106 protein-coding genes, 1 tRNA gene and 3 pseudogenes (1 of these 110 only partly in view) are annotated in these 115343 nt (G+C 59.2%); 41 read left to right on the forward strand and 69 right to left on the reverse strand.

Annotated features, from left to right (window positions below):
* Nucleotides 1-175 precede the first annotated feature (175 nt).
* Nucleotides 176-5152, forward strand: coding sequence for an NEL-type E3 ubiquitin ligase domain-containing protein (locus ELQ88_RS28485; protein ID WP_228761659.1), 4977 nt, complete (start codon nucleotides 176-178; stop codon nucleotides 5150-5152).
* Nucleotides 5153-5244: 92 nt separating this feature from the next.
* Here ELQ88_RS28485 and ELQ88_RS28490 read toward each other — a convergent pair whose 3' ends face one another.
* The 6 genes from ELQ88_RS28490 to ELQ88_RS28515 form a co-directional block, all read right to left on the reverse strand.
* On the reverse strand, nucleotides 5245-6459 hold the full coding sequence (locus ELQ88_RS28490) for a hypothetical protein (protein ID WP_138969590.1): 1215 nt from the start codon (nucleotides 6457-6459) through the stop codon (nucleotides 5245-5247).
* A 77-nt stretch (nucleotides 6460-6536) separates the two neighbouring features.
* Nucleotides 6537-7037 (reverse strand): CS1 type fimbrial major subunit, encoded by a 501-nt coding sequence (locus ELQ88_RS28495; RefSeq protein ID WP_128872656.1) that lies wholly within the window; start codon nucleotides 7035-7037, stop codon nucleotides 6537-6539.
* Nucleotides 7038-7070: 33 nt separating this feature from the next.
* Nucleotides 7071-7814: a molecular chaperone gene (locus tag ELQ88_RS28500; RefSeq protein ID WP_138969000.1), complete on the reverse strand. Its 744-nt coding sequence runs from the start codon at nucleotides 7812-7814 to the stop codon at nucleotides 7071-7073.
* A gap of 44 nt (nucleotides 7815-7858) precedes the next feature.
* A complete protein-coding gene (locus ELQ88_RS28505) occupies nucleotides 7859-9046 on the reverse strand; it encodes a hypothetical protein (protein WP_138969591.1) in 1188 nt (395 codons plus the stop codon).
* 37 nt (nucleotides 9047-9083) lie between these two features.
* Nucleotides 9084-11609, reverse strand: a complete 2526-nt coding sequence (locus ELQ88_RS28510) for a CS1-pili formation C-terminal domain-containing protein (RefSeq protein ID WP_138969001.1) — start codon at nucleotides 11607-11609, stop codon at nucleotides 9084-9086.
* 108 nt (nucleotides 11610-11717) lie between these two features.
* On the reverse strand, nucleotides 11718-12206 hold the full coding sequence (locus ELQ88_RS28515) for a CS1 type fimbrial major subunit (protein WP_128872659.1): 489 nt from the start codon (nucleotides 12204-12206) through the stop codon (nucleotides 11718-11720).
* A 515-nt stretch (nucleotides 12207-12721) separates the two neighbouring features.
* On the opposite strand from ELQ88_RS28515, the gene ELQ88_RS28520 reads away from it, so the two are divergent.
* Nucleotides 12722-13303: a PadR family transcriptional regulator gene (locus ELQ88_RS28520; RefSeq protein WP_138969002.1), complete on the forward strand. Its 582-nt coding sequence runs from the start codon at nucleotides 12722-12724 to the stop codon at nucleotides 13301-13303.
* Nucleotides 13300-14085 carry a siderophore-interacting protein gene (locus tag ELQ88_RS28525; RefSeq protein WP_138969003.1) on the forward strand — a complete coding sequence of 262 codons (786 nt, stop codon included), beginning with the start codon at nucleotides 13300-13302 and terminating at the stop codon, nucleotides 14083-14085. The genes ELQ88_RS28520 and ELQ88_RS28525 overlap by 4 nt, the downstream gene beginning before the upstream one ends.
* A 117-nt stretch (nucleotides 14086-14202) precedes the next feature.
* Here ELQ88_RS28525 and ELQ88_RS28535 read toward each other — a convergent pair whose 3' ends face one another.
* Both ELQ88_RS28535 and ELQ88_RS28540 read right to left on the reverse strand, forming a co-directional pair.
* Nucleotides 14203-14844 carry a Pr6Pr family membrane protein gene (locus tag ELQ88_RS28535; RefSeq protein ID WP_128872662.1) on the reverse strand — a complete coding sequence of 214 codons (642 nt, stop codon included), beginning with the start codon at nucleotides 14842-14844 and terminating at the stop codon, nucleotides 14203-14205.
* 2 nt (nucleotides 14845-14846) lie between these two features.
* A complete protein-coding gene (locus ELQ88_RS28540; RefSeq protein ID WP_007944895.1) occupies nucleotides 14847-15077 on the reverse strand; it encodes a VF530 family protein in 231 nt (76 codons plus the stop codon).
* Nucleotides 15078-15229: 152 nt separating this feature from the next.
* Between ELQ88_RS28540 and ELQ88_RS34390 the strand changes: the two genes are divergently transcribed.
* The 11 genes from ELQ88_RS34390 to cmoB all read left to right on the forward strand — a co-directional run bounded on the left by ELQ88_RS34390 (nucleotide 15230) and on the right by cmoB (nucleotide 27397).
* Nucleotides 15230-15508 carry a hypothetical protein gene (locus ELQ88_RS34390; RefSeq protein ID WP_178084668.1) on the forward strand — a complete coding sequence of 93 codons (279 nt, stop codon included), beginning with the start codon at nucleotides 15230-15232 and terminating at the stop codon, nucleotides 15506-15508.
* Entirely contained in the window at nucleotides 15466-16848 is a 1383-nt protein-coding gene (locus ELQ88_RS28550; protein ID WP_138969005.1) for a carbohydrate porin, read from the forward strand. The genes ELQ88_RS34390 and ELQ88_RS28550 overlap by 43 nt, the downstream gene beginning before the upstream one ends.
* 635 nt (nucleotides 16849-17483) lie before the next feature.
* Complete coding sequence (locus ELQ88_RS28555) at nucleotides 17484-19895, forward strand: glucose/quinate/shikimate family membrane-bound PQQ-dependent dehydrogenase (protein WP_138969006.1); 2412 nt, start codon at nucleotides 17484-17486, stop codon at nucleotides 19893-19895.
* 529 nt (nucleotides 19896-20424) lie between these two features.
* A complete protein-coding gene (locus tag ELQ88_RS28560) occupies nucleotides 20425-20784 on the forward strand; it encodes a DUF6124 family protein (protein ID WP_128872667.1) in 360 nt (119 codons plus the stop codon).
* A gap of 253 nt (nucleotides 20785-21037) precedes the next feature.
* A complete protein-coding gene (gene lon / locus ELQ88_RS28570; protein WP_138969008.1) occupies nucleotides 21038-23455 on the forward strand; it encodes an endopeptidase La in 2418 nt (805 codons plus the stop codon).
* A 174-nt stretch (nucleotides 23456-23629) separates the two neighbouring features.
* Nucleotides 23630-24088, forward strand: coding sequence for a hypothetical protein (locus ELQ88_RS28575; protein ID WP_138969009.1), 459 nt, complete (start codon nucleotides 23630-23632; stop codon nucleotides 24086-24088).
* Nucleotides 24089-24140: 52 nt separating this feature from the next.
* On the forward strand, nucleotides 24141-24266 hold the full coding sequence (locus ELQ88_RS35005; protein WP_267464302.1) for a hypothetical protein: 126 nt from the start codon (nucleotides 24141-24143) through the stop codon (nucleotides 24264-24266).
* A 137-nt stretch (nucleotides 24267-24403) separates the two neighbouring features.
* The gene (locus ELQ88_RS28580; RefSeq protein WP_128872670.1) at nucleotides 24404-24796 is read left to right on the forward strand and encodes a protease inhibitor I42 family protein; all 393 of its coding nucleotides are present in this window, start codon (nucleotides 24404-24406) and stop codon (nucleotides 24794-24796) included.
* Nucleotides 24797-24798: 2 nt separating this feature from the next.
* Complete coding sequence (locus ELQ88_RS28585) at nucleotides 24799-25434, forward strand: lysoplasmalogenase (protein WP_128872671.1); 636 nt, start codon at nucleotides 24799-24801, stop codon at nucleotides 25432-25434.
* Between the two features lie 230 nt (nucleotides 25435-25664).
* Nucleotides 25665-26444, forward strand: coding sequence for a carboxy-S-adenosyl-L-methionine synthase CmoA (gene cmoA, locus ELQ88_RS28590; protein WP_178084715.1), 780 nt, complete (start codon nucleotides 25665-25667; stop codon nucleotides 26442-26444).
* On the forward strand, nucleotides 26441-27397 hold the full coding sequence (cmoB, locus tag ELQ88_RS28595) for a tRNA 5-methoxyuridine(34)/uridine 5-oxyacetic acid(34) synthase CmoB (RefSeq protein ID WP_138969011.1): 957 nt from the start codon (nucleotides 26441-26443) through the stop codon (nucleotides 27395-27397). Before cmoA ends, cmoB begins: the two co-directional genes overlap by 4 nt.
* 132 nt (nucleotides 27398-27529) lie before the next feature.
* On the opposite strand, the gene tadA is transcribed toward cmoB, so the two are convergent.
* From tadA to treP, 7 genes are all read right to left on the reverse strand, one after another.
* Nucleotides 27530-28027 (reverse strand): tRNA adenosine(34) deaminase TadA, encoded by a 498-nt coding sequence (tadA, locus tag ELQ88_RS28600; RefSeq protein WP_128872675.1) that lies wholly within the window; start codon nucleotides 28025-28027, stop codon nucleotides 27530-27532.
* Nucleotides 28027-29403 (reverse strand): multicopper oxidase family protein, encoded by a 1377-nt coding sequence (locus tag ELQ88_RS28605; RefSeq protein ID WP_128872676.1) that lies wholly within the window; start codon nucleotides 29401-29403, stop codon nucleotides 28027-28029. The genes tadA and ELQ88_RS28605 overlap by 1 nt, the downstream gene beginning before the upstream one ends.
* A 169-nt stretch (nucleotides 29404-29572) precedes the next feature.
* Nucleotides 29573-29863: a PTS transporter subunit EIIB gene (locus ELQ88_RS28610; RefSeq protein ID WP_138969012.1), complete on the reverse strand. Its 291-nt coding sequence runs from the start codon at nucleotides 29861-29863 to the stop codon at nucleotides 29573-29575.
* The gene (gene ptsP, locus ELQ88_RS28615) at nucleotides 29856-32393 is read right to left on the reverse strand and encodes a phosphoenolpyruvate--protein phosphotransferase (protein WP_138969013.1); all 2538 of its coding nucleotides are present in this window, start codon (nucleotides 32391-32393) and stop codon (nucleotides 29856-29858) included. Before ptsP ends, ELQ88_RS28610 begins: the two co-directional genes overlap by 8 nt.
* A gap of 67 nt (nucleotides 32394-32460) precedes the next feature.
* Nucleotides 32461-33684 carry a carbohydrate porin gene (locus ELQ88_RS28620; RefSeq protein WP_138969014.1) on the reverse strand — a complete coding sequence of 408 codons (1224 nt, stop codon included), beginning with the start codon at nucleotides 33682-33684 and terminating at the stop codon, nucleotides 32461-32463.
* A gap of 107 nt (nucleotides 33685-33791) precedes the next feature.
* Entirely contained in the window at nucleotides 33792-35438 is a 1647-nt protein-coding gene (treC, locus tag ELQ88_RS28625; RefSeq protein WP_138969015.1) for an alpha,alpha-phosphotrehalase, read from the reverse strand.
* Nucleotides 35439-35555: 117 nt separating this feature from the next.
* Nucleotides 35556-36998, reverse strand: a complete 1443-nt coding sequence (treP, locus tag ELQ88_RS28630) for a PTS system trehalose-specific EIIBC component (protein WP_128872681.1) — start codon at nucleotides 36996-36998, stop codon at nucleotides 35556-35558.
* A gap of 239 nt (nucleotides 36999-37237) precedes the next feature.
* On the opposite strand from treP, the gene treR reads away from it, so the two are divergent.
* Entirely contained in the window at nucleotides 37238-37942 is a 705-nt protein-coding gene (treR, locus tag ELQ88_RS28635) for a trehalose operon repressor (RefSeq protein WP_138969016.1), read from the forward strand.
* Between the two features lie 10 nt (nucleotides 37943-37952).
* Here the strand turns inward: treR and ELQ88_RS28640 are convergent, their stop codons facing one another.
* From ELQ88_RS28640 to ELQ88_RS28665, 6 genes are all read right to left on the reverse strand, one after another.
* Nucleotides 37953-38471: a DNA-binding protein gene (locus ELQ88_RS28640; protein ID WP_138969017.1), complete on the reverse strand. Its 519-nt coding sequence runs from the start codon at nucleotides 38469-38471 to the stop codon at nucleotides 37953-37955.
* Between the two features lie 4 nt (nucleotides 38472-38475).
* Nucleotides 38476-38754, reverse strand: a complete 279-nt coding sequence (locus ELQ88_RS34875; protein WP_128872684.1) for a hypothetical protein — start codon at nucleotides 38752-38754, stop codon at nucleotides 38476-38478.
* 309 nt (nucleotides 38755-39063) lie between these two features.
* Nucleotides 39064-40641, reverse strand: a complete 1578-nt coding sequence (gene guaA / locus ELQ88_RS28650; RefSeq protein ID WP_138969018.1) for a glutamine-hydrolyzing GMP synthase — start codon at nucleotides 40639-40641, stop codon at nucleotides 39064-39066.
* A 98-nt stretch (nucleotides 40642-40739) separates the two neighbouring features.
* Entirely contained in the window at nucleotides 40740-42209 is a 1470-nt protein-coding gene (gene guaB / locus ELQ88_RS28655; RefSeq protein ID WP_128872686.1) for an IMP dehydrogenase, read from the reverse strand.
* A 251-nt stretch (nucleotides 42210-42460) separates the two neighbouring features.
* Nucleotides 42461-43009, reverse strand: coding sequence for a sugar ABC transporter ATPase (locus ELQ88_RS28660; protein WP_128872687.1), 549 nt, complete (start codon nucleotides 43007-43009; stop codon nucleotides 42461-42463).
* A 184-nt stretch (nucleotides 43010-43193) separates the two neighbouring features.
* Nucleotides 43194-43961 (reverse strand): sulfite exporter TauE/SafE family protein, encoded by a 768-nt coding sequence (locus ELQ88_RS28665; protein ID WP_138969019.1) that lies wholly within the window; start codon nucleotides 43959-43961, stop codon nucleotides 43194-43196.
* Between the two features lie 179 nt (nucleotides 43962-44140).
* Between ELQ88_RS28665 and xseA the strand changes: the two genes are divergently transcribed.
* Complete coding sequence (xseA, locus tag ELQ88_RS28670) at nucleotides 44141-45520, forward strand: exodeoxyribonuclease VII large subunit (protein WP_138969020.1); 1380 nt, start codon at nucleotides 44141-44143, stop codon at nucleotides 45518-45520.
* Nucleotides 45521-45523: 3 nt separating this feature from the next.
* On the forward strand, nucleotides 45524-46345 hold the full coding sequence (locus ELQ88_RS28675) for a M23 family metallopeptidase (RefSeq protein WP_128869348.1): 822 nt from the start codon (nucleotides 45524-45526) through the stop codon (nucleotides 46343-46345).
* A 155-nt stretch (nucleotides 46346-46500) separates the two neighbouring features.
* On the opposite strand, the gene ELQ88_RS28680 is transcribed toward ELQ88_RS28675, so the two are convergent.
* On the reverse strand, nucleotides 46501-46857 hold the full coding sequence (locus ELQ88_RS28680) for a hypothetical protein (protein WP_128869495.1): 357 nt from the start codon (nucleotides 46855-46857) through the stop codon (nucleotides 46501-46503).
* A 396-nt stretch (nucleotides 46858-47253) separates the two neighbouring features.
* Here ELQ88_RS28680 and leuA point away from each other — a divergent pair, with 396 nt between their 5' ends.
* Complete coding sequence (gene leuA / locus ELQ88_RS28690) at nucleotides 47254-48933, forward strand: 2-isopropylmalate synthase (protein WP_128869497.1); 1680 nt, start codon at nucleotides 47254-47256, stop codon at nucleotides 48931-48933.
* A 206-nt stretch (nucleotides 48934-49139) separates the two neighbouring features.
* Here the strand turns inward: leuA and ELQ88_RS28695 are convergent, their stop codons facing one another.
* The 21 genes from ELQ88_RS28695 to trmJ all read right to left on the reverse strand — a co-directional run bounded on the left by ELQ88_RS28695 (nucleotide 49140) and on the right by trmJ (nucleotide 68012).
* Nucleotides 49140-49931 (reverse strand): amidohydrolase, encoded by a 792-nt coding sequence (locus ELQ88_RS28695; protein WP_128869498.1) that lies wholly within the window; start codon nucleotides 49929-49931, stop codon nucleotides 49140-49142.
* Nucleotides 49919-51067, reverse strand: a complete 1149-nt coding sequence (locus ELQ88_RS28700; RefSeq protein ID WP_128869499.1) for a pyridoxal phosphate-dependent aminotransferase — start codon at nucleotides 51065-51067, stop codon at nucleotides 49919-49921. The genes ELQ88_RS28695 and ELQ88_RS28700 overlap by 13 nt, the downstream gene beginning before the upstream one ends.
* A 139-nt stretch (nucleotides 51068-51206) precedes the next feature.
* The gene (der, locus tag ELQ88_RS28705; RefSeq protein ID WP_059403392.1) at nucleotides 51207-52676 is read right to left on the reverse strand and encodes a ribosome biogenesis GTPase Der; all 1470 of its coding nucleotides are present in this window, start codon (nucleotides 52674-52676) and stop codon (nucleotides 51207-51209) included.
* A gap of 212 nt (nucleotides 52677-52888) precedes the next feature.
* Complete coding sequence (gene bamB, locus ELQ88_RS28710) at nucleotides 52889-54040, reverse strand: outer membrane protein assembly factor BamB (RefSeq protein WP_128869500.1); 1152 nt, start codon at nucleotides 54038-54040, stop codon at nucleotides 52889-52891.
* Nucleotides 54033-54674, reverse strand: a complete 642-nt coding sequence (locus ELQ88_RS28715) for a tetratricopeptide repeat protein (RefSeq protein ID WP_128869501.1) — start codon at nucleotides 54672-54674, stop codon at nucleotides 54033-54035. The genes bamB and ELQ88_RS28715 overlap by 8 nt, the downstream gene beginning before the upstream one ends.
* A 40-nt stretch (nucleotides 54675-54714) precedes the next feature.
* Nucleotides 54715-56004, reverse strand: coding sequence for a histidine--tRNA ligase (gene hisS / locus ELQ88_RS28720; RefSeq protein ID WP_128869502.1), 1290 nt, complete (start codon nucleotides 56002-56004; stop codon nucleotides 54715-54717).
* Nucleotides 56005-56041: 37 nt separating this feature from the next.
* Nucleotides 56042-57151, reverse strand: a complete 1110-nt coding sequence (ispG, locus tag ELQ88_RS28725) for a flavodoxin-dependent (E)-4-hydroxy-3-methylbut-2-enyl-diphosphate synthase (protein WP_128869503.1) — start codon at nucleotides 57149-57151, stop codon at nucleotides 56042-56044.
* A 3-nt stretch (nucleotides 57152-57154) separates the two neighbouring features.
* On the reverse strand, nucleotides 57155-58168 hold the full coding sequence (locus ELQ88_RS28730) for a RodZ family helix-turn-helix domain-containing protein (protein WP_138969021.1): 1014 nt from the start codon (nucleotides 58166-58168) through the stop codon (nucleotides 57155-57157).
* Complete coding sequence (gene pilW / locus ELQ88_RS28735; protein WP_138969022.1) at nucleotides 58168-58926, reverse strand: type IV pilus biogenesis/stability protein PilW; 759 nt, start codon at nucleotides 58924-58926, stop codon at nucleotides 58168-58170. The genes ELQ88_RS28730 and pilW overlap by 1 nt, the downstream gene beginning before the upstream one ends.
* Nucleotides 58927-58938: 12 nt before the next feature.
* Entirely contained in the window at nucleotides 58939-60087 is a 1149-nt protein-coding gene (rlmN, locus tag ELQ88_RS28740; protein ID WP_128869512.1) for a 23S rRNA (adenine(2503)-C(2))-methyltransferase RlmN, read from the reverse strand.
* Between the two features lie 29 nt (nucleotides 60088-60116).
* On the reverse strand, nucleotides 60117-60542 hold the full coding sequence (gene ndk, locus ELQ88_RS28745; protein WP_007916882.1) for a nucleoside-diphosphate kinase: 426 nt from the start codon (nucleotides 60540-60542) through the stop codon (nucleotides 60117-60119).
* Nucleotides 60543-60634: 92 nt separating this feature from the next.
* Nucleotides 60635-60835: a Fe-S cluster assembly protein IscX gene (gene iscX, locus ELQ88_RS28750; RefSeq protein ID WP_017340315.1), complete on the reverse strand. Its 201-nt coding sequence runs from the start codon at nucleotides 60833-60835 to the stop codon at nucleotides 60635-60637.
* A 14-nt stretch (nucleotides 60836-60849) separates the two neighbouring features.
* On the reverse strand, nucleotides 60850-61191 hold the full coding sequence (fdx, locus tag ELQ88_RS28755; RefSeq protein ID WP_054057275.1) for an ISC system 2Fe-2S type ferredoxin: 342 nt from the start codon (nucleotides 61189-61191) through the stop codon (nucleotides 60850-60852).
* Nucleotides 61191-63056, reverse strand: a complete 1866-nt coding sequence (gene hscA, locus ELQ88_RS28760; RefSeq protein ID WP_138969023.1) for a Fe-S protein assembly chaperone HscA — start codon at nucleotides 63054-63056, stop codon at nucleotides 61191-61193. The genes fdx and hscA overlap by 1 nt, the downstream gene beginning before the upstream one ends.
* A gap of 51 nt (nucleotides 63057-63107) precedes the next feature.
* Entirely contained in the window at nucleotides 63108-63629 is a 522-nt protein-coding gene (gene hscB / locus ELQ88_RS28765) for a co-chaperone HscB (RefSeq protein ID WP_128869518.1), read from the reverse strand.
* An 8-nt stretch (nucleotides 63630-63637) separates the two neighbouring features.
* On the reverse strand, nucleotides 63638-63961 hold the full coding sequence (gene iscA, locus ELQ88_RS28770) for an iron-sulfur cluster assembly protein IscA (protein WP_007903589.1): 324 nt from the start codon (nucleotides 63959-63961) through the stop codon (nucleotides 63638-63640).
* A 34-nt stretch (nucleotides 63962-63995) separates the two neighbouring features.
* A complete protein-coding gene (iscU, locus tag ELQ88_RS28775) occupies nucleotides 63996-64382 on the reverse strand; it encodes a Fe-S cluster assembly scaffold IscU (protein WP_028620148.1) in 387 nt (128 codons plus the stop codon).
* An 84-nt stretch (nucleotides 64383-64466) separates the two neighbouring features.
* Nucleotides 64467-65681 carry an IscS subfamily cysteine desulfurase gene (locus ELQ88_RS28780; RefSeq protein WP_138969024.1) on the reverse strand — a complete coding sequence of 405 codons (1215 nt, stop codon included), beginning with the start codon at nucleotides 65679-65681 and terminating at the stop codon, nucleotides 64467-64469.
* Nucleotides 65682-65731: 50 nt separating this feature from the next.
* On the reverse strand, nucleotides 65732-66223 hold the full coding sequence (gene iscR / locus ELQ88_RS28785) for a Fe-S cluster assembly transcriptional regulator IscR (protein ID WP_064679565.1): 492 nt from the start codon (nucleotides 66221-66223) through the stop codon (nucleotides 65732-65734).
* Between the two features lie 239 nt (nucleotides 66224-66462).
* The gene (gene cysE / locus ELQ88_RS28790) at nucleotides 66463-67239 is read right to left on the reverse strand and encodes a serine O-acetyltransferase (RefSeq protein WP_128869515.1); all 777 of its coding nucleotides are present in this window, start codon (nucleotides 67237-67239) and stop codon (nucleotides 66463-66465) included.
* Nucleotides 67240-67241: 2 nt separating this feature from the next.
* Nucleotides 67242-68012, reverse strand: a complete 771-nt coding sequence (trmJ, locus tag ELQ88_RS28795; RefSeq protein WP_128869516.1) for a tRNA (cytosine(32)/uridine(32)-2'-O)-methyltransferase TrmJ — start codon at nucleotides 68010-68012, stop codon at nucleotides 67242-67244.
* A gap of 146 nt (nucleotides 68013-68158) precedes the next feature.
* On the opposite strand from trmJ, the gene suhB reads away from it, so the two are divergent.
* A complete protein-coding gene (suhB, locus tag ELQ88_RS28800) occupies nucleotides 68159-68977 on the forward strand; it encodes an inositol-phosphate phosphatase (RefSeq protein ID WP_128869517.1) in 819 nt (272 codons plus the stop codon).
* A gap of 251 nt (nucleotides 68978-69228) precedes the next feature.
* Here the strand turns inward: suhB and ELQ88_RS28810 are convergent, their stop codons facing one another.
* The 6 genes from ELQ88_RS28810 to queA form a co-directional block, all read right to left on the reverse strand.
* Nucleotides 69229-69777, reverse strand: a complete 549-nt coding sequence (locus ELQ88_RS28810; protein WP_128870526.1) for a glycine zipper 2TM domain-containing protein — start codon at nucleotides 69775-69777, stop codon at nucleotides 69229-69231.
* 119 nt (nucleotides 69778-69896) lie between these two features.
* Nucleotides 69897-70811 (reverse strand): protein translocase subunit SecF, encoded by a 915-nt coding sequence (gene secF, locus ELQ88_RS28815; RefSeq protein ID WP_138969025.1) that lies wholly within the window; start codon nucleotides 70809-70811, stop codon nucleotides 69897-69899.
* A 9-nt stretch (nucleotides 70812-70820) separates the two neighbouring features.
* Nucleotides 70821-72689, reverse strand: a complete 1869-nt coding sequence (secD, locus tag ELQ88_RS28820; RefSeq protein WP_138969026.1) for a protein translocase subunit SecD — start codon at nucleotides 72687-72689, stop codon at nucleotides 70821-70823.
* Between the two features lie 63 nt (nucleotides 72690-72752).
* Complete coding sequence (gene yajC, locus ELQ88_RS28825; RefSeq protein WP_053214538.1) at nucleotides 72753-73088, reverse strand: preprotein translocase subunit YajC; 336 nt, start codon at nucleotides 73086-73088, stop codon at nucleotides 72753-72755.
* 43 nt (nucleotides 73089-73131) lie between these two features.
* On the reverse strand, nucleotides 73132-74247 hold the full coding sequence (tgt, locus tag ELQ88_RS28830; protein WP_138969592.1) for a tRNA guanosine(34) transglycosylase Tgt: 1116 nt from the start codon (nucleotides 74245-74247) through the stop codon (nucleotides 73132-73134).
* A 5-nt stretch (nucleotides 74248-74252) separates the two neighbouring features.
* A complete protein-coding gene (gene queA / locus ELQ88_RS28835) occupies nucleotides 74253-75317 on the reverse strand; it encodes a tRNA preQ1(34) S-adenosylmethionine ribosyltransferase-isomerase QueA (RefSeq protein ID WP_138969027.1) in 1065 nt (354 codons plus the stop codon).
* 108 nt (nucleotides 75318-75425) lie between these two features.
* On the opposite strand from queA, the gene ELQ88_RS28840 reads away from it, so the two are divergent.
* Both ELQ88_RS28840 and ELQ88_RS28845 read left to right on the forward strand, forming a co-directional pair.
* Nucleotides 75426-75510 (forward strand) — tRNA-Leu (locus ELQ88_RS28840).
* Between the two features lie 158 nt (nucleotides 75511-75668).
* A complete protein-coding gene (locus ELQ88_RS28845) occupies nucleotides 75669-75998 on the forward strand; it encodes a hypothetical protein (RefSeq protein WP_138969028.1) in 330 nt (109 codons plus the stop codon).
* A 380-nt stretch (nucleotides 75999-76378) separates the two neighbouring features.
* Here ELQ88_RS28845 and ELQ88_RS28850 read toward each other — a convergent pair whose 3' ends face one another.
* Entirely contained in the window at nucleotides 76379-76744 is a 366-nt protein-coding gene (locus tag ELQ88_RS28850) for a hypothetical protein (protein WP_138969029.1), read from the reverse strand.
* A gap of 417 nt (nucleotides 76745-77161) precedes the next feature.
* A pseudogene (locus ELQ88_RS28860) lies at nucleotides 77162-77290 on the reverse strand (type VI secretion system tube protein Hcp); the annotation flags it as partial.
* Nucleotides 77291-77448: 158 nt separating this feature from the next.
* Between ELQ88_RS28860 and ELQ88_RS28865 the strand changes: the two are divergent.
* Nucleotides 77449-77595: pseudogene (locus tag ELQ88_RS28865) on the forward strand (DUF3077 domain-containing protein); the annotation flags it as partial.
* Nucleotides 77596-77757: 162 nt separating this feature from the next.
* Here ELQ88_RS28865 and ELQ88_RS28870 read toward each other — a convergent pair.
* From ELQ88_RS28870 to ELQ88_RS28880, 3 genes are all read right to left on the reverse strand, one after another.
* The gene (locus tag ELQ88_RS28870) at nucleotides 77758-78126 is read right to left on the reverse strand and encodes a PH domain-containing protein (protein WP_128870519.1); all 369 of its coding nucleotides are present in this window, start codon (nucleotides 78124-78126) and stop codon (nucleotides 77758-77760) included.
* A 51-nt stretch (nucleotides 78127-78177) separates the two neighbouring features.
* Nucleotides 78178-78642: a hypothetical protein gene (locus ELQ88_RS28875; RefSeq protein WP_138969030.1), complete on the reverse strand. Its 465-nt coding sequence runs from the start codon at nucleotides 78640-78642 to the stop codon at nucleotides 78178-78180.
* Nucleotides 78643-78793: 151 nt separating this feature from the next.
* Complete coding sequence (locus tag ELQ88_RS28880; protein WP_128870517.1) at nucleotides 78794-79153, reverse strand: potassium channel family protein; 360 nt, start codon at nucleotides 79151-79153, stop codon at nucleotides 78794-78796.
* 529 nt (nucleotides 79154-79682) lie between these two features.
* Between ELQ88_RS28880 and ELQ88_RS28885 the strand changes: the two genes are divergently transcribed.
* From ELQ88_RS28885 to ELQ88_RS28910, 6 genes are all read left to right on the forward strand, one after another.
* Entirely contained in the window at nucleotides 79683-80159 is a 477-nt protein-coding gene (locus ELQ88_RS28885; protein WP_138969031.1) for a formate dehydrogenase subunit gamma, read from the forward strand.
* A complete protein-coding gene (locus tag ELQ88_RS28890; RefSeq protein ID WP_178084716.1) occupies nucleotides 80156-81718 on the forward strand; it encodes a formate dehydrogenase beta subunit in 1563 nt (520 codons plus the stop codon). The genes ELQ88_RS28885 and ELQ88_RS28890 overlap by 4 nt, the downstream gene beginning before the upstream one ends.
* Nucleotides 81715-84597 carry a formate dehydrogenase subunit alpha gene (gene fdhF, locus ELQ88_RS28895; RefSeq protein WP_138969033.1) on the forward strand — a complete coding sequence of 961 codons (2883 nt, stop codon included), beginning with the start codon at nucleotides 81715-81717 and terminating at the stop codon, nucleotides 84595-84597. The genes ELQ88_RS28890 and fdhF overlap by 4 nt, the downstream gene beginning before the upstream one ends.
* Nucleotides 84594-84815, forward strand: coding sequence for a formate dehydrogenase subunit delta (locus ELQ88_RS28900; RefSeq protein ID WP_138969034.1), 222 nt, complete (start codon nucleotides 84594-84596; stop codon nucleotides 84813-84815). The genes fdhF and ELQ88_RS28900 overlap by 4 nt, the downstream gene beginning before the upstream one ends.
* A gap of 144 nt (nucleotides 84816-84959) precedes the next feature.
* Nucleotides 84960-86891 (forward strand): alkaline phosphatase D family protein, encoded by a 1932-nt coding sequence (locus ELQ88_RS28905; protein ID WP_138969035.1) that lies wholly within the window; start codon nucleotides 84960-84962, stop codon nucleotides 86889-86891.
* 101 nt (nucleotides 86892-86992) lie between these two features.
* Nucleotides 86993-87496 (forward strand): adenylate kinase, encoded by a 504-nt coding sequence (locus ELQ88_RS28910; protein ID WP_138969036.1) that lies wholly within the window; start codon nucleotides 86993-86995, stop codon nucleotides 87494-87496.
* A gap of 220 nt (nucleotides 87497-87716) precedes the next feature.
* On the opposite strand, the gene msrA is transcribed toward ELQ88_RS28910, so the two are convergent.
* From msrA to msrB, 3 genes and pseudogenes are all read right to left on the reverse strand, one after another.
* A complete protein-coding gene (gene msrA, locus ELQ88_RS28915; RefSeq protein ID WP_138969037.1) occupies nucleotides 87717-88424 on the reverse strand; it encodes a peptide-methionine (S)-S-oxide reductase MsrA in 708 nt (235 codons plus the stop codon).
* 31 nt (nucleotides 88425-88455) lie between these two features.
* Nucleotides 88456-88572: pseudogene (locus tag ELQ88_RS34225) on the reverse strand (hypothetical protein); the annotation flags it as partial.
* A 35-nt stretch (nucleotides 88573-88607) separates the two neighbouring features.
* A complete protein-coding gene (msrB, locus tag ELQ88_RS28920; RefSeq protein WP_138969038.1) occupies nucleotides 88608-89126 on the reverse strand; it encodes a peptide-methionine (R)-S-oxide reductase MsrB in 519 nt (172 codons plus the stop codon).
* A 151-nt stretch (nucleotides 89127-89277) separates the two neighbouring features.
* Here msrB and ELQ88_RS28925 point away from each other — a divergent pair, with 151 nt between their 5' ends.
* The 5 genes from ELQ88_RS28925 to ELQ88_RS28945 all read left to right on the forward strand — a co-directional run bounded on the left by ELQ88_RS28925 (nucleotide 89278) and on the right by ELQ88_RS28945 (nucleotide 94737).
* Nucleotides 89278-89988 carry a response regulator transcription factor gene (locus tag ELQ88_RS28925; RefSeq protein WP_128870504.1) on the forward strand — a complete coding sequence of 237 codons (711 nt, stop codon included), beginning with the start codon at nucleotides 89278-89280 and terminating at the stop codon, nucleotides 89986-89988.
* A gap of 5 nt (nucleotides 89989-89993) precedes the next feature.
* Complete coding sequence (locus ELQ88_RS28930; RefSeq protein WP_138969039.1) at nucleotides 89994-91514, forward strand: HAMP domain-containing sensor histidine kinase; 1521 nt, start codon at nucleotides 89994-89996, stop codon at nucleotides 91512-91514.
* A 154-nt stretch (nucleotides 91515-91668) separates the two neighbouring features.
* Nucleotides 91669-92169, forward strand: a complete 501-nt coding sequence (locus tag ELQ88_RS28935) for a hypothetical protein (protein ID WP_128870502.1) — start codon at nucleotides 91669-91671, stop codon at nucleotides 92167-92169.
* A 198-nt stretch (nucleotides 92170-92367) separates the two neighbouring features.
* Nucleotides 92368-93072 carry a hypothetical protein gene (locus tag ELQ88_RS28940; protein ID WP_128870501.1) on the forward strand — a complete coding sequence of 235 codons (705 nt, stop codon included), beginning with the start codon at nucleotides 92368-92370 and terminating at the stop codon, nucleotides 93070-93072.
* A 234-nt stretch (nucleotides 93073-93306) separates the two neighbouring features.
* Entirely contained in the window at nucleotides 93307-94737 is a 1431-nt protein-coding gene (locus ELQ88_RS28945; protein ID WP_138969040.1) for a PLP-dependent aminotransferase family protein, read from the forward strand.
* 108 nt (nucleotides 94738-94845) lie between these two features.
* On the opposite strand, the gene ELQ88_RS28950 is transcribed toward ELQ88_RS28945, so the two are convergent.
* The 10 genes from ELQ88_RS28950 to ELQ88_RS28995 all read right to left on the reverse strand — a co-directional run bounded on the left by ELQ88_RS28950 (nucleotide 94846) and on the right by ELQ88_RS28995 (nucleotide 104135).
* Nucleotides 94846-95646: an N-acyl homoserine lactonase family protein gene (locus ELQ88_RS28950; RefSeq protein ID WP_138969041.1), complete on the reverse strand. Its 801-nt coding sequence runs from the start codon at nucleotides 95644-95646 to the stop codon at nucleotides 94846-94848.
* A gap of 14 nt (nucleotides 95647-95660) precedes the next feature.
* On the reverse strand, nucleotides 95661-96620 hold the full coding sequence (locus ELQ88_RS28955; protein ID WP_138969042.1) for a diiron oxygenase: 960 nt from the start codon (nucleotides 96618-96620) through the stop codon (nucleotides 95661-95663).
* A 67-nt stretch (nucleotides 96621-96687) separates the two neighbouring features.
* Entirely contained in the window at nucleotides 96688-97446 is a 759-nt protein-coding gene (locus tag ELQ88_RS28960; protein ID WP_128870497.1) for a TauD/TfdA family dioxygenase, read from the reverse strand.
* A gap of 21 nt (nucleotides 97447-97467) precedes the next feature.
* On the reverse strand, nucleotides 97468-98340 hold the full coding sequence (locus ELQ88_RS28965) for a branched-chain amino acid aminotransferase (RefSeq protein WP_128870496.1): 873 nt from the start codon (nucleotides 98338-98340) through the stop codon (nucleotides 97468-97470).
* A 24-nt stretch (nucleotides 98341-98364) separates the two neighbouring features.
* Nucleotides 98365-99705: a lysine 2,3-aminomutase gene (locus ELQ88_RS28970; protein ID WP_138969043.1), complete on the reverse strand. Its 1341-nt coding sequence runs from the start codon at nucleotides 99703-99705 to the stop codon at nucleotides 98365-98367.
* Between the two features lie 42 nt (nucleotides 99706-99747).
* Nucleotides 99748-100395: a glutathione transferase gene (yfcF, locus tag ELQ88_RS28975; protein WP_138969044.1), complete on the reverse strand. Its 648-nt coding sequence runs from the start codon at nucleotides 100393-100395 to the stop codon at nucleotides 99748-99750.
* Nucleotides 100396-100622: 227 nt separating this feature from the next.
* Nucleotides 100623-101084, reverse strand: a complete 462-nt coding sequence (locus tag ELQ88_RS28980) for a cupin domain-containing protein (RefSeq protein WP_138969045.1) — start codon at nucleotides 101082-101084, stop codon at nucleotides 100623-100625.
* An 84-nt stretch (nucleotides 101085-101168) separates the two neighbouring features.
* Nucleotides 101169-101663 carry a RidA family protein gene (locus ELQ88_RS28985; RefSeq protein WP_128869961.1) on the reverse strand — a complete coding sequence of 165 codons (495 nt, stop codon included), beginning with the start codon at nucleotides 101661-101663 and terminating at the stop codon, nucleotides 101169-101171.
* Nucleotides 101664-101710: 47 nt separating this feature from the next.
* Nucleotides 101711-102991 (reverse strand): biotin carboxylase, encoded by a 1281-nt coding sequence (locus ELQ88_RS28990; protein WP_128869962.1) that lies wholly within the window; start codon nucleotides 102989-102991, stop codon nucleotides 101711-101713.
* A 43-nt stretch (nucleotides 102992-103034) separates the two neighbouring features.
* On the reverse strand, nucleotides 103035-104135 hold the full coding sequence (locus ELQ88_RS28995; RefSeq protein WP_138969046.1) for a hypothetical protein: 1101 nt from the start codon (nucleotides 104133-104135) through the stop codon (nucleotides 103035-103037).
* 149 nt (nucleotides 104136-104284) lie between these two features.
* Between ELQ88_RS28995 and ELQ88_RS29000 the strand changes: the two genes are divergently transcribed.
* Nucleotides 104285-105694: a PLP-dependent aminotransferase family protein gene (locus tag ELQ88_RS29000; protein WP_128869964.1), complete on the forward strand. Its 1410-nt coding sequence runs from the start codon at nucleotides 104285-104287 to the stop codon at nucleotides 105692-105694.
* A gap of 16 nt (nucleotides 105695-105710) precedes the next feature.
* Here ELQ88_RS29000 and ELQ88_RS29005 read toward each other — a convergent pair whose 3' ends face one another.
* Entirely contained in the window at nucleotides 105711-106478 is a 768-nt protein-coding gene (locus ELQ88_RS29005; RefSeq protein WP_128869965.1) for a helix-turn-helix transcriptional regulator, read from the reverse strand.
* Between the two features lie 112 nt (nucleotides 106479-106590).
* Here ELQ88_RS29005 and ELQ88_RS29010 point away from each other — a divergent pair, with 112 nt between their 5' ends.
* From ELQ88_RS29010 to ELQ88_RS29040, 7 genes are all read left to right on the forward strand, one after another.
* Nucleotides 106591-107406 carry a sulfite exporter TauE/SafE family protein gene (locus ELQ88_RS29010; protein ID WP_128869966.1) on the forward strand — a complete coding sequence of 272 codons (816 nt, stop codon included), beginning with the start codon at nucleotides 106591-106593 and terminating at the stop codon, nucleotides 107404-107406.
* A gap of 142 nt (nucleotides 107407-107548) precedes the next feature.
* Nucleotides 107549-108706, forward strand: coding sequence for an acyl-CoA dehydrogenase family protein (locus tag ELQ88_RS29015; protein ID WP_138969047.1), 1158 nt, complete (start codon nucleotides 107549-107551; stop codon nucleotides 108704-108706).
* Nucleotide 108707: 1 nt separating this feature from the next.
* Nucleotides 108708-109859: an aminoacyl--tRNA ligase-related protein gene (locus tag ELQ88_RS29020; RefSeq protein WP_138969048.1), complete on the forward strand. Its 1152-nt coding sequence runs from the start codon at nucleotides 108708-108710 to the stop codon at nucleotides 109857-109859.
* 27 nt (nucleotides 109860-109886) lie between these two features.
* A complete protein-coding gene (locus tag ELQ88_RS29025) occupies nucleotides 109887-110138 on the forward strand; it encodes an acyl carrier protein (RefSeq protein WP_138969049.1) in 252 nt (83 codons plus the stop codon).
* 41 nt (nucleotides 110139-110179) lie between these two features.
* Nucleotides 110180-111013, forward strand: a complete 834-nt coding sequence (locus ELQ88_RS29030; RefSeq protein WP_161599993.1) for a formyltransferase family protein — start codon at nucleotides 110180-110182, stop codon at nucleotides 111011-111013.
* Nucleotides 111003-111977: a hypothetical protein gene (locus tag ELQ88_RS29035; RefSeq protein ID WP_138969051.1), complete on the forward strand. Its 975-nt coding sequence runs from the start codon at nucleotides 111003-111005 to the stop codon at nucleotides 111975-111977. The genes ELQ88_RS29030 and ELQ88_RS29035 overlap by 11 nt, the downstream gene beginning before the upstream one ends.
* Nucleotides 111978-113246 (forward strand): MFS transporter, encoded by a 1269-nt coding sequence (locus tag ELQ88_RS29040; protein ID WP_138969052.1) that lies wholly within the window; start codon nucleotides 111978-111980, stop codon nucleotides 113244-113246.
* A 1451-nt stretch (nucleotides 113247-114697) separates the two neighbouring features.
* Here ELQ88_RS29040 and cyoE read toward each other — a convergent pair.
* Nucleotides 114698-115343, reverse strand: the 3' portion of a protein-coding gene (cyoE, locus tag ELQ88_RS29050; protein WP_128869974.1) for a heme o synthase. The gene runs 242 nt beyond the window's last position; the window shows 646 of its 888 coding nt (coding positions 243-888); its start codon lies off the right edge, out of view — the gene reads right to left on this strand; it ends in the stop codon at nucleotides 114698-114700.

Below are 115343 nucleotides of genomic sequence, written 5' to 3' on the forward strand. Positions count from 1 at the left end.
GGTAGGCTGATCATTCTTAAAACAATCAAGGATGATTGGCATGTCTGACGTCTCCACGCCTGCCCAAAACCCCAACAAGGGCCGGCACTACGAATTCATCAAGAACACCACCAGCGACACCTTCAAATCCGCGACCCTCGGCAGAGGCCTGGCCCTGGCAGCCACGCCATTGAAGATGCAGCCGTGGTACACCACCGCGCCCGCCTCCCTTCATGACAAGCTCAAAGCCGCCAACCTCAAGGCCTGGGGTTCGCAAAACCAGGTCGACAAACTGTTCGAACATCTGCAGGACGTCCATTCGTTTGCCAAGCCGCTGCTCCAGGCGAAGCTCAAGGAGCGCTACGGAGTCGAGCATGACGTCAGCACGACTTACCTGCACCTGTACCTGCCCAAGGATTTGCCCTGGTATACGCTTGACGTGTCGGACGCTGTCACTACCCGGACCGTCTCCCTGCTGGACGCGGCGCTGCACAACTTCGCCACGACCGAAACGGTCCATGCCGACTCGCAGTTCATCACCAAACCCGACCCTCTCGGGCACTTCGATGTCGTTGCGATAAAACCCAAAATGAGCATCGGCCAGTTCCAGGCGCTCTGCCGGGAACTGGACATCGGCGCGCTGTACAAGGCACACCTCGAAAGCTATCTGCTGCCCGGCGAACCGGTGGCCGAAGCCGTCATGAAACTCAAGGTGACTGAAAGCCTGAAAGACGCACTCACCGCCGCCGCGCAATTGGCGTTGACCACCGGGGACCTCCAGTACGACGCCTGCAAGTTGACCCTGGAACTTACGAAGGATGAACCTCAACTGCTGCTCGATGGCAGGCGAATGCTGTGCTGCGACCTTTCGATGATGGAGACCCGTCTGACAGGCATTCTCCTGCTGATTCCTGCGGTGAAGGATAGGCGAGGGATTCAACGGCTCATTGCCTATGTTCCCAATGATCCGGATCACCCGCTCAAGGAATACGACTCGACCGAAGCGTTCATGACAGAACTGACGCGCCAGTTACGCGAAGACAAAGTCGGCGCTTCATCGAAACAGAGCTATCGACAATTCTTCAGTCAGTTCGTCGATCAGCAGCAGCGCGGGCATTTTTTCGGCGGTCTCGATCAACGCCTCGTCACCGTCAGGTGGCATGAGAACAGCGATCCGACGGATCAAAGTCCAACCTGGCGCGAGGACCCTGTGCCCCGCCCCCACCTGCAGTTCCAGCACCTGCCGGTTTCCAGGGATTACTGGACGCACCTGTACCAGCAAAAGCTCAACAAGGTTCTCAACGACGCGCGGGAAATCGCCGTGTCCACCGCCGATACGGACTCCAGGGCGCGCTGGGCCTGGTGGGACAACTTCAAGAAAATCGTCTCGGACATTTTCAATGCGGCCCTGCTGGTCGCCACGCCGTTCGTACCGGGACTGGGCGAACTGATGATGGCCTATACCGTTTATCAACTGACCCATGATGTCATTGAAGGCATCGTCGACCTGGCCGAAGGCCTCGGCCTTGAAGCGGCAGAACAGGTGATCAGCGTGGTAACGGATGTCATTCAACTGGCGGCATTCGGGGCGGGGGCTGAAATAGGCAGCGCGTTCAAGCTCAAACTCTCGCCGCTGGTCGAAGGCATGAAATCCGTCAAGCTGCCCAATGGAAAACAGACGCTGTGGCATCCCGATCTGGCGCCCTACGAACAGAAGAATCTCACCTTGCCGGCTGATTCCAAGCCCAACGAGCTTGGCCTGCATCGAAACGCCAACCAGGACATCCTGCCACTGGAAGGCAAGGTGTATGTCGTCGAGAAAGCCTCGACAGAGCCGACCTCCAGCACGCACCGCATCAAGCACCCCACGCGCCCCACAGCCTACTCGCCCAGGCTGGAACACAATGGCCATGGCGCGTGGGTGCACGAAGTGGAGACGCCGGGCGATTGGCAAGGTGAAACCCTGATGCGCCGCCTCGGACACCGCGTCGATCGCTTTTCGTCCACTGAACTGGAACAGATCCGCATCGGTAGCGGCACAGACGAGGCGGCGCTGCGCCGGATGCACGTCGAAAACACCCCGCCGCCACCGGTGCTCGCCGACACCATCAAGCGCTTCACCGCGTATGACGAGGTCCAGACAGCGAGTGCGAACATTCGGGCGGGGCAACCGATCGATCCAGGTTCTATCTGGTTTGAATCGATCCTTACGGTATTGCCAGGATGGCCTTCCGAACGGGCGCTGAAGGTGTTTGGCGAGGCTGACCTGACAGGGAATTCGCGCCAGTACGGCAACATGAATGCAACGGACGCCAATACACTGAGCATCAGCCTCGCCGATCTCACGTCCGGCAACCTTTTTGAGCGCCTCACGGGCTTTTTAACTGAAACCGAGATGACGGCCTTGCTCGGTCGCGAGGTTCCGCTCGCCGATCGCCCCCAGGCCTTGCGTGATCAACTGGCGGATGCCGTCGATGGACGTCAACGCGAAACCGCCAATTACCTGTACAAGACTGGAGAACAGTCAAGCAAGGCCGAGGTCCGCCTGCTGAAGCAAACGTTCCCGGACATGCCGCTCACCCTGGCCGAGACGCTCTTGACTGACGCCACGGCAGCCGAGCGGCAGATCATGGTCGAGGAAAATCGCCTGCCTCTGCGGATCAAGACCCTGGCCCGGGAAATGAATTTCGAAGCCGACATCGCCCGCGCCTATGACGGTTTTTTTGACGATGAACGGGTGGTGCCGGAGACCGAGCGACTGGCGCTCAACACCCTCAAATTCTATTCCGACAGCTTCGCTGACCTGCGCATCGAGGTGATGGATGGCACCGATGATGGCCCCTTGCGCTGCAGCGTCGGGCCGGCTAATGCCTCTACGGTTCGACGACTGGTCAGGGATGAGCATGGCCAGTACGAAGTGTTCGACGGGACCCACAACAAACTCCATGAAGCCGGCGAATTCTACACATCGATATTGCGCGCCCTTCCGCACGACAAGCGCTCGGCATTGGGTTACCTGCCCGGTCAGGGCAGTCGTCTGAAATTGTGGATCAAAGAGAAATCCGCGCCGGCGGCCGAGCGTAGAGCCGTGATGGCAGAACCGCCTGTTCGCCCGGTTGCCCGTATTGAAACCGAGAATCTGGTACGGCGATGGCCTTGGTTTTCCAGCCCGACGACCCCGCAAGAGCGGGTTAGAAACCTGTACCCGACATTGAGTGAGCAGGAGGCAAAGACCTTCGTTGAGGCCTTGCGCGCCAAAGGTGATCCCGATCAGGCCATTGACCGGCTCAAGGACGAATTCGAGGAATTGCGCGGAACGCTGCAAAAGTGGCGTCAAGATCAACATCCTTCTATGGATAGCTCGGATTTATCGGAGCCAACCAGTAACTTTCGAGACTTTATGGACAATGGCGGACGTCACATTCATGACCGGCTCATTGAATGTTTCCAACGCAAAAGCGAGGCATTCGGCGAACGCAGTATCCATCCGGATAGCGGCTATACGCTGGATTTGTCCAAAGAGTTCCTGGGTCCGAAGCTCGATCGCTGGTGGGCGAGTCTGCGTGAGCAACCCAACATCAAAAAATACCTGGACCAGGTGACCGTGCTGAACGTGGACAACACTCGTTTTTCACCTCGCACCAATGGCCTGTTGAGTGACTTCCCCCACATTCGTCATTTGAGTGCCCGCTACAGCCGCTTGACCGAACTACCGCCCAGTATCGGCAAAATGCGCCTGCTCGAAACCTTGCGCCTGTCAAACAACAGCATCGTATTGACCCCTGAGTCCGCCGGCCAGTTGAGAGACCTCACTCGCCTGGAAACCCTAAGGCTCGACGTCAATCCCTTGATGCACCCGCTGGATGTCGGTCGCATGCCCAGACTGAAAGTGCTGAGCCTGAGCACGACCGGTCTCGACGCTTGGCCGGAGCGCCTGTTCAAGGACGGGGTGAGCGCGAAATCCCGTCCCCGCGGATTTCATCTGGACCTGCGGAGAAGTCCGATCAATACCGTACCCGAGGTCGTGCCTGGCTCCGATCATGCGCTGATCGTGGCTCGCACACGTCTCGATATCAGAACGCTTCACGACGTCGATCGAGTTCGCCTGGGACGCTACCGCGAATCGGTAGGCCTTGCTCCAGAACAAGTCTACGAACCGGCTGCGACCGATGAGATCACCTGGTGGAGGTCGTTGCCGGACGACTCGCAAATCTACAGTTACTCCACCGGGGTCGGAACCTATCGGACCGAGTCCTGGCACGATGTAGCGTCGGAACCCGACTCCGCTGACTTTTTCAGAGTCATCCGCAAGCAGAGAGATAGCCAGGATTACAGGAACCCTGAGTCGCGCAAACAACTTTCCAAGCGGGTCTGGGAGATGATCGAGGCCGCCTCACTGGACACCGAGCTGCGCAAGGAGCTGTTCAAACAGGCCAGGCACCCTGAGACCTGCGCCGATGCCGGGTCACAACTGTTCAATAACATGGGGATGAAAGTATTGGTGTCGAAGGCGCGTGCAGAGTCGACGTCCACCGTGGATCTGGAAACCATGCTTGTCAAACTGGCCAGGAGCGCTGCTCGTCTTGAACGAGTAAACGATAGTGCCAGAGCCGAGATCGGCAGACAGAACGAGAGGCGCCTGCTGGAGACGAGTTTACTTCCTCCCGATGATGTGGAAGTGCACTTGGCGTACGAGACGGGACTGGCCAAGCGGCTGGATTTGCCCTGGCAATCCGAAGCCATGCTCTATCAGACCAGAGCAGACGTAGACACTGCCAAGATCAACACCGCCTACGATACGATTATCAGCCTCGAAGAAGGTGACGGGCTGGTCAACGTGATGATCGATTTATTCGAGAATCCGTTTTGGGATAACCATTTGCGGCGTACTCACCCTGCCGGGTTCGAGGCCAACGATAACCTTTTTGAAATGCGCCAGAATCTGGTCGAAGATCTGCGCTTGGCCCAGGAGGGCCTGGCGAACATTCAGGACGAGGCGGAATTAGCCTCGCGACAAAATGCGCTGAAAGAACTGGCCAGACAGTTGAATCTTCCCGAAAACGAAGTGTTGACCGAGCAGCTTTATGATCGGCTGCTGTCAGACATCAGCCATGAACGAAATGCGTTGGCCAGAAAGCTGACCCGTGAAGCGATGACACGAGCAGGCATCTAAATACCGCAACAGGCTACGGTCGTTAAGGATTGCCCCTTGGCCAGCCCTGAGTGTCATCCACCCAGGGCTGTTTTTTTCATCTGGCACCTTGTTCATCCCACCTCCGAATCCCAGACAACCGTGACATTGCCCGAATAGCTTCGCGAGGCACCGGGATAGAGCATTTCCTGAACCGCCTCGCGGGCGACTTCAAAATGCAGGGTGCCGGGCTTGCGATCCAGGTAATAGCCAGGCTGAAACAGCTCGGAGCCTACCCCATCACGCCGCAACTGACGGCGATTCACCGGCTGCCCCGCCGCATCCGCCAGCCCGGCGGGAAGGGAGACGCGAACTTCCAGCGGCACCGCGTGGCCAGCGGTCGGCTCCCACAGTGCACAGTTATTGCCGCTGTAGTACTGGCATTGCAGGTTCATCTTGAAGCGGCTCGACGCGGAGATATTGAACGTCTGATCACGGAACAAACGTGTGGGTTTGCGACCCTGTGACAGCCAGGTTTGCCAGCCGCCTTGCGGTTCCAATACGACGCGGTTGCCGCCGGGGGGAATGTCGACTTTCAATGTGTGTTCGACAACCAGGGTGAAGGCCAGGGAAATCAAATCATCGTCAGCCACCATGACATCACCCATGTCAAAATCCTGGCCAGGCCCCACGCGGTAGTTCAATACACCACGGTAGGTGCCCGTCGACATTTTGAGCGGGTTGGGCGTCGTCAATTGATAGGAAAACCCTGTGTTTTCGTAAGCAAAACCATAGGATTCATCAATCGTTTTTTGCGCCTGCTTGGAGCAAATGCCCGCGTCAGCCGGAACCCGCCAGAAGAAAGCGTAGTACGTGGAATGACCGTACCCCACACCACCATACTGACAGGGTGATGGCGCGTAGACCCATCCACTCTGCCAGGTCCCTTCCGGAAGAGGTTTTTTGAGTGTGTAGGCAGCGCCGATACCGTTCACCCGCATCCTCACCAGCGCTTCTTCGCCAGTCTCGTCATGGATGACCCTGACATCCCTCCAGGAGGAGGGTACCCGGAACATTGGGCCCTGGCGCTCGCCATGCAGTGCCGGGATAGCCGCCACTGACCGGAAGCGAATCGGCAAGGCGATGCTGAAGACGCCGCTCTCACAATAATTCGGATGATCACCACAGTAGCCGCCCTGGGGTGTTTTATTCTCGAATTCATTGTGCATGGGATTGGTCGGATCAGGTCGGAACAACGCCGTGATCTCCACATTCGCTGCACCTGCCGATACCGCGAAGCCTGCCGATACCAGTGCACACAGGCCCCTCGCCTTACTTGCCAGCTTCATCATTCATACGCTCTTGGTCATTCTGTCCGCTATTCCCATGCAAATCCGTCCACGGGCCCATAAGCTCCTGCTTCAGCTCATTCCCCCGGCGCCCTGGCACTGAACAACAACAGCACATTGCCGCTGTAGTCCCCCGGGCGATAACCGCCCTCCGGTTGCACCGGCGCAATCTCCAGCATCACCCGCTTGCCCACCGCCGCTTCTGCCACCGACAGCACTTCACGGGGGCTCGTGTCATGGCTCAACTCCACACCGTTGAAACTGACCCGCAAGGCAATGTCGTCGCTCGGCCTGCCGTTGGACAGGTAGGGGGCGGCTTCCAGGCGTGCTTCAATCGCGCTGGTGTCATGGCGCACGTCGAAATTCTTGCGCACGCTGCTCAGGGTCGAATTCGAGAGGTTCCAGTTCAGCCGCTGTGGCCGGTGAATCCAGTCCGGTTCGGCCGGGATCACGTAAAACGCGAGGGTCGGGATGATCACTGAGACTTCAAAGGTGTGCTCTTCCCGGGCAGCCCACGTCAAAGAGCCCGTCAATACCGTCATTGCCGTCAGCGCGACGGCGGCGCATTGCTTGATCATGTTCGATACCCGTTGCGTCAATGGAACGCCGGCCTAGCGGCTGGCGATCTTGAGGGCTTTTTTACTGTCGCCTTCGATCAGGATGAAACGGTATTCACGTCCCTTTTCCTTGTCGAAGCCAAAGGCCTTGCCGGCCATGACGTGGTGCTTGGTGGTCGCTGCGCAGTCGTTTTCATTGCTCAATGAGCAGCTTTTGAACTCATCGACGATGACCACTGTGTTGCCGTTATTGCGCAACTCGTAGCGACTGTCGGTTTCATTGATGGCGCTCTCGAAGCGAGCGTTTTTCGGTCGCACGAAGAAGACCGTGCCGAAGCCGGTCATCACGTTGACCCCCGCCGACAGGTTCTTTTTGTAGTCTTCGCGTTCTTCGCTGGAGACAGCGAACTCGTCTTCCTTTTCCGGGACCACCGGCACGAAACGCACACGGAAGTAGCGTTCACGATCCCGCTCGCCCATGTACAACAGCCGGGTGCCCTGCATGCCCTGCGCCGGCACGATCAGCCGGGCCGGGCTGGCCATCACGCCATTGCGCGACGCGCCGTCGGTTGCCGTCTCGACTGGAATTTCCCTGGGGGTCCCGTCGGCGCCGTAGACGATTTCCAGTACGTTGACCTTGACGAACGCCGTGCTGTCGCCACTGTTGAACACCCGTTTCAAGTAAGTGCTTTTATCGGCATCCAGATAGTCGTACACAGTGCCGATATTGATCTGAGGACCGGCCTGTCCCCCAAGGGGATACACACAAAACACACACATCCACAACAGACGCTTCATCGCCCTGAACCTCATGAAAAATAAAAGATGGTCGACCCGGAAGGTCAGAGTTCGGAATCCCAGATCACGGTGACATTGCCGGAATAACTTCGGGAGGCCCCGGGATAGAGCATTTCCTGAACCGCCTCGCGGGCCACTTCGAAATGCAGAGTGCCGGGCTTGCGATTCAGATAAATGCCAGGTTGAAACAATTCGGTGCCAATGCCATCGCGCCGCAGTGGACGACGATTCACCGGTTGCTCCGCCGCATCCACCAGCCCGGCAGGCAACGTGACGCTGACTTCGAGCGGCACCGAGTGGCCGACGGTCGGCTCCCACAACGCACAGTTGTTACCGCTGTAGTACTGGCATTGCAGGTTCATCTTGAAACGGCTCGAGGCGGAGATATAGAACGTCTGATCGCGGAAAAAACGTGTCGCTTTACGCCCCTGTGTCAACCAGGACTGCCACCCGCCTTGCGGTTCCAATATGACTCGATTGCCCCCGGGTGGAATCTCCACCTTCAGGGTGTGTTGTACGTCGAGCACGAAGTCCAGGGTCAGGCTGCTGTCGTCCGGTTGCATCAGTGGCCCCAGATCGAAATCGGCGCCGGGACCGATGGTGTAGGAAATGGCACCGGTGTAGAGCCCGCTCGACATGCCCAAGGGGTTGGGAGTCCGTAGCTCATAGGCAAAGTCGAGGGTATCGAAGGACATGGACGGAATGCTGAAAGCGGCTACCTTGGTGCAGGCCGCCTCCACGGGTGCTTTCCAGAAAAAACGGTAGGAGCTTGGTGTGTACGACCCCACTCCGCTGTACTGACAGGGCGCAGGCGCATAGACCCAGCTATTGCTGGTCCACAGTTTCTGATGGCCTTCGAGTACGTCCGTTACTCCCACCAGATTGGCTGCTGTATCGCTCAGAGTGAATCTGGAGCCAATACCGATGATGCGCACCTCGACGGTTTCCGTTTCCTGGGTCTCCCTATTGGTGACTGTCAGTTGCCGCCAATTGGCCGGAACCTTCAACGGGATACCGTCGCCGGCCACGATGGCGCGAGTGGAATCGAAACGAACCGGCAACTGAATACTGAACATGTTGTTGATAGCGCATTCGCCCGGATAGCTCGCGCAATAACCACTGTTCTGCGTTTTGTTGAGAAATACATTTTTGGCAGGCTGCGAAGGATCCGGCTGGAACAACGCACTGATCTCCCGATTCGCTGCCTGCGCCGAAGACAGACTCAGTGCCATCAACCATCCCAAGCGCCAGGTAGAGTTTTTCACTGGATCATCCCGCCTTCTGTTCAGTGGACGTGGCGTCGGCGAGGGTATCCGGCGTGCAGCGCAGATCACCGATCATCAACACATTGTTTTCACTGCGATGACGACTTGCATCAAGCCGGAACTGGCACAGCAACTGATTGCCCTGGCGCACTTCCAGCGTCGGTGAACCGGCATTCATTTCCATCGAGAAGAACCCGTCGACTTCCGTCACCCCGCGACTGGCGTGGTTGATCACGTGATGGCCCTTGAGCGGTCGCCCCTGCGCATCGACCAGCCGGCCGAGCACGGTCAGGGTTTTCATCACGCGGACCTTGCGGTACTCCACGCCACCCTTGTTCAGGTGATAGCGGGTGCGCGCCGGTTCGATGGTGGCCGCCGGCACGTGGTTGCCCTCGAAGTCGAAACTCACCGAGCTGTTCTGATACGCGGTGATCGGGATGAAGTTGCGCCCCGGCTTCAACGCCGCACTGCCGCCGCTGAAATCATCCGCGCGCAAGGCGATATCATCGATGTCCGATTCCACATCGACGATCAGCCCTGCCCCGCGCACCTCATGCTGACTGGTCAGCATCATTTGCTCGCCGCCGATGGCCAGGGTGCTGTCCAGGTTCAGGCCGCCGGTGTAGTTACCGTTATAGGACGAGCGCTGAACAAACCCGTCGCCATTGATGTGGTCGGTGCGAAAATTTGCCAGGCTGGACAAACCGACGCCGTAAGTGTCGGTGAGCCCAGTCACCGAGACATTTTGCAGCACGTGATCTTTCAGGTCCTTGCGCCAGCCGATCGAGGCGTTGTTGTCGCGACCGCCATCGCGCGCCGTACGCGAGCCGATGCTGCCGGTGATCTGCTGGCCAGGCGCGCCCAGTGCCAGGTTGACGCTCAGGTCGACCCCGCGATTGCGCTCACTGCCACTGCTGAAACTGCCCGGCCGGTCGAACAGCGACAACCGCCAGTTGCCATCGCTGCCGAACAGCGTGGTGCGCTGATTCCAGCCCAGGTCCAGGCCGACGCCTTCGACGTTGCCCTCGCTGTGGGATACCCGGGCGTTGATCGAACTTTTGCTGCTGAGCCGATGGTTCAGCGCCAGGGATGAGTTGCTGGTCTCGCCGACGAAGACATTGCGCTGGCGGATCCGGGTGCCGTCGGGCAGGGTTTCGTAGAGGTTGGTGGTGTCCAGCCAGCTGCGGTTGTGGCTGATCACCACGCTGCCGGCGCCATAGTTATAGAGGCTTTGCAGATCGAGACCGGTGCCATGATCCTGCGTCTGGTACAGGTTGGCGTACAGGCTGATTTGATTGGCCAGGGTCCAGTCGATGGAGCTGCCGTATTGCAGTTTGTCGCGAATCTGCCGTGCCGACAGCCCAAGAATCACCCGCGGGTGCATCAGGTAATTGACCGAGGCGCCTGCCGTGGCACTGCCGCTGGACTGTTGATCCCAGTTACTCAGCAGCTTGCTTTCTTCGCCGGCGAACAGGTTGTAGCGCCAGCGATCGTCGAGGTTGCGCCAGTTGTTGGGCTTGTACACCAGCTCCTGGGTGGTGGAGGTGATCTGGCCGTCTTCGACCAGGCGCACTTCCACTTCGTAGATGCCGCCGGGCAGCGGACGGGTATCGAGGGTCTGCAAACCCGCGGGCACCGACTGGCTGTTGATCAACAGGCCGTCGCGATAGATCTCCACCGAACCCTGGCGATTGGCCGTGACGTAGATCGGGTAGACGCTGGGCATCGGACTGTTGATCGCCAGGCTGTCGGAGCTGCCGTACATGACGCCGACGGCTGTATCGGGGCTGGTGCCAAACGTGCGCGGTTGGCGGGTCAGCCCTTCGGAATTGGGGGTGAAATAGCCCAGGCGCAGGAAGCTGCCTTGCAGTTCGCGCTGGGTGTAAAGCTCATGCACCGCATGATAGAGCTTGTCATCGGGACCGCCGAGGCGGGCCAATTGCATGTTGAAGGTCTGGCTCCAGTTGCCCAGGCTCGCGCTGGCTTCGAGGCCATAACGCCCGCCCAGATCCTGATCCTGGCCGCCATTGAGGTTGAGTTGGTTACGGACCATCAAACCGCTGCTGCCGCCCGCGGGCTGATCGAAGTAACGCTTGGCTTCAACATCGCGTTCAGCGTTTTCGGTGAGGATCGAGACCAACGAGTTTTCCAGGTTGTAGTGCACGGCCAGCACCTGATCCGGACATGAGCCGGTGCAATTGCCCAGCAGTACGCCTGGCTTGAGATAACTCGCCCATTTTTCCCGCTCGGCGGGGCCAAAGCGGTTGTCGCTGGTGTCGGTAAATTCGAGCAGGGTGATGCGATCGTCACGAGACAGCACCACCATGGCCTCGCCCAGCGGCTGTTGATCGAGTTCCACCCGAACAGCCAGAGGCACATCAAAGAAATGCTCCTCGAAATCCGCCGGCAGGCCTTTGGCCTGGGCCAACAGGCTGCGCGGTGTCGTACCGGCGGAAGAAACGGGAGCCGCCACTGCACTGGCACAAAACAACAGCGCAAGCGCAGCCGCGATGGGTGTCATCGGGAACATGAACTCTTACTCTGATTACGAACAGGTTGAAGTCCGGCGGACATACAAAGGTGTATGCCCGCCGGTTAACACCACCGTGGATGATGGCGTTTCAGGCCAGCAGGACGCTTACAGTGCTACGGGTGGAACAGCGTCGAATACCATTGCCACCACACCGGTGTAGTCGCCTGCCGCGGGGGTCGCATTAGTCGAACTGATACGCAGCGCCGCGCGGTAGTTCACATCGGACTCAGCTTCGCCAACTACCTGCTGTGGCGTAGTCGTCAATTCCTTGCCATTGAGTTCTACTTTCAGATCAATGGTGTCCGCGCCGGAAATCAACTTGGGAGCCGTGACAACACTGGCGTGGACAGAGCCGTTGTTGTTGCGAACGTCAAAAAACCCCTTGACCTCGTCCATCTTGCCCGTGCCCGGATTGTGGTCCATGCGCTGATCCTTGGTGACCAGATCAGGATCGACCGGCACCACGTAGAAGCCGTTGGTCGGCACGTGAGCGACGATGCTAATGGAATGAGCGGCTTCACCGGCAGCGAACGCTCCGGAAGAACCCAGTGCCAGAAGTGCCAACGGGGCAGCGATTGCGAATTTCTTGAACATTTTAAATACCTGTTTTCTAGATGGAATCGGTTCATTGAAAGTTCAAAAGTGTCTTCCCTGTCTCGGGTCGTTTTGTTTGAACTTCCAACGCCGGTGCATCTTCACCTTCCCGTTCCGGAAAGTAAGCAGGCAACTTCCTCAGAGGTCGTAGTAAAACCACCTTACAACCCGAAGGAAAAAGATACAAAAAATCAAAATACAAAACAGCGACTGTAAGTTATGCCCTACATACAGATTTACTTAAAAAACCATACAGGGATTTCGCGTAATAGATAGTAGATTTATAAGGAGTTTAGAATAAAAGCTCAACTATTATTAGAGCAATTGCTTTAAGTCATCCAATAACCCTGATTTCACAAAAAAAAAGCCGGCATACAGCGAATTTTTCTGCGCAATGACCCAATTTCAAGCAACCCACCGCTCGTCAACAGAGGCCTGCCTGCGGCAAAAAACGTCTTGCCTTCGCCATAAGATATATCTTAAGTTGTATCTAAACACCAGGAGAGCAAGCAAAAATGAGAGACCATCATTCCCCCCACCGCGACCATAACGACGGCCGCGACGGCTTCGAAAAGCGCCCCGGGCCCGGCCGCGAGCGCGGCGGACGCGGCCCCCGCGTCTTCGCCGCCGGCGATTTGAAATTGCTGCTGCTGGCGCTGATCGCCGAGCAGCCATGCCACGGCTACGACCTGATCCGCCAGATTGAAAACATGTTCGACGGCGCCTACAGCCCCAGCCCCGGCGTCATCTACCCGACCCTGACGTTTCTGGAAGAAAGCGAAATGATTGAGGGCGATGCCGCGGGCGGGAAAAAACGCTACAGCGTGACCGACGCCGGACGCGTTTCCTTGAGTGAGCAAGTGATTGCCCTGGACGGCGTGCGCATGCGCATCGAAGTCAGCAAGCGCTCATTGCGCGGCCATGATCGCCCGGCCGAAATTCACGAAGCCGTGCACAACCTGCGCCATGCCTTGCACATGCATCACGGTCGCTGGAGTCCGGAAGAAATCCTGCGAGTACGCGACCTGCTCAATGACACCGCCAAAGCCATCGTCGACGGCCCCGCCGTTCAAGCCGCCCAGGAGAAAGCCGAATGACCGATGTCGATACCCAAGCCATTCACCGCGTCATGCACGAAATCAAGCGCCGTCGGCTGCAAGTACTGCGGGTGATCGACCTGACCCCGCGCATGCGCCGGATCACCTTGGGCGGCCCTGAGCTGGCAGGCTTTGTCAGCCTTGGCACCGACGATCACGTCAAACTGCTGTTCCCGCAGAACGCGGCGGAACAGGCGACGCTGGACACCCTGGTACTCGGTGCCGGCAAAGACCAAGGCCCGATGCCGGCCATGCGCGACTACACCCCGCGGCGTTATGACCTCGACACACTGGAGCTGGACATTGACTTCGTGCTGCACGGCGACGGTCCGGCCGCGACCTGGGCCGAACAGGCCACACCTGGCCAGTTCCTGCACATCGGCGGGCCACGGGGTTCGATGATCGTGCCCGACATCTTTGACAGCTACCTGCTGATCGGCGACGAGACCGCCCTGCCCGCCATCGCCCGGCGCCTGGAAGGCCTGGCGGCCAACCGGCGGGCACTGGTGATCGTGGAAGTGGAAAACGGCGCCGAGCAACAAACGCTCGAAAGCCCGGCGCAGGTCAATGTGATCTGGGTATTGCGTGAAGGCGGCAGGAACAACCTGCTGGCCACAGTGAAAGAACTGCAGGTGCCCAGTGGCAAGCTGTACGCCTGGGTGGCGACCGAAAGCAAAGTGTCGCGGCAGATTCGCCGGGTGTTGCTGGATGAGCATGGGCTGGACGAGCAGTTCGTCAAAGCGGTTGGCTATTGGCGGCTGGACGACACCGCCGAAGAATAAACCCAATCCCCCTGTAGGAGCTGGCTTGCCAGCGAAGGCGGTGTGTCATTCGGCGCATGTGGTGACTGACCCACCGCTTTCGCCGGCAAGCCGGCTCCTACAGGGTCCCGAGGCGATTCAGGGGTTACGCCGCCACCGATCCAGGCCAATCACCAGCAAGCCAATCCCCACAAATCCCACCAACAACCCACCCGCATTCACGAACACCTGTGGATAACCCAGCTTCTCGACATTAATGAACGGATACGGATAAGCCGCCAGCAGATGCCCACGCAGCAGCGCATAAGCGAAGTACACCAGCGGATAGATCAGCCACAGCGCGATGTGCCTTGGACGCAAGGTGCCTTTGGGCACACAGCACCACCACCAGCCAAGAAACAGCAGCGGCATCACATCATGCATCAACTCATCAGCCAGCAACTGCCAGCCTTCGGGGTGCCATAAATGGCGCAACAACAGGCTGTACGCCAGCCCCACCAGCGCCATACTCGCCGCAATGCCACTGCTCACCCCCGGCTGCAAAAACCAGCGTCGCGCCGCCGACTCGCGGGACGTCAGCTCACACGTCAGCACAGTGGCCACCAGCGTGTTGGTCAGTACGGTGAAATAGCTGAAGAAACTCATCAACCCGCCGAGCAGGCTGGCTTCGATACTCCAGCGCAGGTAAAGAATCAGGTACAGCTGAATGCTCAATCCCGCCCAGCCGAGGAAGGCAGCCACCGCCACAAAGCGACGCCGCGCGGCAGACGGGCGGACCATGTTCAGACCGGACGCTTGGTGCGCATCAACTTCACATACAAGCGTTCGACCTTCTCCCGCGCCCAGGGGGTTTTGCGCAAAAAGGTCAGGCTCGATTTAATGCTCGGGTCGCTCTTGAAGCAGCGGATATCGATGCGCTCGGCCAGCCCCGACCATTCGTAGTGCTCAACCAGGGCATTGAGGATCTGCTCGAGCGTCACGCCGTGCAGTGGGTTGTTATTCTGTTCGGTCATGCCAGGCCTTCGAGCGAAGTAGGAATTGGAAGCCGCGCACCTTAGCCGAGGGCTTCATCCGGGGAAAGCGATCTGTGCGCTGTTCGTTAAATGTAGGTGAACCTGTAGGAGCTGGCTTGCCAGCGAAGGCAATTTCATAGGCGACAACGAAGTTGACCGACACACAGCATTCGCTGGCAAGCCAGCTCCTACAAGGATCTTCGGTGGATATGGGATTTGATATCCGCCGACTGTTACCAATTCCGAAACGCTGCATGTCAGTAAAAGCCCTTTCTCTATTTGTAACAGGACATTATCCTTACACCCGCCAAGCTGAAACGCTTCCGCCGCCCGCTTCATCTCTGCTGCTTTCCGTTCATCCCAGAAAAAGATCAAGAATTTCTTCCCTATGCCTTATTTTCAATCTTCGCGAGATAGCGCTGTCTGCATGACTGTTGCCAGTCGAAAAGCCCTGAACATGATCGGCGGTTTCGCCGTGTTAAACCTCGCGACCTGCGTCCATGCGGCCCCGGCTTTCGACAGTGACTCACCATGGATGCTCGGCGACTGGAATGGCGCGCGCACCGAGCTATCGGCTAAAGGCTACGACTTCAAAGTCGATTACACCGGTGAAATGGGTAGCAACCTGCACGGCGGTTACGACCACGATCGCACCGCTCGCTACAGTGATCAGTTCGGCTTCGGCACTCACCTGGACCTGCAGAAAATCCTCGGTTGGGACGCTGCCGAGTTTCAGCTGACCATCACCGAGCGCAGCGGCAACAACATCAGCAACGACCGGATCAACGATCCACGGGTCGGCGGCTTCACCTCGGCCCAGGAAGTCTGGGGCCGTGGCCAGACCTGGCGCCTGACGCAGATGTGGTATCAGCAGAAATTCTTCGATCAGAAACTCGACATCAAGGTCGGTCGCTTCGGCGAAGGCGAGGACTTCAACAGCTTTCCCTGCGATTTCCAGAACCTGGCGTTCTGTGGCTCCCAGGTCGGTAACTGGGTCGGGGGCATCTGGTACAACTGGCCGGTCAGCCAGTGGGCGATGCGGGTCAAATATCACCTGACGCCGCAGCTCTACGCGCAGATCGGCGCTTACGAGCAAAACCCGTCGAACCTGGATCGCGACAATGGTTTCAAACTCAGCGGCAGTGGCACCCAGGGCGCGATCCTGCCCGTGGAGCTGGTGTGGTCGCCGAAGCTCAATGGCCTGCCGGGTGAATACCGCGCCGGTTACTACTACAGCAACGCCAACGCCACCGATGCCTACAAGGACAGCAATGGCCAGCCGGCGGCCCTGAGTGGCGAGGCTTACCGCAGCGCATCCAGCAAACACGGGGTGTGGCTCGGTGTGCAACAGCAACTGACCAGCCGCGCCAGCGACCACTCCCGCGGCTTGAGCGTGTTCGCCAACGGCACGATGCATGACAAGAAGACCAATGCCATCGACAACTATGTCCAGGCCGGCGTCGTCTACAAAGGCCTGTTCGATGCCCGCGCCCGGGACGATATCGGCTTCGCCGTCGCTCGGGTCCACGTCAACCCGGCCTATCGCAAGAACGCCGAGGCGACTAACCAGGCTCGCGCGGTATCCGATTACAACGACCCGTCGTTCCTGCCGCCGCAAGACACCGAATACAGCGCCGAACTCTATTACGGCGTGCACGTCACGAACTGGCTGACCGTGCGCCCGAATCTGCAATACATCCGCCACCCCGGTGGCGTCGACCGGGTCGATGACGCGCTGATTGGCGGGATCAAGATCCAGTCATCGTTCTAACCAACACCGTAACCCCCTGTAGGAGCTGGCTTGCCAGCGAAGGCGGCGTGTCAGCCGGCGCAGATGTCAACTGACACACCGCAACCCTGTAGGAGCTGGCTTGCCAGCGAAGGCGGCGTGCCAGCCGGCGCAGATGTCAGCTGACACACCGCAACCCTGTAGGAGCTGGCTTGCCAGCGAAGGCGGCGTGCCAGCCGGCGCAGATGTCAGCTGACACACCGCAACCCTGTAGGAGCTGGCTTGCCAGCGAAGGCGGCGCGTCAGCCGGCGCAGATGTCAGCTGACACACCGCAACCCTGTAGGAGCTGGCTTGCCAGCGAAGGCGGCGCGTCAGCCGGCGCAGATGTCAGCTGACACACCGCAACCCTGTAGGAGCTGGCTTGCCAGCGAAGGCGGCGCGTCAGCCGGCGCAGATGTCAGCTGACACACCGCAACCCTGTAGGAGCTGGCTTGCCAGCGAAGGTGGCGTGTCAGCCGGCGCAGATGTCAGCTGACACACCGCTTTCGCTGGCAAGCCAGCTCCTACAGGGGGTCGCATTCCACCGCACCATTTTCATATGAACCCAGCCCGCACGAGATCGTCATCTACAGTGAACTTGCGCGGGACTACTTAAAACGTCACGGAGAACCACACTATGAGCACTGATGGTGCTTTGAGTCGAAGCCGTCTGCTGCCGAGCCTGCTCGGCATCCTGCTTCTGCTAATGGGCCTGGCCATGCTGGCCGGGGGGATCAAGCTGAGCCTGCTCGGCGGCTCGCTGTACTACCTGCTGGCCGGTATCGGCCTGGCACTCACCGGCGTGCTGCTGATTGCCGCGCGCCGCGCTGCGCTGGGCCTGTACGCACTGGTGCTGTTCGCCAGCACGGTGTGGGCCCTGTGGGAAGTCGGCCTCGACTGGTGGCAACTGGTGCCGCGCCTGGCCATGCTGTTTGCACTGGGCATCGTCATGCTGCTGCCGTGGTTCCGTCGTCCGCTGTTGCGCGCAGGCGCCGCGCCGATGGGCACCGGCGCGCTGAGCGTGGCCGTGGTGCTCGCGGGCGCCACTGCGCTGGCCAGCCAATTCACCAACCCCGGTGAAATCAAAGGCCAACTGGACCGCGACAGCGTGCCGGGCATGACCAACACCGCCCCGGCCATGCCGGACGGAGACTGGAATTCCTACGGCCGCAGCGCCCATGGCGACCGTTACTCGCCACTGGCCCAGATCACCCCGCAGAACGTGAACAAACTGGTACCGGCCTGGACCTACCGCACCGGCGACCTGCCAGGGCCGAACGACCCGGGTGAAACCACCGCCGAAAACACCCCGCTGAAAGTCAACGGCATGCTCTACGTGTGCACGCCGCACAGCCAGGTGATCGCCCTGGACCCGGACACCGGCAAGGAAATCTGGCGTTTCGATCCGAAGCTCTCCACCCAGAACGCGCAGAACTTCAAGGGTTGGGCGCACATGACCTGCCGTGGCGTGACCTATCACGATGACGCCGTCTATGCCTCCGAGCAGAGCCCGACCGGCACCGCCAGCACGACGCCCGTCAGCACCGTCTGCCCACGTCGCATCTTCCTGCCGACCGCCGATACGCGCCTGATCGCCCTCGACGCCGACACCGGCAAGATGTGCGAAGACTTCGGCGACAAAGGCCAGGTCGACCTGCGCGCCAACATCGGCGGCTTCACCGCCGGCGGTTACTACTCCACCTCCCCTCCAGCGGTCACCAAAGACCTGGTGGTGATTGGCGGCCACGTCACCGACAACGTCTCCACCGACGAGCCCAGCGGCGTGATCCGCGCGTTCGACGTGCACACCGGCAAGCTGGTGTGGAACTGGGACAGCGGCAACCCGGACGACACCACCCCTATCGCTGCAGACGAGGTCTACACCCGCAACTCACCGAACATGTGGTCCATGTTCGCGGTCGACGAAAAGCTCGGCATGCTTTACCTGCCGATGGGCAACCAGACCCCGGATCAGTTCGGTGGCGATCGTACGCCTGAGTCGGAACTGCATGCCGCGGGCCTCACCGCCCTCGACATCGCGACCGGCCAGGTGCGCTGGCACATGCAGTTCACCCACCATGACCTGTGGGACATGGACGTCGGTGGCCAGCCCACCCTGATGGACCTGAAAACCGCCGACGGCGTGAAGCCGGCAGTTCTGGCATCCACCAAGCAAGGCAGCATCTACGTGCTGGACCGCAGCACCGGCGAACCCATCGTGCCGATCCACGAAGTGCCGGTGCCACAAGGCGCTGTCGAAGGCGATCGCACCTCACCGACCCAGCCGAAATCCGAGCTGAACCTGATGCCGCCGCCGTTGCAAGAGCGCGACATGTGGGGCGTCACCCCGTTCGACCAGTTGATTTGCCGGATCGACTTCAAGTCCATGCGCTACGACGGCCCGTTCACTCCGCCATCGCTGCAAGGCTCGATTGTCTATCCCGGCAACTTCGGCGTGTTCGACTGGGGCGGCATCGCGGTTGACCCGGTGCGCCAGATCGCTTTCGTGAACCCGAGCTACATGGCGTTCAAATCGAAAATGATCCCGGCATCGGAAATCGCCGCCCAAGGCCCGCGCAAGAGCGAAACCGAAGGCGTGCAGCCGAACAAAGGCGCGCCGTACGGCGTGGTCCTCGAAGCGCTGCTGTCGCCCATGGGCCTGCCGTGCCAGGCACCGGCCTGGGGCTACGTGGCCGCGATCGACCTGACCACCAGCAAAACCATCTGGAAGCACAAGAACGGCACCGTGCGCGACAGCTCGCCGGTTCCGATTCCGTTGAGCATGGGCGTACCCAGCCTGGGCGGAACCTTCACTACCGCCGGTGGCGTGGGTTTCCTCAGCGGTACGCTTGACCAGTACTTGCGTGCCTACGACGTGAAAAACGGCAAGCAACTGTGGGAAGGCCGCCTGCCAGCCGGCGCGCAAACCACCCCGATGACCTACACCGGCAAGGACGGCAAGCAATATGTGCTGGTGGTTGCTGGCGGTCATGGTTCGCTGGGCACCAAGCAGGGTGACTATGTGATTGCGTACAAACTGTCCGAGTAAGTTTTAGCGGCAGTCAAATCAAAGGCGACTCCTGCGAGGGAGTCGCCTTTTTTTATGAACGCTATTTTTTGCCACACTGCCGAATAAATGTGGGAGCGGCGGTGCGGCGATCCGACTTGCTCGCGAAAGCGTTGTGTCAGCCAACTCAGATGCGGAATGTTAAACAGCCTTCGTCGGAACGCCGCCCGGAGCAAGCCCGCTCCCACATTTGATCGTGATCGGCTCGAAATAATTTGCGCACGTCCTACAGATTTAGCGGTTACCGGGAAGTATTCCGACAACTTCTATCGGTTGCCGTGTCGGAAGTCGGGAGGATAGGCTTCGGGGTCGCTGCAAATTCAGCGAACGGGTTTGGTCGCCCAGGTTTAGAATGGCGCACTTTTCGTGCTTGCTTCATGGCGAGCTGTGCGTGGGAGGGCTTCGGCCCTGCCGGGTTCCATTCCCTGGTCGACCAACCTGCGTACGGTTCGCCACCCAACTGCTTGGTCGCAGTCGTGGCGAACTCTCTTTCTTCGAATGGAGCTTCACCATGTTCAAACCAACCCCGAATCCCCCCGAAAACGACACCGTCTCCCCCTACGCCGCCGATTCGAACAAACTCAACGAAGCCGCCGAACGCGCCCTCGATCTCCACTTCCCGTCGACCGCCGACATCAAAGCCACCCCACGCACGCCCAGCACCCTGTTCACAGTGGACCCAAAGGCCACGACCGAAACCCTCGTGGTCTATCTGGTCGAGACGCTGGCCTCGGTCGATGTGATGGTCCATCACCTGGTGGATCACCTGGACGGCGGATCGCGCAATGCTCTTCTGGGTATTTCAAATAGCATCATGCTCGCGGAGATCACGGCGAATCGGGTGCTGGATCAGATCGATTCACCTGCATGAGCACGGTGCCAATAACCAGTTTTTGCCGCTTCTGATGTGAAATGGTTTGCTGCCCTTTTGTAGGAGCGAGCTTGCTCGCGATGGTCGTCAACGATGACGCGCCGGGCCTGATGCCCCGCGGCGTTTTCAGGTTTTTCGCGAGCAAGCTCGCTCCTACCAGGAGCAAAACCGAACATCCTGAATTAATAGCGACCATTGAAACCACCCTCCACCTGCCCCATCTAAGACCCATACTCCATTGCGCAGGTGCCCCATGAGCGACCAGCAAGAATTCCCTGAAGACCCCAGCGAATACGCCGACCCGGAGAACGTTGAACATCATTCCACCGGCAAAGGCCTCGCCCTGCCAGGTCAGAACCTGCCGGACAAGGTCTACATCATCCCGATCCACAATCGCCCGTTCTTCCCGGCCCAGGTACTGCCGGTCATCGTCAATGAGGAACCCTGGGCTGAAACCCTGGATCTGGTGAGCAAATCCGATCACCACTGCCTGGCCCTGTTCTACATGGACACGCCCCAGGAAGACCCCCGCCACTTCGATACCTCGGCCTTGCCACTCTATGGCACGCTGGTCAAGGTGCACCACGCCAGCCGCGAAAACGGCAAACTGCAATTCGTCGCGCAGGGCCTGACTCGTGTGCGTCTCAAGACCTGGCTCAAGCACCATCGCCCGCCGTACCTGGTGGAAGTCGAATACCCGCACCAGCCCACCGAGCCGACCGACGAGGTCAAGGCCTACGGCATGGCGCTGATCAACGCGATCAAGGAACTGTTGCCGCTCAACCCGCTGTACAGCGAAGAGCTGAAGAACTACCTCAACCGCTTCAGCCCCAATGACCCGTCGCCACTGACCGACTTCGCCGCTGCGCTCACCTCGGCAACAGGCAGTGAACTGCAGGAAGTGCTCGATTGCGTGCCCATGCTCAAGCGCATGGAAAAAGTCCTGCCGATGCTGCGCAAGGAAGTCGAGGTCGCACGGCTGCAGAAAGAGATTTCCGCCGAAGTTAACCGCAAGATCGGCGAACATCAGCGTGAATTCTTCCTCAAGGAGCAGTTGAAGGTCATTCAGCAAGAGCTGGGGCTGACCAAGGACGACCGCAGCGCCGACATCGAACAGTTCGAGCAGCGCCTGGAAGACAAAGTGTTGCCGGCCCAGGCGCAGAAACGCATCGACGAGGAAATGAACAAGCTGTCGATCCTCGAGACCGGCTCGCCGGAGTACGCGGTGACCCGCAACTACCTCGACTGGGCGACCTCGGTGCCGTGGGGCGTGTACGGCGAGGACAAACTCGACCTCAAGCACGCCCGCAAGGTGCTGGATAAACACCACGCCGGCCTCGACGACATCAAGGATCGCATCCTCGAATTCCTCGCGGTCGGTGCCTATAAGGGCGAGATCAGCGGCTCCATCGTGCTGCTGGTGGGCCCGCCGGGCGTGGGCAAGACCAGCGTCGGCAAATCCATCGCCGAATCCCTGGGCCGGCCGTTCTACCGCTTCAGCCTCGGCGGCATGCGCGACGAAGCGGAGATCAAGGGCCATCGCCGCACCTATATCGGCGCGCAGCCAGGCAAACTCGTCCATGCGTTGAAAGACGTCGAAGTGATGAACCCGGTGATCATGCTCGACGAGATCGACAAGATGGGCCAGAGCTACCAGGGCGACCCGGCCTCGGCGCTGCTGGAAACCCTGGACCCGGAACAGAACGTCGAATTCCTCGACCACTACCTGGACTTGCGTCTGGATTTGTCGAAAGTGCTGTTCATCTGCACCGCCAATACCCTGGATTCGATTCCCGGCCCGTTGCTGGACCGGATGGAAGTCATTCGCCTGTCGGGTTACATCACCGAAGAAAAAATCGCCATTGCCAAGCGCCACCTGTGGCCCAAGCAGCTCGAGAAAGCCGGTGTGTCCAAAGGCAGCCTGGCCATCAGCGACAGCGCGTTGAAAGCCTTGATCGACGGCTACGCCCGTGAAGCCGGGGTGCGGCAGTTGGAAAAACAACTGGGCAAACTGGTGCGCAAGGCCGTGGTCAAGCTGATCGAAGAGCCGAAAGCGGTGATCAAGCTCGGGCCGAAAGACCTGGAAGCCTCCCTCGGCCATCCGGTGTTCCGCAACGAGCAGGTGCTGTCGGGCACGGGTGTCATCACTGGCCTGGCCTGGACCAGCATGGGCGGCGCAACCCTGCCGATCGAAGCGACGCGGATTCACACCTTGAACCGTGGTTTCAAACTCACCGGGCAACTGGGTGACGTGATGAAGGAGTCGGCGGAAATCGCCTACAGCTACGTCAGTTCCAACCTGAAGTCGTTTGGCGGCGATCCGAAGTTCTTCGACGAAGCCTTCGTCCACCTGCACGTTCCTGAAGGCGCCACCCCGAAAGATGGCCCAAGCGCGGGCGTGACCATGGCCAGCGCCCTGCTCTCGCTCGCCCGAAACCAGGCGCCGAAAAAAGGTATCGCCATGACCGGCGAGTTGACACTGACCGGGCATGTATTGCCGATTGGCGGGGTACGCGAGAAGGTCATTGCGGCACGGCGGCAGAAGATTTTCGAATTGATCCTGCCGGAGCCGAACCGTGGTAGTTTTGAAGAACTTCCAGATTATCTGAAGGAAGGGATAACCGTACACTTTGCCAAGCGCTTTGCGGATGTGGCGAAGATTTTGTTCTAAGCCAACAAACGCGACACTGGAATGGCCAGACTATTGTCTGGCCATTTTTTTTCATCGAACAACACCTACAACCTGAAACATATTCATCTACAAACCCGTTAACTCTAACAGTATTCCGGCCTCTTCATTGACGGTACATTAAAGTCTCCAACCATCATTGAAAGAGATAAACCCATGAACATCCAACTCCGTAGAAACCTTGTCGACAACTGCATCAATGATGAAAGAGAATACCGTCGGTGCTGCCAAAATAATTACTTGAACGCCACCGTTCAGGACCGCGGGGCATTCAACTCCGAAGAGTTTTACGTCAGCGTCGGCTCCCGGGAAATTGTGGCTATCTTCAAAGCCGGTGAAAAACACAGCCCTCAAGATCGCGCCTTCGATTTTTATCTACCGAAAACTATCGAAACCGGGGTTTACACACTACCGTCCACCGGTCAATTGATCGAGATCGCTTTTACCGAATTCCTTCCACCTTACGCCACCTACTATGCATTTAAAGGCGTCCTGGATCTATTCGTAAGCGCTGACAAGCGAGAATACTCCGGCTCATTCAATACCTATTTTAAAGACAAACAAAATCGTGAATTTACATCCGAAGGCGCGTTTGCTTTCTCCCTGGAAAACTAAGATACAAGGCGGAAAATTTCGCGACGTTTTCTACCCGGACAAGGCGATAACCGTGGCCATCGGCACCGGCACGTTAGACACCAACTTCGGCAACATCACTAAAGAACATCAAATAAAGCTTGGCTTTACCCTATCCCGAATTGGCGATATTGAAGGTGAGCTCGGCGTCACCGAATAAGAGCCAGATCAGCTTCGATTTTATTCCTCGCACCAGAGCCCGATGCGTGAGCATTTTCTTCCATCCGGCTCTGGTCACAATTTGTCTCATCTTCAGCTATGCTCGCCGTTCGTCGTGAACGCAGGAGCTGCTGACTTATGTCCCCCACCCGCTTGTTGATCCCCCTCGCCTTCGCCTTGCTGGCCGCCTGCGCCACGCAACCTGCACACAACGTGACCGTGGAAAAACAAAGCGCATGCCCGACGAAACTGCACTCTGGGCAAACCCTGACCCTGAGGCTGCCCAGCAACCCGACCACGGGTTATCGCTGGGCCATCCAGGACTCGGCCGGTGGCGTGTTGCGTGCGCTGGGCCCCGAGGTGTACAGCAACCCGGAAGACGCCGGTGTCGTTGGCGCTGCCGGGGTCTCGATCTGGCGCTTCCAGGCCTTCGCCAACGGTACCGGGCGCTTGCGCCTGACGTCCCAGCAGCCCTGGGCGCCGGAAGTGTTGCCGGTGGAAACATTCGACTGCGTCATCTCGGTTAACTGATCGTGGGCTGGCTGATTCTGGCACTGATGGGGGCGGTGACGTTCCTCTACGGCCTCAGCGTGCATGCCGCCTTGCTGTGCCTGTTGGTGAAGCCCTTGCCGGTACTGGCCTTGCTCGGTTGGCTGCACGATGCACCGCCCAGCGAATATCGACGCTGGATCAGCCTTGGATTGATGTTCTCCCTGCTCGGCGATGTGCTGCTGGCGTGGCCGGGGGATTTGTTTGTATTCGGCCTCGGGGCGTTTCTGCTGGCCCACCTGGCGTATCTGAAAGCTTACTTGAGCGATTGCCGGCGGTTGGCGGTATTGCCGCTGATCATCGCTCTGGGCGTCGGCGCGTTGTTGCTGGGGATCTTGATTGCCAATGGGTTGGGTCCACTACTGATCCCGGTGATTGTCTATGGCTTGGCCATCAGCGCCATGCTCTGGCGGGCGCTGGCCCGACTCGGCACCGATGTGCCGAAACGCTCGGCCCTGTTGGCGGCGGCGGGCGCGGTGGCGTTTGTGTTTTCCGACAGCGTGATTGGCATCGACCGCTTTGTCGCGCCGTTCCATGCCGCGCCTTATGTGATTATCCTCAGCTATTGGCTGGGGCAATGGGGAATCACCGCCTCGGCGTTCACCCAGAAACCGCGCTGAACCCTGTGGCGAGGGAGCTTGCTCCCGCTGGGCTGCGAAGCAGCCCCAACACCATTCAATCGAGTTTTATCTGATCCCCCGATTGGCCGGGTCTACGACTGCTGCGCCTGGGCGCGGATCGGCCGGACGGGAGCAAGCTCCCTCGCCACAACAGCACTTCACCGCTAGAACGAGGGCGACACCACCGGTTTATCAGACAACCCGCGCATCCCCACGCCAAGTTGGCTAAAATGCCGGCCTTTTCCACCCAAGCCGCTGGAACCGCCGTGAGCAAAGAACCCGATCGCCTTTTCGCCCAGCCTTTGGCCCAGGTGCCTGACTTCGCCTTCAATGAGGACGTGGTGCGGGTGTTCCCGGACATGATCAAGCGCTCGGTGCCGGGTTATCCGACCATCGTTGAAAACCTCGGCGTGCTTGCCGCACAGTTCGCTCAACCGAACAGCGTGCTCTACGACCTGGGCTCGTCCCTCGGCGCCGTGACCCAGGCCTTGCGCCGCCATGTGCGCACCGACGGTTGCCGGGTGATCGCTGTGGATAACTCCGCGGCCATGGTCGAACGCTGCCGCGAGTATCTCAATGGCCAGGACTCGATGTTCCAGGAGTTGCTGCCCGTCGAAGTGATCGAAGGCGACATCCTCGCCCTGCAGTTCCAGCCAGCCTCGGTGGTGGCGCTGAATTTCACCCTGCAATTCATCGCCCCGGACCAGCGCAGCGCGTTGCTGTCGCGCATCCGCCAGTCACTTTTGCCCGGTGGTGCGCTGATTCTTTCGGAAAAGCTGCGTTTCAACGATCCCGAAGAGCACGCGCTGCTCACCGACCTGCATGTGGCCTTCAAACGCGCCAACGGCTACAGCGAGCTGGAAATCGCCCAGAAGCGCAGCGCCATCGAAAACGTCATGAAGCCCGACAGCCTCGAAGAACACCGCGAGCGCCTGCTGGCGGCCGGGTTCTCGAAAGTCGTGCCATGGTTCCAGTGTCTTAACTTTGCCTCGTTGATTGCCTTGCCATGATCGATCTGTCCCCCCTCGCCCGCCGACTGGCCGGCACTCCCCTGGCTGACTGGGCCAACACCCTGCAGGCGCAACTCGACAAGAAAATGGAAAAGGGTCATGGCGACCTGGAGCGTTGGCAAAGCGCGCTGGACGCCTTGCCGAAGATCCAGCCGAGCGAAGTCGACTTGTTGAACGGCTTGAAGCTGGACACCGAGTGCGACGATGAGACCCGCGCGCAGATGCGCACGGCCTTGATGGGGTTGTCGCCGTGGCGCAAAGGGCCGTTCGATCTGTTCGGCGTGCACGTCGACACCGAATGGCGCTCGGACTGGAAATGGTCGCGGGTCGCGCCACACCTGGATTTGAAGGGCAAACGCATCCTCGATGTCGGCTGCGGGAACGGTTATTACATGTGGCGCATGCTCGGCGCCGGTGCCGACAGCGTGATTGGCGTCGACCCCAACTGGCTGTTCTTCTGCCAGTTCCAGGCGGTGCAGCGCTACCTGTCCGAGCCCAACGCCTGGCACCTGCCGTTTCCCTTTGAGGATCTGCCGGCCAACCTGGAAGGTTTCGACACGGTGTTTTCCATGGGGGTGTTCTACCACCGCCGCTCGCCGATCGAGCACTTGCTGGCGCTGAAGGATTGCCTGGTTAAGGGTGGCGAACTGGTGCTGGAAACACTGGTGATCGAAGGCGATCGGCAGCAGGTGCTGGTACCGGAAGACCGGTACGCGCAGATGCGTAATGTATGGTTCCTGCCGTCGGTGCCGGCGCTGGAGCTGTGGTTGCGGCGTGCCGGGTTCAGCGATGTGAAGTGCGTGGATGTCAGCGTGACCACGGTCGAGGAACAGCGCGGGACGGAGTGGATGAAGTATCAGTCGTTGAGCGACTTCCTTGATCCTGAGGACCACGGCAAGACGATTGAAGGGCTGCCGGCGCCGATGCGGGCGGTGATTGTGGCCCGCAAGTAACCCCAATCTCCTGACCGATGGAGATCACTCTGTAGGAGCTGGCTTGCCAGCGAAAGCGGTAGATCAGTCAACATCATTGTTGAATGTGATGCCGCCTTCGCTGGCAAGCCAGCTCCTACAGGGGTTTGGTGTTCAGTCTGCGGGTTTTGCGCGGCGGGCCTTGAAAAACTCGCTCAGGGCCGCCCCGCATTCCTCCGCCAATACCCCGCCTTCAAACAGCACTCGATGGTTGAGAAACCCTTGGGTAAAAAACTGCCCCTGACTCTGCACAATCCCGGCTTTCGGCTCTAAAGCGCCATACACCACCCGCGCAATCCGCGAATGCACGATCAACCCGGCGCACATGCTGCACGGTTCAAGCGTCACGTAGAGCGTACTGCCCGGCAAACGGTAGTTGCTCGCGGCTTGGGCGGCGGCGCGGATCGCGACCATCTCGGCGTGGGCGCTGGGGTCGTTGCCGCTGATCGGGCAGTTGAAGCCGCGGCCGATGATCTCGCCGTTTTGGACCAGCACCGCGCCCACCGGCACTTCGCCCAGTGCTGCGCCCTGGGCGGCGAGCGTCAGGGCTTCACGCATGAAATCACGATCACGGCTGCGATCGATGATCGCCACGGGACGAATCTGACGCATCACGCCACCTCGATGGCGGCCATAAGGCCGGTTTCCATGTGGTCGATCACATGGCAATGGAACATCCACACCCCCGGATTATCCGCCACCAGCGCCACCTGGGCGCGTTCGTTCTTGCCCAGCAGGTAGGTGTCGGTGAAGTACGGAATCACCTTGTGCCGGTTCGAGGCGATGACCTTGAAGCTCATGCCGTGCAGGTGAATCGGGTGTTGATACTGAGTCATGTTCTTCAGTTCGAAAATGTAGCTCTTGCCCTTTTCGAGTTTGGCAATCGGACGGTCGGCGCAGGTCTTGTCCGTAATGTCCCAGGCCTTGCCATTGATCTGCCACAGGCTCGGCGGCCGGCCGTTGTCGACGTTCACCGACACCGAACCCACCCATTCGAAATTGAAGTTGAGTTTCTCGGCAGTGGCCAGGTCCGGCTCGGCCACCGGGTTGGCGGGCAGCGCCGGAGGCCACGCGGTCGGTGCATCGGTGTTCGCCACCGAGCGCAACGTGCCCAGGCGTACCGGGCCGTTGCGCAGGGATAGTTCCTCACCGGCTGGCGGCGCCTTGATCGCCAGGCAAATGCGCATGCCGGGGCCAAGCCAGTATTCCTTGCCCAGTGGCCGCGGCTCGATGGGATTACCGTCCAGCGCGTAGATCTGCGCTTCGACCCCGGGAATGTTCAGGCGGTAAGTCAGGGTGTTGTCGAGGTTGAGCAGGCGCACGCGGGTGATCTGCCCGGCAGGCAAGTCGATCACCGCTTGCGACACGCCATTGATCGTCGACAGGCGCCCGGCCGTGCCGCCCCGGGCCGCTTCACGAGGAATGCTGAACGCGACAAAGGCGCCCGCTTCATCGACGTGCCAGCTCTTGAGGCTCAAGGTCTTCTCGTACTTGAAACCGGTGGGCTCGCGCTCTTCGATAATCAGTGGGCCAACCAGGCCGCGACCGAGTTCTTCACTGCTGTTCACATGCGGGTGATACCAGTAGCTGCCGGCGTCGGGCACGCGGAATTTGTAGTCGAAGTATTCACCCGGCAACACGGGAAGCTGCGACACGTAGGGCACGCCGTCCATCTCCAGCGGCAGGCGGATGCCGTGCCAGTGGATGGTGGTCGCGACCGGCAGGTGGTTGATGAATCGCACCCGCAGCCATTCACCCTGACGCACGCGCAACTCGGTGCCCGGCGCCGACGGGCCGAATGCCCAGGCTTCGGTGGTGTGCCCGGCCACCAGCTCGACGTCCAGCGGTGCCGCGATCAGCTCATAGTCGTGGCCCGCGTCGGCGTCGGCCATCTTGCCCAGCCAGTACCGCGACGCGCCCCCCGCTCCGACACCAACGACAACAAGACCGGCCAGGCCACCGAGGATTTGGCGACGGGTAAAGGACATGAACTCAACTACCTCACGTATCAGCGACAGGCGCGGGGCCTGTAAAAGGCGAATACGATACACCTGCGGATGAGAAACAGTAAGGGTGGCGCGGCGGATGGCCACACCCAAGGCATGGCTGACACCGCGCCTGGGGTTAAGGTGGACTCCCTCGCCACAGGGGGATTGGTTATGGCTGGAGGCCTGTGATCAGATGCACCACCCCGTCATCCAGCAGCATGACGCCCGGCACACCCGCCGCCGTCAAAGCTTGCCGATCCAGCCGCTCCACATCCCGCAACTCCACCCGCACCCGGGTCAGCGCCACGGCCTTGTGCGACTTGACGTTATCCACTCCGCCCAGCGCCGCCACCACGTTTGCCGCCAACCCGGCTACCGCTTGCGCAACGACCTTGGGCTCATCCACCACCAGGTCCGGGGTCAACGCCTTCCAGAATGCCTGCTGCATTTTCTCAAACATGTCCGTTCTCCAGAACCGGTGAAGTATCGACCGTTGCCTCGTGGTACAACCGCAGTGCCTCGCGCACCTGATCGGCGCTGTCCAGGCCAAGCACTTGCTGGGCGATGGCCTGGCAGTCCGCCAGGTCCACTTCGCGAACCGCGGCCTTGATCGCCGGAATCAACGGCACGCTCACCGACAGTTCGTCCACGCCGAGGCCCAGCAACAACGGCACCGCCAGGGTCTCGGACGCCATGGCTCCGCACACACCGACCCATTTACCGTGGGTATGGGCGGCCTTGACGGTACTGGCGATCAGGCGCAGCACCGACGGATGGAAGCTGTCGGCCTGAGCGGCCAGGCGCGGGTGATCGCGGTCCATGGCCAGTGTGTACTGGGTCAGATCGTTGGTGCCGATCGAGAAGAAGTCCACCTCCGGCGCAAACAGGTCGGCCATCAGTGCCGCAGCCGGCACTTCGATCATGATCCCCAGTTTGGGCAATTCGTCGAGACCCAAAGCCAGTGCTTCTTCCTCCAGCAGCTGGCGGGCCAGTCGCAGCTCCGACAGCTGCGTGACCATCGGCAGCATGATGTGCAGGCGCGCCAGTCCTGCGCAGGCAAGGATGGCCTTGAACTGATCGCGCAACAGCTGCGGGCGCTCCAGGCACAAGCGTATGCCGCGCATGCCGAGGAACGGGTTGGTTTCGCTGTCCATCGGTACGTAGGCCAGGGGTTTGTCGCCGCCGACATCCAGCGTGCGCACCACCAGACTGCGCGATGGCCCCAGGGCACGCGCGATAGCGCTGTACGTGCCGGCCTGTTCTGCATGGCTCGGCGCGTGGTTGCGATCCAGGTACAGAAACTCCGAACGCAGCAGGCCGACGCCCTCGCCGCCCAGGGTCATGGCCTGCTCGGTCTCGCCCAGCGAGGCGACGTTGGCCGTGACTTCGACGTGATGACCGTCACGGGTGCAGGCGGCCAGCATTGCGTGTGCCAGGACATGCTGATGGCGTTGCTCCTGGCGCTGACGATCGACCCGCAGTTGCTCGATGGCGGCCAGTTCCGGGTCCAGGTGCAGCTCGCCCTTGTCGGCGTCGAGCAACACCAGGCTGCCGTTCCTCAGCGCCAGTACCTGGGCGGGCAACCCGCAGATCGCCGGCAAACCGGCAGCCCGTGCGAGAATCGCGACGTGACTGGTGGCGCCACCACCGACCGTGGCAAACCCCAGGACCTTGCGGGTATCGAGCCCGGCGGTCTGGGATGGTGTCAATTGATCGGCAATCAGGATCGCCCCTTCAGGCAATTCAATTGCTTGATCCTGCACGCCGAGGATCAGCTTCAGCACCCGCTGGCCGACATCCACCAGGTCCGCCGCCCGTTCGGCCAGCAATGCACTGCCCAGGCCCTTGAACAAGGCTGCCGTTGCCTCGGTCGCTGCGCGCCAGGCAAACGCCGCGCTCTTGCCGGCGCTGATCAGCGCTTCGGCCTGATCCAGCAGACTCGGGTCTTCGAGCAGTGCCTGATGGGCCTTGAAGATCTCTGCCTGAGCATCCCCGGTGGCCTTGTCACGCAACTGCTGCAACGCCAGGGCCGCCTGAGCCAAGGCACGAGCGAGCTGCTCGCGCTCAGCCTGCGCTCCCCTGCCGGGCTCGCTCACCTCAAGCGTTTGCTCGGCGATCTGCACCACCTGACCAAAGCCCGACCCCGGTGATGCGCACACGCCGCGCAACACCTTCAACGATGAAGGCTCCAGCGCCTCGACTGGCGTTGGCACCGCCACTGTTTCCCCACAGCCCCCGGTCAGCAATGCCGCCAGCGTACTGATCGCCTCTTCCGCATCCCGGCCCGCCGCACTGACTTGCACGATGTCGCCAAAGGCCGTCTGCAACGCCATGATCGCCACCAGGGATTTGGCGTTCGCGCTCTCCTGGTGTTTATGCAGGTGAATACTCGCCGAAAAGCCTTTGGCAGCCTGGGCGAATACCGCGGCAGGACGGGCGTGCAAGCCGTTCGGGTTGGCCAGTGTCACTGGCTTGGAGAACAGCGCCTCGCCCTCTTCCGGCACCGGCTCATCGGCTGTCTGCTCCTCGGGATGCACGCTCAGCAGCGGCTGGCCCCCTTCCACCCTACCCGTCTGCGGCACTAACCAGGTGAAGGGCTCACCACTGACCACCAGCATCAGGGTCAACAAGCTGCGGGCGTGCAAGGCGAGGTAATCGGCATCGAACTCGATCAGCGCCTGCCCCGCCTCGATCCGCTGGCCTTCCTCCACCAACCGGGTGAACCCCTTGCCGGCCAGGTTCACCGTGTCGAGCCCGATGTGCATCAACACCTGCACGCCATTGTCGTCGGTGATGCCGACGGCGTGCCCGCTGTCCTGCACATTGCTGACCACTCCGGCCAACGGTGCGCACAGGGTTTGCGAGGTCGGATCGATGCACAGGCCGTCGCCAATCACGCGACTCGAGAATACCGGGTCCGGCACCTGGTCCAGCGGCATCAGCACGCCGGACAAAGGTGCCAGCAGTTGCAATTGTTGGGGTGTGGCCATGACGTCACCTGCTGTTTCGTTCTTTATAAAAGACGCTTGCGATCTCGTGGTACCGGTTATTCGGCGTTCAGTCCCACCAGTATTCGACCTGCAATCCGACATTCGCACCGTGTCGCGCCGTGCCAAAGGCGCCGGTGTCCGACAATGCCGACCCCTTTGCCAGCTCATTGGCTGCCCGTTTGGCCGCCTGGTTCCAGCTGGCATAGGTGTAATACACCCGCACTTCGGGCCGCGCCCAGAATTCCGGCCCCTTGGGCGACCAGGTCGGGGCGAAGGTGAACTTGCTCAGTTTGCGCGTGCCGCCCGTGGCCTCTACCTGATCGTGCCCCAGTTCGGTCACCAGTTTGAACTGCTCGGTGAGCGCGTAGGCCGGACGAACACCGAGGGACATCCAGTTCTGATCCTTGCCGTGCGCACGTTGGTCTTTCTGGTAAACCGCCTGGACCTGACCGCCAAACCGCGGCGTCACTTGCCAGTCGAAGAACTCCACCACACGGTAGCTTTTATTGCTGTCGTCCAGCTTCACGTTACCGGTGTAGCCCAACCCGGTACCCGGGCCTTCTCCGTACTGGAAGGCCAGTTTGTTCTTGCCGCCCAGAAAACCTTGCTGCACATGCTGGGTGGCGATTGCCCAGCCACGGTGTGCATCGCGACTGTCTGGTTTATCGATGTAGCTCAAGCCAAACTCCAGTGCTCCGCCGGGGTTGGTATCGAAGCCGGCGACATTGAAATCGTGGCGGTTGATGTAGTCCTTCTGGTACAGGTTGTCCTTGCGCGAAAAGGCGTAGCTGTATTTCAGATCGCCGAGCAACACGTCCTCGATACCGCCGCCGGTAGCGCTCTGGTTCCAGTAGTAGAAATCGGAAATATGGATATCGTTCCGCTTGTAATAACGCCGACCGGCCCACAGCGAACCGCCGTTGAGGCCAGGCATGTTCGACCATTGCGCGTAAAGCTGCGGCAGGCGCACCGAACCGTTATCACCCTTGAATGTCAGGCGGCGGTCATACTTGTTATAGAGTGAGGCCATGCCGTCGACACTGAGCACCGAACCATCGTCCAGGGTGAACAGATCCTGACGCAACTCCAGCTCCCCATATTGTTCACATTCGTTGCCCAAACGATATTTGGTTTGGGCACCCGGCAACTGGAAACATGATTGCGAACTGCTGTTGACCGAAGTACCGACGCCGCTGCGCAAGTAACCGCCAAACTCCAGAGCCTGCACCGACAGTGGTAATGCCAGGCATACGCTCACGAGCGCAAGACTGCGGGTTATTGTTGTTTTCAAGAAGCACCCCATTATTTTTATTGTGTGCAGCCACAAAATCGGCGCGCAAAAATCCCCCGCGCAGCGTTCTGCGTGTTTTTTTAAACCGGTGTTTTTTTAGTGCTCGGTCAGTCGGTCAGGTGCAATACCAGCGACTCATAAGGCCGCAAGGAGACCTCCCGGTTTCGTGGCGGACAGTCCGGGTAGTTGCTGATGACCAGACGTTGGGCCATCGCCTCGCTGATCACTTCTTCCGGCAACAGGACTTCGCAGGGCGTGCCGTAGAAGTTGTTCAGCACCAGCAATCGTTCGCCCTGGCCTTCACGCACATACACCCAGAGTTGTGGATGTTCAGGCAGCAATTGCCGGTATACACCGTCGGAAATCAGCGCTTCGGTTCGACGCAAGGCGATCAGCTGACGGTAGTGATGCAGCACGGAATCCGGGTCATCGAGTTGGGTGGCGACGTTGATCTGTGCCGAGTTGGCCGGCACGCCGATCCAGGGCTCGGCCGCGCTGAAGCCTGCGTTCGGCTCGGCGTTCCAGTGCATCGGCGTACGACCGTTGTCCCGGGACTTCTGCATGATCGCCGCCATGTTGTCGGCGTCACTGGTGCCCGCCTCGCGCTTGAGCCGGAAGATATTCAGCGTCTCGACATCGCGGTACTGATCGATGTGATCGAAACCCGGATTGGTCATGCCCAATTCCTCGCCCTGGTACACGAATGGCGTGCCTTGGAGGAAATGCAGCGCTGTGCCGAGCATCTTCGCCGACATCACCCGATATTCGCCGTCATGGCCAAAACGCGAGACCACCCGTGGCTGGTCGTGGTTACACCAGAACAGCGCATTCCAGCCACCACCCGCCTGCATGCCGGTCTGCCAGTCGGAGAGGATGCGCTTGAGTTCAAGGAAGTCGTAGTCGGCGCGAATCCATTTCTGCAGGTTCGGGTAATCGACCTTCAGGTGATGGAAGTTGAAGGTCATCGACAGTTCTTTCGACTCCGGCCGCGAGTAACGAATGCAGTGTTCCAGGCTGGTGGACGACATCTCGCCAACGTTGATCAGGTCATGGCCTTCGAACACCTCGCGGTGCATTTGCTGCAGGTATTCATGCACGTTCGGGCCGTCGGTATAGAAGCGTCGACCGTCGCTGTCGTCGTCGGGGAAATCCGCCGGTTTAGAGATCAGGTTGATCACGTCCAGACGGAATCCGCCCACGCCCTTGTCCCGCCAGAAACGCATCATCTTGAAGACTTCGGCGCGCACCTTGGGGTTGTCCCAGTTCAGGTCGGCCTGGGTGTGGTCGAACAGGTGCAGGAAGTACTGACCGGTCTGCGCCTCGTACTCCCAGGCCGAACCACCGAACTTGGATTCCCACTTGTTCGGCTGGTCGCGCCAGATATAGAAGTCGCGGTACGGGTTGTCGAGGCTGCTGCGGGCCTGCTGGAACCAGCTGTGCTCGATGGAGGTGTGGTTGACCACGATATCGAGCATCAGCTTGATCCCGCGCTTGCCGGCCTCGGCGATCAGCAACTCGCAATCGGCCATGGTCCCGTAGCTCGGATCGATGGCGTAGTAATCGCTGATGTCGTAACCGTTGTCGCGCTGGGGCGAACGCAGGAACGGGGTGATCCACAGGCAGTCGACGCCCAGCCAGTGCAGGTAGTCGAGCTTGGCCACGACGCCGAGCAAATCACCCGTGGGGTTGCCGGCGTGGCTGTGGAAACTTTTCGGGTAGATCTGGTAGATCACCGAACGTTGCCAGTCTTGCATGGCGCTATTCCTTCAGTAAGTTTTGTATCGGCCTTGAGAGCCTCTTCGCTGGCAAGCCAGCTCCTACAGGTGATCGCGTTCCCCTGTGGGAGCGAGCCTGCTCGCGAATGCGATCTGTCAGGCGACCCGATAGCCCGGCCGGACAATCTTCATGCTCAACCCGCAGGTCAGAACAAACGGCACGACCACGGCAATCACCATCCCGATCACGAACATCGGAATGAACTGCGGAATGATCGAAATAAAGCCGGGCAAGCCCCCGACGCCGATGGCCGAGGCCTGGACCTTGTTCAGCGACAGGAAGATGCACCCCAGGGCCGAGCCGATCAACGCCGCATAAAACGGAAACTTGTAGCGCAGGTTGACCCCGAACATGGCCGGTTCGGTGATGCCGAAGTAAGCGGAAATCGCCGAGGTCGAGGCCATGCTCTTGTCCCGCACATTACGGGTCATGTAGAACACCGCCAGTGCCGCGCTGCCCTGGGCGAGGTTGGACATGACGATCATCGGCCAGATGAACGTCCCGCCCTGGGTGGAGATCAGTTGCAAGTCGACCGCGAGAAACATGTGATGCATGCCGGTGATCACCAGCGGCGCATACAGCAGACCGAAAATCGTCCCGCCGACCATCGGTGCCAGGTCGAACAGCATGACTACGCCTTCGGTGATGAGGATGCCCAGGTGTCGCGTCACCGGACCGATCACGGCCAGCGCCAGCACGCCGGTGACGACAATGGTGGTGATCGGCACCACCAGCAATTGCACCGCGTTCGGCACCCGCGCCCGCAGCCATTTCTCGATGACGCTCATCACGTAGGCCGCCAGCAGGATCGGCAGGATCTGCCCTTGGTAACCGACCTTCTCGATCTGGAACAAGCCGAGGATGTCGAAGTACGGCAGGCTTTGCCCTTCCAGCCCGGCCACCGCCTTGCCGTAGTTCCAGGCGTTGAGCAGATCGGGATGCACCAGCATCAGGCCGAGCACGATGCCGAGGATTTCGCTGCCGCCGAACCGCTTGGCCGCCGACCAGCCCACCAGTGCCGGGAGAAACACGAACGAGGTGTTGGCCATCAGGTTGATCAGGCTCCAGAGCCCGTCAAGCTTGGGGTAGGCGTCCAGCAAGGTCTGGCCCTCGATGAACATGCCCCTGGCGCCGATCAGATTGTTGATGCCCATCAGCAGGCCGGCAATGATCAGCGCCGGCAGGATCGGCATGAACACATCGGAAAACACCCGCACCAGCCGTTGCATGGCGTTGATCTTGTCGGCGCTTTTCTGTTTGACGTCGGCGATGGTTGACGCCGCGAGACCGGTTTGACGGCGCAATTCGGCGTAGACCTTTTCCACCTCGCCGGGACCGATGACCACCTGGAACAGGCCACCGGTGAAGAACGACCCCTTGACCAGGTCAATCTGGTTCAGCGTGGCGCTGTTGACCAGGCTCGGGTCCTTGAGGGCCAGGCGCAGCCGTGTGACACAGTGCGCGGCCTGCTCGAGGTTGTCGCTGCCGCCGAGGCTTTGCAGCAGCTCGGTGACGATGTTCGGATAGTCGTGGCTCATGCTTGGTCTTCCGCTGTAGTTTTTTGTTATTGGCAGCACGCCGAGATGAAAAGTACTCGTCTGTACGAGTTAAAGCAACAACTCGTACAGACGAGTCTCAATTTGTTTAAAATCTCCTAAACCCGTAGACGATGAAATTTCCTACACCCATATGGGAAGAAATCCAAACCTGCATGGACAATTCCCTACCCCGCCCTTAAGGTTCAAACCCTTGAGCATTGCGGCACAGAGCCATTCCCATGAGTAAATACAACCAGATCTACAGCGATCTGCTTGCCAGTATCACCACCGAACGTCTGGAACGCGGAGCGCGGCTGCCTTCCGAAACCGAACTGATGGACAGCTACCAGGCCAGTCGCGGCACCGTGCGCAAAGCCATCGAACAGCTTCAGGAGCGCGGTTTCGCCCAGAAGGTCCACGGCAAAGGCACCTTCGTGCTGTCGACCAACCCGATCGAATTTCAGCTCGGGGGCATTGTCAGCTTCCAGGAGACCCACCCGCGGCTGGGCAACGACGTCAGCACCGAGGTGGTGGAGTTCACCCAACTGCCCCTTGAAGGTGCTCTGCTGGAACACATCCAGGCAGAAGAAGGCAGCCTGATCACCCGGATCAAGCGAGTGCGGCGGATCGACGGCAAACGGGTGATCCTCGACATCAACCATTTCGTCAGCGGCGTGATTCCCGGACTGTCCCGCGACATCGCCGAGCACTCGATCTACGCCTTCATCGAGCAGACCCTGCAGCTGCAAATCGCCTATGCCCAGCGCACCATCGAAGCGGTGCCTCGCAGCAAGGACGACCAGCAACACCTGGACCTGGATGGCCAGAGCCATGTGATCGTCGTTAGCAACCAGACGTTTTTGCAGGATGGCAGGCAGTTCGAGTACACCGAATCGCGGCATACCCTGGACAAGTTCTACTTTTCGGATGTGGCGCGGCGCTGAAAGGGTAACGTCAAACCAGGGCCTGCCACTCGGCGCCCAGGGCGACGACCCGGCGCGATTCCTTGACCAGATTGACGCTTTGCGCGATACGGGCAACCTCGATGACCGGTTGTTCAAGGTGGTAGCCACCCTTGGCATCCAGCCAGCTCAGTACCTCAGCCAGGTGCCAGACCGATGCCTTGCCCTCATGCACGGCCAACGGGAAGCTGCTGCCATGAGTGAGCATCAGTTTGCGCATGTTCTGCCGCGAAACGCCGACGATGTCGGCAATGTCCGTCAGGCCGACGAAGTCGGGTGCAACCTCCACCAGGCGCGCCTCAGGGATGATGCGCTTGACGTCCACCAGCGCGCTCAACAACGCCGCTTCGGCAGTCTCCGCCTCGCGGGTAAACTCCAAGGCCAGTCGGCCGGGCAATCCGACACCGACCAATGCGTCATCGCATCCTTCGGCGTACAACCGTTCGATCAATACGTCAGGATCGCTATCGCCCTGCGCTAATTGATACTTGAGGGTGAATATGTAGTCCATTGAATTACTCCTTGAGTCGAGGTGCCGACGTCCCGTCGATCACCTGTTGCGTCGTACAGTTATCGACCACACGCCGCAATGCCCTCGCGTGGTTGAAAGGATTCCTCGGCGTGCTGCACACACTGGTGATACAAAATTCGCCACAGCGACAGAGGTCATGCCTGAATGGGCAGTAGATCTTTCCCCAGGCGTGACTACCGCCGACTTCTATTCGCCAGCCTCGCTCTTCAGCGTGACGCAGGGCCATTTCGATTTCTTTTTTCGGGTGAGATGCACGAGCCATCCATAGCCTCCAGTCTCCGCAGTATTTATAAGGTTGTCAACTGACAACCATGAACAAAAATCTCCCTGCACTCTTCGAGCGGCAAAAACAGCCCGGACAGGTCTGGAAGATTGTCCCTAAGAGAGTACAGACGCGGCTGAGAATGGGGGATGACGCATGTCTTTCAGGTCATTGCCAAGGTATTTTCTGCTTACACATAACCTGGTCTGCGCCGTGATTTTTTGCCTGGCCGAATAAAACAAAACCCCGGCCTGGGCCGGGGTTTGGTTTATCGGTCAACGCTCTGTTTGCCGGAGCGCCAGCGCGGGATTACTCCCACTCGATGGTCGCTGGCGGCTTGCTCGACACGTCGTACGTGACGCGGGAGATGCCTTCGATTTCATTGATGATCCGGCCGGAAACAGTTTCCAGCAGTTCGTAAGGCAGGTGTGCCCAACGCGCGGTCATGAAGTCGATGGTTTCCACGGCACGCAGGGCCACGACCCAGGCGTAACGACGGCCATCGCCGACAACGCCAACCGATTTCACCGGCTGGAACACCACGAAAGCCTGGCTGACCTTGTGGTACCAGTCGGCCTTGCGCAGTTCTTCGATGAAGATGTGGTCGGCGCGACGCAGCAGGTCGGCGTATTCCTTCTTCACTTCACCGAGGATTCGCACGCCCAGGCCCGGGCCCGGGAACGGGTGACGGTAGACCATGTCGTACGGCAGGCCGAGTTCCAGGCCCAGACGACGGACTTCGTCCTTGAACAGCTCGCGCAGGGGTTCAACCAGCTTGAGGTTCATTTCTTCCGGCAGGCCGCCCACGTTGTGGTGCGACTTGATCACGTGGGCCTTGCCGCTTTTGGCGCCAGCCGACTCGATCACGTCCGGGTAGATGGTGCCCTGGGCGAGGTACTTGATGTTGTCCAGGTTGTTGGACTGGGCATCGAAGACGTCGATGAAGGTACGGCCGATGATCTTGCGCTTCTTCTCCGGGTCGCTTTCGCCAGCCAGGTTGTTCAGGAACTGCTCTTCGGCGTTGGCGCGGATCACCTTGACGCCCATGTTCTCGGCGAACATGGCCATCACTTGCTCGCCTTCGTGCAGACGCAGCAGGCCGTTGTCGACGAAGACGCAGGTCAGCTGGTCGCCGATGGCTTTGTGCAGCAGCGCGGCAACCACCGAGGAGTCAACGCCGCCGGACAGGCCGAGCAAAACGTTGTCGGTGCCGACCTGGGCGCGAATGTTGGCGATGGCGTCTTCAGCGATTTTCGAAGGCGTCCACAGGGCTTCGCAGCCGCAGATGTCGAGGATGAAGCGCGAGAGGATGCGACCGCCCTGCTTGGTGTGGGTCACTTCCGGGTGGAACTGCACGCCGTAGTAGCCGCGCGCGTCGTCGAACATGCCGGCGATCGGGCAGCTCGGGGTGCTGGCCAGGATGTGGAAGTCTTCCGGCATCCTGGTGACCTTGTCACCGTGGCTCATCCACACGTCGAGGCCGAACAGGCCATCGGCGTCGATGTGGTCTTCGATGCCGTCGAGCAGGCGGCTCTTGCCGACCACGTCAACGCGGGCGTAACCGAACTCACGCAGCTCGGAACCTTCGACCTTGCCACCCAGCTGTTCAGCCATGGTCTGCATGCCGTAGCAGATACCGAAGACCGGTACGCCCAGGTCAAACACCGCTTGCGGGCAGCGCGGGCTGTCGGCGACGTGCACGGACTCGGGGCCGCCGGCGAGAATGACGCCTTTTGGAGCGAATTCGCGAATCGCTTCGTCATCCATGTCGAACGGATGCAGTTCGCAGTACACGCCGATTTCACGCACGCGGCGGGCGATCAGCTGGGTGTACTGGGAACCGAAATCGAGGATCAGGATGCGGTGAGCGTGAATGTCGAGGGCCATGATTCAGTCTCGTCTAGAAATTCAGAAACAGTCGTGATTCAGAAACAACTCGGGGCTGAATAAAACAGCCCCGGTTACTTAACTTTTTGCTTGAAGCCTCAACCTACGCGGTAGTTTGGCGCTTCCTTGGTGATTTGTACGTCGTGGACGTGGGACTCGGCCATGCCGGCACCGGTGATCCGCACGAACTCAGGCTTGGTGCGCATTTCTTCGATGTCGGCACTGCCGGTGTAGCCCATCGAGGAACGCAGGCCGCCCATCAGCTGATGGATGATCGCGCTCAGGCTGCCCTTGTACGGAACACGCCCTTCGATGCCTTCCGGAACCAGCTTCTCGGCACCCGCGGAGGAGTCCTGGAAGTAACGGTCGGAGGAACCCTGGGCCTGGGACATGGCGCCCAGCGAACCCATGCCGCGATAAGCCTTGTACGAACGACCCTGGAACAGTTCGATCTCGCCTGGCGCTTCTTCGGTACCGGCGAACATCGAGCCCATCATCACGCAGGAAGCACCGGCGACGATGGCCTTGGACAGGTCACCGGAGAAACGGATGCCGCCGTCGGCGATCAACGGGACGCCAGTGCCTTCAAGGGCAGCGGCGACGTTGGCGATGGCACTGATTTGCGGGACGCCGACACCGGCGACGATACGGGTGGTGCAGATCGAGCCTGGGCCGATACCGACCTTGACTGCATCGGCGCCGGCGTCGGCCAGGGCCTTGGCAGCAGCGCCGGTGGCGATGTTGCCGCCGATGACCTGCACTTCAGGGAAGTTCTGCTTGACCCAGCGCACGCGGTCGATCACGCCTTTGGAGTGGCCGTGGGCGGTGTCGACTACGACTACGTCAACACCGGCGCTGACCAGGGCAGCGACGCGATCACCGGTGTCTTTGCCGGTACCGACTGCAGCACCAACGCGCAGACGACCTTGATCGTCCTTGCTGGCCAGCGGGTAAGCCTTGGCTTTTTCGATGTCGTTGACGGTCATCATGCCTTTGAGGGCGAATTTGTCGTCGACGATCAGCACGCGCTCGATGCGGTGCTTGTGCAGCAATTCGCGCACATCGTTCTTGTCGGCGCCTTCCTTGACCGTGACCAGGCGCTCTTTAGGCGTCATCACGTCACGGACAGTGGCTTCCAGGCGGTTTTCGAAACGCACGTCACGGGAAGTGACGATGCCGACCAGGTCGCCGTTGTGCAGCACCGGAACGCCGGAGATATTGTGCTGGCGGGTCAGTTCGAACAGTTCACGCACCGTGGCGTCAGCCTCGATGGTGATCGGGTCCTTGACCACGCCGGCTTCATAACGCTTGACCTTGCGCACTTCGGCAGCTTGCTGCTCGATGGTCATGTTCTTGTGGATGATGCCGATGCCACCTTCCTGAGCCATGGCAATTGCCAGACGGGCTTCAGTGACGGTGTCCATGGCGGCAGAAACCAGAGGAATATTCAGCTCGATGCCACGGGTAAGGCGGGTCTTGAGACTGACTTCGTTAGGAAGCACCTCGGAATAACCAGGCACTAGGAGAATGTCGTCGAATGTCAGAGCTTCTTGGCTGATACGCAGCATCGCGGGGGCTCCCGAGCGGGAAAATGGAAGCGCGCCATTATAGTCAGACACCCCCTCGGGTTCAATGTAAAACTCTGGCTAATATCAATACGGTGATCGACGGGGGATTTTAAGAGCTTCGCTGGCAAGCCAGCTCCTACAGGTTTGCGATGATCCTGTAGGAGCTGTCTTGCCAGCGAAGGTCGTTAACGATAACGCGCCCAACCTGATTGAACGCGCAGCCTTGAGGTTCTTCGCGAGCGAGCTTGCTCCTACAGCTCGACCTTAACCCAACTGACGGGCTGGTCGAGCCAATCGGCAAACTCATCGATAAAGCTCTGCTTGAACCCGGCCTCGGCCCAATTGTTGAAAATGAATCCCAGGTTGGAAAAGCCGCATTCCTGCAGGAACAGAAAGCCGTTGATGTCGTCTTCATGCCCGCACTCGGGGCAGGTGAAGTTATCGGTGCGCCCCGGCATCCAGTCTTCCAGGCTGTCGAACAACGCTTCGCCGACTTCCTTGCGGCACTCGGCGCAGCCGGCTTCTTCGAGAAATCCTTTGGCCGGCGTATAGATGCAGCGCTTGGTGATGATCTCCAGGCCATTGATCGGCTCGCCGAACGGCAGGGCTTGGGGATGCAGCACCACGGCGCGGGCGCCGTCGGCGATGGCGTGGGCCATGCGGTTGCCGGTGCGGCCGCAGGTGGTCAGTTCTTCCTTGATGATGTTCTTGCGCACCAGCCAACGCACGACCGCCCGGGCCCGGGGTTCGTGTACCGGCAGCGTGGAGATTTTCGGGACGATGATGCTTTGAGAGTTCATGGTGCAAGCCTACTGCATAAAATGGATGTTTCTGCGGTGTGTCGTTTGACGCCTTCGCGGGCAAGCCCGCTCCCACAGGATCTCGGTCGTACACGCAGGTGTGCTCACCTGAAATCCCTGTGGGAGCGGGCTTGCCCGCGAAGGCGCCAGGGCGGCCGGCAGCTTAATCCCTGACAAAATCCGGTCAAGTGCTCAAATACCGCCCGATCAAGGCAATCCCGCTGGCCAGCACCAGCCAGGTCACCAGCCGCACGAACGCCTCGCGGGACAATCTCATGGTCAACCGCCGACCGATCCACAGCCCCACTGCCATGGCCGGCAACAAACACAGGGCCAATACCAACAAGGGTAGCTCGGCATACACCCCCGCGACGGCAAACAGGCTCAAGCGCACCACGGTGCTGCAACTGATCAGCGCGCTCTGGGTAGCCCGGGCGGCCTCCTTGGGCAGCCGGCTGTTCAAATAGATCGCATATAAAAAGCCGCCACTGCCAAACAACGCCCCGAACATCCCGCCCACAGTACCCATCGGCACGGCCCGGGCCGCGGATAATTGCGTCGGGCGGGTTTTGACCCAAAGGCTGTAGATCGCATAGGCGCTGATAAACAGCCCCATCAACAGCAGCAATACATCGGAATGCAGATTCAGCAGGAAAATCACCCCCAGCGTGCAGCCCACTGCCATGCATGGCAGCAGCCGCAGCAACTCGGGTTTCGCCACATCCCGACGCGACGGCAGCAAATTGCCAAAAGCCGCGACGAAATCCAGTAGCACCAGCAGCGGCACGATCTTCGACAGGGGCATGAACAGGATCAGAATCGGCCCTGCCACCAGGGCGGTACCGAATCCGGCGATGCCGAACACGATATAGGCCAGGGCAATGGCCAGGCCGATCACCAGCCAGTCGGTGGCGCCGAAGGGCCATTGGTGCAACAGTTCAAACACGTCCATTCCCGATCTTCCTTGAATTCAGCGCCTGACTGTATCCCTTGTTGGAGCGAGCTTGCTCGCGAAGGTGTGTCAGCCAGATCAGTGTCCACTGACACACCTTCGCGAGCAAGCTCGCTCCTACAAAGGGATTTGCGCTGACTCATGGAGATTGTTCGCCGAATGCCTTTAAACTGCGCCCCATGATTAAAGATCCCTTTGCAAGACTCGGCCTTGACCGGGAAGTCCTGACTGTCAGCCAGCTCAACGGCCGCGCGCGGGTGTTGCTTGAAGACGTGTTCAGCAATATCTGGGTCGAAGGCGAAATCTCCAACCTCGCCCGCCCGGCGTCCGGCCATGTGTATTTCACCCTCAAGGACAGCGGCGCCCAGGTGCGGTGCGCGCTGTTCCGGCAGAACGCGGCGCGGGTGCGCCAGGCATTGAAGGACGGCCTGGCGGTCAAGGTGCGCGGCAAGGTCTCGCTGTTCGAGGGCCGCGGCGACTATCAGCTGATCCTCGATACCGTGGAGCCCGCCGGCGACGGCGCACTGCGCCTGGCCTTCGATGCACTGAAAGAAAAGCTCAGCGCCGAAGGCCTGTTCAGTGCCGAGCGCAAAGTGCCGCTGCCGGCGCATCCGCAACGCATCGGCATCATCAGTTCGCCCACGGGCGCGGTGATCCGCGACATTATCAGCGTGTTCCGCCGCCGCGCGCCGCAGGTGCAGCTGACGCTGATCCCCACCGCCGTCCAGGGGCGCGAAGCCACCGCGCAAATTGTCCGCGCGCTGAAGCTGGCGGACGCCCGTGGCTTCGACGCGCTGATCCTGGCCCGTGGCGGCGGCTCCCTGGAAGACCTCTGGTGTTTCAACGAAGAAGCCGTGGCCCGCGCCGTGGACGCTTGTGTGACGCCGATTGTCAGCGCCGTCGGCCATGAAACCGACGTGTCGATCAGCGACTTCGTGGCCGACGTTCGTGCCCCGACGCCTTCCGCTGCCGCCGAACTGCTGGCGCCGGATTCCAGCGACCTGGTGCGTCGGGTCGAAAGCCTGCATCGACGGCTGGTGATGCGTATCCGTGACCGATTGATGCGAGATCGACTGCGCCTGGAAGGCATGTCCCGCCGCCTGCGTCATCCCGGCGAACGTTTGCGCCAGCAGGCGCAGCGCCTGGACGACCTGGACATGCGCCTGCGCCGCGCGTTCGAACGCAACCTCAATACCCGTCGCGAACGCCTGATTCGTCTGGAAACCCGCCTTGCCGGGCAACATCCCGGTCGGCAGCTGGCGATGCTCCGTCAGCGCCTCGACAGTTTTGCCGAACGCCTGCCCCGGGCCATGCGCGAAGGCCTCAAGGGCCGCCGCCTGCAACTGCAAAGCCAGATGCAGACGCTGCATGTGGTCAGCCCGCTGGCGACCCTCAGCCGTGGCTACAGCATTCTGCTGGACGAGCGCGGCAACGCGATCCGCAACGCTGCGCAAACCCACACCGGCCAGCGCCTGAAAGCCAGACTGGGCGAAGGCGAACTGCAAGTGCGGGTCGAAGACAATCACCTGACGCCTGTCACCCTCTCTTTACTGGATTGATCCATGCCGCGCTTTCTCGCTCCGCTGCTGTTGCTGTGCCTGACCTTCAACGCCCACGCCGACAGTTACATCACCCGCCTGCTGAACAAACCGGTACCGGGTGGCGTGGCGGTGGTCGACCTGGGCGCCTCCACCCAGGCGCCAAAAGCCAGCTATCAGGGCAAACCGGTGCTGGTGGTCAAGGAACAGAACAATTGGCTGGCGATTGTCGGCGTGCCGTTGACGGTCAAGCCGGGCACGCAGCAAATCAGCAGCGGTAATCGCAATCTGAGTTTCACCGTTGGCAGCAAGAAATACCCGGAACAGCGCATCACCCTGAAGAACAAGCAGCAGGTCAATCCGGACCCGGAAAATCTCAAGCGCATCGAGGGCGAGTTGGCCGAGCAGATCCAGGCCTACCGCAGTTTCAGTCCGAATACGCCGAGCAACCTGTTACTGGACAAACCGGTCAACGGCCCGTTGTCGAGCAAGTTCGGTGTGCGCCGCTTCTTTAATGGCGAAGAGCGCAATCCCCATGCAGGCCTGGACTTCGCGGTGCCGGCGGGCACGCCGATCAAGACCCCGGCGGCGGGCAAGGTGATTCTGGTCGGCAATTACTTCTTTAATGGCAACACGGTGTTTGTCGATCATGGGCAGGGCTTTATCAGCATGTTCTGTCACATGTCGAAGATTGACGTGAAGGTTGGGCAGCAGTTGGCCCGTGGTGGGGTGGTCGGGAAAGTCGGGGCTACCGGGCGGGCGACCGGGCCGCATATGCACTGGAATATCAGCCTGAATGATGCGCGGGTGGATCCGGCGATCTTTATAGGTGCGTTTCAGCCTTGAGTCTTCGGTGAGGCTGACGGCCCCTTCGCTGGCAAGCCAGCTCCTACAGGGATCGATGGTGTACATGGAAATCAAGTTCACCCGATCACTGTAGGAGCTGGCTTGCCAGCGAAGGCGGCATCACAGGCGCAAACGTAACCACAGAAATAAACCGCCTATTCCGCCTCCAGATCCTCGATCCCATGAATTTCCCTGTGCGCCAGGCACTCTTCGATCCAGGCCCGGGTTTCCTCCGAGAAGCCCGCCAGTTCTTCAGATGTGATCAGCTCATGGGTACACAGCCCCAGCAAATGAGCAGGCGCCTCGCTGCGTGAGTGACTGTAAACGCCAAACGCCCAGTACAACTCCTGCTGACCGGCCTTGAGCCTCTCCTCGCTGGCTTCAATACGCTCATAAGGCGCCAGGCTTTTATCCAGCACCATCCGCTCGACCTCCTCCATGATCCGGATACACATCCGCTCATGGGCCACCGGACGCAATGCGCTGTATAGCTTCCAATCCGATTCGTTCATTGTCGACTCCCGCTTCCCAAGTCGCCTGGTTCAAGCTTTAAGCATAGCTGCGCCGACCGAGACCAAGGCGACAACTTTCAATTGCGCATCGCTCGAACCTCGCGCAAAGATAAAAACAATCAGCGCCAATCACCGCAATAAAATCTCGATAAACCCGCCATTACGAGTATTCCTCTCAATTTTTTTCGACCGCTTGCCATCCTTTGTTCTCGCGGTTAGGGTTGAAGACATGAAAACCTCTCACACCCTCATTCAGCGTCGCCAGCACCGCAGCCTGTGCCTTGTCAGTGCACGACTGCCGGGCTGAATCGCGGTGCCTCGCCCCACGCTTTTCCCAAGAACATTTTGATCCACCGGCAGGCCGCCTCTTTTCGGCCCACACAATAAGGATTTCCCATGAGCATGCTCAAAGACCCGTCTTCGAAATACCGCGCGTTCCCGACCATCGACATCCCGGACCGTACCTGGCCGTCGAAGACCATCACCGCCGCGCCGATCTGGTGCAGTTCCGACCTGCGTGACGGTAACCAGTCGCTGATCGAGCCGATGGACGCGACCAAGAAGCTGCGTTTCTGGAAAACCCTGGTGCAAGTGGGCGTGAAAGAAATCGAAGCCTCGTTCCCGGCGGCTTCGCAAACCGACTTCGACTTCGTGCGCACCCTGATCGAAGGCGGCCACATCCCGGACGACACCACCATCCAGGTGCTGACCCAGGGCCGTGAAGACTTGATCGAGCGCACCTTCGAATCCCTGCGCGGGGCGAAGAAAGCCATCGTTCACCTGTACAACGCGACCTCCCCGTCCTTCCGCCGCATCGTCTTCAACCAGGACAAGGACGGGATCAAGGAAATCGCGGTGAGCGCGGCCAAGCTGTTCGTCAAATACGCCGCCCAGCAGCCGGACACCGAGTGGACCTTCGAGTACTCGCCGGAAACCTTCAGCGCCACCGAACTGGAATTCGCCAAGGAAGTCTGCGACGCGGTGATCGAAGTCTGGAACCCGACGCCCGAGCACAAGATGATCCTCAACCTGCCGGCCACCGTCGAATGCGCGACCCCGAACATCTATGCCGACCAGATCGAATGGTTTGGCCGCCACATCAACCGTCGTGACAGCGTGATCATCAGCCTGCACACCCACAACGACCGTGGCACCGGCGTGGCCGCCACCGAGCTGGGCCTGATGGCCGGCGCCGACCGTGTCGAAGGCTGCCTGTTCGGCAACGGCGAGCGTACCGGTAACGTCGACCTGGTGACCGTGGCCCTGAACCTCTACACCCAGGGCGTGCACCCTGAGCTGGACTTCTCCGACATCGACGGCGTGCGCAAAGTCGTCGAAGAGTGCAACCAGATCCAGGTGCACCCACGTCATCCATACGTCGGCGACCTGGTGCACACCGCGTTCTCCGGCTCGCACCAGGATGCGATCCGCAAGGGCTTCGCCCAGCAGAAACCGGACGCCCTGTGGGAAGTGCCGTACTTGCCGATCGACCCGGCCGACATCGGCCGCAGCTACGAGGCGGTGATCCGCGTCAACAGCCAGTCGGGCAAGGGCGGTATCGCCTACCTGCTGGAACAGGAATATGGCATCAGCTTGCCGCGTCGCATGCAGATCGAATTCAGCCAGGTCGTGCAGCGTGAAACCGACCGCCTGGGCCTGGAAATGACCGCCAAGCAGATTCACTCGCTGTTGATCAGCGAATACCTGCAAGCCAATACCCCGTACGCGCTGGTCAGCCATCGCCTGCAGGAAGAAAACGGCAACAGCGCCGTCGAAGTGGAAGTCGCCAGCAAAGGCCAGGGCGAAACCAACCTGCACTGGCGCGGCAAGGGCAACGGCGCCCTGGAAGCGCTGGTGGCCGGCCTGCCGATTCCGGTAGAAATCATGGACTACAACGAGCACGCCATCGGCGCGGGCACCAATGCCAAGGCGGCGGCCTACATTGAACTGCGAGTGAACGGTGAACGTGCGGTGCATGGTGTGGGGATCGATGAGAACATCACTACCGCCAGCTTCAAGGCGCTGTTCAGTGCGCTGAACCGCTCGTTGAGCCAGCCGGAAGCGAAAGCGGCGTAAACACCGTCACCGAAATGCAAAAGGCCCCTTGGTGAAAACCTGGGGGCCTTTTTTTGCCTGCCTGTTTTTGTGTTGTCTGTGCCGGCCTCTTCGCGAGCAAGCCGGCTCCCACATTTGATCGATGTGAACACAGAACTTGTGTACACCAAAAACCCACTGTGGGAGCGGACTTGCCCGCGAAGGCGTTGGTTCAGGCAACCCAAATCTCAGGTGAATTCAAAAGTATCGGCATCCAGATTCGCCGGAAACCGCGTACGGTAGGCTTGCAGATCCGCCGCATTCAGCACCACCTGAAACACCCCATCCGCCTCCCCCGCGCTCAACAACGTCTCACCCTGGAAATCCAGCACCTGACTGTCACCGGTATACGCAAAGCCCTTGCCATCAGTCCCCACGCGATTAACCGCCGCCACATAGCACAGGTTTTCAATCGCCCGCGCCGGCAGCAACCGGTTCCAGTGCTGTCGCCGCGCACCCGGCCAGTTGGCGGTGTACAGCAACAGGTCGGTGTCCTGGGCATCACGGCTCCACACCGGGAAACGCAGGTCGTAGCAAATCAGCGGCCGCACCCGCCAGCCCTTGAGCTCGAACTGTACCTGGCGCTCGCCGGGGGTGAAGTGGTTGTGCTCGCCGGCCATGCGAAACAGGTGGCGCTTGTCGTAATGCAACACCTCGCCGTCCGGCCGCGCCCACAACAGGCGATTGCGATGGCTGCCATCGGCGGCCTGGACGATGAGGGTGCCGGTGATCACCGCGTCGAATTTCGCCGCCTGGACGCGCAGCCATTTGCTGGTCGGCCCGTTCTCGGGCTCGGCGAGGGTCTCCGAGTCCATGGAAAAACCGGTGGTGAACATCTCCGGCAGGATGATCAGGTCAGCACCGCGCGCCTGTTCCAGCAATTGCGCGAAATGCTCCAGATTGGCCTGGCGGTCGTGCCAGGCCAGGGTGGTCTGGATCAGCGCGATGTTCAGATTGGGCAGTGCACTCAGATCACGCATAATTTTTCCGCTGCTTCACGCAGGGTCTCCTCGCGTTTGGCGAAGCACAGGCGCACCAGGCGCTGGCCTTTGGGTGGAGTCTGGTAGAACACCGAGATCGGGATACTTGCAACACCGTGTTCGCGAGTCATCCACAGCGCCATCTCGACGTCATTGAGGTCCGGACGGATCTGCGAGTAATCGACCAGCTGGAAGTAAGTGCCGGCCACTCGGGAGAAGCTGAAGCGCGATGGCGTCAGCAGGTCGCAGAACAGATCCCGCTTGGCCTGATAAAAGGCCGGCAGCGCTTGCACATGTTCCGGGTGTTCGGCCATGTAATCGGCCAAGGCGTATTGCAGCGGCGTCACGCCGCAGAAACTGACGTACTGGTGCACCTTGCGCAGCTCGGCGGTCAGGGCAGGGGGTGCGACCACATAGCCGGTTTTCCAGCCGGTGACGTGATAGGTCTTGCCGAAGGAGCTGACCACGAATGCGCGCTGATACAGCTCCTCATGGGCCAGCACGCTGGCATGCGGCACGCCGTCGAACACCAGGTGCTCATAGACTTCGTCGCTGACCAGGTAGATGTCACGGTCGCGGATCAAGGTCGCCAGCTGATCCAGCTCGGCATGGCTGATCAGTGCACCGCTGGGGTTGTGCGGGGTATTGAGGATGATCATCCGCGTGCGCGGGCTCAGGGCGTCAGCGAGTGCCTCGAAGTCGATGGCGAAATCATTCAGGCCCAGTGGCACATGCACGCAACGACCACCGGCCAGCGCTACCGAAGGCTCATAGCTGTCGTAGGCCGGATCGAACACGATCACTTCATCGCCGCTGTGGATAACCGCCTGAATGGCACAGAAAATCGCCTGGGTCGCGCCAGGCGTGACCGTCACTTCATCGTCGGCATCGACGTCGACGCCATAGCTGCGGGCGATCTTCGCCGCAATCTGCTGCCGCAACACCGCCAGGCCGGTCATCGGTGAATACTGGTTGTGGCCACTGGCGATATGCCGACCGACCGCATCGCGCAGGGCCTGCGGACCATCGAAATCGGGAAAACCCTGGGACAGGTTCAACGCCCCGGTCTGTGCCGCGAGCTGAGACATCTGCGTGAAGATAGTGATGCCGACATTCGGCAGCTTGCTGGTGATCATCGGTAGCCCCTTGCAGGTGAGCTGCAAGTTTCAAGCTGCAAGCTGCAAGTGGTCAAGCAGCAAACCATCAGACACAAAAAAGGGCCCCTGACAGGACCCTTTATTGCTTTAACTTGAAGCTTGAAGCTTGAAGCTGCTTCTATTTCTTATCGCGGCGCTTCTTGTCGGCCTTCTTGTGGTGCGACATCATGCGGCGCTTCTTGTTGACCTGACGGTCGGTGAGCGAGTTCTTGTTACCTTCGTACGGGTTCTCGCCACCCTTGAACTCGATGCGGATCGGCGTACCGACCAGCTTCAAGACACGACGGTAAGTGTTTTCCAGGTAACGGACGTAAGACTTCGGCACCTTCTCGATCTGGTTACCGTGGATCACGATGATCGGCGGGTTCGCACCACCCAAGTGGGCATAACGCAGCTTGATCCGACGGTTGTTGACCATCGGCGGCGCGTGTTCACCGACCGCATCTTCCAGAATCGTGGTCAGGCGGTTCGTTGGCCAGCGGGTGACCGCAGACTTGAACGAGTTCTGTACGGAGGCGTAGAGGTTACCCACGCCGGTGCCGTGCAGCGCCGAGATGAAGTGAATGTCGGCGTAGTCAACGAAGAACAGTCGACGTTGCAGCTCGACCTTGACGAAGTCGCGCTCGCTCGGCGTCATGCCGTCCCACTTGTTGATCGCGATCACCAGCGCACGACCCGACTCAATGGCGAAGCCCAGCAGGTTGAGATCGTGATCGACCACGCCTTCGCGGGCGTCCATGACGAAGATCACCACGTTGGCGTCTTTGATTGCCTGCAGGGTCTTGACCACGGAGAATTTTTCGACTTCTTCGTGGATCTTGCCGCGCTTGCGCACACCGGCGGTGTCGATCAGCGTGTACTTCTCGTCGTTACGCTCGAACGGGATGTAGATACTGTCGCGGGTGGTGCCGGGCTCGTCATAGACGATGACCCGGTCTTCACCGAGCATGCGGTTGACCAGGGTCGACTTGCCGACGTTCGGGCGGCCGATGATGGCGATCTTGATCCCGTCTTTTTCGCTCGGGCCAGGAATGCGCTTGGCTTCCTCGCCTTCGGCAACGATCTCTTCCTCGCCTTCTTCCAGCTCGTCATCGTCTTTCGGGAAGTCGCTCAGGGCGATTTCCAGCATCTGGGTGATGCCACGGCCATGTGCACCGGCGATCGGGATCGCGTGGCCCATGCCCAACGGGGCGAATTCGGCGCGGGCCATTTCCGGGTCGATGTTATCGACCTTGTTGGCAACCACGTAGGAACGCTTGTTACGTTTGCGCAAATGCTCGGCGATCATCTGGTCGGCGGCGGTGAAACCGGCCTTGGCATCTACCAGGAATAGAACGACATCCGCTTCTTCAATGGCCAGCAGCGACTGCTCGGCCATTTTTTCGTCCATACCGTGCTCGTCACCGGAGATACCGCCGGTGTCGACCAGAATGTAGGAACGCCCTTGCCACTTGGCCTCACCGTATTGGCGATCACGGGTCAGACCGGACAAGTCGCCGACGATGGCGTCGCGAGTCCTGGTCAGGCGGTTGAACAAGGTGGACTTGCCGACGTTCGGTCGGCCCACCAGGGCGATTACGGGAACCATGCGGCTCTCCACTTCGTTATTTCAGAAAATACAAAAGCCGCTGCTAAGCAGCGGCTGGTGCTCGGGGCAATCACTGTAGGAGCGGGCTTGCTCGCGAAAAACGCAACGACACCGCGTTTATTCAGACATCAAACGTAATCGTTGACGTCCATCGCGAGCAAGCCCGCTCCTACAAGTGAAGCCGCTTGGGGGTTAAACCCCAAGCATAGTTCTTACTTAATGGTCAGGGCTTCCAGTTTGCCACTGTTGCCATATACATAAATCGTATCACCCACCACCAGCGGACGAGCGCGCAGGCCGTCGCTGTCGATGCGTTCGCGGCCGACGAAACGACCGTCCACCTGGCTCAGCAGGTGCAGGTAACCTTCCAGGTCACCGACTGCCACATAGCTGGAGTACACCTCTGGCGCCGACAGTTGACGGCGAGCCAGCGAATCGTTGCTCCACAAGGCTGTGGTGGAACGTTCGTCGACGCCTTCAACAGTGCCCGAAGCCAGGCTTACATAGACGCTGCCAAAACCCTGGGCGACACCGGCATAGCTGGAAGCATCACGCTGCCAGAGCTGGCGACCGCTATCCAGGTCCAGTGCCGCAATGCGACCCTGGTAGCTGGCGACATACAGCGTACTGCCGGACAACAACAGGCCACCGTCGATATCGACCACACGCTCCAGTTCCGAACGCCCTTGTGGAATCGCTACACGCTGTTCCCACACCGGCACGCCGTTGGAAATATCGAGCGCGACCACTTTGCCGGTCGACAGGCCAGCCACCGCGAGGCGGTTGGTGACGATCGGTGCACTGGTGCCGCGCAGGGTCAGGACCGCTGGCGTGCTGTCATACAACCAGCGTTGGGTGCCGGTGGCGGCATCCAGGCCGATCAGACGGTCGTCCTGAGTCTGGACCACTACCACGTCACCGTTGTTGGCCGGCGGCGCGAGGACTTCACTGGACACGCGAGCGCGCCATTTCTCTTCGCCGCTGCTGGCGTCCAGGGCAACGATTTCACCCTTGAGCGTACCGATCGTGAGCAACCCGTAAGCCACGCCAACGGCGCCGGAAACAGGCAGATCGAGATCTTTCTCCCATTTGACGTTGCCGTTGCTGCGATCCAGCGCCATCACCTCACCGGTGACGTCGGCGGCATAGATGGTATCGCCATCGATCGCCGGCACCAGCATGTTGTAGGTTTCGCCCTGACCGTCACCGATCGAACGACTCCACTGCTTTTGCAGAACCACCTCTTCCTTGAAGTCGGTCAACTCGGCCGGCGGCAGTTCTTTCTTGCTGTTGCTGCTGCAACCCGCGGCCAGTACGGCCAGAGCCAGCAATGCTGCATGTTTCCAACGAATCACGTCACGCATCCCCTTTGGCCAGGTCGTCCAGCTTGATTTGTAGGCCGCCGACTGCCGCTTCATCCGACAGTGCCGCCTTGGCTTTCTGATACGCCGCATTCGCTTCGTCGGCACGACCCAACTGCACCAGCAGGTCGCCCTTGAGTTCCTCGCGAGTAGCCAGGAAAGCGGTATCGGCATCGCCTTCGAGCAGTTTCAGGGCTTCATCGGCCTTGTCCTGCGCGGCCAGCACCTGCGCCAGGCGCTGACGGGCGATTTCGCCCAGTGCCGGGTTGGCCGGTTTGGCGACGATGGCTTTGAGCTCGGTGGCCGCGTCATCCAGCTTGCCGCTGTCGACCGCGACTTTCGCCACGAACAGGCTGCCGTACTGCGCGTAGGCGCTGCCGCCGAATTCGCTGTTGAGCTTGCCGGCCAGGTCCGAAACACGGGCGGCATCAGGCTTGCCGCTTGGCGTCAGCGTGGTTTCCAGCAACTGCTGATAGAGAATCGAGGCGCCTTGCGACTGATTGCTCTGATACTTCTGCCAGGCCTGCCAGCCGAACACGATGACCAGCGCCAACAGGCCGCCAGTCACCAGGGGCTTACCGTTGCGTGTCCACCAGTCCTTCAAATCCGCCAGCTGTTCGTCTTCGGTACTCGACACCCCAATACTCCTTAATCGCTAAATCGGCTGTTTGACAGCTTCAACCCTGCACGATGCAGGTGGCCAGGTGTGCGGCAAGCGCATCCCAGGCAACGCTTTGTTGTTCGCCCTGGCCACGCAGGGGTTTGAAACCTACCACTTGCTGGGCCATTTCGTCGTCGCCGAGGATCAGCGCGTACAACGCACCGCTCTTGTCGGCTTTCTTGAACTGGCTTTTGAAGCTGCCGGCACCGGCATTGACTTGCAGGCGCAGGTTGGGCAATTGGTCACGCACCCGCTCGGCCAGAGCCAAGCCGGCCAGCTCGGCTTCTTCACCGAAGGCACAGAGGTAGACGTCGACCTGACGGGAGATCTCTTCCGGGATCTGCTCCAGGGTTTCAAGCAACAACACCAGGCGCTCGATGCCCATGGCGAAACCGACGCCAGGGGTCGGCTTGCCGCCCATCTGCTCGACCAGGCCGTCGTAACGACCACCGGCACACACGGTGCCCTGGGCGCCCAACTTGTCGGTGACCCATTCGAAAACGGTCTTGCTGTAATAATCCAGCCCGCGCACCAGCTTCGGGTTGATCACGTAGGGAATGCCGGCGGCGTCCAGGCGAGCCCTGAGGCCCTCGAAGTGCACGCGGGATTCTTCGTCGAGGTAGTCGGCCATTTTCGGCGCGTCCACCAGTACCGCTTGGGTGTCGGCGTTCTTGGTGTCCAGCACCCGCAGCGGGTTGGTCTTCAGACGGCGTTGGCTGTCTTCGTCCAGCTTGTCCAGGTGTGCCGAGAGGAACTCGACCAATGCTTCGCGATAACGGCCGCGGGACTCGGCGGTGCCCAGGCTGTTGAGCTCGAGCTTGACCGCGTCACGGATGCCCAGCTCGCCCCACAGGCGCCAGGTCAGCACGATCAGCTCGGCATCGATGTCCGGACCGTCGAGATTGAATACTTCGCAACCGATCTGGTGGAACTGGCGATAACGGCCTTTTTGCGGACGTTCGTGGCGGAACATCGGGCCGATGTACCAGAGTTTCTGCACCTGGCCACCGCCGGTGATGCCATGTTCCAGCACCGCGCGCACGCAGGCCGCCGTGCCTTCGGGGCGCAGGGTCAGGGAGTCGCCGTTGCGGTCGTCGAAGGTGTACATTTCTTTTTCGACGATGTCGGTCACTTCACCGATGGAGCGCTTGAACAGCTCGGTGAACTCGACGATCGGCATGCGGATCTGCTTGTAACCGTAGTTATCCAGCAAACGCGAGACGGTGCCCTCGAAATGACGCCACAGGGGCGTCTGTTCGGGCAGGATATCGTTCATGCCACGGATGGCTTGCAGGGACTTGCTCACTTTAAATCCTTAAATTCGTTCAGCGCTTCAGTCGGGCTTAGCCACGCGCGATAACAGCAGCGTCGGCTTCGACCTTTTCGGCCGCTTTCTGGCGGATCAAGCGTTCCAGCTCATCCACCAGATTGTCATTCGTCAGTTTCTGCGACGGCTTGCCGTCGATGTAAATCAGGTTTGGCGTGCCGCCAGTCAAGCCGATATGGGCTTCCTTGGCTTCGCCCGGCCCGTTGACCACACAGCCGATGACCGCGACATCCAGCGGCACCAGCAGGTCTTCGAGGCGCCCTTCCAGTTCGTTCATGGTCTTGACCACATCGAAGTTCTGCCGCGAGCAACTCGGGCAGGCGATGAAGTTGATGCCACGGGAACGCAGGTGCAGGGATTTGAGAATGTCGTAGCCGACTTTCACTTCCTCGACCGGGTCGGCCGCCAACGAGATGCGGATAGTATCGCCAATCCCTTCGGCGAGCAGCATACCGAGGCCCACGGCGGATTTCACCGTGCCTGAACGCAAACCACCGGCTTCGGTGATGCCCAGGTGCAGCGGCTGGACGATTTCCTTGGCCAGCAAGCGGTAGGCAGCCACGGCCATGAACACGTCGGAGGCTTTCACGCTGACCTTGAAGTCCTGGAAATTCAGGCGCTCGAGGTGCTCGACGTGGCGCAACGCAGACTCGACCAGCGCGGCCGGGGTCGGCTCGCCGTATTTCTTTTGCAGGTCTTTTTCCAGGGAGCCGGCGTTGACGCCGATCCGGATCGGAATCCCGCGATCACGGGCCGCATTGACCACGGCGCGCACCCGGTCTTCGCGACCGATGTTGCCCGGGTTGATCCGCAGGCAGTCAACGCCCAGTTCGGCGACGCGCAGCGCGATCTTGTAGTCGAAGTGGATGTCGGCCACCAAGGGCACCTTGACCAGCTGCTTGATCTTGCCGAACGCTTCGGCGGCGTCCATATCCGGTACGGAAATCCGCACGATATCGACGCCGGCGGCTTCCAGGCGGTTGATCTGGGCCACGGTGGCGGCCACGTCATTGGTGTCGCTGTTGGTCATGCTCTGCACAGCGATAGGTGCATCGCCGCCCACAGGCACGTTACCGACCCAGATCTTGCGGGATTCGCGACGTTTGATTGGAGATTCGCCGTGCATGACTTATTGACCCAACTTCAGGCGAGCAGTCTCGCCACTGGTGAACGGAGCGGCATCAACCACCTGCCCGTTGTAACTGACCTGCGCGCCACGGGCATAGCCCAGGCGCACGGTGAACGGCGGCTTGCCACTGACGGAAACGTTTTCGCCTTTGCGCTTGAGACCACTCAACAGCACCTTGCCGGTACCGTCGGTGACTTGCGTCCAGCAATCGGCGGTGTAACGCAGTTGAACCTGGCCCTGGCCGGCCACCGCAGCCGCCGCGACTGGCGCCGGAACGGTCGGCGCCACCGGCGCGGTCACTACCGGTGCCGGTACCGCGGGAACAGCGGGCCCTGGCGTTGCCGGCGTGGCGACAACTGGCGCGGTGCTGCGCGCCGGTGCGGCGGGCGCCGGAGTAGCGGGTACGGTGGCTTCAGCGGCGGTCGAGGCGTCAGCCGAAGTCTCGGCCTGCGGCAAGGCGAGCGCGGTCGCGCCTTCAGCCTCGCCCTGCGCGACGGCCTGGTCTTCCGGCTCGTCCAGCGGATGGATCTGGGTCGTGCCGTCGGCGCCTTCGACTTCGACGTGTTCCGGGCTCAGAGTGACCGGCTCCTTGGTGCGCGACGACGTCTGATCCTGCCACCAGATAAATCCGCCACCGATCACCGCGATCAGCAACAACAGGCTGACAATCCGCAAAATGGTGTGGGACACCCGGACCGGCTCTTCGATACGACCCAGGCTGTGAACGGCGCTGCCTTGGGAATCGGTGCCGGTGGACTGGTCGAACTGTTGCACCAGCACGGTTTGATCCATGCCCAGCAATTTGGCGTAGGCGCGGATGTAACCGCGGGCAAAGGTATGCCCCGGCAGCTTGTCGAACGCGCCGGCTTCCAGATTGCCCAGGGAATTGACGGTGAGGTTGAGCTTGAGGGCCACTTCGGCCAGCGACCAGCCATTGCTTTCGCGAGCCTGGCGCAATGTATCACCGGGATTTACGCGATTCGCTGCTACAACTTCGGGATGCACCGCTTTCATCATTGCTCCGACAGGTATTGCTGATATTCCGGCGTACCGGGATAGAGTCGTTTTAGTTGCAGGCCAAAACTGGCAGCCTTGTCGCGATCTTGGAACACTTTTGCCAGCCGGACGCCGAGCAATAGACTACGTGCATTTTGCTCGGTGAGCTGGCTGAAACGGTCGTAATAGTCACGCGCGGGCACATAATGCCTGTCTTCGTAAGACAACTCAGCCATTTCCAGCAAGGCACGTGGTTGTTGGCGATTCAAGCGCAGGGCTTTTTCCAGTTGTTGCTGGGCCAGGTCACGCTGGCCCAGCTTGGAAGCGGTCATGCCCAGGTTTTCGAAGACTCGCGAACGCTCAGGATACAGGGTATCGGCGGCGGCCTGCTCGAAGCGCTCGTAAGACTCTTTGTAACGTTTCTGTTCGAAAAGAAAACTGCCGTAGTTATTGAGGATTCGCGCATCGTCGGGACGGCCGGACAGCGCCTTGCGAAAATGCTGGTCGGCCAGTTCCGGCTCCATCTCGGCCTGGAACACCAGCCCCAGCGCCGCATTGGCGTCGGGGTCCGAGCTGTCCAGTTCCAAGGCCTTTTTCAGCGGCACCTTGGCGCGTTCGGTCATGCCCTGTTGCAGGTAGCCGAGCCCCAATTGCACATAGGCGACCCGCGCTTCATCACGGCCCTTGCTGGTCTTCATCGGGTTGAAATCGCCCGACAGGACACAACCAGTACACAGACTGGCCAGCAGCAACAGCAGCGCTAAGCGCAGGGACATAGAGATCCTCTCTTAATTATTGTTCGCAGCGTTCTGTGCCATATCGTTTTCGGCGCTCAACTCGCGCACGGCGATATAACGTTCGCTACGACGGGTGCGATCCAGCACCTGCCCTACCAATTGGCCACACGCGGCATCGATGTCTTCGCCGCGGGTGGTGCGCACGGTGACATTGAAGCCGGCATGGTGAAGCTGATCCTGGAAACGACGAATCGCGTTATTGCTCGGACGCTCGTAACCGGAATGCGGGAACGGGTTGAACGGAATCAGGTTGATCTTGCACGGGATGTTCTTGAGCAGTTCGATCATCTCGACCGCGTGCTCGACCTTGTCGTTGATGTCCTTGAGCAAGGTGTACTCGATGGTCAGCACGCGCTTCTCGCCCAGGGACGACATGTAGCGCTGGCACGATTCAAGCAGCATCTTCAGTGGATACTTCTTGTTGATCGGCACCAACTGGTTACGCAATGCGTCATTCGGCGCGTGCAGGGACAACGCCAGGGACACGTCGATGTGCTTGGACAGCTCATCGATCATCGGCACCACGCCCGACGTGGACAGGGTCACGCGGCGCTTGGAGATGCCATAGCCGAGGTCATCCATCATCAGGTGCATGGCGGCCACGACGTTGTCGAAGTTCAGCAGCGGCTCACCCATGCCCATCATCACCACGTTGGTGATGGCACGGTCGGCGGTCGCCGGGATGCTGCCGAACGATTTATTGGCAATCCACACCTGGCCGATGACTTCGGCGGCGGTGAGGTTGCTGTTGAAACCTTGCTTGCCGGTGGAGCAGAAACTGCAATCCAGGGCACAGCCTGCCTGGGACGAAACGCACAACGTGCCGCGTTTGCCCTGGGGAATGTACACGGTCTCGACGCAGCTGCCGGACGCCACGCGCACCACCCATTTACGGGTGCCGTCGGTGGAGATGTCCTCGCTGACGACTTCCGGACCGCGAACTTCGGCAATCACCTTGAGCTTGTCGCGCAGGGCCTTGCTGACGTTAGTCATGGCGTCGAAATCATCGACGCCAAGGTGGTGAATCCATTTCATTACCTGACCGGCACGGAAACGCTTCTCCCCGATTGAGTCGAAGAATTTTTCCATTTCCAGCTGAGTCAGACCCAGCAGGTTAGTTTTAACAGTCGATGTAGTCATGGATTCACCTTCACTCTTTAAGCCAATGCTTAGCGAGTGGTTACTTCAGTAGCTGCGAAGAAGTACGAGATTTCGCGAGCGGCAGCGGCTTCGGAGTCCGAACCGTGTACAGCGTTGGCGTCGATCGAATCAGCGAAGTCAGCGCGGATGGTACCGGCAGCCGCTTCTTTAGGGTTGGTGGCGCCCATCAGCTCACGGTTCAGAGCGATAGCGTTTTCGCCTTCCAGAACCTGAACGACAACCGGACCGGAGATCATGAAAGCAACCAGGTCGCCGAAGAAACCACGAGCGCTGTGCTCAGCGTAGAAGCCTTCGGCTTCGGCTTTGGACAGTTGCTTCAGTTTCGAAGCTACAACGCGCAGGCCAGCTTTTTCGAAACGAGTGGTGATCTCGCCGATAACGTTTTTTGCAACAGCGTCAGGCTTGATGATGGAGAAAGTACGTTGAACAGCCATGGTGTAACTCCAGAAACGGTAATTTGTGAAAAATTAAACCCGCGAATTATACGCGGGTTCTTGGGTATTGCCTAACTGCGTGCGGTGCAGAATCAATCGGCTTCTTCGATCCAGGCGGCCTGGATGGCTTCAAGCACCTTCTCGCCACCGCGGGTCGGATCATCGCTGAACTCCGGCAATGCCAGCACCCACTTGTGCAGATCGACGAAGTTCACATAACGCGGGTCCACTTCCGGCTTCGATTCAGCCAGCTGGATCGCGATTTCCAGCACATCAACCCATTTCAGACTCATGTCGGTTCCTTGAATCAGTGCGGCGCTTCGGCTGCATGGTTGAGCGAGTATTTCGGAATTTCGACCGTCAGGTCTTCAGTCCCGACGATCGCCTGACAGCCTAGACGCGATTGCGCCTCCAGACCCCAGGCCCGATCAAGAAAGTCTTCTTCCAGTTCATCCGCTTCTTCCAGCGAGTCGAAACCTTCGCGGATGATGCAGTGGCAGGTGGTGCAGGCGCAGACGCCGCCACAGGCGCTTTCCATCTCGATATGGTGTTCATGGGCCAGCTCGAGAATGGAGATACCCGGCTCAGCCTCCACAACCATGCCATCCGGGCAAAACTTCTCGTGAGGCAGAAAAATGACCTGCGGCATCAGATATCCTCGATTTCATTCAGGTTGCGCCCCGATAGAGCGGCTTTCACCGTCAAATCCATGCGGCGGGCAGCAAAAGCATCGGTCACTTGCGACAGACGCTTGGTCTGCTGCTCGATGGCGTAGCCATCGGAACCTTTCATCAGTTCGGCCAGTTCCTGCATCTGCAACTCGATGACCATGCGCTCTTCGGCGTCGAGCAGGCGCTCGCCATCGACATCGAGGGCAGCCTGCACCGCTTCGATCAGGCGCCGGGCATCGACCTGCTGTTCACGCAGGACACGGGCGACCTTGTCGTCATTGGCGTGCTGGAACGAATCCTTGAGCATCTTGGCGATTTCGCCGTCGGTCAGGCCGTAGGACGGCTTGACCTGGATGCTCGCTTCAACGCCCGAACCCAGCTCACGGGCAGCCACGCTGAGCAGACCGTCGGCATCGACCTGGAAAGTCACGCGAATCTTCGCCGCACCGGCCACCATCGCCGGAATGCCGCGCAATTCGAAGCGCGCCAGGGAGCGGCAGTCGCTGATCAGCTCGCGCTCACCCTGCAACACGTGGATCGCCATGGCCGACTGGCCGTCTTTATAGGTGGTGAAATCCTGGGCGCGGGCGACGGGGATGGTGGTGTTGCGCGGAATCACCTTCTCCATCAGGCCGCCCATGGTTTCCAGCCCCAGGGACAACGGAATCACGTCAAGCAGCAGCAGTTCGTCACCGTCACGCTTGTTGCCGGCCAGGGTATCGGCCTGGATCGCAGCACCAATGGCCACCACTTGATCCGGATCGATTTCGGTCAGCGGCTGGCGACCGAAGGCTTCAGCCACGGCTTCGCGAACGCGAGGCACGCGGGTCGAGCCGCCGACCATGACCACCGCATGCACGTCATCCAGCTCGATACCGGAATCGCGCACAGCGCGGCGGCACGCCTTCAGGCTGCGCGCAACCATCGGCTCGATCAGCGCATTGAAGGCTTCGCGAGTCAACTCGGCTTGCCAGTCGCCATACACCACGGCAACGGACGCGGCGTTGGTCAGGGCTTCCTTGGCCGCACAGGCGGTTTGCAACAGATGACGCTGCACACCCGGATCCAGGTCATCCGACAGGCCAGCGCCCTCGATGATCCAGCGAGCGATCGCGTGATCGAAGTCGTCGCCGCCCAGGGCGCTGTCGCCACCGGTAGCCAGCACTTCGAAGACTCCGCCGGTCAGGCGCAGAATCGAAATATCGAACGTACCGCCGCCCAGGTCATAAATCGCCACCAGGCCTTCGGCATGCTGGTCCAGACCATAAGCCACAGCGGCCGCGGTCGGCTCATTGAGCAGCCGCAGCACGTTCAGGCCGGCCAGCTTGGCCGCGTCCTTGGTGGCTTGCCGCTGGGCATCGTCGAAATAGGCCGGAACGGTGATCACCGCCCCCACCAGTTCGCCGCCCAACGCAGCCTCGGCGCGCTGACGCAGCACCTTGAGGATATCGGCGGAGACTTCGACCGGGCTTTTCGGGCCTTGCACGGTGTCGATGAACGGCATGTGCGACTCGCCGCCGACAAAGCGGTACGGCAACTGGTCGCCCAGCTGCTTGACGTCGGACAGGCCACGACCCATCAAGCGCTTGACCGACAGCACGGTGTTCAAGGGATCGGTGGCGGCTGCCAGCCTGGCTGACTCGCCGACTTCGACGCGGTCGGCGTGGTAGCGCACGGCAGACGGCAGGATGACCCGCCCTTCTGCGTCGGCCAGGGGCTCGGAAAGACCACTGCGCAATGCAGCGACCAGCGAATTGGTAGTGCCCAAGTCGATCCCCACAGCCAGACGACGCTGGTGCGGTTGAGGACTTTGGCCGGGTTCGGCGATCTGCAGTAGGGCCATCGTTATCAGGACTTATCTGTATATCAGGCGTGCGACCGGAGCGGCACTGGGTTAATCGTCGAGGCGCTCTTCTAATTGGCGCACTTCGTAGGTGAGCTTGTCGAGGAACTGCATGCGCCGCATCAGGCGTTCGGCCTGCTCACGTTGCGCTGCATCATTCCAACAGGCTGCGAAGCTTTGGTTCAGTTCATCCTGAGCGGTTTTCAGGCGGCGCTTGAACGCTGCAATACCGGCCATGTCGGCACTGTCTTGCAGGTCTTCGAGCTCTTCTCGCAGCTCCATCTGCTGCAGAAGGAACGCCGGATCGTGCACCGTGACCTCCAGCGGCAGCTCGCCACCACCCATGGCGAGCAGGTATCGCGCGCGCTTGGGGGGACTCTTGAGCGTCTGGTAGGCCTCGTTGAGGCTCGCGGATTGCTCTAGCGCCAGCCGCTGCTCACGCTCGGAAGCGTCGGCAAAGCGGTCCGGATGAACACCGCGCGCCAACTCTCGGTAGCGCGTGGCCAGCTGCTCGAGATCCAGATTGAAACTCGGCTGCAGCTCGAATAAAGCGAAATGACAAGGAGTACCCACAAGAAGCCTCAGATATTGAAGCTTTCGCCGCAGCCACATTCACCGCGCACGTTGGGGTTGTTGAACTTGAAGCCTTCGTTCAACCCTTCCTTGACGAAATCGAGTTCGGTGCCGTCCAGGTAGGCCAGGCTTTTCGGGTCGATGATCACTTTTTCGCCGTGACTTTCGAACACCTGGTCCTCTGCGACCACCTCGTCGACGAACTCCAGCACGTAGGCAAGGCCGGAACAGCCTGTGGTGCGGACACCCAGACGAATCCCTTCACCTTTGCCGCGCCCGTTGAGGGAGCGTCGCACGTGTTGAGCTGCCGCTTCTGTCATGCTGATAGCCATCGGTGACTCCTTACTCGTCGCCAAAACTTGAAAGTCAGATCAAGCCTTTCTTCTGCTTGTAGTCGCGAACGGCCGCCTTGATGGCGTCTTCAGCAAGCACGGAGCAGTGAATTTTCACCGGTGGCAAGGCCAGTTCTTCGGCCAGCTGAGTGTTCTTGATGGTCTCTGCTTCATCCAGAGTCTTGCCTTTCATCCACTCGGTCGCCAGGGAGCTGGAGGCGATCGCCGAACCGCAACCGTAGGTCTTGAACTTGGCATCTTCGATGATGCCGGCTTCGTTGACCTTGATTTGCAGGCGCATCACATCGCCGCACGCCGGAGCGCCGACCATGCCGGTGCCGACATCAGGATCTTCCGCGTCCATCTTGCCGACGTTGCGCGGGTTTTCGTAGTGGTCGATGACCTTTTCGCTGTAAGCCATGATTCTTAATCCTCACTCATCAGAGAGTCGCTCTTGAAGCCCTGCGCCAGAAGGTTGGCAGGGCTGTTTTGCGGCGACTTGAAATCAGTGTGCCGCCCACTCGATTTTCGAAATGTCGACACCGTCTTTGTACATGTCCCACAGCGGCGACAAGGTGCGCAGCTTGGTAACGGCCTCGCAGACTTTCTGCGCGGCGTAGTCGATTTCTTCTTCGGTGGTGAAACGACCGAAGGTGAAGCGAATCGAGCTGTGTGCCAGTTCGTCGTTGCGGCCCAGGGCGCGCAGTACGTACGAAGGCTCAAGGGACGCCGAGGTGCAGGCCGAACCGGACGAAACCGCCAGGTCCTTGAGCGCCATGATCAGCGACTCGCCTTCGACGTAGTTGAAGCTCAGGTTCAGGTTGTGCGGTACGCGGGCGGTCATGCTGCCGTTGATGTACAGCTCTTCCAGGCCTTCGACCTGCTTGAAGAAGCGGTCGCTCAGCGCTTTGATCCGTACGTTCTCGGCAGCCATGTCTTCCTTGGCTACGCGGAACGCTTCGCCCATGCCGACGATCTGGTGGGTCGCCAGGGTGCCGGAACGCATGCCACGCTCGTGACCGCCGCCGTGCATGGTCGCTTCGATGCGCACACGCGGCTTGCGGCTGACGTAGAGTGCGCCGATGCCTTTAGGACCGTAGGTCTTGTGGGCAGAGAACGACATCATGTCGACTTTCAGCTTCGACAGGTCGATCTCGACCTTGCCAGTGGACTGAGCGGCGTCGACGTGGAACAGGATGCCCTTGGAACGGAGCAACTCGCCGATGGCGGCGATGTCGTTGATGGTGCCGATTTCGTTGTTCACATGCATGATCGAAACCAGGATGGTGTCGTCGCGCAGGGCGGCTTCAACCATCTCAGGCGTGACCAGTCCATCGGTGCGCGGCTCGATGTAAGTCACTTCGAAGCCTTCACGCTCCAGTTGGCGCATGGTGTCGAGGACAGCCTTGTGCTCAATCTTGGTGGTGATCAGGTGTTTGCCCTTGGTCGCATAGAAATGCGCCGCACCCTTGATTGCCAGGTTGTCGGATTCGGTGGCACCGGAGGTCCAGACGATTTCACGCGGGTCGGCGTTGACCAGGTCAGCGACCTGGCGACGAGCGTTTTCGACCGACTCTTCAGCTTTCCAGCCAAACACGTGGGAACGGGACGCCGGGTTACCGAAGTTTCCGTCGACCAGCAGGCATTCACTCATCTTTTGCGCGACACGCGGATCGACCGGGGTGGTCGCAGAGTAATCAAGGTAAATCGGCAATTTCATGGACTATCTCCTAAATCAGGCTGGCTGGCGTTCCGCTAGCTCTTTGGCTGTCATTCGACGGCGGACGCTTCAATCTTGTCCAGGCGTGGCACCTTGCTGTTGCAACGGCGCTGATCCTGACGCTGGGCTACTTCTTGTACCTCACGGCGAGTGACAAGGTCAGCCAAGCTGATACCGCTCAGAAATTCGTGAATCTGCAGGCTCAGATCGCACCACAAATGGTGGGTCAGGCAGGTATCGCCGTGATGGCAATCGCCCTGGCCCTGGCACTTGGTGGCATCGACCGATTCGTTCACCGCATCGATCACCTGGGCGACCTGGATGCCCTGCATGTCGCGCGACAGCTGGTAGCCGCCGCCCGGACCGCGGACGCTGGAGACCAGGTTGCTGCGACGCAGCTTGGCGAAAAGCTGTTCGAGGTAGGACAGTGAGATGCCTTGGCGCTCGGAGATATCGGCCAGGGACACCGGCCCGTGCTGCGCGTGCAACGCCAGGTCAAGCATGGCGGTCACGGCGTATCGGCCTTTTGTAGTCAGTCGCATGGACAATTACCACGGAGTTCGGAATGGGGCGAGTATGCAATTCCCGAGTATTTAAGTCAACTATAAGACCTAGTGTTTTACTCGGGATTACCCGCAAAAGAGCGGCAGCATCATAGCAAAGGCTGGCCGGTTACAGCCAGCAATTGCACGTCATCGTTCTTCGCGGGCAAGCCTCGCTCCTACAAGGATCACGCATTACCTGTAGGAGCGAGGCTTGACCGCGAAGGTGTCGGCGCGATCTAGCCGGCCTGACTCTGATCCTTGTCCTTCACACACGCAAAATCTTCCTCGCGCAGCTCAGGCAGCTCCTTGGCGCAGTAATTACTGCCCAGGTCCTTCAACGCCCCGCACATCCCCTCCAGCCGCCCATCGACCGCCTGCAGATGATCGAGCAACTGATTGATGGCCCGCGCCACCGGATCCGGCATGTCTTCGCCGACACCGTAGGCATCGAAACCGATCTTCTCGGCCATGGCCTTGCGCTTGGCGTCCTGCTCTTCATCGGATTTGACAATGATCCGCCCGGGAATGCCGACGACGGTCGCCCCGGCAGGCACAGCCTTGGTCACCACGGCATTGGAGCCGACCTTGGCCCCCGCCCCCACCGTGAACGGGCCGAGCACCTTGGCACCGGCGCCGACCACCACACCGTCTTCCAGTGTCGGGTGACGCTTGCCTTTGTTCCAGCTGGTGCCGCCGAGCGTCACCCCCTGATAAAGGGTGACGTCGTCGCCGATCTCGGCCGTTTCACCAATGACAATGCCCATGCCATGGTCAATAAAGAACCGCCGACCGACCTTGGCCCCCGGATGAATCTCGATCCCGGTCAACCAGCGACCGAAGTTCGACACCAGCCGCGCCAGCCATTTCAGCTCGGCGCGCCACAAGGCCGCCGACAGCCGATGGATCCAGATGGCGTGCATGCCCGGGTAGCAGGTCAGGACTTCAAATGCGTTACGCGCCGCCGGGTCACGATGGAAAACACTCTGGATATCTTCACGCAAACGCTCGAACATCATTAATCCTTCCGCTTTAGAAGCTCGCCACGGGCCGCTTTCTGGGTTTCCGTGAGGATGCCACGCAAAATATTCATTTCCGCCCGGCTGACCGAGCTGCGTCCGTACAACCGGCGCAGGCGCGCCATCAAGTGCCGCGGTTTTTCCGGATCGAGGAACTCGATGGCCACCAGGGTCTGCTCCAGGTGCTCATAGAATCGCTCCAGTTCATCCATGGTCGCCAGTTCACCACTCTTGGTGGACGCCACTTCATCCTTCTCGACCTTGCTCGGCTGGCCTTGGGCCGCGAGCCAGGACATTCGCACTTCATAACTCAACACCTGCACCGCCGCCCCCAGGTTCAGCGAACTGAACTCGGGGTCTGAGGGGATGTGCACGTGATAATGACATCGTTGCAGCTCGTCGTTGGTCAGGCCGGAGTCTTCACGACCGAATACCAGGGCAATCTCGGTGCCCTGCGCGGCTTCCTCCACCACCCTCACCCCGCATTCGCGCGGATCGAGCAATGGCCAGGGAATGCGCCGATCACGGGCGCTGGTGCCCAACACCAGCGTGCAGCCGACCAGGGCATCTTCCAAAGTGGCGACGACTTGCGCGTTTTCAAGGATGTCCCCGGCGCCGGAAGCCCGAGCATCGGCCTCGTGGTGCGGGAACAACCGCGGTTCGACCAGCACCAGCCGCGACAGGCCCATGTTCTTCATGGCACGCGCAGCCCCGCCGATATTCCCGGGATGGCTGGTATTGACCAGGACGACACGAATGTTTTGCAGCAAGGGAGGCACTCTCGAACACATCAAAGGGGAGCAAATCTTACAGTTCCTCCTACCGTTAAGCTATGAATGCGCACACTGTCCTTCACCTGTAGAAACTTTCTGAGTAGAATGCCCGGCTTTCTTTAACAACCTTAGGTGACACATCCATGCAGCCCATGCTGAATATCGCGCTGCGCGCCGCCCGCAGCGCCAGTGAATTGATCTTCCGCTCCATCGAGCGCCTGGATACCATCAAGGTCGACGAAAAAGACGCCAAGGATTACGTGTCCGAGGTGGATCGCGCCGCCGAACAGAAAATCATCGACGCGCTGCGCAAGGCCTACCCGAATCACTCGATCAGGGGTGAAGAAACCGGCATGCACGCCGGCAAAGGGATCGAAGGCGAAGAATACCTGTGGATCATCGATCCGCTGGACGGCACCACCAACTTCCTGCGCGGCATTCCACACTTCGCTGTCAGCATCGCCTGCAAATACCGCGGCCGCCTGGAACACGCAGTCGTTCTGGACCCGGTGCGCCAGGAAGAATTCACCGCCAGCCGTGGTCGCGGCGCCCAACTGAACGGTCGTCGCCTGCGCGTCAGCGGTCGTACCAGCCTGGATGGCGCCCTGCTGGGTACCGGCTTCCCGTTCCGCGATGACCAGATGGACAACCTCGACAACTACCTGGGCATGTTCCGCGCCCTGGTAGGCCAGACCGCCGGCATCCGCCGCGCCGGTTCGGCGAGCCTGGACCTGGCCTACGTGGCCGCCGGTCGTTTCGACGCATTCTGGGAGTCGGGCCTGTCCGAGTGGGACATGGCCGCAGGCGCCCTGCTGATCCAGGAAGCCGGCGGCTTGGTGAGCGACTTCACCGGCGGTCACGACTTCCTCGAGAAAGGCCATATCGTTGCCGGTAACACCAAATGCTTCAAGGCAGTGCTGACGGCGATCCAGCCGCACCTGCCGGCTTCGCTGAAGCGCTAAGCTTCCAGCGACAGACAAAGCACCCTTCGGGGTGCTTTTTTTATGTCTGGAATTCACCCTTACCAACAACACCGACCAACTGTGGGAGCGGGCTTGCTCGCGAATGCGGTGTGTCATTCAACATCATTGCTGGATGGCACACCGCATTCGCGAGCAAGCCCGCTCCCACAGGGGTTTTGTGGTGATGTAGATATCGGCGCACAAAAAAAGCACCCCGCAGGGTGCTTTTTTGGCATCTGAATATCCGCTACTTACTTAGCCGGCTCATTCTGCGACAGGATCAACTTACCTTCCTTATCCACCGGAATCTGATTACCCGGATCGCGATCCATCCGCACCTTGCCTTCCTTGCCATCCAGCGAATAACGCACGTCGTAGCCTACAACCTTGTCACTGATGTCATTCACCGTGTTACAGCGAGTCTGGGTCGTGGTGTAGGTATCGCGATTCTGCATACCTTCCTGCACCTTGTTCCCCGCGTAACCGCCACCGACCGCACCGGCCACCGTGGCAATCTTCTTGCCCGTACCGCCACCGACCTGGTTACCGAGCAAGCCACCCGCAACGGCACCGATGGCGGTACCGAGAATCTGGTGTTGATCTTTGACCGGCGCCTGCCGGGTCACTGCTACGTCCTTGCACACTTCACGTGGCGTCTTGATTTGTGTCTTGACCGGTTCAACGGCTAGCACTTGCGCATACTCAGGGCCGCTTTTAACCAGGCTGTAGGTGGCAACAGCACCCCCGGCAGTCACACCGACAGCACCCAATACCGCACCAACCAGCAACGACTTGTTCACATGAACCTCCTGACCATCACGTGCGGGACACGCCCGCGCTTCTCCCAGCCTTGGAGCATAAAAAAAGGCGCGAGTTCAACTCGCGCCTTTTTGGCTGATACCGTTCGAGGAATGTTCCCTCAAGGACGGTCGTCGATTTCCTTGTCGGTAGCTACCGGCGGAATCAGGTCTTCGGTGCTCAGGTTCAGCCAGATCAGCACCACGTTGGCGATGTAGATCGACGAATATGTACCCGCCATCACTCCGATGAACAGCGCGAGGGAGAAGCCCCACAGGTTGTCACCGCCGAAGATCAACAGCGCGCCGATCGCCAGCAACGTGGAGATCGACGTGGCCATGGTCCGCAGCAGGGTTTGCGTGGTCGAGATGTTGATGTTCTCGATCAGCGTGGCCTTGCGCAGCACACGGAAGTTCTCGCGAACCCGGTCGAATACCACGATGGTGTCGTTCAGCGAGTAACCGATGATCGCCAATACCGCGGCCAACACCGTCAAATCGAAGGTGATCTGGAAGAACGAGAGGATCCCCAGGGTCACCACCACGTCGTGGATCAGCGAAACAATGGCACCGACCGCGAACTTCCACTGAAAGCGGAACGCCAGGTAGAGCATGATGCCGCCCAACGCCATCAGCATGCCGAGGCCGCCCTGGTCGCGCAGCTCTTCACCGACCTGCGGGCCGACGAACTCGACGCGCTTGACCACGGCCGGGTTATCGCCGCCAGCCTTCTGCAAGGCTTCAGCCACCTGCTGACCCAGTTGCGGGTCTTCGCCCGGCATGCGCACCAGCAGATCGGTGGTCGCGCCAAAACTCTGCACGATAGCGTCGCTATAACCCGACGCCGTCAGTTGCTCACGCACCTTGGTGACATCGGCCGGACGCTCGTAGGTCAGCTCGATGAGCGTACCGCCGGTGAAGTCCAGCCCGTAGTTCAGGCCCTTGCTGAACCAGCTGAACAACGCCAGAACCGTAAGGAGCAATGTGACGCCGAACGCAACGTTGCGAACGCCCATGAAGTTGATTGTACGTAACATGGCAGCCCCTTAAATCCACAACTTCTTGAAGTCACGACCGCCGAAGATCAGGTTGACCATCGCGCGAGTCACCAAGATGGCCGTGAACATTGAGGTAAAGATCCCGAGGGACATGGTCACTGCGAAGCCCTTCACCGGGCCTGTGCCCATGGCGAAGAGAATCCCGCCGACCAGCAACGTGGTCAGGTTGGAGTCGAGAATCGCGGTGAAAGCCCGGCCGAAGCCTTCGTTGATTGCCCGTTGCACGGACATGCCCGCCGCGATCTCTTCACGAATCCGCGAGAAGATCAGCACGTTGGCGTCGACCGCCATACCCATGGTCAAGACGATACCGGCAATACCCGGCAGGGTCAGCGTGGCACCCAGCAGCGACATCAAGGCCAGCAGCAACACCATGTTCACCGCCAGCGCGACGGTGGCAATGATGCCGAAGAAGCGGTAGATGGCGATGATGAACAGCGAGACGAACAGCATGCCCCACAGCGAGGCATCGACACCCTTGACGATGTTGTCGGCACCCAGGCTCGGGCCAATGGTGCGCTCTTCAGCGAAGTACATCGGCGCCGCCAGACCACCGGCACGCAGCAGCAGCGCCAGCTCGGACGACTCGCCCTGGCCGTTCAGGCCGGTGATACGGAATTGAGCACCCAGCGGCGACTGGATGGTCGCCAGGCTGATGATCTTCTTCTCTTCTTTGAACGTCTGAACCGGCACGTCTTTCTCGACGCCGTTGACCATTTTCTTGACGTAAGTGGTGACCGGACGCTGCTCGATGAAGATCACCGCCATGCTGCGACCGACGTTGCTGCGAGTCGCACGATTCATCAGCTCGCCACCGTGGCCATCCAGGCGGATGTTCACTTCCGGCGTGCCTTGCTCGCCGAAACCAGCCTTGGCGTCGGTCACCTGGTCACCGGTGATGATCAGGCCACGCTCGATCTGCGCCGGCGGACGATTGCCTTCGCGGAACTCGAAGGACTCGGAAGTGGCTTTCGAAGCACCCGGCTCGGCGGCCAGGCGGAACTCGAGGTTGGCCGTCTTGCCAAGGATACGCTTGGCTTCTGCGGTGTCCTGCACACCCGGCAGCTCAACCACGATGCGGTTGGCGCCCTGGCGCTGAACGATAGGTTCGGCCACACCCAGCTCGTTGACGCGGTTACGGACCGTGGTCAAGTTCTGCTTGATGGAGTATTCGCGGATTTCCGCCAGCTTGGCCGGGGTCATCGCCAGACGCAGCACCGGCTGGCCATTGAGGTCGGCCGGAACAATGTCGAAATCGTTGAAGTTCTTGCGAATCAGGGTGCGGGCTTGCTCGCGAGCGGCTTCATCGGTGAAGCCCAGCTGAATGGCACCTTCGAATTGCGGCAGGCTGCGATAGCGCAGTTTCTCTTTACGCAACAGGCTCTTGACGTCGCCTTCGTAGACTTTCAGGCGTGCATCGAGGGCTTTGTCCATGTCCACTTCCAGCAGGAAGTGCACACCACCGGACAAGTCCAGACCCAGCTTCATCGGGTGCGCGCCAAAGCTGCGCAGCCATTGCGGGGTGGTTTGCGCCAGGTTCAGTGCAACGACGTAGTCATCACCCAATGCCTTGCGCACGACGTCCTTGGCCGGCAGCTGGTCTTCAGCCTTGGTCAGGCGCAGCAGACCGCCCTTCCCGCTTTCCGCCAGCGTGGCCGCCTTGACGTTGATCCCGGATTCCTTGAGCGCGGCGCTCACGCGATCCAGATCAGCCTGAGTGACCTGCAGCGAAGTGCTTGCACCGCTGATCTGAATAGCCGGGTCATCAGGGTATAAATTGGGAGCGGAATACACCAGACCGATCGCCAGCACCGCCAGGATCAGAATGTATTTCCACAGAGGGTATTTGTTCAGCATCACGCCGCCCGCTTATGACGCGGGGCGCCTTGCGCGCCCCGTCGATTGAGTAGAAGTTGAAACTTAGATCGCTTTGAGCGTGCCTTTTGGCAGCGTGGCGGCGATGGCGCCTTTCTGGAATTTCATTTCGACGGTGTCGGAAACTTCCAGAACCACGAAATCGTCGGCCACTTTGGTGATCTTGCCGGCGATACCACCGGTGGTCACCACTTCGTCGCCTTTTTGCAGGCTACCGAGCAGGTTTTTCTGTTCTTTGGCGCGCTTGGCCTGTGGACGCCAGATCATCAGGTAGAAGATGACCAGGAAACCGACCAGGAAAATCCACTCAAAGCCGCCGCCCATTGGGCCTGCAGCAGGTGCAGCAGCGTCAGCCATGGCGTTAGAGATAAAAAAGCTCATTTAGCACTCCAGTTGCAAATGTTGAATCTTGGGGTCAGAAAACTCAGTCCAAAGGCGGAACGGGAAGTCCGCGTTTGGCGTAGAAGGCATCGACAAAGGCGGCCAATGTACCCTGTTGAATAGCCTCGCGCAAACCAGCCATAAGCACCTGGTAATGGCGCAAATTGTGGATGGTATTCAACATGCTACCCAGCATTTCGCCACACTTGTCCAGATGGTGCAGGTAAGCACGGGAGAAGTTCTGGCAGGTGTAGCAATCGCACGTTGGATCCAGCGGCGAATCATCATGGCGATGAAACGCATTGCGGATCTTCAGCACGCCTGTATCGATGAACAGATGCCCATTGCGGGCATTACGGGTTGGCATCACGCAATCGAACATGTCCACACCGCGGCGCACACCCTCCACGAGATCTTCCGGTTTGCCAACGCCCATAAGGTAACGAGGTTTGTCAGCCGGCATCTGGCCCGGCAGGTAGTCCAGCACCTTGATCATCTCGTGCTTGGGCTCGCCCACCGACAGACCGCCGATGGCCAGGCCGTCGAAACCGATCTGGTCGAGGCCTTCCAGGGAGCGCATGCGCAAATCCTGGTGCATGCCGCCCTGCACGATGCCGAACAACGCCGCCACGTTGTCGCCATGGGCTTCTTTGGAACGCTTGGCCCAACGCAACGACAGCTCCATCGACACCCGCGCGACGTCTTCGTCAGCCGGGTACGGCGTGCATTCGTCGAAAATCATCACGATGTCCGACCCCAGGTCACGCTGGACCTGCATCGACTCTTCCGGCCCCATGAACACCTTGGCGCCGTCCACAGGCGAGGCGAAGGTCACGCCCTCCTCCTTGATCTTGCGCATGGCGCCCAGGCTGAACACCTGGAAACCGCCGGAGTCGGTCAGGATCGGGCCTTTCCACTGCATGAAATCGTGCAGGTCGCCGTGCTTCTTGATCACTTCGGTGCCAGGACGCAGCCACAAGTGGAAGGTGTTGCCCAGAATGATCTCCGCGCCGGTGGCGGTGATATCCCGCGGCAGCATGCCCTTGACCGTGCCATACGTGCCCACCGGCATGAACGCCGGGGTCTCGACGGTACCGCGCGGGAAGGTCAAACGACCGCGACGCGCCTTGCCGTCAGTGGCCAGCAATTCAAACGACATACGACTCATTCTGTTTCCTCAGGGCCTGATTCTTTAGGGGCAGTCGGCGCCGGATTACGGGTGATAAACATCGCATCACCGTAGCTGAAAAAGCGGTAACCATGCTCGACGGCGGCTTTGTAAGCGGCCATGGCTTCGGGATAACCGGCGAACGCCGAAACCAGCATCAACAGCGTGGATTCGGGCAAATGAAAGTTGGTGACCAGGGCATCGACCACATGAAACGGCCGGCCCGGGTAGATAAAGATGTCGGTGTCGCCACTGAACGGCTTGAGCACGCCATCGCGCGCCGCGCTTTCCAGGGAACGCACGCTGGTAGTGCCCACCGCCACCACGCGACCACCGCGCGCACGACAGGCGGCCACCGCATCCACCACGTCCTGGCCGACTTCCAGCCATTCGCTGTGCATGTGGTGGTCTTCGATCTTCTCGACGCGCACCGGCTGAAACGTGCCCGCACCCACGTGCAAGGTCACGAACGCGGTCTCGATGCCCTTGGCGGCAATCGCCTCCATCAGCGGCTGATCGAAATGCAGCCCCGCCGTCGGCGCCGCCACCGCGCCCAGACGCTCGGCGTACACCGTCTGATAACGCTCGCGGTCCGAGCCCTCATCCGGGCGGTCTATATAAGGCGGCAACGGCATGTGCCCGACACGATCGAGCAGCGGCAACACCTCTTCGGCAAACCCCAACTCGAACAACGCATCGTGCCGCGCCAGCATCTCGGCCTCGCCACCGCCGTCGATCAGGATCTTCGACCCCGGCTTCGGTGATTTGCTGGAACGCACATGCGCCAGCACCCGATGGCTGTCCAGCACCCGTTCCACCAGGATTTCCAGCTTGCCGCCGGAAGCCTTCTGGCCAAACAGCCGCGCCGGAATCACCCGGGTATTGTTGAACACCATCAAATCGCCCGGGCGCAAATGCTCGAGCAAATCGGTGAATTGACGGTGTGCCAGGGCGCCGCTGACCCCATCCAGGGTCAACAGGCGACTGTCGCGACGCTCGGCCAAAGGGTGGCGGGCGATCAGCGAATCAGGGAGCTCGAAGGTAAAGTCAGCAACGCGCATGATGGGGTTCGTCTAGCAGGGCCGCAAAGTCTAGCGGAAACCTCAAAAATTTTCCATGAAACCTGATTGACCAACGGTAATCTCATCTCTATACTTCGCCGCCATTGAGCCCTGATGGCGGAATTGGTAGACGCGGCGGATTCAAAATCCGTTTTCGCAAGAAGTGGGAGTTCGAGTCTCCCTCGGGGCACCAAAATTAAGAAAGGTCTTGCTTTGCAAGGCCTTTTTTTTCGCCCGCGAAAAAGCACCTGACACCCCGCCGACCTGTAGGAGCCGGCTTGCTGGCGATGCTTTTGATCCTGCTCTTCCACACCACCCGCACCGCTGGAACATTTCACAAGGATTCCCCCCATGGAATTGCTGCTGGAAACCGTTGCCCTGTTCGCCCTCAAGCTTGCTTATGAGACGGAAGATTCGAGTCCGATCCTGCGGGATGATTTGGTGATGAGTGATTATGAGCGGGAGGTTTTTGGGTTGTTGGTGCGTCGGGGGGATGTTGAGGCGATTCAGACGAAAGTGGATGAATGCTTGAGTCTGGCACTGAATGCCATCGGCGGCATTGAGACAGTCTTGGGACGCGAGCTGAATAGATTGGCGTCAGATTTCAGCTCTGTTAAAACGATTGAGCAGCTCGATTCACCGCTGATCGCGCTCAAGGATTACCTGAAAGATATTCAGTAAATGACGGCCTCGGGGCCTCGAGGTTTTTCGTCAAGAAAGGAGAAAAATTTATTTCATTTGATTAATATTTACCCCCCCTTTTCTATTAATAAGTAGTGAATACAGAATGATATATAAACAGAGCATTGCCCGCTCACAGTTTTTTCTTTTGATTCATGCCTAGATTTTCTACATTCATAACAGAGACCGATTTTAATCCGTCTTGTTCCTGCTTCGCTGAGTGCGCCGCAGCATCTGCATTTTCTTGCTATTGGCTTAAATTTTCCACGAGCCATCAGCCCGCCCCCTTTCCTCATGTATAACTTGTCACTAATTCCTTACGGTTGGTGGTCTATGCAAAACCCGCCCAAGGGGAAGGTGCCTCCAATTACGCCTTAGAATCAAACGACAAAAAGCCAATAGATAAACGCCGCAAATAATGAAATGCCACTAATAACCCATGGCACCAACAACTTTCGTTTTAGGTGGGCCGGGAGATTCAACAACTCATCTTTTTCTATGAGGCCACGTTTTTCACAGAGCCGAGGAATCAAAAACATTAGTGCCATTGCACAATTCCGGATGAGCAGCCCCATCAAACCTGCATGGGAAAGCACCTTGCGATTACTCGCTACAAACTTACTTTTATTCAGGTAACTTTCTACCAACTCAGTAAAAAGATATGAAGACAAAAGAACCCAGCACGCTGATACTACTCCAAGAAAAAGTATCGATATTACGATGACCGCCAGCGCAACATTACTCACTGTGGTAAGAGCTCATAAATAAGTTCTCCACCCGACTCTCCTATTTTTCCACCTATCTCACCTCCATAATAGCCGCCGGTGACGGTGCCTAAAGCCACAGCGCATCCTAACATCGCCATACCGCCTCCGACGGATCCACCCACAGTTCCGAGGGCAAGACTTCCAGTGAATTTGCCACCTTCAACATATTTAGCTTTTCTGCACTGTATTTCGCGCCCGGTGGTACACGAGGCCTAGATGACCATTAATGCTAAATGGACTTCAATGGCCTTCTTCATGTAGAACGCTTCTTCGGCCGTACAGGTCGGTGTCGAATCATCACCGACAATTATTAACTCGCCCGGCAGCACAACTGTATTGATAACATGTGCATTCAACACATCAAATTTTGACATTGAGTTTTTGCCAAGCTGCAATGCTGGCTGTAGCGGAAGTGCCTTGGTGAGTGCCAAAGCTGTATCCGGTAATTTCTATCCAGTCCTTGTGTTGCTCATCAAGCGCTTCACCTGGAATTCCTTCGATTTTGATAAAAGCATCAAACGCCATGCGACCACTCCTCGGCAGTAGTTTGTTTCATAAAATTTTTCACGAGGAAATGTACAACTTCTGAAAGGGTCAATCGCTCATCCAGATATCGTTAAATTCAAGATTCAGACCTTTCCTATTGTGTATTGACTGGCGGATGTAGGACGCCTCCTACGCCCGCGAAGGACACCGACCGCCACGCCTGGGCTGCGCATTATTTGACGGCGATGAGGAAGGCGGTGGTGGATGATGCGGTGAAGGTGTTGACGCGGGGTCGGGCGTCGACAGTGACACCTCAGAGGACGGCGGCTGCGTCTGAAGAGTAGATTTTGAAGAATGGGCAGCGGGTTGCTTGGGATGATCGCAGGGCTTTCATATTGATGTTGGCTGGTCTGGCGCTTTCGCTGGCAAGCCAGCTCCTACAGGGGTTGAGGTGAGCTGACTGGTGGTGTTAGCCCCGATTTTTTGGGGCTAACACATCATTCGGTTCACAGCACGTGTTGGGAAATCAGCTTCGATATTTCTACCATCGATGTCCTGCCGGTGAATTCGAATTTCACTTTCCCCAGCGACGAAAAATAGATCTCCAGCTCGGAATCCAGATCGAACGTCCCCGAGGTTTCCACCGAGTAGGCCACGATGTTTTTGTACGGCAACGAGGTGAAGTCTTTCTTGCTGCCGGTGAGGCCCTGTACGTTGACGGCGATGATGCGTTTGTTGGTAAACACTACGCCGTCGCGCATGGACTTGTACGAATCGATGACCTGTTCGCCATCAAGCAATAGGGCGGAAACGCGTTCGGCGTATTCTTCGTTTTGCTTGAGCTTGAAGAATCCCTTGTTGTTGAAATCAATCATTTGCCGCTCCTGGTTTTAAATGCACTTCAACGCTTAAAGACGCCTCAACGGCTACTCAATCTGAATCGGCCCCTTGGTCCCGGCAGCGCTGTCCATCCAGTAGTCTTCATTCTGCAGTCGCCGATCGCCCTGGATGGTGAAGAGGAGCTTGCCCTGGCGAAACTGCAGCGTGCCGTCGGTGCGTTTGGCATTCACCCGTTTGCCGTTGACCCAGACCTGTTCTTTGGCATCGATGCGGATGGTGGCAACGGTCGCGCCTGCATCGCTCTTGGCTACCCACTGCCCGGCATAAGGGGTCTGGCCGGGGGCCTGGGTGGTTGCGCTGTCCGCGGCGGGGTTGGTGAAGCCGGCCTTGGCGTTTTCCGCCTTGGTCTTGTGGATATCGCAGCCTTGGGTTTCGCTGACCTGGGTGCAGCCGGATTGTTCGAGTTGCTGGCGGTATTTTTCGTTGATGGCGTACGCCGGGGACTGGGTCGCGATCAAGATGGCCAGCGCCGGCAGGATGAGTCTATTCATGGGGGCTCCTTTGCGATCTCTATCGAACGGCATCGCACATTCACTGTAGCTGGCTGATTACGTCCTTCACTACCCGCGCCAGGACAGCAGCACCTGTGGATAACTCTACCAGCACTGTGGCACGCCTTGCTCATCCGGACCAGGCATGACTTCACGCCGTCGGCTTATCCGACTCGTCCTGCCCCGCCGCCCGCACTGCAATCTCAATCGCCCGAACGCTGATCGCCGCAAATATCGCTGTCATCAGCACCCCGTTGAACCCCAGAAAAATCGCCAGAACCCGCGAAACGCCAAGTTTCGGCACGAGTTCTCCATAACCAATGGTCAAACCGGTCACGAAGCCGAAATAGATGCCGTCAAAAGGATCCCATCCCTCCAGGTGGCTGATGATGAGGCCGATCAGCACGATCAGAAAAAGCAGTATGGAAAAGATCGGCCAGACAACGCGAAAGTAGAATCCGACGGCTTTGTAGAATTCTCGACGGACGTGCGATGCATGAGTGGGCTTCATGTCATGGGCTTCCTGAGGTTTGCCTGGGCGGCGGGCGTATTGACCCTCCATCAGCTTCGCACAGGCGCTGGAAACTGGTGGCCAACTGATCCACTCCCCCTCCCGTCTTGATCACATCCTTGATGCGACCCTTGAATTCCCCCCCTCCCATGACGTCGGCCAGTCGTCGCGGTGCCTCAGCAGCGGGTTTGGCTTGGTTCAAACTTGATTCGCGATAGTGCTGCACATGGCGCCCTGCCCCTTCAGGGACGACGCCTCGGGCCGCATTCTTCTAGACTCAATAGAAGGTCGTGGAAAGAACCGGGCACGTCGCTTTGGTGCAGATGAATTGAAAGCCCCGTGGCAAGCTGATTTATGCCCTTTTGAGGTGCGGCAAAGACCGCGCCGGGCACAACAAGATGCCCGCTCAGGGTGCCCTGGCCACCGGCCTGACAATGCCACGATACCGTGACGTGGTGTGAATGCCGCAGCCGACACTTTCGGACGACCGACAACCGCCTGGTTTGTCCGTGACCGTGAGGATTGCTGAATGCCTGATGAGACGTTGCACCTGCCGATGGTCAACAGCCTGTTGGAGCGCCACAAGGGCACTCCCGGCGCACTGTTGCCCATCCTTCATGATATTCAGGAACGCATCGGTTATATCCCCGATGCGGCTATCCCCGAAATTGCCCACGCGTTGAACCAGAGTCAGGCCGAGGTTCGCGGGGTGATCAGTTTTTACCATGATTTTCGTACCGCGCCGCCGGCCCGCCATATCCTGCGGCTGTGCCGGGCCGAGTCCTGCAAGAGTCGTGGCGCCGAGCAGTTGGCCGCCCAGTTGCGCGAGCGTCTGCAACTGGACGATCACGGCAGCAGCGCCGACGGCAGCATCAGTTTGCGTCCGGTGTATTGCCTGGGTGCCTGCGCCTGTTCGCCCGCGCTGGAGCTGGATGGCCGGGTGCATGCGCGGCTCAGTGCCGAGCGCCTGGATGCCTTGCTTGACGCTTGCCGGGAGGAAGCATGATGTCGGCTCTCTATCTGCCCTGTGATTCGCTGGCCCGTGCCGTGGGCGCCGACGAGGTGGCGGTGGCCCTGATCACTCAGGCCCGTGAGCGCAATCTGCCCCTGGAGTTGCAGCGCACCAGCTCGCGCGGCCTGTATTGGCTGGAACCGCTGTTGGAAGTGGATAGCCCCCAAGGCCGTATCGGTTTCGGCCCGCTGACCGCGGCCGATGTGCCATCCGTGCTCGAAGCCCTGCAAGGCGAGCCGTCCGCGCATCCACTGGCCTTGGGCCTGGTGGAAGAATTACCGTATCTGAAGACTCAACAACGCCTGCTGTTCGCCCGGGCCGGTATTACCCGGCCGCTGTCGCTGGACGATTACCGGGAGCACGGCGGTTTCGAGGGTTTAACAAGGGCCGTCAACATTGGCGGCGAGCAGACCGCGACGGAAGTGTTCGATTCAGGTCTGCGTGGCCGTGGCGGCGCGGCTTTCCCGGCCGGGATCAAATGGCGCACGGTGCGTGCCACCCAGGCGGCGCAGAAATACATTGTGTGCAACGCCGACGAAGGCGACTCCGGCACCTTTGCCGATCGCATGTTGATGGAAGGCGACCCCTTCCTGCTGATCGAAGGCATGGCCATTGCCGGCATCACTGTCGGCGCCTGCTACGGCTACATCTATGTGCGTTCGGAATATCCAGATGCCGTGGCCATCCTGCGCCAGGCGCTGAACATCGCCCGATCCGCTGGTTACCTGGGCGCCAATGTCGGCGGCAGTGGCCAGGCTTTCGATATGGAAGTGCGGGTCGGTGCCGGCGCGTACATCTGTGGTGAGGAAACCGCGCTGCTGGACTCCCTCGAAGGCAAGCGCGGCGTCGTTCGCGCCAAGCCGCCGATCCCCGCCTTGAAGGGCCTGTTCGGCCTGCCGACCCTGGTGCACAACGTGCTGACCCTGGCCTCGGTGCCGCTGATCCTGGCCAAAGGTGCGCAGTTCTATCGCGATTACGGCATGGGCCGTTCCCTGGGCACCATGCCCTTCCAGCTGGCGGGCAATATCCGTCACGGCGGCCTGGTGGAACGGGCCTTTGGCCTGACCCTGCGCGAACTGGTGGAAGACTACGGCGGCGGAACCGCCAGTGGCCGGCCGCTGAAGGCTGCGCAGGTTGGCGGGCCTTTAGGCGCCTGGGTGCCGCCAAGTCAATTCGACACGCCGCTGGATTACGAAGCCTTCGCCGCCATCGGCGCAATGCTCGGTCACGGCGGTGTGGTGGTGGCTGACGACAGCCTGGACATGGCCCATATGGCGCGTTTCGCCATGCAGTTCTGCGCCGAGGAATCCTGCGGCAAATGCACCCCCTGCCGCATCGGCTCGACCCGGGGCGTGGAGGTGATCGACCGCCTGCTGGCCGCGCCGGACCAGAGCGGTCGCGATGAGCAGGTGATCATCCTCAAGGACCTGTGCGACACCCTGCAATACGGTTCGCTGTGCGCGTTGGGCGGCATGGTCTCGTTTCCGGTCGCCAGCGCCCTCAAGCACTTCCCCGCCGACTTCGGCTTGCAGCCTTCGGAGGCCGAGCAATGATCACTCTCTTCGACCCGAAAACAGACATCGACCTTGGAACGCCTGCCCGCGACAGCCAGGTGCAGGTCACCCTGAACATCGACGGCCGCAGCATCAGCGTGCCCGAAGGCACCTCGGTGATGCGCGCCGCCGCGCTGCTGGGCACCACCATTCCCAAACTGTGCGCCACCGACAGCCTGGAAGCCTTCGGTTCCTGCCGCATGTGCCTGGTGGAGATCGACGGCATGCGCGGCTACCCGGCGTCCTGCACCACGCCGGTCACCGAAGGCATGAGCGTGCACACCCAGACACCGAAGCTCGCGACCCTGCGCCGCAACGTCATGGAGCTGTACATCTCCGATCACCCGCTGGACTGCCTGACCTGCTCGGCCAACGGCAACTGCGAGCTGCAAACCGTCGCCGGCCAGGTCGGCCTGCGGGAGGTGCGTTACGGCTATGAAGGCGACAACCATCTGGCCGACGTCAAGGACACCTCCAACCCCTACTTCGACTACGACCCGAGCAAGTGCATCGTCTGCAACCGCTGCGTGCGCGCCTGCGAAGAAACCCAGGGCACCTTTGCCCTGACCATTACCGGGCGCGGGTTCGAATCCCGCGTGGCGGCCGCCGGTGGCGATAACTTCCTCGAGTCGGAGTGCGTGTCCTGCGGCGCCTGCGTGCAAGCCTGCCCCACCGCGACCCTGATCGAAAAAAGCGTGGTCGAACTGGGCCAGCCCGAACGCAGTGTGATCACCACCTGTGCCTATTGCGGCGTGGGTTGCTCGTTCCGCGCCGAGATGAAAGGCGACCAGCTGGTGCGCATGGTTCCGGACAAGAACGGCCAGGCCAACCACGGCCACTCCTGCGTCAAGGGGCGTTTTGCCTGGGGCTACGCCACCCACCCGGATCGCATCACCAAGCCGATGATCCGCAAACACATCAACGACCCCTGGCAGGAAGTCAGCTGGGATGAAGCGGTGACCTACGCCGCCAGTGAATTCCGCCGGCTGCAGCAACAATACGGCCGCGACTCGATTGGTGGCATCACCTCCAGCCGCTGCACCAACGAAGAAACCTACCTGGTGCAAAAACTGGTGCGCGCCGCGTTCGGCAACAACAACGTCGATACCTGTGCGCGAGTCTGCCACTCGCCGACCGGCTATGGCCTGAAACAAACCCTGGGCGAGTCCGCCGGCACCCAGAGTTTCGACTCGGTGATGCAGGCCGACGTGATCCTGGTGATGGGTGCCAACCCCAGCGACGCCCACCCGGTGTTCGCCTCGCAGCTCAAACGCCGCCTGCGCGAAGGCGCGCGGCTCATCGTCATCGACCCACGCCGCATCGATCTGGTGGACTCGGTGCACGCCCGCGCCGAGTTGCACCTGGCCCTGCGCCCGGGCACCAACGTCGCCATGCTCAACGCCCTGGCCCATGTCATCGTCACTGAAGGCCTGCTCAACCAGGCGTTTATCGACGCCCGTTGCGAGGGCCACGATTTCGCTCGCTGGAGCGAGTTCGTCAGCCGCGCGGAAAACTCGCCGGAAGTCCTGGGCGCCACCTGCGGCGTAGACCCGGCCGACATCCGTGCCGCCGCCCGCCTGTATGCCACCGGCGGCAACGCGGCGATCTACTATGGCCTGGGCGTCACCGAGCACAGCCAGGGCAGCACCGCGGTGATGGGCATCGCCAACCTGGCCATGGCCACCGGCAACATCGGTCGCGAAGGCGTGGGCGTAAACCCGCTGCGGGGGCAGAACAACGTGCAGGGCTCCTGCGACATGGGTTCCTTCCCCCACGAGCTGCCCGGCTACCGGCACATCTCCAACGAAGGGGTGCGCGCGCAGTTCGAACAAGCCTGGAACGTCACCCTGCAACCCGACCCGGGCCTGCGCATCCCCAACATGTTCGAAGCAGCGTTGGGCGGCAGCTTCAAGGGCCTGTATTGCCAAGGCGAAGACATCGTTCAGAGCGACCCCAACACCCAGCACGTCACCGCCGCGATGTCGGCCATGGAATGCGTGGTGGTGCAGGACATTTTCCTCAACGAAACCGCCAAGTTCGCCCACGTGTTCCTGCCGGGCTGCTCGTTCCTGGAAAAAGACGGCACCTTCACCAACGCCGAACGGCGCATCTCCCGGGTGCGCAAGGTCATGGAGCCGCTGGGCGGCAAGGCCGACTGGGAAGGCACCATTGCCCTGGCCAACGCCCTGGGTTACCCGATGAACTACCGGCACCCATCGGAAATCATGGATGAAATCGCCCGCCTGACGCCGACCTTCACCAACGTCAGCTACGCCGCACTGGACAGCCACGGCAGCCTGCAATGGCCGTGCAACGCCGAGGCGCCGGACGGCACGCCGACCATGCACATCGAGGAATTCGTGCGCGGCAAGGGGCGCTTCATGCTCACCGGCTACGTGCCCACCGAGGAAAAGGTCAACAATCGTTATCCCCTGCTGCTGACCACCGGGCGCATCCTCAGCCAGTACAACGTCGGCGCCCAGACCCGGCGGACCGACAACGTTGCCTGGCACAATGAAGACCGCCTGGAAATCCACCCGACCGACGCCGAGAGCCGTGGCATCAACGAGGGTGACTGGGTCGGCATTGGCAGCCGCGCCGGGCAGACCGTACTGCGCGCGCGGATCACCGAACGGGTCGCCCCGGGCGTGGTGTACACCACCTTCCACTTCCCTGAATCGGGGGCCAACGTCATCACCACCGACAACTCCGACTGGGCCACCAACTGTCCGGAGTACAAGGTCACCGCCGTGGAAGTCAGCCGCGTCTACCACCCTTCCGAGTGGCAAAAACGCTACCAGAGCTTCAGCGAGGAACAGGACCGTCTGCTCAAGGAACGCCGTCAGGCCCGTGGCGCTCAAGTGGAGGTGCGCCGATGAGCACTGCCAACCTGATCAAGATGGCCAACCAGATCGCCCAGTACTTCGCCAGCGAACCGGACGAGCAAGTGGCGGTGCTCGGCGTGCGTAATCATCTGCAACTGTACTGGGCGCCGACCATGCGCAAGGAATTGCTGGCCTGGCAGACCGAGCATCAGGGGGCCGACTTGCACCCGCTGGTGCAGGCGGCGGTCAGTGGGGCGGGTTGGGAGGCGTAGGTTCGCACGAGCCCTTTGGATTTTCCCTTGGTCTGTGAAGGCAGGCCAAGGAGTAGTAATCCGACGCAAGTCAGCAACGACTCATTTACACCAGCTGCGTTATCATCCGGCGTTTCCGCACCTCGAGTCTTGAAACGGATGCCCATGTCTTCATCCTTGTCTGACGCTGATCAACCCCTGCCCCCTGTCCTCGTCGGCCCGCTATTGCGGCGTCTGGAGCCCAAGCGGTTGGTGTTGTGGCTGGTGGGGTCGCGGGCATTGTCGCTGACGTTGCGGTTGCAGAATGTCGGCGATATCCGCCTGGACGACACGCAGTGCACGGTGGTCCCGGTCGGCACTCGCGCCTTTGTGCATTTGATCGATGTGCCACTGGACAGCCCCCTGCCCTGCGACACGCTGATCGAATACGACCTGCTGATCGACAAAGGCGAAGACGACGACGTCGAGTCGGGCATCGCCGCTTGGGCCCCGCACTTGCTGTACGGCGAGGCCGGTTGCCCGAATTTCGTCCTGCGCTCACGGGTTGATCAACTGTTGCACGGTTCCTGCCGCAAGCCGCACTTTCCGGCGCCGGATGGTCTGCTTTGTGTCGATCGCTTGCTGGAGGCCGAGCCGGAGGCAGAAAAACGCCCGGCGCTATTGATGATGAGCGGTGATCAGGTGTACGCCGACGATGTCGCGGGGCCGACGTTGCGGGCCATTCATGCCCTGATCGAGCGACTGGGGCTGTTCGAGGAGCACCTCGAAGGGGCGGTGGTCAGCGACAGCGCCAAACTCTACAACCACCCGGCCAGTTACTACCATCGTGCGGATTTGTTACCGGCGCTGCAAAGCAACGACACCCTGCGAGACCGGTTTTTCGGCGGCGCGCGCAAGCCGATTTTCACCAGCAGCAGTGCTGACAACCATCTGGTGAGCTTCGCCGAGGTCATGGCCATGTACCTGCTGGTGTGGTCGCCGACGCCCTGGACGTTGATCGCGCCGAAACCGCCGAAATTGATTCCCGAACGGCGCGAGCGGTATGCGCTGGAGCAGACCCGGGTCGACGGCTTCAAGGCCGGTCTCGGCAACGTGGCCCGAGCGCTGGCACATCTGCCGTGCCTGATGATTTTCGATGACCACGACATTACCGATGACTGGAATCTTTCCGCACAGTGGGAGGAAACGGCCTACGGCCATCCGTTCTCCAAGCGCATCATCGGCAATGCGTTGATCGCCTACATGCTGTGTCAGGGCTGGGGCAATAATCCGGATGCGTTCAGCGGCGTGCTGGAGAAAACCCGTTTATTGAGTGCCACGGGGCAGGACCACTACCTCGACAGTGAAGTCCAGGATGAGTTGATCGATGAACTGTTGCGGTTCCAGAACTGGCATTTCGTGCTGCCCACCACCCCGGCGATCGTAGTGCTCGACACCCGCACCCGGCGCTGGCGCAGCGAGATGACGCTCAAGCAGCCATCAGGCCTGATGGATTGGGAAGCGCTCAGCGAACTGCAACAGGAACTGCTGGATCATCCTTCGGCGATCATCGTTTCGCCGGCGCCGATCTTCGGCGTCAAACTGATCGAAACCGTACAGCGCGTCTTCAGCTGGTTAGGCTACCCCTTGCTGGTTGACGCAGAAAACTGGATGGCCCATCGCGGCGCGGCACAGGTGATCCTGAACATTTTCCGACACTCGCGTACACCCGGTAACTACGTGGTGCTGTCAGGCGATGTGCATTATTCCTTCGTCTACGAAGTGCTGATCCGACATCGTAAAGCGGGGCCCAGGATCTGGCAGGTCACCAGCAGTGGCATCAAAAACGAATTTCCGCCGGGCCTGCTCGAGTGGTTCGACCGGCTCAACCGCTGGCTCTATTCGCCGCGCTCGCCGCTGAACTGGCTGACCAAACGCCGACGGATGCGCATTGTTCCGCATGTTCCAGAGCATGCTGAAGCCGGTGAACGGCTGTGGAATTCGGCGGGGATCGGGCAGGTGTTCTTTAATGAGAAAGGACAACCGCAGGCGATTTATCAGTTGAATGCGAATGGCGCGCCGAAGACGCGGATGGTGGCGCCTGAGGCGAGTGACTGACGGGGTGAGACCGAGTCGCCTGCTTCGTCGGAACGCCGCCCGGCGCCGGCTCGCTCCCTGCGCTGAGAATGGCCCTGCAGATCATTTGATCGGTGCCGCTTATGGATTTCACCAGAACCCTGATCATTGGCAACTCCGGTTCCGGCAAAAGCTGGCTGGCCGAGCGATTGGCCAGCCATCTGCTAGTGCCGTGGATTGATCTGGATTCGATTCACTGGCTATCCGACGAACACAGTATCGCGCGTCCCCGCGGCGAGGCATTGGCGATGGCGCGGATTGCGGCCAGTCAAGAGTGCTGGGTGATCGAGGGCGTTTACGGCTGGATGGTAAGCGAGCTTATACACCGGGCCACGGCGCTGATCTGGCTGTGTATTAGAGATGAAGAATGCGTCGCCAATATTCGCCAGCGAGAAGCCGGGCGCGATGATAATGATGAGTTGTTGATTGCCTTGCTGGACTGGGCCGGCAGTTATCGGACGCGTGATGACTCCAGTGGATATGCCGCGCATAAGCGATTGTTCAAGGGATTTACCAGCGCGAAACTTCAACTGATGGACCGCACTGAGGCGTTGGCTTTCGCGAGTAGGATGCGACGAACCCACTGATATCACCGGCATAACCCTTTCACGGCCGAAGCTGAATGGCCGTTGTTCCCCACCTGCACCAATATCCGGCGCTTAAATCGGAACGGGATTACATCGTTCCCGGAAACGTCTTTTAGAACGCGGCCCCATACTGCGCGCCTATCGGAATGCGGAGAAGACGATGCGAACCCCTAGTCGAGCCCAACACGTCTTGAACCCTGGGTGCCATGCCTCTGTCGACTCATGGCCCTGCCTTCACCAACACCGGTTTTTCCTGATACCGATCCGGATACAGCCGCTTCAACTGCGCCACCTTCGGCAAGTCGTTGATCACGATGTAGGGATAGGTCGGGTGTTCGGTCAGAAAGTCCTGATGCTCCTCCTCTGCCGGGTAGAAACCGTTGTACTTTTCCAGCTTGGTCGCAATGGGCTTGTTGAACGAACGGGCGGTGTCGAGCTGGGCGATGTAGGCCTGAGCCACGCGCTGCTGTTCGCTGCTTTGCGGGAAAATCGCCGATCGGTACTGGGTTCCGGTGTCCGGCCCCTGACGATTGAGTTCGGTCGGATCATGGGCCACGGAGAAATAGATTTGCAGCAAGGTGCCATAACTGACCTGAGTCGGATCGAAGGTCACTTCGACAGACTCCGCATGGCCGGTATCACCCTCGCTGACCCGCTCATATCGAGCCGTGTCGGCTGTCCCGCCAGCGTAACCGGAGACGGCCTGCTTCACGCCTTTGACATGCTGGAACACCCCCTGGACGCCCCAGAAGCAGCCGCCGGCAAGGACCACGGTTTCGCTACGGGCCTGGGTCGTTTCATCGAGGGTCGGAGGTGGAATGAGCACGGCTTGTTCAGCGGCACCGAAAGAGAATGCCGCGCATTGACCGATGACGCCAGCGGCGGCCAGCCCCAACAGGGCGCGACGCCAGGTGAACAGGGTTTTCATGAGGCGGACTCCTGGGTGAATGTAAGGGCGATCAACCGAAGGTAAAGGCATAGGCCGAGACACCCGGATCGAGAAACTCGATGCTGAAGGTCCGGTCCTTGACGCTGCCGGTCTGGCGCACCAGTTGGTACAGGCGTTGCCCGGTCACATAACGTCAACCTGCATAACAAGTGAGAGAAAGGATCAAGCCACCTGTGGCTTGAAGGTCAGCGCCAGACCGTTCATGCAATAACGCAGGCCGGTGGGCTTGGGCCCGTCATCGAAGACATGCCCCAGGTGACCGCCGCAACGCCGGCAGTGCACCTCTTCGCGCACAACGCCGAAGGAGCGGTCCTGACGGGTGGCCACGGCTTTGTCCAGCGGCGCCCAGAAGCTCGGCCAGCCGGTGCGGCTGTCAAACTTCGTTTCGGAGGAAAACAGCGGCAGATCGCAGCCGGCGCAAGCAAAAATGCCGTCACGGTGCTCGTTGTTCAGCGGGCTGCTGTAGGCCCGTTCGGTGCCTTCTTCACGCAGGATTTCGTACTGCCCGTCGCTGAGCATGGCGCGCCACTCGCTGTCGCTGTGGCTCACCTCGAAAACCTCCGCCGCGCTGACGTCACTGACCAGGGCAGAGCTTGCGGCAAATTTTGGCAATACACCGACCACCAGGGCTGCAGCCCCCAGCCCGCCGCACGTTCCAAGAAACTGCCGCCGTGAAAACATGATCTTCTCCGATAAATCCAGGTACCTGACATGGAACACAGCGTAGGCTTGGTTTGATCGCCAAACCCTCACGGAGAGTTAAATAATTCGTGATAACTCCAGCCGAGAAAAACCCGCACAATGCGCTCATCGCGCCGAAGGATTGAGCTTGATGGAACCCGCCAAACGCATCCTCGTGGTCGAGGACGACCTGCCTATCGCCGACCTTATCTGCCTGCATCTGCGCGATGAGCAGTTCGAGGTGGTGCACTGCGCCAACGGCGACGAAGGCATGCGCCTGCTGCAGCAAGGAGGCTGGGACGCACTGATCCTCGACCTGATGCTGCCCGGTGTCGACGGCCTGGAAATCTGCCGCCGCGCCCGCGCCATGGCCCGTTACACACCGATCATCATCACCAGTGCACGCTCCAGCGAGGTCCACCGGATTCTCGGGCTCGAACTCGGCGCAGACGACTACCTGGCCAAACCCTTTTCCATGCTGGAGCTGGTCGCCCGGGTCAAGGCACTGCTGCGACGGGTCGACGCCATGGCCCGCAACCTGAAAATGGACGCCGGCAGCCTGATCGTGGACGGCCTTTCCATCGACCCGATTACCCGCGAGGTGTCCCTTGACGGTCGGCGCCTCGACCTCACGCCCCGGGAGTTCGACCTGTTGTATTTTTTCGCCCGCCAGCCCGGCAAGGTGTTCTCGCGCATGGACCTGCTCAACGCCGTATGGGGTTACAGCCACGAAGGCTACGAGCACACGGTCAACACGCACATCAACCGCCTGCGGGCGAAAATCGAGGCCGATCCGGCACAACCGACACGAATCCTCACGGTATGGGGTCGTGGCTACAAGTTCGCGGCGAAGGAGTCATAGCGCTCATGAGGCTAACGCTGACGCAACGCCTGTCCCTGGTCTTCGCCGTGCTGTTGCTGGTGTGCTGCGGTACCTCGGCGTGGATGCAGGTGCGCTCCAGCCAGATGCATGAACTGGAGGTGGTGCAAGGGCTGTCGCGCAATCTGGCGCAGCATATTGCCCAGGACACGGTACTGATGGATGCCAATGGCCTGATGCCCGATGCCGTGCGCGAGTTGTTCAGCAAGCTGATGCAAGTCAACCCCAGCGTCGAGGTCTATCTGCTGGACACCGAAGGCGCGCTTGTCGGCAGCGCGGCACCCGAGGGGCGGATACGCCGGCAGCGGGTTGACCTGGCGCCGATCCAGCGCCTGCTCCGAGGGGATGCCCTGCCGATCGTCGGCGACGACCCGCGCAGCGCCGATGGCCGCAAGGTGTTCAGCGCCGCGCCGTTGCAGGTCAACGGCAAACCGGCAGGCTACCTGTATGTCGTGTTGCTCAGCGAAGAGCGCGACCGCCTCGCCGAACGCGGCGCCACCAGCGCAGCGCTCAATACCGCCCTGGTGTCCATCGGGCTCGCCGCCCTGTTGTGCCTGATTGCCGGCCTGACGGCCTTTGCACTGATCACCCGCCCCTTGCGACGTTTGACCGAAACAGTCAGCCGGTTCGACATCGACGGCGTCCCAGTCGCGCCGGCCGTGCCCGCCCCGGTAGAAAAAGCCGCCAGCCACGATGAGATCGCGGTCCTCGACGCCGCCTTCCGGCAGATGCAGGCACGCCTCAGCGAACAATGGCGCTCGCTGACCCGCCAGGATCAGGAACGCCGCGAACTGGTGGCCAATATTTCCCACGACCTGCGCACACCATTAGCCTCGCTGCACGGTTACCTGGAAACCCTTTCATTGAAGGATGCAACGTTATCCCCCGCCGATCGCCGCCGCTACCTGGGCATCGCCCTGGATCAAAGCCGCAAGGTCGGGGGCCTGGCGCAGTCGCTATTGGAACTGGTGCGCCTGGAACACGGTTTCGTGCAACCGGTGCTGGAACGCTTCTCCCTGACCGACCTGGTGCAGGACATCTTCCAGAAATTCGAACTGACGGCCGAGGCCCGGCAAGTGCAACTCGAGGCCAGCTTTGCACCGACGGTATCCGGGGTGTTTGCCGACCTGGGGCTGATCGAGCGTGTACTGACCAACCTGTTCGACAACGCCTTGCGGCACACACCACCTGGAGGAACCATCGGCATCAGCCTCGTTGCGCAAGGCAAGTTCGTCGAAATCACCGTCCGCGACAGCGGGCCGGGCATCCCGGCAGAACTACGGGAAGGTCTGTTCCTGAGGCCGTTCAACATTGGTGGGGCACGACGTGACGGGGGACTGGGTTTGCGCATCGTGCAGCGGATCCTGCAGCTGCATGGCCGTGAGATTCGTCTGGTGGATGTGCCTGGGCAAGGTGCTACGTTTATCTTTTCGCTGCCCCGGGATGAAGAAACCGCGACCGCCTTGGCGGTGCGCTCGATGAACCTGAATACACCGGGACAGGCCTGATGAACCCTGCTCGCGAAGACGACAGACCATTCAATGCGGCGGACAAACGGGCGCAGAAATGGCTGCATCCGTGAAGGTACCGGGAAATAGTCGACTGCTTCTAGCGAAGCACGGCTATTATCCCCGCATCTTTTTTTGGCAAGGACGCTGCAAGATGTTCAACGCCCTGCAAAATACCCCGTTGTGGGTTTATGCGATCTTTGTGCTGCTCTGCTGCCTCGGCATCAAAGCCCTCTCCCCAACCCGCGAAAGCAAAACGTCGTTGTTGATCACACCACCGATTGTGCTCGGCTGGTCCCTGTATTCGCTGAACCTGTCGTTCCATCCATCGTTATCGGTAGGTTACTGGATAGTCGCCGTAATGGTGGGGTGCGCCGCCGCGCTGGTGATTTTTTCACCCAAGGGTATCTCGCTGGATGACACGGGAACCGCGTTGATCCTGCCGGGCACGATCAAAACCCTGGCGCTTTATCTGCTGTTTTTTGCGGTTAGCTACTACTTTGGCTACGAGGCCGAGGTTCACCCGCAACAATCGAAGACCCTGCCGGTCATGTTGCTCAAGGCATGTGCGTCGGGCGTTGCCAGCGGTTTGTTCTGTGGGCGTTCGATCAGGTTTTACCAGACTTTCCGCTCACTGAAGATAGCCCCCCTGTAGGAGCTGGCTTGCCAGCGAAGGAGTGTCAGCTACATTGATGTCGACTGACACTCCATCGCTGGCGAGCCAGCTCCTACACAAGGGGGTGTTTTGTCCAACACCCGTGACAACGCAGCGCAGGTCCAATAGATTAGGCGGCCTGAAAAGGCTCCGCGCTTTCTCGCCTCAATCCAAGTTAAAAGAAGTAGTGAAATTTCAATGTCCGATTCCAATACCGCTGAATCCGTAGTCACCTTGTCGTCCAAAGCGGAATACGAAAACTCCATCAATCTTTCACAGCATGTATCCCAGGCCAAGACCATCAGCGAGATGGTCCTGGACGCTTTCCAGTCCACCCGGGAAAGCGACCAGATCCGTGAGCTGCGTGCCGCGATTCGCCAGGCGCACGACCGCTTCGACGACGACACCGCCTACGAACTGATGGGTGAACTCAAGCAGCTCAAGGACGCTGAGGCCGCCGACATCGCCGCCCTGGAAGACCTGAGCGGCAAGTTCCCGATCAGCCGTATCCTGTCCAGCTTCAAGGACGATCCGGCCTTTCAGGAAATCGTCTACGGCCTGGCGCTGAAGGTGCTGAACCAGACCCATCAGGCCATCAGCAACCCGACCAGTGGCAAGAGCAAGGCTGCCCGGGCCAAGAAGGACGGCGAAGTGTTTATCATCAGCAAAGACGGGATCAGCGTCACGCTGCCGCTGCGGACTCCGCGTTCGCGTCTGAACGTAGACCGTAAAGCCCTGGAGTTCCTCGGCCTGGCCTTCGTCGGCGAAGGCGATGAAGCGGAGCTGGAAAGCGCGACGTTCCTGGACAATGCGGGGGCCGAGCAAGCGGTCAACCGTAAAAACATCATCACCGCGCTTCAGCAGCAAACCGCGTTCGAAGGCTACAGCATCACCGCCCAGTAACACCCCCTGCCGGCGGCGCTTCAGACGCCACTGAGCCAAGAGCCCCGCCCAGGAGCCCCGCCCTAGAGCGGGGCTTTTTATTGCCCGCGACTCCAGCAAAAGCACGATTACTCTCTCAGTATCGACACCAGAAAGAACACTTCCCTTAACCCTTGAACACCACGGGTCCGCCTGCGGGGAGCGTCAACTCACTTTCCAGCCCAAGACTTCAGTGGTGCGATTGCTGAGGTCATCATGCACACGCTCCCCTTGTACCGTCAGTTAGCCAACCACTACCTCGATGCGATCCGCAGCGGCACCTTGAAAACGGGGGAGCGGTTTCCCTCCATTCGGCTGATGATGGAAAAACACGCCGTCAGCCTGTCGACCGCGGTTCAGGTATGCCGGGAACTCGAGGATTGCGGCGTGCTGGAAGCCCGTCCGCGCTCCGGCAACTACATTCGCCAGCCCGTCGACTTGCCTAAACCTGGCGCCATCACCCCTCTCCCGCCCGTGGACACCGGTGTCTATATCGGCATTCACGAACAAGTGTCGTGGGTACTCAAGGCCAGCCAGCGTGCGACGATCAAGGTTAATTTGGCCACTGCCTACTGCGCGCCGGAACTCTATCCGCTGAAGACGTTGCAGGACCATATGCTCAAGGCGCTGCGCCAGGATCAGCATTTGCTCGACGCGGCAGGGCCGACCTGCGGTCATAGCGCCTTGCGCAGCATCCTTGCCCGCCGGGCGCTGACCGCCAAAGCGAACCTGAGCGCGGAGCGGATTGTCATCACCAATGGCGCGACCGAAGCGATCAACCTGGCTTTGCGCGCGGTCACCCAGCCCGGTGACACCGTGGCGGTCGAGTCGCCAACCTTCTACGGCCTGCTGCAAATTCTCGAAAGCCTGAACCTGCGGGTACTGGAAGTCCCGGCGACGGCGCATGCCGGGATCAATCTGTTGGCCCTCGACCAACTGTTGCAAGGCCCCGAAAAAATTCGGGCGCTGATTGTCATTCCCAACCTGCAAAATCCGTTGGGCAGCATCATGCCCGACGCCAATAAGGCGCGGTTGGTGCAGCTGTGTGCGCAGCACAATACGGTGCTGATCGAAGACGACACCTATGGCGACCTGGTGGATACCGAGCAGCCGTTGTCCACCCTCAAACACTGGGACCGAACCGACAATGTGATCTATTGCGCGTCGCTCAACAAAACCCTGGCACCGGGCATGCGCCTGGGTTGGATCAGTGCGGGCAAATGGCACCACCGCGTGGAAATGCTCAAGCACACCCAATCCCGCGCTTGCGAAGCGTTGTCGCAACTGGCGGTCAGTGCGTTCATGAAGACCCCGTCCTACGAACGTTACCTGCGCCGGTTAAGGAAAACCCTCACGCAACAACGCCAGCAGATGAGCGCGGGGATCAGCCGCTATTTTCCCCCGGGCACCTGCGTGACCACCCCTCAGGGCGGGACGTTGCTGTGGGTGGAATTGCCTCGCCACCACTCGTCACTGGCGCTGTTCCATGAAGGGCTGAAGGCGGGTATCCAGATTTCACCTGGGGATATCTTTTCCAATACCAAGCGGTTTGACCACTTTGTGCGCATTGGTTGCGGCGCGCCGTATTCACCGAAGATAGACGAAGCCCTGGCGACGCTCGGTCAACTGCTGAAAAACCAGGGCTGACCCATACCCTGTAGGAGCTGGCTTGCCAGCGAAGGCGTCCTTCCAGCGAACACTTTATTGACTGACACACCGCATTCGCTGGCAAGCCAGCTCCTACAGGGGGAGTCGTCAAGCTGGGCGTTGGTGCAGGCAGATAATGTGCGGATCGTCATTCCAGTGCGGGAAACGTTCGGCGATCAGCGGGTCGTGGCCGGGAATGACGTGGTCTTCGCTGTCGGCCAGACGATCGATTTCGATGAAAGCCTCAAGGGTTTGCGCCAGATCATCCAGAATCGGAAAAGGGCTACGCTCACGGATGTTGGCCCACAAATGCGCAGCATCCGAAGCCAGTACAATCCACCCACGCTCAGTGTTCACCCGCACCACCTGGCTACCCGGCGTATGCCCGCCCACCGGGTGCAAGGTCACTCCGGGCATCACCTCGACCGTGCCGTTATGCAAGCGCATCCGTCCTTCAAACAACGGCGGCAACGCCGACATCACATCATCGACCTCGTAGGTTTTATTCACCGTGCGATGGGTCATTTTCGGTCCGGTGCAGAAGCGCAATTCCGCTTCCTGCAGATGCACGGAGGCCTTCGGAAACAGCCCGAGGTTACCGGCGTGGTCCCAGTGCAAATGGGTGAGGATCAGGTTGTCCACGTGCGCCGGATCAATGTCCAACTGGCGCAGGGATTCTTCCGGCAGGCGGTACATCTGACGGTTGCGCCGATCCGCCGTGGCCGGTTGAAAACAGGTGTCGACCACGATCACCTGCTGCGCGTTGCGGATGACCCAGAAGTAGTAATCCAGCGGCATGGACGCATCGGGATCACCGCAGCACGCATCGTAGAGAAAATTCTCCCGGGCGGTGCGCTGGGCATTGGCGCCGACTCGGATGGCGAACACTTCGTACACAGGAATGGACATATTCACCTCCTGATTCAGGCCGCTGCCGTGGCGTTGAGGGTCGGACGAAAGTCGAAATCGATCTCGTCGCTGATGCCCAGGTCCTGGGCCAGTCGATGCAGGCCGCTGTAGTCACGCATGATCGTGGCGTTCTTGTTGCTCTCCCGGGTGTCGGCAATGATCAGCGCGGCGTCCTCGACCCCGAGCTGCGTCAGAATCGCCTCCCACATCGAGTAGTCCTGAGCGATGAAGGCACTCAGCGCCACCGACAAGGTGCGTGCGAAAAATGCCCGCTGGGGCGGTTGCATGTTGGCGTACATGACCTTCGCCACTTCGGCGAGAATCTTGCTGTGGGCATACTCGTCGCGATTATGCAGCTCGGCCACCCGACGGTTTTGCGGCTGAATGCTCTGATCGTCGGCCAGCAGATCCAGATAGGCGTTGACGCTGATCTCGGCCACCACCGCAAACGTGATCGCCGCCAGATCCCGCTGCCATTGCTCGGGCAATTCTTCACGCAGGGCAAGCAGGCGCAGGTAGGTGACCGACGGTGGCAAGTCCAGATCCTGATCGAGTGCGCGTTCCTCCCTGGTGCGCTCAATGGCCCGCAGGTGCATGAGCGTGTGGTAGTGCTCGTCGATGAGGGTCTGCTGCATCGCCTCGCGAAAATGCCAGTCGTTCTTGCCCAGGTACTGATTGGCGATGACGCTCAGCGCCGGGTTCACCACATGTTCTTCGGCGGTCACCGTGCGCAGGTTGTAGCCGATCCAGCCCCAGGTCACCACGGTGCTCTTGAGCTCGTCGCTCAGGGCCTGGAATTTCGGGTGATGGAAAAACGGCACCATGGACTCCGGATAATCCGGGCGTGCCGGGTCGAACGCTTCGCGGGGCTCGGCCTTGCCCGGTGCACACACCGAGGCTCTTTTGGTCCAGGACTGATTGAGCCGCACGATCAGTTGGTGATCGACCTTGGCGATCTCGATTGCTGTTTGCATGACGCGATACCTGTAGGACGCGTACCCATCAAGGGGTACGCCAAAGGAATAATGGGCGACGGATGAATCAGGCCAGCCAATAGCGGGTCAGGTGGCGCGCCGGGTCAGTGTATCGACTGCGGGCGTGGATCATTCGCCAGTTGTCCCAAATCAGCATGCACCCGTCGGGAATCAGCACCGGGGTGTTGTGCTGCACGAAATACGCTTCGCCCAGCACTGCAAACCTGGCCAGCGGCGAGTCGCTGTTGGCAACCTGGGAATGGCGTAGATCTTCCCTGGAAGGGTTCACATCGCCGTAGTGAAACTGGTTGTAGCTGAAGCGGAAAATATCTCCTTCCTCGGTCGGCGTCAGGATGTATTCCTTGACCCGGCATTGCGCCGCTTCGCCGGGTTTGGCGGTGGCAACAAACTCCACCGCCGTGTCGTCGATCCATTCGCGCAGCTCGGGTTCGGTGCGCCCGAGAAACGCCAGGAATTCATAACCGTCCACGAGCCCCGTATGCCCGCCACCGCACGTGGCCTGTTGATGACAATGCAATGCCAGGTAGCGCGGCGGCGGTGCATAGACCGGCGCTTCGGTGTGTGGGCCGATGCCGTTCATGCTCTGGGAATACGGCAAGTCTTCGTACCCCGGCTTGCGGGTGATGGCGAAAGCGGTCTGGCCATTGAATTGCGGAATGACCGGGCCGAACTCATGCAGCGTGCCGAGCACATCGTAGGCGAATTCGCCCGGTGTCAGCACCGTCCAGCCGCGCGCCGACAACTCCCCATGGCGGTGGCCCAGTGAAACGTAAGGTGCAGACGCAACAATCCCTTGATCTGACATGGTGAAGTTCCTGGCTGTTTATCAGGCGTTGACGGTTGAGGTGTAAGCGGCAATGAATTCGCGGCAGGCGCGGCCCGGTCGATAACGCTGCTGATCGATGCTCTGCACCGGGGTGATTTGTGCAGCGGTACCGGTAAGAAAACATTCGTCGAAGTCGCCAAGCTCCGTAGGAACAATGGTGCGTTCGAGCACCTGGTAATCCAGGGTCCTGGCCAGTTCGATAACGGTCTGGCGGGTGATGCCGTTGAGGAAGCAGTCCGGCAGCGGAGTGTGCAATATCCGGTCTTTGACGAAGAACACATTGGCGCTGGTGGCTTCGGCGACGTGGCCCCGCCAGTCGAGCATCAGGGCATCGTGATAACCGTGGTTTTCCGCGTCGTGCTTGCTCAGTGTGGCAATCTGGTAGTGCCCGGACGCCTTGGCTTCGAAGGGGCTGCAACTCGGCGGCGGACGACGCCACTCGGCGGTCTTCAAACGAATGCCGGCCATGTGCCCTGCCGGGTCGAAATAGCTTGGCCACTGCCAGCAGGCAATCGCCACGTGCACGCGATTGAAGCGCGCCGAGGTGGCAATCATTTCACTGCCGCGCCACGCCACCGGGCGCAGATAACCCTCGACTACGCTGTTGCGCTTTAACAGTTCATGGCTGGCCGCTTCCAGCTCGGCCAGTTCATGGGGAATGGCAAAATCCATCAATTGCGCCGAGCGATACAGGCGCTCGGTGTGTTCACGCAGTTTGAAAATCTTGCCGTTGTAGACGCGTTCTCCTTCATACACGGTGCTGGCGTAATGCAGACCATGGGTCAGTACATGCAGCCGCGCCTGGGACCACTCGACGAACTCGCCGTCGAGCCAGATAAACCCTTCTCGCTGATCAAACGGGATACCGCTCATATCCATATCTCCTAAAGAATCGTCCTACGCTGTCTCGAGCAGGACCGGTATCAATTCGGTCACTGCCACAGGCTCGGGCTGAAAGAAGAACAAGCGCTCGCCAAACGCCGGCCTCAATTCGTCGAACCAGGTCGCCTGCGGATCGAAGCGCGCATGGAAGGTGCGCAACACCCATTGCGGATTGCGGGCCTGGAGGAACTGCAGCACGAAGACCTTTTCCCCGGCCACGGTCTCGATGCCGTTGATCAACACCTTGCCGTAGAAGGTGCTCATGGACGGCCCGCGCACCGTGCGTGCCAGCCCGGACACCGTGCGATAGGCCGCCTGGAAAATCTCGAACGCCCGCGCCAGCGGCATCGCGAAGTAATGGCTGGGCCCGGTATCGCGCTCGACGAACATGTAATAAGGCACGGCCCCGAGCCGCACGCCTTCGGTCCAGAGCGCCGCCCAATCCGCAGGGTTCTCATTGATGTGCCGGATCACCGGCGCCTGCATGCGCAGGGTGGCCCCGGTGGAGCGAATGCGTTCGATGGCCTGGCGGGCGATGTCCTGACGGATTTCCACCGGGTGGTTGTAATGCCCCATGATCGACAGGTTTTTCCCCGCCGCGACGATCCGACTGAACAGCTCGAGCAGCTCGGGCGCATCCTTGTCGCTGACAAAGCGCTGCGGCCAATAAGCCACGGACTTGGTGCCGATGCGGATGTTTTTCAGGTCGGTCAATGCCAGCAACGGCTCGATGTAACCGGCCAGCGAACGGGTGTTCATGATCATCGGATCGCCCCCGGTGATCAGCACATCGGTGACCTCGGGGTGCACCCGCAAGTAGCTCACCAGCTCCTGGGATTCACGGGCATTGAACTTGAGCTCTTCCTCGCCGATGAACTGCGCCCAGCGGAAACAGAAGGTGCAGTAGGCGTGACAGGTCTGGCCGGCCCCGGGAAAAAACAGCACGGTCTCGCGGTACTTGTGCTGAATGCCCGGCAGGACTTTGCCGTCGAGGGTCGCGCCGTTGTGTGTCAACTGCCCGGCCGGATGAGGGTTCATGCGCTGCCAGATCGCTTCGATCCTGCGCTTGATGGCGCCGGCATCATCCCGTTCGATCAGCTGCTTGAGCGAGGCATACTCGTCCGCCAGCAGCATGTCTTTGTGAGGAAAGGTCATGCGAAAAATCGGATCGTCCGGGATGTTGTTCCAGTCGATCAGCGTCCCCAGCACGTATTCATTGGTGCGAAACGGCATGACCCTGGCGACGACGGTCATTGCTTCCTGCAACGCTGGGGTCAGTTTGTGCCAATACGGCGTGTCGCGAATGGTGCGTGAGTTATAGGGTTTGTATCTTTCCTGCTCCGACAGTCCCTGCATGGCAGCGCTCCTGATGATTGCCTGGCGGTGGCCCTGGATATTTCAGAGTGCGATGGCCGGCGCTGCGCGCTCCATGTCCATCCACGCCCGCACGCTGTCGCGATCCCACTGGCGGCGCACATAGGCCGCGAGTCGCGCAGGCACCTGATCGCCATTGGCGAGCAGGCGGTTGAGCATGATTGCCAGGTCGGTGTCGGCAATGCTCCAGTCGCCGAACAGGTGCTCGGCGCCTTCCTCCAGCAACCGGTCAGCCACGAAGAACAATCTGCCGACAGCGGCCAGCGCCTCGTCGGACAGCGGGTTATCTTTTTTACCGAAGTAGATGAGGTCCGCCGGGCGTTCCCTGCGAATCACCAGCAGATCGCTGCGCAGCCAGGCCTGGAGTTGACGAGCGCGGGCGCGCTGCTTGATGTCTCGCGGGAAGAGTGTGTGATGCCCTGGTGCAACTTCTTCCAGGTATTCGGCAATGGCCGAAGATTCCGACAGGGCAAAACCTTCGTGAACCAAGGTGGGAATCTTGCAGGTCAGCGATACATCACGATAACTCGCTTGATAGTTATCACGCGCCTTTAAATCCAGCGTGACAAGTTCAAACGAAAGTTGTTTTTCTTTTAGCGCCACAAATGCCGACATTGCAAAAGCACTGACAAAATCTGCGCCGATACACAATGTAAAACTGGTACTTTCCATAGAACGCTCCCTTGCATTAACCGTATTAATCCGTTGCCTTGGAAGCGATCCTAGTTAGTTGATCGGGCGCTGAACAGATACAGAAATTATCTGTTTGCATCGATACAGACAGTGAAAAAAGCAGCTCGCCAGGAGGGTTAAGGTGGTGGGTCGCAGAAACGAAAAAGGGAGTCAGCGAACGCGGACTCCCTGGTGTGCAGCGGGGGGAAATAACGGCGGGCGGGTGATCAGGCCATGGCTGAACTGGAGAGCAGCTCCATTTGCGGCATGTTGCTCAAATTCAGCATGGCCAGCGGTTCGGTGGTGCTGGTGTTGACGAAGCCGTGCCGGGTCCAGGCCGGCACCAGCAACACGTCGCCCGGGCTGACGCTGACTTCATCGGCATCGCCCAAGGTCAACGCGCCGCTGCCGGACTGAATGATGAACAGATGCCACCAGGCATGTACGTGGCCGTTCAGCGCCGTGCCGGGTTTCAACCATTGCATGGACACCGCCATGCCTGGCGTCAACTTGCAACCTTCGATAGTTTTTTCATGGGCCAGCGCGACAATATCGACTTCGCTGGTCTCGAGACGCTGGCGAACCTCTGCAAGTTCACCCGCCGTCCATACCCGAGCACCGAGCGGCGGCTGATGCAAACTCTGGCGAAAGTCTTTATATGAAAAAAACGCACCTTGAACGTTATTCATCCGTGAGTTCCAACTTGTTGGGTCAACTTGAATGGCCGAACCTTAGGCCAACCATTCAACGCTGTAAAGCCGCATGACCCACTTTTATAAAACAGAGGGTCTCAGCGCTGCGATCATGTCAACTTCTACCGCGGCATTTTTGGGCAGTTGATAAACACCCACGGTCGTTCGAGTATGTTTACCCGCCTCCCCCAGGACATGGCTGAATACATCCGACGCACCGTTGGCCACTTCGCTCAGGTCGACAAAATCCGCGGTGGATTTCACATAGACCGTGATCCGTATCAGCGACTTGATTTTATCCAGCGAACCAATGGCATCGACGATCAGCGCCAGCCCGCGCATCGCGCTGATACTGGCGGCCGATTGCGCATCCGTCAGGCTGAGCTCCAGCCCGACTCTGCCGGGATACTGCATTTCTCCGTGCATGCGCGGCACCAGGCCACTGACGTACAGCTCGTCATGATGCCGAACCAGCGGAGCATAATGCCCACCGGCGGTGTTCTCGCCATAGATGTCGTAGCCGAGTTCTTTTGCCAGGGCGATGAAACGTTCATCACAGCTCATGTGCTCAATCATTTACCAACCCTCATGCTCAATAATACGAACAACATCGTGCCGACGGCTCAGCCCACTGCTCTCGACGGCGCTGCCAGGCAGGTGACCTCGACGCGTGACTCGATCGCTTCTGCCAGACGCAGCAGATTCGCACTGAGCTGCCCGTAGTCCTCGCTGAACAACACGATGTGGCCGATGAAGGAGGTGTTGTCTTTCACCAATGCCGTCACCGAATCCGTGAGGCGCTTGGCGTACACCGCTTCCACCAGCTTGATATCGAGTTCCCGGGCCAGCGACTCGATGTCCGGCACGTAGCGCAACAGACCGCCGGCCGGGGCGCGGAGCAGACGAATACCGCAAAAGCCCCGCGCGACGGGGTCGTGATGGTCGGTCTTGCCCTCCACCGCCCATCGAACCCAGCGCTCCCAGGGATCGAAGTCGACAAAGGCCAGGCGGGCCAGGTCCCAGATGTGCATGCCGCCAGGGCGCATGTTGGTTTCCACCGCCGAGGTCAGGCCGTCGCTGCGCAGGAAAATTTCGTTGTGGTAAGCGCCGTTGTCCAGCGAAACCAGGCCGGACATATGCTGGCCGGCTGCTGCCAGGCGCGCCTGCACCTCAGTCGTCAAGGGTGCGGGCACCACTTGCTGGATTTCCGCGCGATAGGCACCTTCGGTGGTAGTTTTCTCGGTCACCCAGGTGCTGCCGGCCACGTAATCCCAGCTGTATTCCCGGGCGTTCTGGATCAGTTCTTCGAGGACGATGCCGCCTTCGCGGTAGGGCTTGAGCGCCAGCCACGCCTCATCGCATTCGGACGGATGACGGATGACCCGGCAGCCTCTGCTCGCGCCTTCGCAAGCAGGCTTGATGAAGGCCCTGCCGCCGAGTTCGACGACCCGCTGGCGCAACTCGCCCAGGCTTTCGATCCGGGCGGAAAACACCGCTCGGTAATGATCTGGCGACGTGCGCGCCGTCGCTTCCAGTTGGCGAAAAATCTGTTTATCCAGCCCCGCCCGCGCCGCGCCGGGGGTGATGCCGGGCAAGCCGTAATAGGTCGCCAGCGCCGCGCCCAGCAGCACGCCACGATCGGAAAAGGGCAGCACCCCGATCAACTTCCAGCGGTCTGCCGCCAGGCAACCCGCCACCAGTTCGAGCGAGTCCGCCACATCGTCCGGCGCCAGGGAGGTGCAACACACGTGATCCGCCACCTGATCGTCATCTGGCTGAATCTGCTCGACCAGCAAAATCAACCGGGCGTTATAGCGCTTTCGGCAAAGGTCGCGCAGCTTCTGGATATCGTGAACCCGATTGCCGTTGTACCCGACCACTACCACGCAAGACGTCGTATTCATGAAGCACCCGACCTGTGAAGAAAAAAACGCAAAACGCGATCACTCAGTCCTGCAGCGACGCGTTGGATTTACGGTTGAGCCAGTACCAGGCCAGCATCCCGCCCGCGCCGATGGCGGCCAGCATCAGGGCGTTGTACGGCGCCGGCACGACCCGCATGATCAGCACCGTCAGCCCGGCGCCGACGCCCAGGGATACTTCCTTGACGAACATGTTGTTCTGCTTGACCGAGAAGTAATCGAGGTAGCTGAACGCACATTCGGCGACGGACAGCAGCGCCACCCAGATCAACGCGCCAACCAGGGTCTCGACGTGGAAGGCGGCCGGCGACGAGAGCACCGCAAAGCCGCCGATGATAATCCCGATCACCGCGATCACCTTGAAGCGCCCGGTGCGCTCGATCAGCTTCATCACCGGCACCTGGGCGAACACCACCACTGCGCTGTTGAGGATCAGCATCAGGCCATACCAGGCCGGCAACTCACCGGTCTCGAGCAGGATCGCCTGGGGCAGGATCGAGAACACGCCGAACAGCTTGATCCCCATGATGATCCCGGCGATCACCCACGGCAGTTTGTTGCGCCAGCCACTGCCATGGTGGGCAGCCGGGCTGGCCGCCACCGTTTGGGTGGTGAAGGTGGCGCCCATGGCGATCGGCAGGCACAGCAGGACGAAACTCGCGGCGCCAAGGAAAAACATGGTCGGGGTCAGCAGCGGCGACAGCAGGATCAGCCCCGCCACCAGGCTGCCCATGTTCATGGCGACCCGGTTGTAGGCTGCTCCTTCCTTGGTCTGGGCCGCTTCGCTCTTGATCAGGTAACCGGCGATGGCGATGCCATAGGCAAACAACGCCGCGGCGAACATCACCATGCCCTGGTTGCTGGTCACCGCCAACAGCACCAGCCCGAGGGCGGCGCACAACAGCGTGACGCTCAGGGAGCGCCGGCCGAGCACCAGCAACGTCAGGGGCAGGAGCAACAACAAGGCCCGGTAACCGAGGGCGAGAATGCTGTTGGTGGCAGTGTCGAGCCACACGTTGGCCTTGCCCAGCACGGCAAACAGCGACACCGCGGTGATGATCCTGATCGTGAACAGGCGGATGTTGTTCACCGGTTTGGCGACGGCGACCGTTGTTTGAACACTCATGCAACACCTCTGGAACCAGCGATCGCCAAGGCCAAAAGGCACCGACAATCCGGAAAGTCTGTAAGGTGATGGTAGAGACGAAGGCTTGTTCTGATCAGGGCAAGTTCGTATAGAATCAAACGAACTTTACTGTCGGAGAGACCAGTAAAATGCAGGTTCAACGCGCAGTCATCGCCGCCATCGAATTCCAGCCCGGCGCGCCGCTGGTGCAGCAGATCGTCGATCAGCTGACCGCTGCGATCAGCCAGGGCGGCCTGCCCCACGGCTCCAGACTGCCGCCGATTCGCGAACTCTCCGATTTGATGAACGTCGGCAAGTCCACGGTGGTCGATGCCCTGGACCGCCTGCGGGCCAAGGGACTGGTGGTGTCACGCCAGGGTTCAGGGCATTTCGTGCACCGTTCCAGCCTGCCGATCCAGGCCGATGCCGGCCCCGACCTGCAACCTCAAGACACCCTCAGCGTGGTTCGCCGCGCGGTGCTGCTGGACAATGGCGCGCTGCGCCCCGGCGCCGGTTTCCTGCCGTCCTCGTGGCTGCCGGCCGACGAGTTGCTTAAAGCCGTGCGCGGCACCCTGCGCGCAACCTCCCTGCGCATGGGCGAATACGGCGTTGCCGGCGGTTACCTGCCACTGCGCGAGGCGTTGCGGGTGAAGCTGTCGACCCACGGCATCGAAGTGCCGGTAGACCAGATCATCACCACGGCCAACACTGTGCAAGCCATCGACATGCTGATGCGCCTGCTGGTCAAACCCGGCGATACAGTGCTGCTCGACGACCCCTGTTACTTCACCATGCACGCCAACCTGGCCTTGCACGGAGCCAAGGTCATCACCATCCCCCGGGATTGTGACGGCATGGACCTGGAGGCCTTCGAGCAATTGCTGATCGCCCATCGTCCCGTGCTCTACATGACCAACAACGCCCTGCATAACCCGACCGGGCACTCGTTCTCTCCGGCACAGGTTTATCGCTTGCTGGAGTTGAGCCACCGTTACGGTTTCCACATCCTCGAAGACGATTTGTATTGCGACATGCAGCAACGCATGACGCCACGCCTGGCCGCGGGCGGGCTGGACAACGTCAGTTACGTGTCTGGCTTCTCCAAGACCCTGACGGCCAACAGTCGGGTCAGCTATGCGGTGCTTTCGCCCCAACTGGCCGCACGGATGATCACCCTGAAAATGACCTGCGGTGGCATGACGTCGGAATTGGCGGAACAGATTATCTGCACGATGCTCAGCGATGGCAGTTATGCCAAACACACCCGGCGCACCGTGGACCGGCTCTACGAGTCGAGCAGTCGGGTGACGCGCTGGCTGCTGGAGGCCGGTTGCTCGGTGTCATCGCTGCCCCATGAAGGGTTGTTCATCTGGACGCGATTGCCCGAAGGGCATCATGCCGAAACCCTGGCGAGGAAAGGCCTGGAGATCGATCTGGTGCTGGCGCCCGGCACGTTGCTCAGTAAGGCGCCGGATGCGAGCCACTACCTGCGCTTCAACGTCGCTCACAGCGATAACACCCAGGTGCGCGAGCGGTTCTTGCGATTGCTCGACAGCTGACACCCCCCTGTCGAGGCTAGAAATTGTCCAGATAGGCTGTTGGGGCTTGCCCCAATATCCTACGAAACATTGTTGAAAACGCAGCAGGGCTTTCATACCCAAAATCAAGGGCTATCCGTGTAATGGATGCTCCGGCGGACAACCTTGCCAATGCAAGGACAACGCAGGCACGCTGACGCCACTGACCGAAGCTCATCGTAGTCTGCTCGCGGAACAGACGGCTGAACGAGCGCTCACTCATATATAGGTCACGCGCCCAGTCTTGGGGCGATTGATGAATGTCGGGCATCTGAAGAAATGCCTGGCACCGGGACAATAAACGCGGATCAATCGGCAGCGGGATATGAAAAGGTAATTCTGTGGCCCGGGCCAATTCATGTAGCAAAAGACTCATCAACGCGCCATCCCGGCCCTGTTCTTCATATTCAAGCGGTACGTCTACGGACTCCATCAGCAACTGGCGCATCAACGGAGAGACGCTGATGACTTGGCAGTCGGTTCTGGTTGAAGGAATGGAAGCGGGCTCAATATAGAGGCTTCTGGTACTCACCCCAAAGTACAGCACCTCATGCGCAACCTGCGGCGGGATCCACACTGCACGCTGGGGTGGAACGATCCAGTTGCCACCCTTTGTCACGACCTTCATTACCCCTTTGGCGCCATAGAGGAGCTGTGCGCGCCGATGGGTATGGCTGGGATGCAAAAATCCATCGGGATAGTCGGATCCGATGGCAACAACGGAGCGAGGGGTAGCATCCAGCACGTGGATCGGAATGTTTCGCATGGGATGTCTTATCGGAAAGTGGCTGAAACTCAAACATAGTTGGCTCAAATGCTCAAGCCGCTCGCAATCGAGTGACCTATCTTACGCCGCGATTCTTATTGGATTAAGCGTAATGAGCTATATTTTGCTGGGTTTTTTTGGTTGTTTTGCAGGCGTCACCACCGTTTTATTCGGATTTGGGGGCGGTTTTGTAATAGTGCCTGTCCTCTATCGGGTTTTGTTAGCCATGCATGGTGCCGATGACATCATCGCCCAGTCAGCAATGCATATTGCTGTGGCTACCTCTACCTGCGTCATGATTGTAAATGCATCCATTAGTACAAGAAAACATGCGCGTTCCGGCACTCTATTAATGCCTTATCTGTGGCCTCTTGCCGGCTACATTGGTCTCGGGGCAATTGCCGGAGCTATTACCGCGCAGCTGTTCAATAGCGAAATGTTACGCATGGCGTTCGTAGTATATTTAGCGATCACTATTGTTGATTGTCTGTTCCGCCGTGGCTTCATTGAGCAAATAGCAAACAACCAACCCAAAGAGCTGAGCAAACTCGCCACGATACCGGGCGGCATGGGCATTGGAGCCATTGCAACTGTCCTCGGGGTCGGCGGCAGTGTCATGACGGTTCCCTTGCTTCGGCGCTGCGGCTTGAGCATGACTCAGGCCACCTCAATGGCCAATCCTCTTAGTCTACCGGTAGCGCTGGCAGGAACAGTGACATACGTACTGGTAGCGGAAGTTGGAGGTTACGACTTTGGAGCCGGATACCTCGGTTATGTCGATCTTCTCGCGTTTGGTATATTAACGCTGGGGGCTGTGTTTGGCATCCGGCTGGCGACCCCATTGATCGGGAAGACGCCGGATCGCATTCACGCGATTGTGTATATAAGTCTCCTCGTGCTTGTCCTGTTGAGCATGGTATTTAAGTAATGTAATTCCACGCTCCGAACATTTAACGTCGTGCACAGCACTTGCTCGCAAAATTCACGTGCGCGACAAACACGAAACATCAAATTTTCGATGGACTTCCAAGTCTGGGGATCCATGCACATCATTGAAAAAGGCATAGAGCATGAGCCGCATCAGACCTCAGATTTCACATCTGCTGGATCAACTACAACAGTTGAACATCGTCCTCCTTCCTATTGAAGAACGGATTGAAAAACTGGTCGAACTAAAAATCCATTCGCTCCCGGTTATTTTTCACAATATGACGGCAGAAGAGTACATGGCTGTGATTGCGAATCTGGCGCAATTGGATGCATCGTCTGCCCTGAGCCTGTCCATGCATCTTTATACGTTATGGGGCATCGCCACACGCCAGGGAGAAACGTTCTCCAGCGTCCTCGACGATGTATCAACTCATGGTCATTTGATGGGCTCGTTAAACGAGCCGGGGTTGTATTTTTTGAAACCTGGTCAGTTGAACATAGAAACGTACCCCATCAGGGCCAGAAAAGTCGAAGGCGGGTATCGAGTAACGGGGTTAAAGAATTTTGTATCGCTGGAGCCTTTTGTTTCTTACCTGCCAGTGTACTGCATGGTCGAAAACTACTCGGGGAACGACCTTGGTGTCATTGCGTTGATGTTAAGCAAAAATGGCGAGGGCGTTTCAGTTGTTGAGGACTGGAACAGCGTTGCCATGCAGGATACTCACAGCAACAGTGTGAAATTTGATAACGCATTTTGTCCTGATGCGTTTGTAATCTGTGACGAAAACACCCCTATATCTACGCTGGCCATCCAAGGCTACCTGTTCCGTTTTAACGTGTGCTGCGTGTATCTCGGCATCTCGCGTCAAGTACTCGACTTGGCAATCAATACCGCCAGCACAAAACGCCCACCCAACGGAAGCAATGTCCTGGCGAAGTACCCCGGCGTGCAGTTTTCAATTGCTGAAATGCTGATTTCAATGGAAGTCATGGAGTCGCAGATGCGCTCCTTCTGCTCCGTGCTGGATGATTTCCTGGCCAGCAAGGAGGATCTAGATTTAAACGTCAACAGAATCAGTCTCATTGCCAAGGAAGTCATCGCCCGCGAGTCAGAGTTGTTAGTTTCAAGCGCCATGAAAATAACCGGAATCAACAGCCTGTCAAATGAAAATCCGTTATCGAGTATCTTCAAGGATATAAAAGCTGCGCAATTTCATCCACCACAACGCGATGTAACGTATGAAATTCTGGCCAAAGAAAAACTCGGCGTAATATCTTACAAACAACGGTGGATGTAAAATGAATATGTTTGCAAAGCAGATTCCAAGCAGCGACTTGAACCAAATAAAAGCGGCACTACCCGCCAAAATAATGAACGGGCGACTGAGTGAGTTGCTGGAGCGCATTCCGTACATCAGCGAATCGGTGAAAAGTGTTAAATACCTCGAACGTGAGCACGCCACACTAATCGATATTGACACTCAAGATTTGGCAGAACGGGACAAGATCAACGTTGATCTGGACGAACTCATCGACGCTTTGCTGGTGTCGAAAATATCTGCTCAAAAAACATTAAAAGTCCATGCGCGCCCGAATGGCGAATCCAAGACCAAATACCCTGACAACTCCGCAGACTATTACGATGGAAATGATGTACGCCTGATGGAGGCCATAGACAGGTTACTGCTTGAAGTAGCGGTTCGTCACGGTGCCCAGGTGCGGGAATATCCATCGATTTATACAGCTGACATAATGGAAAGAAATGGCTACCATAAAAACTTCCCGCAGAATGTTTATGGTGTCACGCAAATACCCCATAACTACACCCTGATTAAAGAAATTCGCGAATCCCAGTCATCGACCATTCCTGCTAATTTATTTCAGAATCATGGCGCCTTCTTACAGCCATGTGTTTGCTACCACTGTTACGCAGAAACCCAGCAAACCGTGCAATCGGAAATCATGTTTACGTTGAAGGGGCGATGCTTTCGACATGAGATTCAGTGGCGACTCAACACCTTCCGTCGCAACGAATTCACCATGCGTGAAATAGTGTTCATGGGCAGCCAAGCGTACGTGGAAAGCAAGCGACTGGGCATCATGGATGAAATCTGGGACCTTTTTTGCTCGCTTGGTCTTTATGGTCAGGTCGTGACCGCTCGCGATCCCTTTTTTCATTATGACGACATGAAAACCAAAGGCGCGGTGCAATTAATGGCGGACGCAAAGTACGAACTGGAATTCATTTCTGCCAACGGCAACGCGAGTTCCATAGCGTCGTTCAACAATTGCCAGGATACGTTATGTGAAAAGTTTGAAGTCACCAATGATGAAAAAAACTTTTTGCATTCTGGCTGTGTAGCTTTCGGAATTGATCGATGGCGTGCAGCTTTGCATGAACAGTATGGTCCTGATAATCGTAACTGGCCTGAAAAACTAAAAAATGCGTAACGGAATCTAAAAAAGGAACATTGTGCTATGGACTTGATTCAAGAAACCGTATTTCGGGTGATCGGGAACGTTATAGGTTCTGCGCTGGCGGTCGATATGGATTCATCCCTATCCGAAATGCGGGTCAACTCTATAAAAATCATCCAAATCATTGCCATGCTGGAGAACGAACTCAACTTCGAACTCGACGAGGAGGATTTGATCATGAGCAATTTTACTACACCTCGGCAAACAATCAACTTGCTTCGCGAAAAATACGGCTCGGTAGAATTAGCATGACTTGTCGCATCGCCTACATATGTGGGATACAGGGATTGTCATTGGTCCCTCTCTTACAGGGCATTACTGAGCCTGAAGACCTGATGGTTTTTGCCTCGCAATCTGCCTGTAAGGAATGGGAGGGTAACGCCCAACATATAGAGCCTATTGAGTCCGCCGAGAGGTTAAAAGCGGCCTTGGTGACTTTCCAACCTGACATGATTCTTGTAATGACTTACCTTTCGAAATTAGATGTATCACTTTCGGAATTAAGCAAGTACGGCATGGTTAACATCCACCCTTCCCTGTTACCTGAATATCGCGGAGGAGCACCAATCTTTTATGCTCTGCAAAATGGCGAAGAACACGTAGGCGTGACTTATCATTTCATGACCGAGGTGTTTGACCAAGGCGATATCATTGAACAAGCATCCATAAAAGTAACCCCCACGGACTGTGCCAGTTCGGTGTGGTTAAAGGTGATAAAGAAGATATTCGCTGGCCTGCCCCATGTTATCGAAAATCGAAGCCAGTGGAATTCAATGGCAAGAAAGCAGGATGAAAACGTTGCCACTACGATAGGATTTCCTTCATTGGGGGAACGGAGTTTAAGCAAACTAAAAACCGTATCGGAGAACCTTAGTATCATCAGAGCGTGTGGCCGAGCTACGGGGGCACGGTTATCCCTGGAAGGCAATATAATTTTTGTCACCGAAGCAAGCGTGGCGCCGGCAAACGCCACATTGAATGAAAGCCCAGAGACCTGGATAGATAATGGAAGTACGCTTCTATTCAAGGTGCTTGACGGCTGGCTGGAAATCAACGCAGCGAAGCTCGACGGACTAAAAATATCTTCGTGGAGGTTTTTGATGGAAGCATTAGCCCATGGCGCTTAATCAGAAAACATTGGACATCGAAAGCCAGCCATTCCCCTATGACACTGAACATTATGACAGGCGTTTTCTGGATTGCTGGCGAAGACAAGCCGTCGTATTTCTGGACAAGTGTGGCGCTGACGTCGATCTGCTATTTTATAATTCACTTGCTTCGACAGACCGTATTTTTGAAGACCATATCCTGAATCACAAACCCAAGTATGCTTTTTTGACGCCCTCAATAGATAACGAGGGACTGTCTTTGACAGGCTGGCAACAAAACCTGAAGACGTACGAAACGTTCGAGGCGGCGGGCGACGATCTAAGTGAGCACTTTGAGAAGGTTCCATTCGCCATCGTCATGGGCAGTGTATTTTATTTACCACATTGCCCTGAATACCACATGGAACATCTTAACCACTCGATTGTGCTATCCGGACAACGCGCACACTCCGTTTGGGAGGTGATTGATGATGACCCCTCCTCTATATTGAGAACGTATCGCTACGATAAAAGCTACATCGAGAGGTATTTCAACAACAATGGCGCACGCCTGATCAGATATTTCAATCCGGTCAAGATCGACACCACTGAGAGCGGACGTGACGCCGCCATTAAAAAGTGCGCAACTTACTTATCTTCAATGGAGGATAGTTACAAACTGCTTACGGAAATAGAATGGATTGCGAACAACCCATACGAATCGGTTAGCATTCGCGCAAAAAAAATACATGAGGCATTTTCAATATACTCCGGGTCGCGAAGTTTGTTTTCAAGATTTGCCGAACGTGTCTTGGGGGATCAAGTCGCTGCTTCCCACTTAAATGACATCGCTGCTGAGGCAATGGTCATAAAATACGCCATGGCCAAGGCTGAAATCACACGCCGCATAAATGTCGGATCAATCGTATCGAGATGCGAAAAGCTGGCAGTTCAAGAACGCCGCACCCTTTCGCTGTTAAGAAAAAACCTGGGATGTTCTTAAATGGCTTTAGACATAAAACTGGAAACGGACGAGTTAAGTTACAGAAAGCTTCTTGTTCAACCGAACTTCACAAGATTTTTTCTAAGCCAGGTACTGGTGAGCGTTGGCGACGGTTTTTTTGGAGTGCTGGTAACATTTTTAGCGCTGACGATGGGAGCGTCAGCAAGTACGTTGGGTATCGTCGCGTTTTGTGTGACCTTTCCAAGAGGTGTCCTGGGCATTTTGGGCGGTGCGGTTGCCGACCAATATGATCGCAGAAAGCTGATGGTATTTTGTGATGTAGTCCGTGGGTCAGGTGTACTGATTCTAGCGTTGCTTGTGTTCATGAATGCTCTGGACATCTTCTTTCTTACGCTCATTGGCGCCGTTGTGACATCCACCTACGCTCTGTCGAAACCGGCAAGCAAAGCCTATGTTCCCAGTATTGTGGAAAAGAAAGAGTTAATACTCGCTAATGGACTGGTGCAAAGTGTGCTTTGGCCTTGTTTTTTTCTGGGAGCTGGTTTAGTAGGTTTTACAGGCGCGCTAAACGTAGCGCCGGCCAACGCCCTGATTGTCTGTGCGTTAATATTCTTTTTCTCGCAAATAGCCCTGACGAGCATCAAGGGGCACGTGACGCGCACTGCCGCTCGAACTGCATTTTCCATGCTGCAACAGTTACGCGGTGGCTGGGAAGAGTTACTCAAGCATCGAGCGTTAATGGTAAGAATCACCAGCTATTTTCTTTACACAGTGTCCTGGCGCGGCACCCTGCAAATAGCGCTTCCTCTGTATGCAGTCAATACACTGAATCAACCTGCTACATTTTATAGCAGCCTGATGGTAGCTTGTGGGATCGGCGAGCTTATTAGCTCTTTGATTATTGGTAAATTACGGATCTCGAATAATTTGAGACTGGCGTTCTGCGGAGAAATAATTCTTGCTCTGGCACTTATCATTCTCGTCGTGAATTCTTTTACAGGCATGCCTGCCTTAGTACTGGCGCTTATTGCCAGCCTGTTGATAGGGCTCTCAGCTACTGTCATTGACATCCCCCTGATCACAGCCATTCAGCACGACATAGACGATGACAAATCCGGAAAAATATTCAGTTACTGGAGCGCGCTAGGTGCACTAGGAGGAAGCGTAGGCACCTTGATAGTCAGTGGACTCATCTATTTGATTGGTCTTCAAAATGCAATTATTTTCATGACGGCCTGGCTGACGCTCTCAGCAGTGGTCGCTTATGGAATCGCTTATACCAAGGTGCGAGGTGAGGGAAAGCAATAAACTCAAGCTTCCACCGCGCGAACTACCGCTCATTGGCATCAACCACTAAACACCTCTATGCCTGACCTGAATGTATTCGCAGTAGCCGCCCCCACTTTCAAGCTCAAGCACTGCGGCTTGCCCTCGTATTTGGAATCGCTCTTGTCAGATGATGAGTTGCTTCGTGCCCATGGCATCAAAGACGAAACAAGCAGAACGGAATTCATACTAGGAAGAGCCCTCCTTCGCAGTGTGATATCCAGTTTACTCAACTCGGTGCCGCGCCATTTACCCATTCTTATCGAACACAATGGCAGGCCCTATTTAGATGGGCACAGCCTGCAATTCAGCTTGAGTCATGCTTGTGGGTACGTCTGTGTTGCAGCGTCAAGGAACAGCAGGGTTGGCGTCGATATCGAAGGCGGGGGCCTGTTGGAAAGGAGCGGTGTTTTGAACAAGTATCTTCGCAAGACATTCCTTGACGACGAGGGCTCCTGCCTGACCTCAGCCGATTCCGATATCGTAGGCCATTGGTGTATGTGCGAAGCCTATGCCAAGTGTTCAGGCCAGGACATGCTTACCTCAATGCGTTCTCAAGAGTTACGTAAACTGATCCGGCAGACACCAAGGTCTAGTTGGCATGTCGGTTCGAGTCACTCAATATGCCTGACGTCCGTTGCTAATGGCCAAATACCGCTCGCCCTGTGTGTGGATGCACTTCCAATGCCTTTCAGCGTTGTTGAAATTGACCTATCCGATGAGTTGTTCTTGAGCAAGCTACATCAGGAGTTGCACCAGACGGCGTAATATTTCTTCACCGTCCCACTGAACGAAAATGTGTCCCTCGCCGTACGCTATTTGTCCCACCAGGCTTTAGAAATAAAAAAACCGCCCATCTTTCGAAGGGCGGTTTTTCGATCCGATACCCGCAGATCAGAAACGCAGGCAAAGCGAGTAATTCGTTCGAGCAGATACCCTGCGCGTCTAACCTCCACTTCATCGGAGTGGCGGCTCAGAAATGCTGTTACTTCGCTTTCAAGGTTCGAATTCGAGTACCAAACAGCTTTGGCCGCGCTCACAAGCGCAGCTTCATCTGCCTGATTTAAAGGGTTTTGACCAGTGTGTCCAAGGCGGTTGAGAGGACGTGGCCGCTAAGGGGCTTCGTCATCTGAGCTCTCCAGAGTTGCTAACGTCCCGAGGTTAGAGAGGTGATTTCTGACCGACAACCTGAAAGCTTCGTGGGAAATTTCTGCTGTTTACCTGCCCATTTATTGCCGCCTGTAAGACCGCCTTCGCGAGCAAGCTTGCTCCTACAGAAGTTCAGCGCCGTACTCAGCATGAGGGGCTGACCCCGATCTGCTGTAGGAGCAAGCTTGCTCGCGAAGGCGGCAACCCGGTCCACCAGTAAACCGCCCATAAAAAACCCCGCACTTCTCTCGAAGGCGGGGTTTTTCTTTTACAGCATCCGACGCTTAAGGCGCGTAAGTCAGCAACAACTCACTCGGCACCTGGAAGTCCAGCGACATCATCACGCTCAACGCGGTAATGGTGAAGATCGAGAACACGAACAGCTTGCGTGCCCAGACCGTGTCATCCACTGCCTTGTAGCCGGTCCAGGCCATGTACAACCAGTACATGCCCATGGCCGCGGCGACGGCGAGGTAGCTCATGCCGGCGTAGCCGCTGAAGGTCAGCATCAAGGTCGCCACGAGGAACGCCAGGATGTAGAGCAGGATGTGCTTCTTCGCCACTTCAATCCCGCGCTTCACCGGCAGCACCGGGATCGATGCGGCCAGGTAATCGTTGAAGCGGAAGATCGCAATGGCGTAGGAATGCGGCATCTGCCACAGGCTGAACATCACCAGCAGCGTCAGGGCGGCCATGTCGAAGCTGTTGGTCACAGCGACGTAGCCAATCACCGGCGGCATCGCCCCCGACAGACTGCCCACCAGCGTGCCGTGGACCGACTTGCGCTTGAGGTACAGGCTGTAGAAGCCGACGTAGATGACGAAGCCGATTACCGCGAACAAAGCGGCCAACGGGTTGGCCACCTTGTACAACAGCGCAACGCCGAAAACACCCAGGACGGTCGCAAAGGCCAGGGCCAGTTTCAGGGAG

The sequence above is a fragment of the Pseudomonas sp. MPC6 genome (assembly GCF_006094435.1).
Taxonomy (GTDB): Bacteria; Pseudomonadota; Gammaproteobacteria; order Pseudomonadales; family Pseudomonadaceae; genus Aquipseudomonas.

Bases quoted from the DNA above. Each gene is read 5' to 3' on its own strand.
- ELQ88_RS28485 (WP_228761659.1), top strand. From the start codon at position 176: ATGCAGCCGTGGTACACCACCGCGCCCGCCTCCCTTCATGACAAGCTC.
- ELQ88_RS28490 (WP_138969590.1), bottom strand. From the start codon at position 6,459: ATGAAGCTGGCAAGTAAGGCGAGGGGCCTGTGTGCACTGGTATCGGCA.
- ELQ88_RS28495 (WP_128872656.1), bottom strand. From the start codon at position 7,037: ATGATCAAGCAATGCGCCGCCGTCGCGCTGACGGCAATGACGGTATTG.
- ELQ88_RS28500 (WP_138969000.1), bottom strand. From the start codon at position 7,814: ATGAAGCGTCTGTTGTGGATGTGTGTGTTTTGTGTGTATCCCCTTGGG.
- ELQ88_RS28505 (WP_138969591.1), bottom strand. From the start codon at position 9,046: ATGGCACTGAGTCTGTCTTCGGCGCAGGCAGCGAATCGGGAGATCAGT.
- ELQ88_RS28510 (WP_138969001.1), bottom strand. From the start codon at position 11,609: ATGTTCCCGATGACACCCATCGCGGCTGCGCTTGCGCTGTTGTTTTGT.
- ELQ88_RS28515 (WP_128872659.1), bottom strand. From the start codon at position 12,206: ATGTTCAAGAAATTCGCAATCGCTGCCCCGTTGGCACTTCTGGCACTG.
- ELQ88_RS28520 (WP_138969002.1), top strand. From the start codon at position 12,722: ATGAGAGACCATCATTCCCCCCACCGCGACCATAACGACGGCCGCGAC.
- ELQ88_RS28525 (WP_138969003.1), top strand. From the start codon at position 13,300: ATGACCGATGTCGATACCCAAGCCATTCACCGCGTCATGCACGAAATC.
- ELQ88_RS28535 (WP_128872662.1), bottom strand. From the start codon at position 14,844: ATGGTCCGCCCGTCTGCCGCGCGGCGTCGCTTTGTGGCGGTGGCTGCC.
- ELQ88_RS28540 (WP_007944895.1), bottom strand. From the start codon at position 15,077: ATGACCGAACAGAATAACAACCCACTGCACGGCGTGACGCTCGAGCAG.
- ELQ88_RS28550 (WP_138969005.1), top strand. From the start codon at position 15,466: ATGCCTTATTTTCAATCTTCGCGAGATAGCGCTGTCTGCATGACTGTT.
- ELQ88_RS28555 (WP_138969006.1), top strand. From the start codon at position 17,484: ATGAGCACTGATGGTGCTTTGAGTCGAAGCCGTCTGCTGCCGAGCCTG.
- ELQ88_RS28560 (WP_128872667.1), top strand. From the start codon at position 20,425: ATGTTCAAACCAACCCCGAATCCCCCCGAAAACGACACCGTCTCCCCC.
- lon (WP_138969008.1), top strand. From the start codon at position 21,038: ATGAGCGACCAGCAAGAATTCCCTGAAGACCCCAGCGAATACGCCGAC.
- ELQ88_RS28575 (WP_138969009.1), top strand. From the start codon at position 23,630: ATGAACATCCAACTCCGTAGAAACCTTGTCGACAACTGCATCAATGAT.
- ELQ88_RS28580 (WP_128872670.1), top strand. From the start codon at position 24,404: ATGTCCCCCACCCGCTTGTTGATCCCCCTCGCCTTCGCCTTGCTGGCC.
- cmoA (WP_178084715.1), top strand. From the start codon at position 25,665: ATGCCGGCCTTTTCCACCCAAGCCGCTGGAACCGCCGTGAGCAAAGAA.
- cmoB (WP_138969011.1), top strand. From the start codon at position 26,441: ATGATCGATCTGTCCCCCCTCGCCCGCCGACTGGCCGGCACTCCCCTG.
- tadA (WP_128872675.1), bottom strand. From the start codon at position 28,027: ATGCGTCAGATTCGTCCCGTGGCGATCATCGATCGCAGCCGTGATCGT.
- ELQ88_RS28605 (WP_128872676.1), bottom strand. From the start codon at position 29,403: ATGTCCTTTACCCGTCGCCAAATCCTCGGTGGCCTGGCCGGTCTTGTT.
- ELQ88_RS28610 (WP_138969012.1), bottom strand. From the start codon at position 29,863: ATGTTTGAGAAAATGCAGCAGGCATTCTGGAAGGCGTTGACCCCGGAC.
- ptsP (WP_138969013.1), bottom strand. From the start codon at position 32,393: ATGGCCACACCCCAACAATTGCAACTGCTGGCACCTTTGTCCGGCGTG.
- treC (WP_138969015.1), bottom strand. From the start codon at position 35,438: ATGCAAGACTGGCAACGTTCGGTGATCTACCAGATCTACCCGAAAAGT.
- treP (WP_128872681.1), bottom strand. From the start codon at position 36,998: ATGAGCCACGACTATCCGAACATCGTCACCGAGCTGCTGCAAAGCCTC.
- treR (WP_138969016.1), top strand. From the start codon at position 37,238: ATGAGTAAATACAACCAGATCTACAGCGATCTGCTTGCCAGTATCACC.
- ELQ88_RS28640 (WP_138969017.1), bottom strand. From the start codon at position 38,471: ATGGACTACATATTCACCCTCAAGTATCAATTAGCGCAGGGCGATAGC.
- ELQ88_RS34875 (WP_128872684.1), bottom strand. From the start codon at position 38,754: ATGGCTCGTGCATCTCACCCGAAAAAAGAAATCGAAATGGCCCTGCGT.
- guaA (WP_138969018.1), bottom strand. From the start codon at position 40,641: ATGGCCCTCGACATTCACGCTCACCGCATCCTGATCCTCGATTTCGGT.
- guaB (WP_128872686.1), bottom strand. From the start codon at position 42,209: ATGCTGCGTATCAGCCAAGAAGCTCTGACATTCGACGACATTCTCCTA.
- ELQ88_RS28660 (WP_128872687.1), bottom strand. From the start codon at position 43,009: ATGAACTCTCAAAGCATCATCGTCCCGAAAATCTCCACGCTGCCGGTA.
- ELQ88_RS28665 (WP_138969019.1), bottom strand. From the start codon at position 43,961: ATGGACGTGTTTGAACTGTTGCACCAATGGCCCTTCGGCGCCACCGAC.
- xseA (WP_138969020.1), top strand. From the start codon at position 44,141: ATGATTAAAGATCCCTTTGCAAGACTCGGCCTTGACCGGGAAGTCCTG.
- ELQ88_RS28675 (WP_128869348.1), top strand. From the start codon at position 45,524: ATGCCGCGCTTTCTCGCTCCGCTGCTGTTGCTGTGCCTGACCTTCAAC.
- ELQ88_RS28680 (WP_128869495.1), bottom strand. From the start codon at position 46,857: ATGAACGAATCGGATTGGAAGCTATACAGCGCATTGCGTCCGGTGGCC.
- leuA (WP_128869497.1), top strand. From the start codon at position 47,254: ATGAGCATGCTCAAAGACCCGTCTTCGAAATACCGCGCGTTCCCGACC.
- ELQ88_RS28695 (WP_128869498.1), bottom strand. From the start codon at position 49,931: ATGCGTGATCTGAGTGCACTGCCCAATCTGAACATCGCGCTGATCCAG.
- ELQ88_RS28700 (WP_128869499.1), bottom strand. From the start codon at position 51,067: ATGATCACCAGCAAGCTGCCGAATGTCGGCATCACTATCTTCACGCAG.
- der (WP_059403392.1), bottom strand. From the start codon at position 52,676: ATGGTTCCCGTAATCGCCCTGGTGGGCCGACCGAACGTCGGCAAGTCC.
- bamB (WP_128869500.1), bottom strand. From the start codon at position 54,040: ATGCGTGACGTGATTCGTTGGAAACATGCAGCATTGCTGGCTCTGGCC.
- ispG (WP_128869503.1), bottom strand. From the start codon at position 57,151: ATGCACGGCGAATCTCCAATCAAACGTCGCGAATCCCGCAAGATCTGG.
- ELQ88_RS28730 (WP_138969021.1), bottom strand. From the start codon at position 58,168: ATGAAAGCGGTGCATCCCGAAGTTGTAGCAGCGAATCGCGTAAATCCC.
- pilW (WP_138969022.1), bottom strand. From the start codon at position 58,926: ATGTCCCTGCGCTTAGCGCTGCTGTTGCTGCTGGCCAGTCTGTGTACT.
- rlmN (WP_128869512.1), bottom strand. From the start codon at position 60,087: ATGACTACATCGACTGTTAAAACTAACCTGCTGGGTCTGACTCAGCTG.
- ndk (WP_007916882.1), bottom strand. From the start codon at position 60,542: ATGGCTGTTCAACGTACTTTCTCCATCATCAAGCCTGACGCTGTTGCA.
- iscX (WP_017340315.1), bottom strand. From the start codon at position 60,835: ATGAGTCTGAAATGGGTTGATGTGCTGGAAATCGCGATCCAGCTGGCT.
- fdx (WP_054057275.1), bottom strand. From the start codon at position 61,191: ATGCCGCAGGTCATTTTTCTGCCTCACGAGAAGTTTTGCCCGGATGGC.
- hscA (WP_138969023.1), bottom strand. From the start codon at position 63,056: ATGGCCCTACTGCAGATCGCCGAACCCGGCCAAAGTCCTCAACCGCAC.
- iscA (WP_007903589.1), bottom strand. From the start codon at position 63,961: ATGGCTATCAGCATGACAGAAGCGGCAGCTCAACACGTGCGACGCTCC.
- iscU (WP_028620148.1), bottom strand. From the start codon at position 64,382: ATGGCTTACAGCGAAAAGGTCATCGACCACTACGAAAACCCGCGCAAC.
- ELQ88_RS28780 (WP_138969024.1), bottom strand. From the start codon at position 65,681: ATGAAATTGCCGATTTACCTTGATTACTCTGCGACCACCCCGGTCGAT.
- iscR (WP_064679565.1), bottom strand. From the start codon at position 66,223: ATGCGACTGACTACAAAAGGCCGATACGCCGTGACCGCCATGCTTGAC.
- cysE (WP_128869515.1), bottom strand. From the start codon at position 67,239: ATGTTCGAGCGTTTGCGTGAAGATATCCAGAGTGTTTTCCATCGTGAC.
- suhB (WP_128869517.1), top strand. From the start codon at position 68,159: ATGCAGCCCATGCTGAATATCGCGCTGCGCGCCGCCCGCAGCGCCAGT.
- secF (WP_138969025.1), bottom strand. From the start codon at position 70,811: ATGTTACGTACAATCAACTTCATGGGCGTTCGCAACGTTGCGTTCGGC.
- secD (WP_138969026.1), bottom strand. From the start codon at position 72,689: ATGCTGAACAAATACCCTCTGTGGAAATACATTCTGATCCTGGCGGTG.
- yajC (WP_053214538.1), bottom strand. From the start codon at position 73,088: ATGAGCTTTTTTATCTCTAACGCCATGGCTGACGCTGCTGCACCTGCT.
- tgt (WP_138969592.1), bottom strand. From the start codon at position 74,247: ATGTCGTTTGAATTGCTGGCCACTGACGGCAAGGCGCGTCGCGGTCGT.
- queA (WP_138969027.1), bottom strand. From the start codon at position 75,317: ATGCGCGTTGCTGACTTTACCTTCGAGCTCCCTGATTCGCTGATCGCC.
- ELQ88_RS28845 (WP_138969028.1), top strand. From the start codon at position 75,669: ATGGAATTGCTGCTGGAAACCGTTGCCCTGTTCGCCCTCAAGCTTGCT.
- ELQ88_RS28870 (WP_128870519.1), bottom strand. From the start codon at position 78,126: ATGATTGATTTCAACAACAAGGGATTCTTCAAGCTCAAGCAAAACGAA.
- ELQ88_RS28875 (WP_138969030.1), bottom strand. From the start codon at position 78,642: ATGAATAGACTCATCCTGCCGGCGCTGGCCATCTTGATCGCGACCCAG.
- ELQ88_RS28880 (WP_128870517.1), bottom strand. From the start codon at position 79,153: ATGAAGCCCACTCATGCATCGCACGTCCGTCGAGAATTCTACAAAGCC.
- ELQ88_RS28885 (WP_138969031.1), top strand. From the start codon at position 79,683: ATGCCTGATGAGACGTTGCACCTGCCGATGGTCAACAGCCTGTTGGAG.
- ELQ88_RS28890 (WP_178084716.1), top strand. From the start codon at position 80,156: ATGATGTCGGCTCTCTATCTGCCCTGTGATTCGCTGGCCCGTGCCGTG.
- fdhF (WP_138969033.1), top strand. From the start codon at position 81,715: ATGATCACTCTCTTCGACCCGAAAACAGACATCGACCTTGGAACGCCT.
- ELQ88_RS28900 (WP_138969034.1), top strand. From the start codon at position 84,594: ATGAGCACTGCCAACCTGATCAAGATGGCCAACCAGATCGCCCAGTAC.
- ELQ88_RS28905 (WP_138969035.1), top strand. From the start codon at position 84,960: ATGTCTTCATCCTTGTCTGACGCTGATCAACCCCTGCCCCCTGTCCTC.
- ELQ88_RS28910 (WP_138969036.1), top strand. From the start codon at position 86,993: ATGGATTTCACCAGAACCCTGATCATTGGCAACTCCGGTTCCGGCAAA.
- msrA (WP_138969037.1), bottom strand. From the start codon at position 88,424: ATGAAAACCCTGTTCACCTGGCGTCGCGCCCTGTTGGGGCTGGCCGCC.
- msrB (WP_138969038.1), bottom strand. From the start codon at position 89,126: ATGTTTTCACGGCGGCAGTTTCTTGGAACGTGCGGCGGGCTGGGGGCT.
- ELQ88_RS28925 (WP_128870504.1), top strand. From the start codon at position 89,278: ATGGAACCCGCCAAACGCATCCTCGTGGTCGAGGACGACCTGCCTATC.
- ELQ88_RS28930 (WP_138969039.1), top strand. From the start codon at position 89,994: ATGAGGCTAACGCTGACGCAACGCCTGTCCCTGGTCTTCGCCGTGCTG.
- ELQ88_RS28935 (WP_128870502.1), top strand. From the start codon at position 91,669: ATGTTCAACGCCCTGCAAAATACCCCGTTGTGGGTTTATGCGATCTTT.
- ELQ88_RS28940 (WP_128870501.1), top strand. From the start codon at position 92,368: ATGTCCGATTCCAATACCGCTGAATCCGTAGTCACCTTGTCGTCCAAA.
- ELQ88_RS28945 (WP_138969040.1), top strand. From the start codon at position 93,307: ATGCACACGCTCCCCTTGTACCGTCAGTTAGCCAACCACTACCTCGAT.
- ELQ88_RS28950 (WP_138969041.1), bottom strand. From the start codon at position 95,646: ATGTCCATTCCTGTGTACGAAGTGTTCGCCATCCGAGTCGGCGCCAAT.
- ELQ88_RS28955 (WP_138969042.1), bottom strand. From the start codon at position 96,620: ATGCAAACAGCAATCGAGATCGCCAAGGTCGATCACCAACTGATCGTG.
- ELQ88_RS28960 (WP_128870497.1), bottom strand. From the start codon at position 97,446: ATGTCAGATCAAGGGATTGTTGCGTCTGCACCTTACGTTTCACTGGGC.
- ELQ88_RS28965 (WP_128870496.1), bottom strand. From the start codon at position 98,340: ATGAGCGGTATCCCGTTTGATCAGCGAGAAGGGTTTATCTGGCTCGAC.
- ELQ88_RS28970 (WP_138969043.1), bottom strand. From the start codon at position 99,705: ATGCAGGGACTGTCGGAGCAGGAAAGATACAAACCCTATAACTCACGC.
- yfcF (WP_138969044.1), bottom strand. From the start codon at position 100,395: ATGGAAAGTACCAGTTTTACATTGTGTATCGGCGCAGATTTTGTCAGT.
- ELQ88_RS28980 (WP_138969045.1), bottom strand. From the start codon at position 101,084: ATGAATAACGTTCAAGGTGCGTTTTTTTCATATAAAGACTTTCGCCAG.
- ELQ88_RS28985 (WP_128869961.1), bottom strand. From the start codon at position 101,663: ATGATTGAGCACATGAGCTGTGATGAACGTTTCATCGCCCTGGCAAAA.
- ELQ88_RS28990 (WP_128869962.1), bottom strand. From the start codon at position 102,991: ATGAATACGACGTCTTGCGTGGTAGTGGTCGGGTACAACGGCAATCGG.
- ELQ88_RS28995 (WP_138969046.1), bottom strand. From the start codon at position 104,135: ATGAGTGTTCAAACAACGGTCGCCGTCGCCAAACCGGTGAACAACATC.
- ELQ88_RS29000 (WP_128869964.1), top strand. From the start codon at position 104,285: ATGCAGGTTCAACGCGCAGTCATCGCCGCCATCGAATTCCAGCCCGGC.
- ELQ88_RS29005 (WP_128869965.1), bottom strand. From the start codon at position 106,478: ATGCGAAACATTCCGATCCACGTGCTGGATGCTACCCCTCGCTCCGTT.
- ELQ88_RS29010 (WP_128869966.1), top strand. From the start codon at position 106,591: ATGAGCTATATTTTGCTGGGTTTTTTTGGTTGTTTTGCAGGCGTCACC.
- ELQ88_RS29015 (WP_138969047.1), top strand. From the start codon at position 107,549: ATGAGCCGCATCAGACCTCAGATTTCACATCTGCTGGATCAACTACAA.
- ELQ88_RS29020 (WP_138969048.1), top strand. From the start codon at position 108,708: ATGAATATGTTTGCAAAGCAGATTCCAAGCAGCGACTTGAACCAAATA.
- ELQ88_RS29025 (WP_138969049.1), top strand. From the start codon at position 109,887: ATGGACTTGATTCAAGAAACCGTATTTCGGGTGATCGGGAACGTTATA.
- ELQ88_RS29035 (WP_138969051.1), top strand. From the start codon at position 111,003: ATGGCGCTTAATCAGAAAACATTGGACATCGAAAGCCAGCCATTCCCC.
- ELQ88_RS29040 (WP_138969052.1), top strand. From the start codon at position 111,978: ATGGCTTTAGACATAAAACTGGAAACGGACGAGTTAAGTTACAGAAAG.